Here is a 115,343-nt window from a genome sequence, read left to right as displayed (position 1 = left end):
CAATCAGCAAAAAACCACCCAAGTGCGGTGGTTTTTTGCGTTGTTTTGTTCTAAGAATCAGTGTTAACAACAAAGCGGCATAATGTGGTTCGGTTTGGTACAACCTGATAACATAGTTTACATATTAACCCGAAGACATCGTTTATATTTATTTGTAAACCCTCAGTTAAAAAATATAAATTTATCATCAGTCTAACGCCGCATAATGCGGCTTAACAAAAAATTAAAGCGAGGTTAATGCGCTTTTACGACGTAAGAAAAATAGCGCGGCGGTAGAAAGTAATAACACAAAACCGACGCCGATATACAGATTTTGTTTTTCCCAACCTTGATCGAGCAATATGCCGGCGATGGTCGGGGCGAGAATGGCGCCGATACGACCGATACCGATTGACCAGCCCACGCCGGTGCTACGAATGTCCGGTGCGTAAATACTCGGATTCAAGGTGTAAAGCCCGCTGATACAACCGTTCATTAATGCGCCGACCAAAATACCGAACAGCATTGCCAACCAAAGCACTTGCGCCGATAAAATAAAGGCGATGACTACGCAAGCCGAGGCGACGGTAAATAACATTAAAACGCCGCGTGCCGACCAGCGGCTTGCCAGTAAGCCGTAAAGCAGTGCGCCGCAAGTGCCGCCTAAGGAAATCATCATTCCGACGCTGACGCTTTGCTCCGTCGTCATTCCTGCTTCTTTCAGCAGAGCGGGCGTCCACGAACTAACGAAATAAAAACTGAACATAATGGCGAAAAAAGCCGTCCAAATTAATAAGGTCGAGCGGCGATATTGCTGTCCGAATAGTTGCGCGATCGGCAGTTTTTTCTGTGTTTTTTCCGTTTTTTCCGGTAATGACCAATGTTCGGAAAAGCCCATTTTTGCCAAAATGCGGTTAAGGCGGGCTTCGGCGTTTTTCGGTTGTTTACCGATTAAATAATCGATGGATTCCGGTAGCCAAACCAACAATATGACAAAGCATAACCCGGTTAAAATCGCACCGGCGAGGAATACGGCGCGCCAGCCGTATTCCGCTTGCAACATTACCGCGAACATTCCGCCTAATACTGCGCCGACACCGAAACCGGCGGCGTAAATGCTGATGGCAAGACTACGCCATTTGCGGGAAGAATATTCGCTGGTCAGTACGTTAGTACCGACTAAAATGCCGCCGACGCCTAATCCGGTGATCACGCGCCAGAATCCCAACATTTCGTGCCCGCTAATCAAGGCGGAGCCGAGCATTCCGATTGCCGACAGTGCGACGGCGATTAAAATTAACGGACGGCGTCCGATTTTATCCGCGAAAGGCGCTAAAAACAATGAACCGGCAGCCATTCCGAACAGTCCGGCACTGAGCAGATAACCCAATTCGATACCGCTTAAGCCGAATTCGGCACGGATAGCGCTAGCAGTGAAAGCGAGCGCTAACACATCGAATCCGTCTAATAAATTCATCACCGCCGCCATTATGACGATCATCCATTGGTACGCGCCCATCGCGCCGTTATCAATCGTTTCTCTAAGGTTCATTGTGTTTCCTGTTTATTTATGCCGGTTGGGTTGCGGCGGTTAATAGTTGTAATTTGCGTAAAATAAGGTTCAGCACGACACCGTAAGCCGGAACGAACAGCACGATGCCGACAAATAATTTAAATAAATAATCGACGAATCCCAGTTGCATCCAATGTTCCGCCATAAAGGGATCGCTGCTGGCGTAAAAGGCGACGGCAAAGAATAAAAAGGTATCTGCCATCGAGCCGAAAATCATTGAGCTACTCGGTGCAATCCACCAAGTTTTCAAGCGGCGTAAGCGATTGAATACTAACACATCCAATAATTGCCCGAAGACATAGGCGACAAAACTGGCGACGGCGATACGAAAGACGAAACCGTTAAATTCGCTTAATGCGCCGAATCCTTGATATTGGGCATCGGAAAATAGGGTGGAAATTACATAACTGATGATCAACGCCGGAAACATTACGGCAAAAATAATCCAACGAGCTTCTTTCGCACCGAATACGCGCACGGTTAAATCCGTGGCGAGAAAGATAAACGGGAATGTTAACGTACCCCAAGTGCTATGGAAAGAAAAATCTTCGGCAAAACCGAGACCTGTCAGCGGCAGGCGCACTTCAAAAGGAATTTGAACTAAATAGTTACTCGCGGCAATAATAAAGATATGGAAAAAACTCAATATCACTAAAGCATTGCGTTTTTGTTGATCATTAAAGATCGAAAAGGTTTGTTTCATTTCGTGTCCTTTTTAAATGTGAAAATTGGGGTGAGGGAACCCAAAGATGATTTTGTAAATAAGAAACGCAAAATAATACTGGATTACAAAAATAATTCAACAATCGGCGGGAAATTTCCGAATGAAAGCGGATTTTTTTGAAAAAGTGCGGTGGTTTTTTGCCGAATTTTTTAGTTTGATAAGCTTAAAGCAAGCGAATGTTGCCGTTCTCTACGCTAAAAGTGCGGTGGTTTTCCGGCTGCATTTGTTTAAGCTGATCTTGTGTGATCGCCGTGACAAACACTTGCGAGCCGTTTTGTTGTAAACGTTCCGCCAACAAGGCGCGTTTATATTGATCCAATTCCGAGGCGAAATCATCGATCAAAAAAATGCAATGGCGATTTTTCTGTTGCATTAAATGTTCGCCTTGCGCCAAGCGTAAAGAACACATTAATAATTTTAATTGCCCGCGCGACAATACGTCTTCCACCGGTAAGCCGTTGGCTTTAAAGCGAAAATCCGCTTTTTGCGGGCCGGAAAAGGTGTAACCCAAGGCACGATCCCGTTCGAAATTCTGTTGCAATAAATCCGCATAATCGGTTTGTTTGTCCCAACCTTGATAAAATCCGAGCGAAATTTCCAGTTCAGGGAGAAATAGTTTGCAAGTTTGTTCGATATCCGGACGTAGTGCCTCGGCATAAGCGGCGCGCCATTGGCTGACTTGGTAGGCGGTTTTTACTAATTCGACGTCCCAAATTTTTAATTCCGCATAGGATCGAACTTGCTGTAACGCCGAATTACGTTGTTTTAATAAGCGGTTTAAATTGCTCCACGCCGAATAGAACGTGTTGTGGTGATGAAATAATCCCCAATCTAAAAACGCACGTCGATAAGAAGGTCCGCCGTTCAGTAAGGTTAAGCCTTCGGGCGTGATCACTTGCATCGGCAATAATTGCGCCAGTTCGGAAAGTTTGGCGGCGTCTTCGCCGTTGATTTTTATTTGCGTGTTACCTTGGCGCGGTTTTTGTAATCCGACCGACCAATGATGTTGCTGTTCTTGGATTTTTCCGTGTAGGGTAAAGTGCGGTTTATCGTAAGAAATAATTCGATTTGCCACCGCACTTTTAAAAGAGCGTCCGTGCGCCAGATAAAAAAGCGCTTCCAAGAGACTGGTTTTGCCGCTGCCGTTATTGCCGACTAAAAAGTTAAAGCCGTGATCAAATTCAAGATCGACGGCTGTTAAATTGCGAAAATGTTCAATAATAAGACGGGAAATTGCCATAAAAAATTATAAGCGCATCGGCATAATCACATATTCGGCGCTGGCGTCTTCCACATCTTCAATCAAACAGCTTGAAGAAGCATCGGTTAAACGAATTCTGACTTGGTTGCATTTCAATGCGTTGAGCACGTCGAGAATATAGCTGACGTTAAAGCCCACTTCCATTTCGTCACCGCTGTAAGATACATCGATAATTTCTTCGGCGATTTCTTGTTCCGGATTGGTGGCGGTGACGGTCAGTTGATTATCGGCAAGTTGCAAACGCACGGTGCGAACTTTGTCGTTCGATAAAATCGCTGCGCGCGCGAAGGCTTGTTTTAAGGTTTCCCAGTTGCCGACCATAATGCGTTGTGCGTTGCGCGGTAATACGCGGCGATAATCCGGAAAACGACCGTCGATAAGTTTGGAGGTGAAAATAATATTGCCGAGATCGATGCGTAAATTGTTGGTGCCGATTTGTAAGCGCGCGGGTTGATCCGTCGCTTCAAGCAAGCGTGCCAGTTCCAACACGCCTTTGCGTGGCAAAATCACCGAATGGGCTTGCAAATCTTGTTCTAACGGAATGGTGCAAACCGCGAGGCGGTGCCCGTCGGTCGCCACGGTTCGCAACAAATTGCCTTCCGTTTCGAATTTCATTCCGTTTAAGAAATAGCGCGCATCTTGGTTCGCCATCGAAAATTGCGTCGCTTCGATTAAACGGCGCAAGGTGGCTTGGGTTAACGAAAAATCCACTTCAGATTGCCAATCCGCTAAATTCGGGTATTCGTCGGCGGGTAATGTGGTCAGGTTGAATTTACTGCGACCGGAACGCACCAAGGCGCGATCCTCTTCAAAGGTGACGGTAATATCCGCATCGTCGGCAAAACTGCGGCAAATATCCAGAAACTTTTTCGCCGGAATAGTAAATTGCCCGTCTTGATTGCTGTCGGACAGTTGCGCCTGCGTGGAAAGTTCCACTTCCAAATCCGTACCGGTAATGGTTAAACGGTTGCCTTCGATATGTAATAACACGTTATTCAATACGGGAATGTTCGGACGACCGCTAAGTACGCCGCAAACTTGTTGTAAGGGTTTTAACAGATTTTCTCGTGAAACGGTAAATTGCATAGTTCAGTCCTTTATGCTGATAAAGTACGGATAAGATTTGACCAATCTTCCTGAATATTATTATCTTGTTCTTTTAATGTCGCAATAGTTCGACAGGCGTGAATTACGGTAGTGTGATCGCGATCACCGAATGCCTTGCCGATTTCCGGATAACTGCGGTTGGTTAATTCTTTCGACAGCGCCATTGCCAGCTGACGCGGGCGCGCCACGGAGCGTGAGCGGCTTTTGGATTTTAAATCCGCCACTTTGATACGATAGTATTCCGCCACGACTTTTTGGATGTTATCCACCGTCACCAGTTTATCTTGCAGCGCGAGCATATCTTTTAAGGCTTCGCGCACAAAATCAATGGTAATGGCTTTGCCGGTAAACTCGGCGTTAGCGTGCACTCGATTTAACGCCCCTTCCAATTCGCGAACGTTGGTGCGCAATTTCTGCCCGATAAAAAACGCGATTTCTTCGGGTAATTGCATTTTCTTTTCTTCCGCTTTTTTCAATAAAATCGCGACGCGCGTTTCTAATTCCGGCGGTTCGATGGCAATACTTAAGCCCCAACCGAAACGAGATTTCAAGCGATCTTCGATTTTTTCAATTTCTTTCGGATAGCGGTCGGAGGTCAAAATAATTTGCCGACTGCTTTCGAATAAGGAATTGAAAATATGGAAAAATTCTTCTTGCGTGCCGTCTTTTCCGGCAAAGAATTGAATATCGTCAATTAATAAAGCGTCCAAAGTGCGGTAGAATTTTTTAAAGTTTTCCATTTTATCCGCTTTGAGGGCTTTAACGTATTCTTGCATAAAGCGCTCGGCGTGGATATAAATCACGCGCGCTTTCGGATTGCCGGCAAGAATGCCGTTGCCCACCGCGTGCAGCAAGTGGGTTTTTCCTAATCCGGTGCCGCCGTATAAAAACAGCGGATTGGCACTTTGTTCGCCCGGATTATTTGCTACTTTTTGCGCCACGGCACGAGCTAATTGATTGGATTTACCTTCAACGAAGTTGTCAAAAATATGCTTGACGTTTAAATTGGAACGATAAGCCGGTTGCGCCTCTTCCGTCGAAACGGCGGCGATTGATGCGGCGGCGACGGGTTCAATCGTTGCCGGCGCTTCTTTAACCGGTTTGGATCCGACTTGAACTTTGACGACGAACTCGGCGTTTCGGCTGAATTGCGCGGCTAATTTGGTGATCAGATCCAAATAATTATCCACTACCCATTTTTGTACGAATTGGTTTGAAGCGTAGAGCACCATCAGGTTGTCGGATTCTTCATCCGCTTGCAACGGGCGTAGCCAAGTGCTGAAATCCACCGGCGAAATTTGATCCTGTAATTGTAAAAGGCAAGCTTGCCAAAGCGAAGAAGAGTTCGTTTTCATTGTTATATTATCTTTCTTTATTAATCAAATTATTGTAGGGCGAGTCGAGCCGCCGAATGATGTTTTTGGAAAATTGCGGACGGATATCCGCCAGACGAATTACTGAAAATTTCGCCTCATTCTACAATAAAGTCGATCAAAGATCTTCAGAAAAGGATCAAAAAAAGTGAAAAACCTTGCTTGAGATTTTCCGCAAAAAACGTATAATTCCACCCGCTTTTATGCTTGTCGGCGGGAAAAGTGAAAATTTATCCTTCAATTTGCCCGTTGTGATTTGACGAACGACGAATTTCAGATTACAATTCCGTTCCTTATTTTTGATAACGCTTGTTTCAAGTATCTCTGTTTTTGGCTATCTAAACGTCAAAAGCAACTGGTTAAACAATTTTGATTTAGGTAGATTATAGTTATGAAACGTACATTCCAACCTTCCGTATTAAAACGCAGCCGTACTCACGGTTTCCGTGCGCGTATGGCAACTAAAAACGGCCGTCAGGTTTTAGCTCGTCGTCGCGCTAAAGGTCGTAAAAGTTTATCCGCGTAATCCGACCTTATCGGTGTGATTAAGCTAAACTTTTCTCGGGAGTTACGATTGCTAACTCCCGTTCAATTTAAATTCGTTTTTCAACAGCCGCTCCGTGCGAGCAGTCCTGAACTTACCATTCTTGCCCGTCCGAATAACTTAACGCATAGCCGTTTGGGTTTAACCGTCGCAAAAAAACATCTGAAACGCGCCCACGATCGAAATCGGATCAAACGTGTGTGTCGCGAAAGCTTTCGTTTGACGCAACATCGTTTGCCGCATTGCGATTTTGTCATTGTGGCGAAACAAGGCATCGGCAAATTGGATAACCGCACGTTATTTACAACCTTGGATAAATTATGGCATCGCCACATTCGATTGGCTCAAAAATCCTCATCGGCTTGATTCGTTTCTATCAAATTGCGATTAGCCCGATGATCGGCCCGCGTTGTCGCTTTACCCCGACCTGTTCTTGTTACGGAATCGAAGCGTTAAAAATTCACGGACCGTTAAAAGGTAGTTGGCTTACCGTCAAACGTATATTAAAATGTCATCCTTTACACGCGGGTGGATACGATCCTGTGCCACCGAAGATTAATAACAAAAAAGAGAACAAATAATGGATTCAAGACGTAGCCTGTTAGTGCTCGCACTACTCTTTATTTCTTTTCTTGTTTATCAGCAATGGCAGCTGGATTATCACACGCCGAAGCCTGTTGCGAGCGAACAAGTACAAACTCAAACCCAAGCCTCCGATGTGCCGTCAAGTTCCGCATCGTCCGCCTCGACGATTGCCGGCGATACGCAAGTGAAAGGTCGGGTGATTACGCTTGAAAACGATGTGTTTCGTTTAAAAGTGGATACCTTGGGCGGGGATGTCATCGGCTCCGAATTATTAAAATACGATGCGGAATTGGATTCGAACACACCGTTCGCGTTGTTAAAAAATACGCCGGAACACGTTTATATTGCGCAAAGCGGTTTAATCGGTAAAGACGGTATCGACAGTAAAGCCGGTCGTGCGGCTTATCAAATCGAAGGCGACGCCTTTAAACTTGCCGACGGTCAAAACGAATTGTCCGTACCTTTGGTGTTTGAAAAAGACGGCGTGATTTATCGCAAAATTTTTGTGTTAAAACGCGGCGAATATGATGTTGCGGTGAATTTTGAAATTCAAAACCAAAGCGACAGAACCATTGAAGTGGAACCTTACGCCCAATTACGCCACACTTTAGTGGAAAGTTCCGGCAGTATGGCTATGCCGACTTATACCGGCGGCGCTTATTCTTCTTCCGAAACCAATTATAAAAAATACAGTTTCGAAGATATGGAAAAAGCCAATTTATCCGTCAGTACCAAAGCGGGTTGGGTCGCTGTGTTACAGCATTATTTCGTTTCCGCGTGGATCCCGAATCAAGATGCGGATAACCAACTTTATACCTTAACGGATAAAGCGAATAATCTCGGTTCTATCGGTTATCGCGGACCGATTTCCACTGTGCCGGCAGGTGCAACGGAAACGATCACGGCAAAATTATGGACCGGTCCGAAATTGCAAGATCAAATGGGCGAAGTGGCGAATCACTTGGATTTAACCGTGGATTACGGTTGGGCGTGGTTTATTGCGAAGCCGCTATTCAAATTATTGACCTTTATTCAAAGTTTAGTGCATAACTGGGGTTTGGCGATTATCGGTGTTACCTTGGTGGTGAAAGCGATTTTATATCCGCTAACCAAAGCGCAATATACCTCAATGGCGAAAATGCGGATGTTGCAACCGAAAATGCAAGAAATGCGCGAACGTTTCGGTGAAGATCGTCAACGTATGAGCCAAGAAATGATGAAACTGTATAAAGAAGAAAAAGTAAATCCGCTCGGCGGCTGCTTACCGATTCTTCTGCAAATGCCGATTTTCATCGCCTTATACTGGACGTTTATGGAAGCGGTAGAATTGCGCCACGCACCATTCTTCGGCTGGATTCAAGACTTATCGGCGCAAGATCCGTATTACATTTTACCGATCCTAATGGGCGCCTCTATGTTCTTGCTACAAAAAATGTCGCCGACACCGGTGGCCGATCCGATGCAACAAAAAGTAATGACCTTTATGCCGTTGATTTTTATGGTATTCTTCTTGTTCTTCCCAGCGGGTCTAGTGTTATATTGGTTGGTCTCCAACTTAATTACGATCGTTCAACAACAGTTGATTTATCGTAGTTTAGAGAAAAAAGGGTTACATTCCCGCAGTAAATAATTTAATTTATTGATTTTTAATATATTTATTATTTATATCGTAGGGGCGTATGGCATACGCCCTAACCAAAAAATATTTTGTCACAGTCTGAAAGGTATCGAACTAAGATACCTTTTTGTTTATGCAAAAAAGATCAATTTAAATGACCGCACTTTTCGTTAAATTCGGAAAAAAAGTGCGGTGGATTTGAGAGTGTTATATGAAAGAAACCATTGTGGCGCAAGCCACGCCGATAGGTCGCGGTGGGGTCGGGATTTTACGCGTGTCGGGGCCTTTGGCGACGACGGTGGCGCAAGCCGTACTTGGCAAAACCTTGGCGCCGCGAATCGCTAATTATCTGCCGTTTAAAGACACGGACGGTACGGTATTGGATCAAGGTATTGCGCTGTTTTTTAAAGCGCCGAATTCGTTTACCGGCGAAGATGTGTTGGAATTGCAAGGACACGGCGGGCAAATCGTTTTGGATTTATTGCTCAAGCGTATTTTACATATTCAGGGCGTGCGTTTGGCGCGTCCGGGCGAATTTTCCGAACAAGCGTTTTTGAATGACAAATTGGACTTGGCTCAAGCGGAAGCCATTGCCGACTTGATCGACGCCAGTTCCGAGCAAGCGGCGCGTTCGGCATTGAAATCCCTGCAAGGTGAATTTTCAAATAAAATCAATCGATTAGTGGATAGCGTGATTTATCTGCGCACTTATGTGGAAGCCTCGATCGATTTTCCCGATGAAGAAATCGATTTCCTCGCTGATGGAAAGATCGAGGGGCATTTACGCGATATTATCAGTCAACTGGAGCAAGTGCGCGCGGAAGCTAAACAAGGTTCGATCTTACGCGAAGGAATGAAAGTGGTGATCGCCGGGCGTCCGAATGCGGGCAAATCCAGCTTATTGAATGCCCTTGCCGGACGTGAAGCCGCGATTGTGACCGACATTGCCGGTACGACACGCGATGTTTTGCGCGAGCATATTCATATCGACGGAATGCCGCTGCACATTATCGACACGGCGGGCTTGCGCGATGCCACCGATGAAGTGGAACGAATCGGGATCGTGCGCGCGTGGAACGAAATCGAACAGGCGGATCGAATTCTATTGATGTTGGACAGCACGGATTCGACGCAAAATCTCGCTCAAGTGCGGTCAGAATTTTTAACGAAATTGCCGACGGACATTCCCTTAACCATTGTGCGCAACAAAGCGGATTTAAGCGGTGAAAAAGAAGGCATTGAAGAATCCGAAGGTTATACGATTATTCGGTTGTCGGCGAAAACTCAAGTCGGCGTGGAAATATTGCGCGAGCATTTGAAACGTACAATGGGCTATCAAAGCGGCACCGAAGGCGGGTTCTTGGCGCGTCGTCGCCATTTGGAGGCGTTGGAAAATGCGGCGCAACATTTGCAAACGGGATTAATTCAATTAACCGAGTTTCACGCCGGCGAATTATTGGCGGAAGAATTGCGCATCGTGCAAAATTATCTCGGCGAAATCACCGGACAATTTACCTCCGATGATTTGTTGGGTAATATTTTCAGTTCGTTTTGTATCGGTAAATAAGTTTTTTCGGATTCGGGCGCAGCGTGAAATATTCAATGCGCCCGAATTTTTTGCATTTTTTTGATTTAGATAAACTTCCGTCAAAGGGTTTTCTTCTATAATCATTCTTTTCTGATTTTTGATCGGTCTTTTATTTTATGAGCGTTTATGCGTTGTGGGCGATAGCTTTCGGGTTATCAATGGATGCTTTTGCGGTATCGATTTGTAAGGGCTTGGCTTGTTCTTCCTTTCAGTGGCGAAATGCCTTGAAAACCGGCGTTTATTTCGGCGCGTTTCAAGCGGGAATGCCGTTATTGGGCTTTTTGTTGGGCGTGCAATTTAGCGAAACCATCAAAGAAGTAGATCATTGGTTGTCTTTCGGCTTGTTGAGTTTAATCGGCGTGAATATGCTGAAAGAAGCTTTAAGCAAAAAAGACGAACCTTGTGCCGGTACGGATTTTAGCGCAAAATCCTTATTTGCGTTAGGATTGGCGACCAGTATCGACGCCCTTGCCGTCGGCGTGTCTTTCGCGTTTTTATCGGTGGATATTTGGTCGGCGGTAGCCATTATCGGGTTGATCACAATGGCAATGTGCATTGTCGGCGTAAAGAGCGGTCATTTATTGGGCGCAAAATTAAAAAGCAAAGCCGAATTGCTCGGCGGCCTCATTCTTATCGGCATTGCAATCAGTATTTTGATCGAACATCACGCTTTCGGTTAAATCCTTTTTGAACGAAGTTCGCCCGATTTAACCGACGAATCCGAATTTTAATTTTCTCACGGGAGGCGCAATGCATTATCTGATTTTAGCGGTGCTGATTTGGGCGAGCGCCTTTATTGCCGGAAAATACAGCTCGCAAATTTTAGATCCCGTACTTGTCGTGCAATGTCGTTTGTTGATCGCAGCGCTTATCGTGTTACCTTTTTTCCCGAAAGCTTATCGCCTGATTCCGCCTTCTTCGCGTCGCCGCGTGTGGTTATTAGCGCTACTTAATTTTCCCGCGGTGCTGTTGTTGCAATTTACCGGTTTGTATTACACCTCGGCGGCAAGTGCGGTGACAATGATCGGCGCCGCGCCGATTATTATCGTCTTGGTCGGTTATGTGTTCTTCCGGCGACCGACCACAATGTTACATTGGATCTTGGGCGCCGTAGCATTCGTGGGCATTTTCTTGATCGTATCGGAATCGGACACTGGCGGCGATATCAGTTTATGGGGCTGTTTGTTGGTGCTGGCGGGCGTTGTGGTGTTCGCTTTTTGCGTCCATATGAGCCAAGCCTTATTAAAATATGTTCCTTCGGCATATTACACCACAGTGATTTTAGTGCTGGGCGCCTTGTTATGCCTGCCTTTCACCTTATTATTAACGCGAAATTGGCACATCGGCGCGGATCTCAGCGGCATTTTAGGCGTGTTGTATTTAGGCGTCGGCTGTACTTGGCTGGCATATAAATTATGGTATAAAGGCTTGCCGGACACCTCGGCGGCGGTTTCCGGACTAATCAGCGCGCTTGAACCGGTTTTCGGCGTCATAATGGCGGTGTTATTGCTCGGTGAACGCCTGCGACTTAGCACCTTAATCGGCGTTATTTTAGTTATCGGCGCCACCGCCGCATCCACACTTGCGCCGATAATCCGCGCGCGATTCAAATCAAAGCAAGTTTAATCTTACCGGATTTATGCGTATAATACGCCGAATCATTCAGTTTAAAACGGAACATCCAATGCGACTTATTCGTGGTATTCACAATTTGCCTGAACATTTACGCCAGCGCGGTTGCGCCTTGACTATCGGGAATTTCGACGGCGTGCATTTAGGTCATCAACGCGTGCTGGCGCATTTACGTCGCCAAGCGGATCAACTTGATTTGCCGATGGTCGTAATGTTGTTCGAACCGCAACCGAGCGAATATTTTCAAGGCGAAAATGCACCGGCGCGCTTAATGCGTTTGCGCGATAAATTGCATTATTTGGCGAAAATCGGCGTAGATTATGTTTTTTGCGTTAAATTCGACCGCACTTTTGCCGAATTAAGCGCCGAGGAATTTATTTCCGACTGTTTGGTAAAACGACTGAATGTAAAATTTTTAAGTATCGGCGACGATTTCCGCTTCGGCGCACAACGTCGCGGCGATTTTGCCTTATTGCAACAAGCCGGCGAACAAAACGGTTTTCTGGTGGAAGATAATCATAGCCTTTGCTTAGCAAATCAACGCATCAGCAGCACCGCCATTCGCCAAGCCTTAGCGGAGGACGATTTAGAACTGGCGGCACAGCTGCTCGGCAAACCTTACGAAATTTACGGACGTGTGGCGCACGGTAATAAACTGGGACGCACCATCGGTTTTCCGACCGCGAATATCCGTTTACATCGCCAAGTCAACCCGATTAAAGGGGTTTATGCCGTTAAAGTGCGGTTAAAAACCGGCGAGATTTTGCAAGGTGTGGCAAATATCGGCAAGCGCCCGACGATTAACGGCATCAAACAATTACTGGAAGTGCATTTATTTGATTTCAATCGAGATTTGTACGGACAAACGCTACAAGTAGAATTTTGTCGTAAAATTCGTAACGAAATCAAATTCCCGTCTTTTGATGATCTGAAAAAGCAAATCGAAAATGACGTGATTACGGCGAAAAATTATTTTCAAGCCTAAATTTATGAGCCTTTGACCGACAGGGATTTATGCGTATAATGCTTAGTTTGATTTACCGAATATTTCGGGGGAATGATGATTTTAACTGAAGAAAAAAAACAACAAATTTTAGCCAGTCTAAAACAAGATTACGTTCCTTTTAGCGATGTATTCCACGAGATTTGTGCGGATACTTTGGCGGATATGATTATGACGGGATCGCTTGACACTGAAGAAGGTCAAAATGATCACCATCAGCTCAGCCATTTAAAACACGCTTATTTTAATTTAGTGCCGGAACGTTATGTTGAGGTTTTGCCAACGGTTGAACAAGTTTTACAGTTGCAAGACAAATATCAAAAGCGTCGTTTCGGATAAACTATGGCAAAAGATATTAAACCGACAGAACAGCAAATTGAGTTATTATTCACCGCACTTTCTCAAGAATATCATTTATTTTCGGTAAATAAACCGGTTGCCATTATTGTTGCCGGAATTAGCGGGAGCGGAAAATCAACTTGTATTGCTAATTTATTGGAAAAAAGCAGACTGAATTTTTGCTCGATACAAGCGGATGACTACCGTAAATATCATCCTAAATTAAAAGAATTTAGAGAAAAGTATGGTTTTGATGAAGCCCACAAGAAAACGGGAAATTTTGCACATCGATTTGCAACTGCGCTATTAAATAAGGCTACAGAAAAACGGTTAAATATTTTATATGAAACAACCTTTGGTAATGTAGAAACAGCAACCAATTTACTAGATTTTCTGAAAGAAAAACAATATGAAATTCACATTATTGCTCTGCCGGCTAATATTGAATTGAGTATTTTGCGCAACCAAATGCGTTATGAACAGAAAATTTTAGCAGGAAATACTTTGCCGCGCATTGTTGAAAAATCTGTAATCGAACGAATGACAATCAACTATCAACAATGCATTGAACAATTAGCAGAAGATAAAACTGTTCAGCTGTATCAAATCAGCGATCACAAACAAGCACAGGATATTTTAAAACAAATTCATCTTTAACGGAAAAACAAAATGACAGACTACAAAAACACTTTAAACCTGCCTGAAACAGGCTTTCCGATGCGTGGGGACTTGGCGAAACGCGAGCCTGCGATGTTGAAAAATTGGTATGAGAAAAACCTTTATCAAAAAATCCGTGAAGCCTCTAAAGGCAAGAAAACCTTTATTTTGCACGATGGCCCTCCGTATGCGAACGGCACGCTTCACCTTGGTCACGCAGTTAATAAAATTCTGAAAGATATTATTATGAAGTCGAAAACCACCTTAGGTTACGACACCCCTTATGTACCGGGTTGGGACTGCCACGGTTTGCCGATTGAGTTAAAAGTAGAAGGTTTGGTGGGTAAACCAAACGAGAAAATCTCAGCGGCGGAATTTCGTCAAAAATGCCGTGAATACGCTAAAGAGCAAGTAGAAGGACAAAAAGCGGACTTTATCCGCATGGGCGTGTTGGGCGATTGGGATAATCCGTACCTTACAATGAACTTCGACACCGAAGCAGAAATTATCCGCACGTTAGGTAAAGTGATTGCTAACGGACACCTATACAAAGGTTCAAAACCGGTGCATTGGTGTTTGGATTGTGGCTCATCACTCGCCGAAGCGGAAGTGGAATACGAAGATAAAGTTTCACCGTCTATTTATGTGCGTTTTGCAGCAAGCAATGTAGCTGAAGTAGAAGCAAAATTTAACGCAAGCGGCAAAGGTAACGGCACAATTTCTGCGGTGATTTGGACAACAACCCCTTGGACATTGCCGTCTAACCGTGCAATTTCTTTAAATGCGAATTTAGATTATCAACTTGTTCAATTCGGTGATGAACGCTTAATTTTAGCCACAGATTTAGTGGAAGATGTGCAAAAAGCGGCGGGCATAGAATCTGTTGAAGTATTAGGCTCGGCAAAGGGTCAAGACTTAGAATTATTACGCTTTAATCACCCATTCTATGATTTCAGCGTGCCGTTTATTTTAGGCGACCATGTTACCACAGACGGCGGTACGGGCTTAGTCCATACTGCACCAGATCACGGTCAAGACGACTATATTGTCAGCCGTAAATATGGCTTAGAAATGGCAGGCTTAATTGCCAACGACGGTAAATTCAAATCAGACGTGCCATTCTTTGCAGGCAAAGGTGTGTTTGAAAGCAATGACTTAGTGGTTGAAAAGCTCAAAGAAATGGGGGCGTTACTCAAATTAACTAAAATTAAACATAGCTATCCACATTGCTGGCGACACAAAACGCCGATTATTTTCCGTGCGACACCACAATGGTTTATCGGTATGGAAACGCAAGGTTTACGGCCGCAAGCGTTAGGCGAAATCAAACGTGTGCGTTGGATCCCAAGCTGGGGTGAGGCTCGCATTGACACAATGGTAGCAAACCGTCCTGACTGGTGTATTTCCCGTCAGCGTACTTGGGGTGTGCCGATGACCATGTTTGTGCATAACGAAACCGAAGAACTGCACCCACGCACTTTAGAGATTTTGGAAGAAGTTGCAAAACGTGTGGAAGAGAAAGGGATTCAAGCATGGTGGGATCTCGATCCTGCGGAAGTGTTGGGCGATGACGCAAAAAATTACCGTAAAGTACCTGATACCTTAGATGTTTGGTTCGACTCTGGGTCAACTTATTCTTCTGTGGTGTCAAAACGCCCTGAATTTAACGGTAAATCTGCGGATATGTATTTAGAGGGTTCGGATCAACACCGTGGTTGGTTTATGTCTTCTTTAATGCTTTCCACCGCAACAGACTGCAAAGCGCCTTATAATCAAGTGTTGACGCACGGTTTCACCGTAGATGAAAAAGGTCGCAAAATGTCGAAATCCCTTGGTAATGTGATTGTACCAAGCGAAGTGTGGAACAAAAACGGGGCGGATATTTTACGTTTATGGGTCGCTTCAACAGACTACACCGGTGAAATTGCCGTATCACACAATATTTTAAATAGTGCAGGTGACACCTACCGCCGTATCCGTAACACCGCACGTTTCTTGCTGGCTAACTTAAACGGTTTTGATCCAAAACGTGATTTAGTTGAACCAGAGGAGATGATCTCGCTCGATCGCTGGGCAGTAAGCTGTGCGTTAGAAGCACAAAATGAAATTAAAGAAGCTTATGATAACTATCAATTCCACACAGTTGTGCAACGTTTAATGCGTTTCTGCTCAATCGAAATGGGTTCATTCTATCTTGATATTATCAAAGACCGCCAATACACCACCAAAGCGGACAGCCTTGCTCGCCGCAGCTGCCAAACAGCGTTATGGCATATTTCTGAAGCATTAGTGCGTTGGATTGCACCGATTTTATCTTTCACTGCAGATGAAATTTGGGGCTACTTACCACAAGTTGAAGGTCGTTCAGAATTTGTCTTTACCGAAGAGTTCTATGAAGGCTTATTCTCGTTAGGTGAAAATGACAAACTGGACGACAACTACTGGCAACAACTGTTAAAAGTGCGTGCAGAAGTCAACCGTGTATTAGAACAAGCGCGTAACGACAAGTTAATCGGTGCAGGCTTAGACGCGAAAGTGACTGTTTATGCTGATGACAATATTCGTCCGTTATTAGAACAGCTTGGCAATGAATTACGTTTTGTGTTAATCACCTCTCAAGCGATTGTTAAACCGTTTGCAGAAGCAGATGTTGCCGAGGGCGAACTCAAAGGCTTAGCAGTGAAAGTAGAACGTGCTGAAGGTGAAAAATGTCCACGTTGCTGGCATTATGCAACGGATATCGGCGCAAATGCTGAACATCCTGAACTATGCGGACGCTGTGTAGAAAATGTCACAGGTAGCGGCGAAAAACGTGATTTTGCGTAACGTAATTAGTTTGGAGTGATAATGAAAAAGTGCGGTAAAAATCACCGCAATTTTTCATCCTAGCACGGCAAAGCCGTACTAGGTTAATCATAAGTGAGCGACTTTGTCGCTCTTTCTAAAGGTGGCAAAGCCACCGACTTATCATTAACCGATTGCGACCAAAGGTCGCTGTCGGGTAAAAATTAAGAAAGCAATCTAACCAATCCCAATTTTTTTGAAAGTGCGGTAGAATAGCCGCACTTTTTTATTTTTTTAATTTATAGAACATTATGAATCCATCAAAAACAGGTCTTTCTTTTCTTTGGCTAAGTGCGGTGGCTTTTATCGCGGATTTGGCGACGAAATATCTTGTGGTCACAAGATTCGCGTTGTATGAAAGCATCGATATTTTGCCTTTCTTCAATTTAACCTATGTGCGTAATCCCGGTGCGGCGTTTAGTTTTTTGGCGAATCATTCCGGTTGGCAGAAAATCTTTTTTATTGTGTTGGCGATCTTGATTTCCGCGATGTTGGTTTATTTTTTGTTCAAAAATAATGCTGCGCAGAAATTGCAGAATGCTGCTTATGCACTGATTATCGGCGGGGCATTGGCGAATGCGGCGGATCGTGCTTATCACGGGTTTGTGGTGGATTTTTTAGATTTTTATTGGCAGGATTGGCATTATCCGGTATTTAACGTGGCGGATATTGCGATTTGTGTGGGCGCCGGTTTATTGGCATTGGATGCGATAAAAAACGGCGATAAAAAGAAGAGTGAGAAAAAAGCGTGAAAATTATTTTAGCAAACCCGCGCGGATTCTGTGCCGGCGTAGATCGTGCGATCAGCATTGTGGAATTAGCATTGGAAATTCACGGCGCACCGATTTATGTGCGTCACGAAGTGGTGCATAACCGATTTGTGGTCAACGGCTTACGCGAACGCGGCGCGGTTTTTGTGGAGGAATTGGATGAAGTGCCGGACGGTGCTATCGTGATTTTTTCCGCACACGGCGTGTCGCAAGCGGTTCGTCAAGAGGCGAAAAACCGTGAATTAAAAGTGTTCGACGCCACTTGTCCGCTGGTGACCAAAGTACATATGCAAGTGGCGCGCGCCAGTCGCAAAGGCACCAAAGCTGTGTTAATCGGGCACGAAGGGCATCCCGAGGTGGAAGGCACGATGGGGCAATATGACAATACCGAAGGCGGCATTTATTTAGTTGAAAATGTTGAAGATATAGCTAAGTTAAGCTTGCGTGACAACGAGGAAATCACCTTTATGACGCAAACCACGCTATCCATTGACGACACGGCGGATGTGATCGAGGCGTTGAAACAAAAATATCCCGCGATTCAAGGCCCGCGTAAAAACGATATTTGCTATGCCACTACCAATCGCCAGCAAGCAGTGCGCGAATTGGCGAAACAATCGGATTTAGTCATTGTGGTCGGTTCGAAAAATTCGTCGAATTCAAACCGTTTGGCGGAATTGGCATCCCGAATGGGCGTTACGGCGAAACTGATTGACGACGCGCAAGATATTGACGCCGACTGGCTGAAAGATGTACAAGTTATCGGCATTACCGCCGGTGCTTCTGCGCCGGAAGTCTTGGTGCAATCCGTTGTCGAGCGCTTAAAAGAACTCGGTGCGAATTCGGTGGAGGAATTGCAAGGTTGCGAAGAAAACACGGTTTTCGAAGTGCCGAGAGAATTAAGAATTAAAGAAATTAATTAATCTTAAACCCTGAATAAATCAGGGTTTTTTAATGATTTTAATCGGATTTTGCGATCCGGATCGTAAAAGTGCGGTGGTTTTCTTGTGGTTTTTTCCTGACTCAAACAAAGTAACGACGTTGGAGCGATTCAACGGTTTTATGTTCAATTTACTAAAGGAAACACTATGAAAAAAATTGCAACTTTTTGCTCGGCGTTAATGCTTGCCGGTTCTTTATTTAGCGCTTCTTACGCCGTTGCCGAACAAGCGCCGGCGGCGCCGCAAACGCAAGTCGTCGAACAACAAAGCGCGTCCGTTACTTTAACGGATAAAGTGAATATCAATACGGCGACGGCGGCGGAAATTCAGAAAGCCTTGATCGGGCTTGGCGCGAAAAAAGCGCAAGCGGTGGTGGAATATCGGGAAAAACACGGAAATTTCACCGCACTTGAACAACTTTTGGAAGTGCAAGGTATCGGTAAAGCGACCTTAGAGAAAAATCGCGATCGTATTGCTTTATAGCTTAAATAAATTCGCGCAATAAAGCCGAGCATCGTTATGTTCGGCTTTTCTTGCTTTTGAGGGTATAATGGCGCCGAATAAGTAAATATTTTAGGAAATCGATATGTTTCAACACACAGAGCCTCACAAGAGCGAGGCCCTATGTGTTGCCCTGAATTGGAAGAGATTACGCCTCTTCCAATTAAATTATCCGCCATAAATGGCGGGGTTTCAACCATAAGGTAGATATTTGATGAAACAAAAAATTGTTTTGGCGACAGGCAATCAAGGCAAAGTCAGAGAAATGGCGGACGTGTTGGCGGATTTCGGTTTTGAAGTGGTGGCACAAACGGATTTAGGCATCGAAAGTCCGGAAGAAACCGGTTTAACCTTTGTGGAAAACGCCTTATTAAAAGCGCGTTATGCGGCAAAAATGACCGGTTTACCGGCGATTGCCGACGACAGCGGATTAGTGGTGCAAGCCTTAGGCGGCGAACCGGGATTATATTCCGCGCGTTATGCCGGAACGGACGGTGATGACGCGGCGAATCGACAAAAATTATTGGAAAAAATGACCAATGTCGAGGAAACGCAGCGCCAAGCGAAATTTGTCAGCTGTATCGTAATGTTACGTCACGAAACGGATCCGTCGCCGATCATCGCCGAGGGCGAATGTCAGGGCGTGATTACCTTTGCCGAAAAAGGTGATAACGGTTTCGGCTATGATAGCTTGTTTTTCTATCCGCCGAAAAATTGCACCTTCGCCGAATTGGAAACCGTCGAGAAGAAAAAAATCTCTCACCGCGCGCGCGCCTTAGCGGTGTTAAAAGAGCGGTTGAAATAATGCTCAGTTTGCCGCCGTTAAGTTTATATATTCATATTCCTTGGTGCGTGCAAAAATGCCCTTATTGCGATTTTAATTCGCACGCACAAAAGGGGGAGATTCCCGAACAGGATTATATCGCCCATTTGCTGGCGGATTTAAAAGGGGATTTAGCGCGCTATCAAACGTCCGTCGGCAATCGCGCGCTGCATTCTATTTTTATCGGCGGCGGTACGCCGAGTTTATTTTCCGCGCCTTCTATCGCTTATTTGCTTGAACAAATTCGCAAACTGATTCCTTTCGAACCGAATATCGAAATCACCTTGGAAGCCAATCCGGGCACGGCAGAAGCGGAGCGATTTAACGGTTATGTGCAAGCGGGCGTAAACCGCATTTCAATGGGAATCCAAAGTTTCAGCGATGAAAAATTGCAGCGATTAGGGCGAATTCATAATGCGCGAGAAGCCAAAAGTGCGGTGGAATTTGCCAGAAATTCCGGATTGAACAGTTTTAATTTGGATTTAATGCACGGTTTACCCGATCAAACCGCCGCGCAAGCCTTGGCGGATTTGCAACAAGCCATTGATTTGGCGCCGCCGCATTTGTCTTGGTATCAGCTAACCATTGAACCGAATACAATGTTTGCCTATCGCCCGCCGCGCTTGCCTGATGAGGACGAGCTTTGGCAAATTTTCGAACAAGGACATCAATTACTCACGTCCGCCGGCTATGTGCAATACGAAACCTCCGCGTATGCGAAAACGGGTTTTCAGTGTCGGCATAATTTGAATTATTGGCGCTTCGGCGATTATTTGGCGATCGGCTGCGGCGCGCACGGCAAAGTGAGTTTTGCCGACGGCAAGATTTTGCGTTTTTCCAAAACCAAACACCCGCGCGGTTATTTGCGCGGCGAGTATTTGTATGAAGAAAAAAATGTCGAACCGCAAGATCGTCCTTTCGAATTTTTTATGAATCGCTTCCGTTTATTGGAAGCCGTGCCGAAAACGGATTTCGAAGGTTTAACCGGATTGCCGCAAAGTGCGGTGGAAAAAACGATAAATTGGGCGCTAAATAAAAAATTTATCACCGAAACCGACCGCACTTGGCAAGTGACCGAGCAAGGTAAATTATTTTTAAACGAGCTATTAACCGAGTTTTTACCCGAATAGATCTTGTTTATCCGTCGGAATAGCATTAAAGTATAGCCTTTCCGCGCAAACGTTTACTTGGGATAAAAAAACGAGCGTCTTATAATAAAGGAGAATAATATGGATCAATTAACTATGAAAAAACAGGCGGCGCAGGCTGCATTACAATATGTAAAACCTGATACAATCGTCGGTGTCGGCAGCGGTTCGACCGTCAACTGTTTTATCGAAGCCTTGGGCACAATGCGTAATCAAATTAAAGGCGCGGTTGCCGCGTCGAAAAATTCCGAGGCTTTATTGCGCGAACAAGGTATTGAAGTGTTCAGCGCCAACGATGTATCCGGTTTGGATATTTATGTGGACGGCGCGGACGAAGTGAATCCGCAAAAAATGATGATTAAAGGCGGCGGCGCGGCGTTAACGCGTGAAAAAATCGTTGCGGCGTTGGCGAAAAAATTCATTTGTATCGTCGATACCAGCAAACAAGTGGACGTATTGGGTTCTACCTTCGCCTTACCGGTGGAAGTGATTCCGATGGCGCGTTCGCAAGTGGCACGCAAATTGGTCGCCTTGGGCGGCTCGCCGGAATATCGCGAAGGCGTGGTAACGGATAACGGCAACGTGATTTTGGACGTATCTCATTTCAAAATTATGAATCCGGTGGAAATGGAAAAAGAATTGAACAATGTCGCCGGTGTGGTCACAAACGGTATTTTTGCCTTGCGACCGGCGGACATCATCATCGTCGGCACGCCCGACGGTGCGAAGATTATCGAATAAAATCATTAACGGAGAGCAAATATGACAGTAAAAGTATCCCTTGATAAATCAAAGATTAAGTTCTTGCTTTTAGAAGGTGTTCACCAAAACGCGTTGGACGTATTGCGCGCGGCGGGTTATACCAATATTGAATACCATAAAAAAGCCCTTGAACCGGAAGAATTGAAAGAAGCGATTAAAGACGCCCATTTCGTCGGCTTGCGTTCGCGCACTAATTTAACCGCGGATATTTTAGAACACGCGAATAAATTAATCGCCGTCGGCTGTTTCTGTATCGGGACTAACCAAGTGGATTTAGAAGCGGCGAAAGCGCGCGGTATTCCGGTCTTTAACGCGCCGTTTTCCAACACGCGTTCCGTTGCCGAATTGGTATTAGGGGAAATTTTACTGTTAATGCGCAATATTCCGCAGGCGAACGCCGAAGTGCATCGCGGTTTATGGAATAAATCCGCCGTCGGTTCGCACGAAGTACGTGGCAAAAAATTAGGGATCATCGGCTACGGTCATATCGGTTCGCAATTAAGTATTATTGCCGAATCTTTGGGGATGGAAGTATTTTTCTACGATGTGGAAACCAAATTGCCGTTAGGTAATGCGCAACAAGTGGCTTCATTGGAAGAATTATTGTCCTCTTGCGACATTATTTCTTTACACGTTCCTGAAAATGCTTCAACCAAAAACTTAATGAACGCGGAACGTATCGCGCAATTAAAACAAGATTGTATTTTCATTAATGCGGCGCGCGGCACTGTGGTGGACATCGACGCCTTGGCGCAAGCTTTAAGAGACGGTCGTGTGCGCGGTGCGGCGATCGACGTGTTCCCGCAAGAACCGGCATCCATTAACGAAGAATTCGTGTCACCGTTACGCGAATTCGACAACGTGTTATTAACTCCGCATATCGGCGGTTCAACTGCGGAAGCGCAAGAAAATATAGGTACCGAAGTGGCGAGTAAATTCGTCAAATATTCCGACAATGGTTCTACATTGTCCGCCGTAAACTTCCCTGAAGTGTCTTTACCGGAACACCGCACGGCGAAACGCTTATTGCACATTCACGAGAATCGTCCGGGTATCTTGAATAAAATCAACCAGTTATTTGTGGATGCCAACATTAACGTGGCAGCGCAATATCTACAAACCGATCCGAAAATCGGCTATGTAGTGATCGACGTGGAAACTGACGACAGTAGCGAATTGTTACAAAAATTGCGCGACATCGACGGCACAATCCGTGCGCGCGTACTTTTCTAATTCGTTTCTCTAAAACGAGCCGGCTCGGCTCATTTTTCTCTTACAAGTGCGGTGAATTTCTCGTAAAAATTGACCGCACTTTTTTCTTATCCTGTGGTAAACTTGCCGTGATTTTTTAGCGCATTGTGATTATTTTATGAAGAAAATTTTTATTATTTTATTGCTTTCGGCGGTTTTAATCGGCGGAGCATTGTTCGCCGGTTATCGTTATTTATTACATTTTGTCGAGCAACCGGTTTCGGTGAAAAACGCACAACTTCTCACCATCGAACGCGGTACTACGGGCGCGAAACTTGCCGAATTGTTAAAACAAGAAAATATTACGGATGACGCGTGGTTTTTGCCCGCGTTATTAAAAGTGCAACCGCAACTGAACAAAATTAAAGCGGGAACCTATTCGTTGGACGGCGTGAAAACCCTCGGCGATTTATTGCGCGTGCTCAACGAAGGCAAAGAAGCGCAATTCAGTGTGCGATTTATTGAAGGCGAAACCTTTAAAAATTGGCGAAAAAATTTAGAAAAAGCACCGCACTTACGCCAAACTTTGCAAGATAAATCGGCGGTGGAAATTTTCCGCTTGCTTGATTTACCGAATGAGAAGGCGGAACAACAAAATCTTGAAGGTTGGCTATATCCGGACACTTATAATTATACGCCGAATTCCACGGATCTCGCCTTGTTGAATCGGGCGGCGGAGCGAATGAAAAAAGCGCTTGATGCCGCGTGGGCGGAGCGTGATCCGGATTTGCCGTTAAAAGATCCTTACGAATTATTGATTTTGGCGTCGATCGTTGAAAAAGAAACGGCGCTTGACAGTGAACGCGGTAAAGTGGCGTCGGTTTTTGTGAATCGATTGAACCAAAAAATGAAATTACAAACGGATCCGACGGTGATTTACGGAATGGGCGAACGCTATAACGGTAATATTCGACGTAAAGATTTGGAAGAAGCCACGCCTTATAATACTTATGTGATCGACGGCTTACCGCCGACACCGATTGCAATGCCGAGCGAAAGTTCGCTTAAAGCGGCGGCGCAACCGGAAAAAACCGACTTTTTATATTTTGTCGCCGACGGCAGCGGCGGACATAAATTCAGCCGAACCTTAGCGGAACATAATCGCGCGGTGCAAGACTATTTGCGTTGGTACCGCAGTCAACAAAAAGGAAAATAAAATGACGGGGAAATTTATCGTAATCGAAGGCTTGGAAGGCGCGGGCAAAACCACGGCGCATCAAGCCGTGGTCGATACTTTGAAAGAACTAGGTATTGAAGACGTAATTTTTACCCGCGAACCGGGCGGCACGCCGTTGGCAGAAAAGCTGCGCGAGCTAATTAAGCACGAAAATGAAGAACCGGTCACGGACAAAGCCGAATTATTAATGTTATATGCCGCGCGTATTCAGTTGGTAGAAAATCGCATCAAACCAGCGTTGCAGGCGGGCAAATGGGTAGTCGGCGATCGGCACGATTTATCTTCGCAAGCTTATCAAGGCGGCGGGCGGCAAATGGATAAGCATTTACTGCAAACCTTAAAACAAACGGTGTTGGGCGATTTCGAACCGGATTTTACCTTATATTTGGATATTGATCCCGCCGTCGGTTTGGCGCGCGCGCGCGGTCGCGGCGAGCTGGATCGGATTGAACGACAAAACTTGGATTTTTTCCACCGCACTCGCGCGCGTTATTTGGAATTAGTGGAAAAAAATCCGAAAGCGATGATCATCAACGCTGAACAATCCATCGAACAAGTACGCCGCGACATTCAAAGTGCGGTGAAAAATTTCGTTAAATTCGCTCGATAACGCTTATGCACGATTTATATCCTTGGTTGCAGCCTTATTATGACAAAATTATCGATGCCTTTCGCCGCGGCAGAGGGCATCACGCCTTGCTGTTTAAAAGCGAACAGGGCGTGGGCGTCGAGCAGTTAATTCGTGCGACGGCACAGCGATTAATCTGTACCCAGCCGCACGAAAACGCACCTTGCGGGCAATGTCACGCCTGCCGTTTGCTTGTCGCGGGAAATCATCCGGATGTTTATTATTTGGCTTCGCAGGAAAATCGCGACATCGGCATCGAACAAGTGCGCGAAATCAATGAAAAACTAACCCAATTCGCGCAACAAAACGGCAATAAAATATTGTTTGTCAAAGAAGCGGAGCGTTTAACCGAATCGGCAGCGAACGCAATGTTGAAAACCTTGGAAGAACCGCGCCCGAACACCTATTTCTTGTTACAAACGGATGTGTCCGCGCCTTTGTTGGCGACGATTTACAGCCGTTGTCAGGTGTGGACGATTCATTTGCCGGCGGAACGAATCGCGTTGAATTGGTTGGCGCAACAAGGCGAATGGTCGGCGGAAGAACGCGAAATCGCTTTGCGCGTGAATTACGGTCGCCCGTTAAGCGCGTTGACAATGTTGCAACAAAATTTATTGGAAAAACGCAAAATGTTTTTGCGTCAATTTTGGTTGTTTTATTCGCGTCGTTCGCCGCTGGAATTATTGCCGTTTTTTGATAATGCATTGATTTTTCAACAATTAGATTGGCTTGCTTCATTTTTATCTGACGCCTTGAAAGCCAAATTGGGTATTTCGCAAGGATTGATTAATACGGATTTGGCGCGCGGCATCGAACAATTCAATGCGCAACAAAGCGCACAAGATTTATTACAAGCCAATGCAATCATTGCAAAAGTGCGGTCGGATTTGGCGCAAATTAACGGCGTGAATCAAGAACTGATTTTGCTCGACGGTTTAACTCGGTTAATTACCGATGTATTTGAAAAGAAAGATAAATAGGAAAAAAGAATGTTTATAGTAGATAGTCATTGCCATCTTGACGCGTTGGATTATGAAAATTTACATCGCGATGTGGAAGATGTGGTGGAAAAAGCGCGGTTGCGCGGGGTGAAACATTTATTGGCGGTCGGCGTCACCTTGAATCGCTACATCCAAATGTATGAAACATTAAAGCATTTTAATGAAATTTCCCTGTCTTGCGGGGTACATCCGTTGGATTTGGATGAAGAACCTTTCGATTACGCGCGCTTGTTGAAATTGGCAAGGGATAAAAAAGTGGTGGCGATCGGCGAATGTGGTTTGGATTATTATTACAGCGCGGAAAACAAAAGCTTGCAGCAATCGGTATTCGCCCAACAAATCGACATTGCCAAACAGCTGTCGAAACCGATTATCGTGCATACGCGTGCCGCCCGCGAGGACACGATCGCGCTATTAAGAGCGCACAGCGCGGAAAAGTGCGGTGGTGTTTTGCATTGTTTTACCGAAAATGAGGAAATGGCGAAACAAGCCTTGGATTTAGGTTTTTATATTTCCGTTTCCGGCATTATCACGTTTAAAAATGCCGAAGAATTGCGCGAAGTGATTCGCCTCGTGCCTTTGGATCGTTTATTAATCGAAACGGACAGCCCGTATTTGGCGCCGATACCTTATCGTGGCAAACAAAATCAACCGGCGTATGTGCGCGAAGTGTGCGATTATACGGCGACGCTGAAAGGCGTGTCGCCGGAAGAATTTGCACGCATTACCACACAAAATTTTGAGCGTTTGTTTAAAATTAATGTACAATAATTCAACGCCAACAGCTTGAGGAACAACGAATGAGAAAATTCCTAAAATACTTTTTTTTCCTTGTGATTTTTTTATTTCACGCTTTTTTATTTTCCGTGGTGAATTATGTCACGCCGAGCTATGACATTACCAGAGTGACCGGCGTGGAAGTCAAACGCGTGGATAAAGACGGCCCGATTACCAAAGCTAATCCGGCGGACGGCCCGACCCGCGACGTGTATTATATTTATACGCAAAAACCGAACGAAAGTAAGGTGATGGTATATCGTAACGAAGATACGCGCTGGGGTTTTCCGTTTTACTTTAAATTCGGATCCGCCGATTTACAGGCAAAAGCGCAAAGTTTTTCCGTGGAGCATAAATTAGTGCAAGTGAAGTATTACGGCTGGCGCATCGTGATGTTCGACGAATTCCGCAATGCAACGTCGATTAAAGAAGTGACCTTAGATGAAGGCGCGTCATATCCGATTTTAGCCTATGTGTTTTATTTCTTCTTGTTGATCACCTTATTCTTCTCAATCCAATTTGTGCGCGGTTGGTTTGACAGCGAGGAATAACCGGCGTAAAAATTTTTATCCTAAAGTGGTGCGGCTGAGATTCGCACCATTTTAATTTTGAAACGAAAGAAATGAGAAAAATTATGGGATTATTTGAAGCGATTTTAATTTTGATTATCCTAATTGCAATAAGTGCGGTGATTTCTTCGGCAGAAATTTCCCTTGCCGGCGCGAGAAAAATCAAATTGCAAAATCTCGCCAACGAAGGCGATGAACGCGCCGAATTAGTGCTTAAACTGCAAGAACATCCGGGGCGGTTTATTACCGTCGTGCAAATCGGCTTGAATATGGTGGCAATTTTGGGCGGGGTGATCGGCGAAAGTGCGGTCAGTCCGTTCTTACAGCAGGTTTTAGCCGATTATACCCGACCGGAATGGCTGGAATCGGCGGCATCCGGATTATCCTTCGTATTAGTGACGGTTTCGTTTATTTTACTGGCGGATTTAATTCCAAAACGTTTGGCGATGACCAATCCGGAAACCGTGGCATTGCGCACCGTGCGCATTATGTTGTTCAGTATTGTGTTGTTTAAGCCCTTAGTTTGGTTATTCGATACCATTGCCAACGGCATATTTCGCCTGTTTAAAATTTCTACCGTGCGCGAAGATAATTTAACTTCCGAAGATATTGTTGCGGTGGTGGATGCCGGTGCGGAAGCCGGCGTATTAAAAGCGCAAGAGCATTATTTAATCGAAAATATTTTCGATATGCAGGAACGCACCGTCACTTCCACAATGACTACGCGCGAAAATATCATTTTTTTAGACCGCACTTTTGATCGCAACCAAGTGTTAATGACGTTAAAAGCCAACCCGCATTCCAAATTACCGATTTGCGACAACGGATTGGATAAAATCTTGGGCTATGTGGAATCGCACACTTTGTTAACCTTGTATTTGCAAGATCAAGACGTGACATTGACGGATCAACGAGTTTTGCGCAAGCCGCTGTTTATTCCCGATACGTTGTCGTTATATGAAGTATTGGAATTATTTAAATCGGCGGGCGAGGATTTTGCCGTAATCGTCAACGAATACGCCTTAGTGGTCGGGATTGTCACCTTAAATGACGTAATGAGTATCGTAATGGGCGAATTGGTTTCCAGCGAAGAAGAACAAATTGTCCGCCGCGACGAAACCTCTTGGCTGATTGACGGCGCCACACCGCTGGAAGATGTAATGCGCGCCTTGGAAATCGACGAATTCCCAGATGCGGAAAATTATGAAACCATCAGCGGATTTATGATGTATATGCTGCGTAAAATTCCGAAGAAAACGGATTTTGTGTTGTACGATCGCTACAAATTCGAAATAATCGATACGGAAAATTTCAAAATCGATCAATTAATGGTTTCCTTGCGTCAGGATTTGGCAGAAAAGGATTGAGGTTAAAAAAGCGAAATTCTTGAACGATTGACGATAAAGGGATGTTTATATTCGGACGCACGAGGTATGTCTCGTTTATTAATAAAGTTTTTTATTATCGGGGCGTATGGCATACGCCCCTTTTGCATCAGGTTTGTCACTAATCTAAGACCTAGAAAAACATCCGCCATAACGCGGAAATCGGCATTGCTAAAAATAAAGCCGGTAGAATATTGGCGACGCGGAACATTGTGACGCCGCAAATGCGAAAGCCGGTCGCGATCATTAACATTCCGCCGACGGCGGCGAAATCTGCGCGCATTTCAGGCGTGATTAAAGGAATAAGCATTACCGCGCTATAAGCCAAAATCAGTTGTAGCAAGGTTTGCGGCACAAAAATGGCGGCGACGGAAACCCCTAAAGTGGCGGCAAAAATCATCGCGGTAAAGAAATCCAAAAAGGATTTAACAATCAAAATACTTTCATCGCCGCTCATTCCTTCATTCATCGCACCGAAAATGCCGGTTCCGCTGAACGAAAACAAGATCATCACGGCGACAAATTTGGCTAAAAATTCTTCGTGTGAGAGGTGGGCGTTGGGTTTGAACGGCAATAATCGTTCGACAATGCCTTTGGTGCTTGAAGCCAGTTTGTTGATACCTTGTTCCAGTAAAATAAGTTCGCCGAGAATACTACCGATTAAAACGGATAACACCATTGCGGGCATTGAGGCGACTTTTGCCGTCATCACAACGCCCATTCCCATTGAACATAAACCGAAGATTAAGGTGAGATTATGGCGCAAGGGTTCCGGCACGCGTTTGCCGAGACCGGCGCCGATAAGTGCGCCGAGTACAATGGCGGTGCCGTTGATATAAGGTCCGATAATGGTCATTGTGAGTCCGATATTAAATTAAGAAAAATAACTGATATTTTTAGGTCGAAAAAATTTGTCGATCAAACCTTTTAACTTTTCATTGGTGCTACGTTGCTTTTTGGTTAACGGCAATTTGCTCCAATCGAATTCGCGCAACGATTCCACACATTGCGTTACGCTGCGTCCTGTGAGTTGCGCATTCAGTAAAAACTCGGCAATGGATTGATTCCATTCGATTTTATTGCCCCAGTAATGCCCGATGATTTTATCGCAAGGCTGCAGCGAACCGAGGTGATTTAATGCCACGGAAAAGGCGAATTGCTCCAATAAGCGTTTCGGGCTGTCGGTAGCGCACATTTCGTCGCAGGCTTGCAAGGTTAAAGCGATCATCGCTTCCGCTTTGTCGGCGGGTAAGGCGATGACGCCTGCATTCCACATCGTGGTTTGATCCGTCAGTCGAATATCGGCAACGGTCTTGCCGCATAAAGTGCGGTGCATTTTTTTCAAGGTTTTATCTTTTTGTGCATTGAGCGCCCATTCCGCTTTATGCATAAAGGGCACGCCTTGCGATAATTGCGCCTGCATTGCGCTTAATTCGCCGGCTAAAAAGGTGTCGCTATCCACATAAAGCAAATTTTCTTGCGGATATTTTTGTTGTACCGCTTCAAGGGCTTTAATCTTTACCCGCCAAAAGAATTGATGAGCGCCTTGCCATTCGTTTAAGACGGTTTGATTAATTTCGATGATTTCAATTTCATTTTGCAGCCAAGTATAAAACTCGCGGCGATCCGTCACCACGATCACGCGTTTAATCAAGGGATCTTTTAAATAGGTTAAAATAGAAAAAACGGCTTGGTAGTGGTTTTCCAAACGCTCGCCGAAGGTAAGTAAAATAAGATTAATCATTTTAGTTGCTCTAGTGGAATTTGTTCGGGTTTTATTTCATTAATATTATCGCCATAACGTAAAATAAATGTCTTATTTTTACTATTCGGATGCCAGTGAACGAAGTTTTCTTGATCTTGGCTATAAAATCCGATGATCGGTTTATTTAATCCGGCGGCAATATGAATTGTCGCGGTATCCGGTGAAATCAGAAGATTACAACGCCGAATCAATTCGATGGTATGAAAAATAGTCGTAGTTTCTTCCATAATAAAAATTTTACGATAAGGTATTGACCATTGACCATTGACCATTGATAACGTTTTTAATTTTTCCGTCATTTCGGGATAGGTTAATAAAACGATCGGCAGCTCGGTATTTTTAACCGAATGATCTAATATCGCCACGATATTGCTATCGTTGAAACGGCGGGATGAACCGTTTCCAAAAAAATTAATTGCAATAAATTTAGTCAGTTGATTTTTCTTAATAAATTTTTCAACTGCATTTTTTGCCGATTCGTTGCTTGGAATTTCATATTCCGTATTGAGGGAATGAAAGCCTATTTTTTCTAAGGCAGTTTTATATACGTCGGCAAAATGTAAATTCGGGTTATCGATATTAAGATTAAATAATTTATAATCGTCTTTTAAATAACCCAGATTAATTTTAGCATTAATTAAACGAAGAAACAGCAAATCGCGATTACGTAATAATACGGTCGGGTCGATCACAACGTCATATTGAAATTTGCGTAAATTCAGACCGCACTTTATGAGAGAAAATATGCTGCGTTTTTTAACAAAATAAAGCTGATCGATATAGGGATTGTCGGTAAACAAATAAGCGTTGTTTTTTGTACAAACCACACCGATATGTACGGCAGGCATTTGTTTTTTTATTTCGCGAAAAACAAAAGAACTGACGATATAATCGCCGATTTTTCCGTCTTGACGTAAAAAGAGGATTCTCTTTATCTCTGTCGGAACCTCGGTTTTTCGTTTCTTAATATCGATCAGCTGTTTGCCTAAAGAGAGGCGGATTTTTCTTAGGGTATCCTTTATACTCATAACTTTCCAAACTCAATATATTGACCGGATGAATCGGCGGCAATTATAGCAAATTATGGACGCTTGAACCATTCGGACAATCGTTAAGCTTTATCCTTTTTGAGGTGATATGTTTTTTAATAAAATTATTGTAACGCTTTTCGGATCTCGACGACCTACGACAAAACGGGATCTTAGCCAAATTGATTCCGTTTTACTTCATCCGGTCGGTGATGCGATTGGTGATGCCGTTGCGCACGGATTGCACTTAAGACAATTAAAAGAATGTTACCCGAATTTAAAAATTGGTGTATTTGTGACGGCACGCAATCGAGCGATTTTTGCAGCAGGCCTCGACTTGGCTTAATTCAACTATATCGGAAATCCTAAGAAAGAAAACAATGGGTTAAGTTAGATTTGGATACACTTGATAAAATAAAACCTCGCATAAGCGAGGTTTTATTTTGTAAATCCGAATTATTTTTTGCTTGGGATGCTGAAACGTTTGTTGAAACGTTCTACGCGACCGCCGGTGTCAACAACACGTTGTTTACCGGTATAGAACGGGTGGCAGTTGCCGCATACGTCCAAGTTTAAATCTTTGCCCACTGTCGAGCGAGTTTTGATTACGTTACCGCAAGAACAAGTTACGGTAATTTCTTTATATTCAGGATGAATACCTTGTTTCATAGAAAACCTCGATTGAAGCCACTCCGCTCTCCGAAACCGAATTCGGCACCGAGTGTAGTTAATATTACGCCGTAAAGGCAGTGTGTGTAAGGTGGCAAATTATACAATAAAAAAAGGAATATTCAAGCCTTTGGATTATTTCGCTATAATTAATCATCATTTTTTGTATAGGCTAAGTATGAAATTAGTTCGAGTGGCGCTTGCAGTGCCGTTATTTCAGTTTTTCGATTATTGGCTGCCGGCGGATTCGGAGGCACAAATCGGTTGTCGGGTGTCGGTGCCTTTTGGTACGCAAACGCGTGTAGGCGTCATTGTGGATTTTCCGCAACATAGCGAAGTGCCAGAAGAACAAATTAAGCCGATTCTTAATTGTTTGGACGAAACCTCCGTATTTAGCGCACCGCTTTGGCGCTTATTGCATTGGGCGGCGAGTTATTACCAAGCGCCGCTCGGTGAAGTGTTGCTGAACGCATTGCCGGTGAAATTGCGCCAAGGCGAAAGTGCGGTGGAAAAAACAAAAACTTTTTTTAAACTGACCGCACTTGGGCAGCAAGCTTTGAAAGATGATGAATTAAAACGTTCGAAAAAACAGCGCGAGGCGTTATCTTCTTTGCTCACTGCCGAGGCGGAAAAAGGCAATAATGGGTTTTCTGCGACGATTTGGGCAAACCTCAAACAGAAAGAATATATCGAAGAAATCGAACAAAAAACGGAAATTGTGCCTTGGCAAGAAAAATGCGCGCCCTTGCCGATAACCAATGCGGAAAATCGTTTGACCTTAAACAAAGAACAAGCTTTAGCGCTGACGCAGCTTGTTTTCCGTCAAGGATTTGCCGCGTGGTTGCTGGATGGCGTGACGGGTTCGGGCAAAACGGAAATTTATCTGCAATTTATCGAAGAAATCTTGCAAAAAGGTCGGCAGGTTTTGGTGTTGGTGCCTGAAATCGGGCTTACGCCGCAAACCGTGCAGCGTTTTCAATCGCGTTTTAACGTCGAGATTGACGTCTTACATTCCAATTTAAACGAAACGCAACGCTTGCAAGTGTGGCAACGGGCGAAAAACGGGCAAAGTGCGGTGGTTATCGGCACAAGATCCGCGCTGTTTACCCAATTTAAGGATTTAGGGCTGATTGTGATTGATGAAGAACACGACGGTTCTTTTAAGCAACAAGATGGTTGGCGCTATCACGCGCGCGATTTGGCGGTGGTTTATGCGAAACAGCTGAATATTCCGATTATATTGGGGTCGGCAACGCCGAGTTTTGAAAGTTTGAATAATGTGAAATTAGGCAAATATTCGTCGATTGTATTGTCAAAAAGAGCAGGAAAAAGCACCGCACTTCGCCAATTCGTGATTGATTTGAAACATCAACGCATCCAAAACGGCTTATCCGACGCTTTATTGAATAAAATGCGCGAGCATTTGGAAAAGGGCAATCAAGTTTTGTTATTTCTCAATCGACGTGGTTTCGCGCCGGTGCTGTTCTGCCACGAGTGCGGTTGGATCGCGCAATGCCGCCATTGCGATAAACCTTATACTTATCATCAACGGCAGCGCGTGTTGCGTTGTCATCATTGCGCTTCGCAAAAAGCCGTGCCGCGACAATGCGAACAATGCGGTTCAACCCATTTAATGACCACCGGATTAGGCACGGAACAGCTGGAAGACGTATTGAAACAACATTTTCCGCAATACGGCATTACTCGAATCGACCGCGATAGCACACAACGCAAAGGGCGTTTGGAAAATTATTTGCAGGATATTCATCAAGGGCGCAGCCAAATTCTTATCGGCACGCAAATGTTGGCGAAAGGACACCATTTTCCCGACGTGACGCTGGTAGCGTTATTAAATGTGGACGGCGCGTTATTTTCCGTCGATTTTCGTGCGGAAGAACGCTTGGCGCAGCTTTATATGCAAGTCGCCGGCCGTGCCGGTCGAGAGGAAAAGCAAGGCGAAGTGGTGTTGCAAACCCATTATCCCGATCATCCGTTGCTGCGCAAATTATTAGCGCAAGGCTATGCGGCATTTGCCGAACAAGCGCTTGCATTACGTCGGCAAACCGGATTGCCGCCTTTTAGTTCGCAAGCCTTATTTAAAGCGCAAAGTCGGCATAGCGAACAAGCGGAAGCCTTATTAAATCAAGTCGCGGATTATTTTCGTCGTTGGATTATTGAAGAAAAAATCGAAGGCTTGCAAATTTTAGGCCCAATTCCCGCGCCTTTTGTGAAAAAAGCCGGACAATATCGCTGGCAACTATTATTACAACACGCGTCTAAAGGCGCTTTGCAGCGCGGTTTGAGCCGATTTCAAGCGGATTCGCCGTTAAAACAAAGCCAAGTGCGGTGGATTTTGGACGTGGATCCGCTAGATTTAACTTAAAACTGGAAAAATAGGCGATTTTTCAGTAAAATCGCGGTTATTTTTTACTTATTTCATATTTGATTTTACTTTTGGAACAAACAAAAAGGTTTTATTGTGACACAACGAGATTATGTTGCCCGTAACGGTGCGAAGAAAAAGAAACAAGCCAAAAAAGGAAACAAAACGCTACTTTTAACACTCGCTTTAATTGTGATCGGCGCATTTGCGGCGGGGCTTTACTTATTGAAAGAAAAATCTTCCGAAACGATGCCGGTCGCCGCACCGCAAGAAAAAACGCAGCCGAAAAGCGTGTTACCGACACCGCCGGAAGAAGTTTGGAGCTATATTAAAGCCTTGGAAACGCGCACCGTGCCGGTGGATAATGATCCGCAATCCTTAGAAAAAAATATGCGCTTAACCGAAGAACAGAAAAAAGTGCTGTTGCAAATGGAAAAAGAACAAAAAGAAGCCGAACTTGCACGAGCAAAACAAGCAGAAGAACGTAAAAAAGCGGAAGAAACCGCCGCGCAGCAACAAACCGTAAAAGCGACGGAAGCGAAACCGAATGTTGAAAAAACGGTTGAAAATAAACCGACCGCGACAAAACCGAGCGAAGTAAAAACCGTAGAAGCTAAACCGGCGGAAGTGAAAACGGAAAATACTAAACCGGCTGCAGCAGCGGAAAATAAAAAAGTCGAAACGAAAAAAACGACGGAACAAGCGCAAGCGGTGAAAAAAACTGAAACCGCACAAAGTTCTGCAGGCGAGAAAAAATTCGGCTTACAATGCGGTGCATTCAAAAATAAAGAACAAGCGGAAAATATGCAAGCGCGTTTGGCTATGGCAGGCTTTAATGCTCGAATCAATTCCAGCGCGGATTGGAACCGCGTAGTAATCGGCCCGATAGGTGATCGCGCCGCTGCAAATTCCGCCTTAGAACGCGCTAAATCCGTCGGCACTTGTGTGGTGATTGGGATGTAGTGGTTTTGTGATTAATCGCTATCACAAAGTTATATTAATAGCGACACATTAAGTGGTGATTCGGGTTATTTAGAGGTGAGACAACCTGATCAAATTAAACTTATTGACCCGCGCAATCAATAACATATCGAGCCGCCTTTGCGGCTCGTTGTTTTTTGGCGTGAGGTTTGTTTTTACACAATCTTGTATTTATCGCTTGCGTTAAGACAAAATTTCATTAAAATGAACGAACGTTCATTCAGTCCCTAAAAACGCTGTTTGTTCTCTCTTTTTTCCAATTTTTTTATTTTCTACTATGCGTCAATCAGAACTTGATATGACTGCGCAGATTTTTGCTGCGACCGAGCGATTAATGGCGGAAGGAGGATTGCATAATCTTTCGATGCACAAAATCGCTCGAGCGGCGAATATTTCCGCAGGAACAATTTATATTTATTTTAAAAATAAAGACGAATTGCTGATGCAATTCGCCCAATATGTGTTTTCTCAGTTTACCCAAGCGATTGAGCGAAACCGTGACGAAACTCGCCCTTATTTTGAGCAATACCGACAAATTTGGTGGAATATCTGGTTGTTTTTAAAAGATAATCCGATGATTGTGGTGAATTTGAATCAGTATCAATCTTTACCGCACTTTTATGAAGTTTGTATGGAATTGGAGCCGCAAAGTTATTGGAACCGGTTTTGTCAAAATGCGATCAAAGATCAGGTGATCTGTGATTTGCCGAGTCATATTTTATTTTCATTGGGCTTGAAAAGTGCGGTGCATTTATCCGTTGATTGCCATTTTTTCAAGCAACAACTGTCCGATGAAATGTTGGAAGATGTCATCGCTCGCACTTGGCGGGCGATTCAAAAGTAATTTTTTATTTAAAGCGATATGTTTTCTAGGAGTTTTTTATGAGTCAATCAACTCAATTAACAAAACCGAAGCGTTCTCATCTTTTTTTGATGAAAGTCGTGTTGGGCGTGGTGGTTTTGATTTTTATCGGAATGATTGCCGCCAATATTTTTAAAGGTATCGGTATCGGCAAATATATGGCGAGTTTGCCGGAAACGGCGAATCCTGTAACGGCGATGAAGGTGGAAGCGAAGCAGTGGACACCGGTGATTGAAACCACGGGTTTAGTGCGTCCGAATCAAGGTGCGATGTTAAGCGCGCAGGTTTCCGGTACGGTTTCTCAGGTGTTGGTGCAATCCGGACAAAACGTGAAAAAAGGCGATTTGTTGGTGGAATTGGACAGTTCCGTCGAGAAAGCGAATTTAAAAGCGTCCGAGGCGAAATTATCTTCAACTCGACAAACTTATCAACGTTATGCGGCGCTGTATAAAACCAACAGTGTTTCACAACAAGAATTGGATAACGCCAAGGCGAGTTATGATGCGCTGTTGGCGGATATCGAAGCGTTGAAATCCACGATTGAACGTCGTCAAATCGTGGCGCCTTTCGACGGAAATGCGGGTATTGTGAAAGTTAATGTCGGTCAATATGTCACCACCGGAACGGAAATCGTGCGGGTTGAAGATACCAGTTTAATGAAAGTGGATTTCTCGATTGCCCAAAACGATTTGGAACGTTTATTCGTCGGACAAAAAGTCACGGCGACCGCCGACGCGCGTTTAGGCGAGACTTTTGCGGCAAAAATTACCGCAATGGAACCGGCGATCAGTTCTTCCACCGGCTTGATCGATTTGCAAGCGACCTTTGATGCGGAAGACGGACGTAAATTGTTATCCGGAATGTTTACTCGTTTGCGCATTGCATTGCCGACGGAAAATAATCAGATTGTGATTCCGCAAGTAGCGGTCAGCTATAATATGTACGGCGAAAGTGCCTATGTTTTGACCGCACTTTCCGATGAAGATAAAGAAAAATTAGTCGGCAACGATAAATTCCCGCATAAAGACAAAATGGATAAAGTTTATCGCGCGAAACAAATTACCGTGTTTACCAAAGATCGCCAAGGCATCTATGCGCAAATGAAAGGTGACGATATTAAAGTCGGCGATATGATTGTCACCGGCGGGCAGCAAAACCTCAGTAACGGCAGTTTGGTGATTGTTGCGGATAAAGAAGGCGTGGGTACGCAACAGCCGGCGAAGAAAACCAATCTTTAATTAGGAAAACTACGAATGAAATTTACAGATATATTTATTCGTCGCCCGATTTTGGCGGTTTCCATCAGCTTGTTAATCATTATTCTCGGTTTACAAGCGATCGCGAAACTGACGGTGCGTGAATATCCTAAAATGACGACGACGGTTATTAGCGTCAGCACCACTTACGCGGGGGCGGACGCCGGATTGATTCAGGCGTTCGTTACCTCGAAATTGGAAGAAGCCATTGCGCAAGCGGATAATATCGACTATATGTCATCGTCCAGCCGTCCGAGTTCTTCTTCCATTACGGTGAAAATGAAGTTGAATACGGATCCGAATGCGGCATTGGCGGACGTGTTGGCGAAGGTTAACTCGGTGCGTTCGCAATTACCAAGCGGGATCGACGATCCGACGATTACCTCTTCCACCGGTGGTTCGGGGATTATGTATATCAGTTTCCGTTCCAATAAGTTGGATGCCAGTCAGGTCACGGACTATATCGAACGCGTGGTGAAACCGCAGTTCTTTACCGTTGAAGGGGTGGCGAAAGTTCAAATTTTCGGTGCGTCTCAATATGCGATGCGCATTTGGTTGGATCCGCAAAAAATGGCGGCACAAAACCTGTCCGCGCCGGAAGTAATGTCCGCGTTGTCGTCAAATAATATCCAAACGGCGGCAGGGAATGACAACGGTTATTTTACGGTTTACAAAAATAAAGTCGAAACCACGACGACAACCATTGAACAGCTACGCAATTTAATCGTCGCCTCCGACGGTGATAAATTGGTACGTTTGCGCGATATTGCCGATGTGGAATTAAATAAAGAATCCGATGACAGCCGAGCGGTGGCGAACGGTTCCGATTCCGTGGTGTTGGCGATTGAGCCGACTTCGACGGCAAACCCGTTAACAGTGGCTGAAAACGTGCGTCCGCTGTATGAAAACATTAAAAGCAGTTTGCCGGACAGTATGGAAACCGACATTTTATATGACCGCACTATTGCGATTAACAGCTCCATTGAAGAAGTGGTGAAAACCATTTTGGAAGCGACAGTGATTGTTTTGGTGGTGATCACGATGTTTATCGGCTCGTTCCGTGCGATCTTAATTCCGGTTATCACGATTCCGATTTCCTTAATCGGTGTGATTATGTTGTTACAAGTTTTTGATTTCTCTATTAACTTGATGACCTTGCTGGCATTAATTCTGGCAATCGGGTTGGTGGTGGACGATGCGATCGTAGTGTTGGAAAACGTTGACCGTCATATTAAACTGGGCGAAACGCCGTTTAGAGCGGCAATTATCGGGACGCGTGAAATCGCCGTGCCGGTTATTTCGATGACAATCGCCTTAGTTGCCGTGTACTCACCGATGGCATTAATGAGCGGGATTACCGGTTCGTTATTTAAAGAATTTGCTTTGACACTTGCCGGCGCGGTGTTTATTTCTGGTATCGTGGCGTTGACTTTATCACCGATGATGAGTAGTAAATTACTGAAAGCACACACTAATCCGTCCAAATTGGAAGAATTAATCGAGCGTGCTTTAGGTAAACTCAATCGCGGTTATGAATATGCGTTGCGTTTAATTATGGCGAACCGTAAATGTATGTTGGCGTTTGCAGCAGTGATTTTCGCTACATTGCCGATGTTGTTTAACTCGCTATCCAGCGAATTAACGCCGGCGGAAGATAAAGGTGCCTTTATTGCCATCGGTACGGCGCCGTCGAACGTCAACGTCGATTATATTCAAGGGGCGATGAAATCTTATGAACAAATTCTGAAAAATACCGACGAAGTGCAATTCTCAATGGTGATTTCCGGTGCGCCGAGCACTAACCAATCGCTAAATATTATTACCTTGAAAGATTGGAACCAACGCACGCGTTCACAAAATCAGATTTTGGCGGATTTAAACGCGCAAGCAAAAGCCATTCCAGAAATTTCTGTCAGTGGTTTCTCGTTTCCGGAAATTGATACGGGAGAACAAGGCCCGCCAATCGGTTTTGTAATCAGCACAGCCGGCGATTATCAGGATTTGGCGAATGTTGCCGGTAATTTCTTGCAAAAAATGCAAACTTCCGGACAATTCGTTTATACCTCATTGGATTTGAAATTTGACACAGCGCAAATGAAAATTCAAATTGATAAAGAAAAAGCGGGTTCTTACGGCATTTCGATGAGCCAAATCAGTAATACGCTGGGTAGTTATCTTTCCGCTGCGACTATTACGCGCGTGGATTTGGACGGTCGGGCGTATAAAGTAATTTCTCAGGTAAAACGTAAAGATCGTTTATCGCCGGAAAGTTTGAATAACTATTATGTTCAAGCAAGCAACGGGCAAGCCGTGCCGTTAAGTAGTTTATTAACCGTCAGTTTAGAAGCGCAACCGAGTTCGTTGCCGCGTTTCAGTCAGTTGAATTCCGCGGTTATCAGCGCCGTGCCGTCACCGACGACCAGTACGGGTGATGCGGTGCAATGGCTAAAAGATACGGCGGATAAAGAATTGCCGCAAGGTTATAACTACGACTTTAAAGGCGAAGCGCGTCAGTTGGTACAAGAAGGTAATTCGTTAGCGGTGACCTTTGCGCTTGCGGTGGTGATCATCTTCTTGGTGTTGGCGATTCAATTCGAATCGATGCGCGATCCGTTCGTGATTATGATCTCCGTTCCGCTTGCCGTGAGCGGCGCTTTATTCGCGTTGAATTTCTTCGGATTCTTCGGTATTGCGGGAACGACGTTGAACATTTATTCCGAAGTCGGGTTGATTACGCTTGTCGGTTTGATTACCAAACACGGTATCTTAATGTGCGAAGTGGCGAAAGAAGAACAACTTAACCACGGCAAAACGCGCATTGAAGCGATTATGCACGCGGCAAAAGTGCGGTTACGTCCGATTCTGATGACGACGGCGGCGATGATCGCGGGCTTGGTGCCGTTATTGTACGCTTCCGGCGCCGGTGCGGTATCACGCTTTAGTATCGGTATCGTGATTGTGTCCGGTTTGGCAATCGGTACGCTGTTCACCTTGTTCGTTTTGCCGGTGATTTATTCTTACATCGCCAGCGAACACAAACCGCTGCCGGAGTTTGACGAAAGCATTAAGCCGATTGAAGGCGAACCAAGTCATTAATTTAAGCATAATCTAAAAATTACTTAAGAAGGTTGGCATTGACAGCCTTCTAGACTGATGACAAACCTGATTTAAATTGTATTTTATGTGTAGGATGGGCTTTAGCCCATCAAAAAATATAATTATTTCAATATGATGGGCTAAAGCCCATCCTACATAAGGATACTTTATCAATAAACTGGAAGGCTAGCATTAATAGCCTTCTTTTTTATCGGCAAAAACATTGCAAAAAATCACCGCACTTTCGCGCAAAAAGAAAAATACTCTGCCGAACGATTGAGTTCGCCCCCCCTTTACTGTAAACTATCATCCCGTCTTATTGTTTTATTATCATTTCTTTTATCCCAACAAGTTAGGTTTAGTATGGCTACCAATTATATTTTTGTAACGGGCGGTGTGGTTTCTTCCCTTGGTAAAGGTATTGCTGCGGCGTCTTTAGCGGCAATTTTAGAAGCGCGCGGTCTCAATGTGACGATGATGAAGCTGGATCCTTATATTAACGTCGATCCGGGCACAATGAGTCCGACTCAACACGGTGAGGTCTTTGTTACTCAAGACGGTGCGGAAACGGATTTGGATTTAGGGCATTATGAGCGCTTTATCCGCACTAAAATGACAAAACGTAATAACTTCACGACAGGTAAAATTTATTCCGAAGTATTGCGTAAAGAACGTCGCGGTGATTACTTGGGCGCGACCATTCAAGTGATCCCGCATATCACTAACGAAATTAAAGCGCGCGTGATTGACGGCGCGGCGGGGCACGACGTAGCGATTGTTGAAGTCGGCGGAACGGTCGGCGATATCGAGTCCTTACCTTTCCTTGAAGCCTTGCGTCAATTAGCGGTGCAAGTGGGTCGTGAACGCACGATTTTTATGCATTTAACCTTAGTGCCGTATATTCCGACGGCGGGCGAAGTGAAAACCAAACCGACTCAACATTCCGTGAAAGAATTATTGTCAATCGGTATTCAACCGGATGTCTTGGTTTGCCGTTCCGATCGTATGATTCCGCCGAACGAACGTGCGAAAATCGCCTTGTTCTGTAACGTACCGGAAAGAGCGGTCATTTCTTTGAAAGATGTGAATTCCATTTATCAAATTCCGGCGTTATTAAAATCACAAGGCTTGGACGAATTTATTTGTCACCGCTTCCATTTAGATTGTAAAGAAGCGGATTTGTCCGAATGGGAACAAGTGCTTTACCAAGAAGCCAACCCGACCGGCGAAGTGACTATCGGTATGGTCGGAAAATACACCGAATTGCCGGATGCGTATAAATCCGTGAATGAAGCCTTAAAGCACGGTGGATTAAAAAATCGTTTAACGGTGCACATTAAATATATCGATTCGCAAGATGTGGAAAATAAAGGCACGGATATTCTTAAAGGCTTGGACGGCATTTTAGTGCCGGGCGGATTCGGTTATCGCGGTGTTGAAGGCAAAATTTTAACCGCGCAATATGCGCGCGAAAACAACATTCCGTATTTGGGCATTTGCTTAGGGATGCAAGTGGCGTTGATCGAATATGCGCGTCACGTCGCCGGTATGGAAAAAGCCAATTCCTCCGAATTTGATAAAGATTGCCCACAACCGGTTATCGGCTTGATCACCGAATGGCAAGATGCGGACGGAAATATCGAAACGCGTACCGATAAATCCGATCTCGGCGGAACAATGCGTCTTGGTGCGCAACAATGTCATTTGGCGGAAGGCAGCCTTGCACGTCAACTTTACGGCGCGGAAACCATTGAAGAACGTCATCGTCACCGATATGAAGTGAATAACGTCTTGTTACCGCAAATCGAAAAAGCCGGCTTAAAAGTTACCGGTTTATCTGCGGATAAAAAATTGGTGGAAATTATCGAAGTGCCGAATCATCCTTGGTTTGTCGCTTGTCAATTCCACCCGGAATTTACCTCGACGCCGCGTGACGGACATCCGTTATTTGCAGGCTTTGTCAAAGCGGCGAAAGAAAATCAGAAAAAATAAGCTAAAACTTGTGTTTTGATCAAATAAGCGTGATTTTTAGCAAGACAAACGGCAAAAAACGCTTTAGTATATTGTCCGTTTAAAAGAATTCGTTTGAATTAACTTAAAGAGGAAAACAAAAATGGCAAAAATCGTTAAAGTAATCGGTCGTGAAATCATTGACTCACGCGGTAATCCGACTGTTGAAGCGGAAGTTCATCTTGAAGGCGGCTTTGTAGGTCTTGCAGCCGCTCCGTCAGGTGCTTCAACCGGTTCTCGCGAAGCGTTGGAATTACGCGACGGCGACAAAGCACGTTTCTTAGGTAAAGGCGTATTGAAAGCGGTTGCCGCAGTTAATGGTCCTATCGCTGACGCTATTTTAGGTAAAGATGCGACTAAACAAGAAGAAATCGACCAAATTATGATCGATTTAGACGGTACCGAAAACAAATCCAACTTCGGTGCGAACGCAATCTTAGCGGTATCTTTAGCAAATGCGAAAGCAGCCGCTGCAGCACAAGGCAAACCGCTTTACGAATGGATCTCTGATCTTAACGGTACTTCCGGTCTTTACTCTATGCCGTTACCGATGATGAACATCATCAACGGTGGTGAACACGCAGACAACAACGTTGACATCCAAGAATTTATGATTCAACCGGTCGGCGCAAAAACTTTACGCGAAGCATTACGCATCGGTGCGGAAGTGTTCCATAACTTAGCGAAAGTATTAAAATCTAAAGGTTTAAGCACAGCGGTTGGTGATGAAGGTGGTTTTGCACCTAACCTAGAATCTAACGCAGCTGCATTAGCTTGTATCAAAGAAGCGGTTGAAAAAGCGGGTTATGTATTAGGTAAAGACGTTACTTTGGCAATGGACTGCGCATCTTCCGAGTTCTACAACAAAGAAAACGGCTTATATGAAATGAAAGGTGAAGGTAAATCATTCACTTCTCAAGAATTTACTCACTACCTAGAAGGTTTGACAAAAGAATACCCAATCGTTTCTATCGAAGACGGTCAAGATGAGTCAGACTGGGAAGGTTTTGCATACCAAACTAAAGTATTAGGTGATCGTGTTCAATTAGTCGGTGACGACCTATTCGTAACTAACACCAAAATCTTGAAAGAAGGTATCGAAAAAGGTATCGCAAACTCAATCTTAATCAAATTCAACCAAATCGGTTCATTAACTGAAACATTGGCTGCGATTCGTATGGCGAAAGCTGCCGGTTATACCGCAGTAATCTCTCACCGTTCAGGTGAAACCGAAGATGCAACTATCGCGGATTTAGCGGTCGGTACAGCAGCAGGTCAAATCAAAACCGGTTCTATGAGCCGTTCTGACCGTATTGCGAAATACAACCAATTAATCCGTATCGAAGAAGCACTAGGTGAAAAAGCACCGTTCTTAGGATTAAAAGCGGTTAAAGGTCAAGCCTAATTATTCGCAAAAAATCTAAAATACTAGCCGCTCTTTCGAGCGGCTTTTTTTCTTCCGATATAAAGAAACAACAAAAATCTTAATCGATAATGCTAAAATAACGAAGAAATTTACATACCGAAGAAAACTGAATAATAAGCAAGAGGAAACAATGTTATATTCCGTATTAACCGATCAACTACTCATCGGTCAACCTTATCGCAGCGGCGCGCATTCAACCCAACACGAACACCTCGTCGTCATTTTTGAAGACGACGGCGAAACCGGCTATTTCTACGCAATGGATCTCCACCAAAGCGCCCAACCGGTAGTTGACAGTCTATTTGTTTACAACAAAAGCGATATTCAGGAAAACACTCTAAAAGAACCGCGCCAATTACAAATCGCGTGGTCTGAAGACGGCTACAAAGCCTTCCTCCTAATTAACGGCTACCCGCACGCCGTATTCGACTTCCGCGAATTCGTCGGTTACAACCACAGCAAATTCCCACCACCGGAGTTTGACAGTATGTGGGTACACAAAGAAACAACACAAGAACTCGTAGATAAGTGGTTAATTGAATAAACTAAAAAAGCGGACAACCGTCCGCTTTTTATAAAAACACTTTTAAATTTTACCGCACTTTCCTGCCTGATTTTTTCACTTCACAAACTCACTAAACGTCAATTCATAATGATCGCCGTCTTTATCGTAGGATATAAAGCGGGGGAATTGTTCGCCGAGGTATTTTTTCACTACGAAGGCTTTTTCGCCGGTTTGGAATTGGTAGGTGATTTCCGTGACATTGCGATTATTGTCTTTGAGCGTTCTTTCGCTTTTTTTCACGAAAACATTGGTCATCGGGTAAAGTTTTTTGCCGTTGGTGATTTGGAAATTTTGCGGCAGTTTATCAAAATAGCTGAGTTGAAACGCGACGGTAAATAAATCGAATGTTGGCATTGTCATCGGTTCGGTTTTTAAGCCGCTTTTTACTTTGCCGTATTCGATTGCGCTGCCTTTAATGTTGGCTTTTGCATACACTTTATCATTGCGGGTGTCTTGATAAGTTTGCATATTGAACTGTTTGGTTCCTTGTGTTCCGCCGGACTTGAATTTGATGTTGTACAGCGGGATATTGATTTGCGCGTTGACGTTGTATTGCTGACCGTCCGCTTTAAATTGGACGTAAGCGGGCATTAAATAATTTGAGCTGTATTTGATATTCGTATTAATATTCGCCCAAGCGCTAGGCAACGCGAATAAGCTGACGAGCAGAATTTTTAGTAGTTTCATTAGGTGTTCCTTACATAAAAAATCGAATTCTATGGATTATTAGAACCTTTTCGACGGAATTAGTTCCGTGTCTCTTTTGGCGGAGAGGCGGAGACATTTGGAAAATCGCAAAAAAGAAACCGCACTTTTCACCCGTTTGTTCGTGTTAAAAGTGCGGTTGTTTTTGGGAGATTTTTTAACGTGCGACAAATCCCACCGCTTTATATACGGCATCTAATGTAGCTTTGGCGCGTTGTTGCGCTTTTTGTGCGCCTTCTTGCGCGATGCGTTGTAATAAGGCTTCGTCTTGACGGAAACGATAATAACGTTCTTGCAAGGCGGTGAGCATTGCGGAAACTTCATCGGCAACCGCACCTTTCAAATGACCGTACATTTTTCCTTCGAATTCCGCTTCCAATTCGGCGACGGATTTGCCTGTGACGCCGGCAAGAATGTCTAATAGATTCGATACGCCGGCTTTGTTTTGTACATCGTAACGAATGACCGGCGGCTCGTCGGAATCGGTGACGGCGCGTTTGATTTTTTTCGCAACCGCTTTCGGATCTTCTAATAAACCGATGACGTTGTTACGATTTTCATCGGATTTCGACATTTTTTTCTCCGGCTCCAATAGGGACATTACGCGCGCGCCGGCTTTCGGAATAAAGACTTCCGGAATGGTGAACAGCGATCCGTAAATGGCATTGAATCGTTGTGCGATGTCGCGTGTGATTTCCAAATGTTGTTTTTGGTCTTCGCCGACCGGCACTTGATTGGCTTGATAAAGTAAAATGTCGGCCGCCATTAACACCGGATAAGTAAATAAGCCGACGTTCACATTTTCCGCGTGGCGAGCGGATTTGTCTTTGAATTGGGTCATTCGTCCCATTTCGCCGAAATAGGTGTAGCAGTTTAATACCCACGCCAACTGTGCGTGTTCCGGAACGTGCGATTGAATAAAGATCGTGCTTTTTTCCGGATCGATGCCGCAGGCTAAATATAGCGCCAATACGTCTAACGTCGCTTTGTGCAATTTTTCCGGATCTTGGCGAACGGTAATAGCGTGTTGATCGACGATACAAAAGAGACATTCATAATCATCTTGCATTTTCACCCACTGACGTAACGCGCCTAAATAGTTGCCGATAGTCAGTTCGCCGGAAGGCTGAACACCGCTGAATACAATGGGTTTGCTCATTTTCTTTTCCTTATTAAAACGTTAAACAATGTGTAAAATTTGTGCGAAATCGTCGAATACCCAGTCAGGGTTGGCCTCTGCGATCGGAATATTATAGTTATAGCCGTAAGTTAAGCCCACCGCGGCGCAACCGGCATTATGTGCGGCTAAAATATCGTTTTTGGAATCGCCCACAAACAGAACTTGTCTTGGGCATAAACCGAATTTACCGCATAAATAGTAAAGCGGTGCAGGGTGCGGTTTGATTTGCGGTAACGATTGTCCGCCGAGCATTTCGCTGAATAAATGATCGATACCGAATGCTGCCAAAACCGGTTGAACGTGTTTGGTCGGTTTATTGGTGACGACTGCCAGAATATAGCCTCGGGCTTTTAATTGTTCTAAGGTTTCTTTAACGTTCGGATATAATCGACTGATATTACAAAGATTTTCGCCGTAATAAATGCCGAATTGATGTTTGAAATGTTTAAATTCTTCTTCCGTTAGGGTTCGACCGCTTTCCGCCGTCGCCCAATCCGCTGCGCGTTGGCTTAAAATATCCGCGCCGTTACCAATCCAAGTTAATACCAATTCTTCCGGCGCTTGCGGTAAGCCCACGTCTTTTAGCGCGGAATTGACCGATAAGGCGAGATCCGGCAAGCTATTGACTAATGTGCCGTCCAAATCGAAACCGATTAATTTAAATTGTGACATCTGATTTCCTTATTTTTGTACTTTCGCTAATTCGTTACGCATTTCCGCGATGACTTTTTGATAATCCGGCTGATCGAAAATCGCCGAACCGGCGACAAACATATCCGCACCGGCAGCGGCAATTTTCGCGATATTATTGGTTTTTACGCCGCCGTCCACTTCCAAACGAATATCCAACCCGCTGTCATCAATGATTTTGCGAGCTTGTTTTAATTTCTCTAATGTCGCCGGAATAAAGGATTGCCCGCCGAAACCGGGGTTGACGGACATCAATAAAATCACGTCCACTTTATCCATCACATAATCTAAATAACTCAGCGGCGTGGCGGGGTTAAACACTAAGCCGGACTTGCAACCGCAATCGCGAATAAGCTGTAAAGTGCGGTCGATATGTTCGCTGGCTTCCGGATGAAAAGTGATATAAGTTGCGCCCGCTTTAGCGAAATCGGGAATAATGCGATCCACCGGTTTGACCATTAAATGCACGTCAATAGGTGCTTGAATGCCATAGTCGCGTAAAGCTTTGCAAACGGCGGGACCGAAAGTCAGATTCGGCACATAATGATTGTCCATTACATCAAAATGAATGACATCCGCACCGCACTTCAGCACGGTTTCGACGTCTTTGCCCAAACGGGCAAGATCCGCCGAAAGGATAGACGGCGCAATTAGATAAGGTTTCATTGTATTCCTCTGAAAAGACGAAAATGTTTCAACACATAGACCTCATAAGCGCGAGGGCTATGTGTTGTCCTCAATTAAATTATCCGCCATAAACGGCGGGCTTTCAACCTTCCGGTCGATCTTGCGTTTTATTTGCGCACCGCGATGGCTTCGATTTCAATGCCGACATCTTTCGGCAAGCGTGCAACTTCTACGCAAGAACGCGCCGGAAAATTCGGATGATTATTTTCTTTAAAAAACTTTTCGTATTCCGCATTGACTACGGCGAATTGGTTTAAATCTTTTACGAAAACCGTTGTTTTAACAATATCGGCAACCTGTAATCCGGCTTGTTCGATAATAGCTTTGATATTTTCTAAAGATTGGCGCGCTTGTGCAGTAATGTCTGCCGGCACGTCGCCGGTTGCCGGATTGACCGGAATTTGTCCCGACGTGAAAACTAAATTGCCCAAATCAACGGCTTGAACATAAGGCCCGATCGCTGCCGGCGCCTTGTTGGTATGAATAATGGTAGTCATCAGATTCCCTCTTATAATGATTAAATGTGTGAATATTTTACTCGTTTTTGATTAGATTTGCAGAGGATTTAGCGCGTTAATCAAACGGATTTCGTCAAATTCGGCTAAATTCTCCGCATAAATCGACCGCTCTTTTATCCGCTTTTCCGCCAACAATTTGGCGCGTTGCGTGCCGGCAAGCAGCGGGCTGTCCGGCGTGAACCATTGCGAGCCTTGTCGAAACACCAAATTGCCGATACTGCAATCCGTCACTTTTCCTTGTTTGATAATCATAATTTCGTCGCAATCGTCTTTTTGTGCAAGCAGGCGGTTGAGCATATCGCGATTGGCATATTTTAATCCGTAGTCAATGTCATTGCAGATAACCGGTTGAAACTTAAGATAATTTTTGCGTTCATAGGGAAAACAATTTATTTGATAATTCGACCGGTTATAGTCGATACGACAACGAATAATCGGCGTTTCGATAGATTGAAAAAGTGCGGTATGATTTTTGATAATTTCGGAAAGATCGTGAATAATCACCGCACTTTTGCCGTAAAATCGCCGCAAGCTTTGTGCATAACGCGCTTGATGAAAGGGGGCATTGTGCAGAACACCGCGCTCAATACATAATGTTTCGAATAAAGGGTAATTCATCGCTGTTTCCCGTCGGGTATATAAACTTTTTCGATTAATTCTTGATATTCTTGGTGCACATCGCTTTGCACCGTGATCCCGCCGCCGCTGCGGAAAAATAGTTTGTCACCTTGTCGCTCGATAAAGCGAATGGCAACGGCGCTGTCTAAATTTTCGCCATTAAAAATTCCGAATACGCCGGTGTAATAGCCGCGTGCTTGCTGCTCAGCTCGTTGAATGATTTCGACGGTTTTTTCTTTCGGCGCACCGCTGATGGAACCCGCCGGTAATAAATCGGCTAAGATCGAACCGATGCCTTCTTGCCAGTTTGTTTCAAGATCGCCACAAATTTCCGAACTTGTCTGCAAAATTGCGCCATTTTCCGTATGGATTGTTTCAACATAACGAAAACGGGTCACGCGAATATTTTTTGCCACGATCGCCAGATCATTACGCATTAAATCGACGATTGTGTAATGCTCACGTTGTTCTTTTTGTGAATCGAGAAGTTGCTGTTCCGCGTTTTCAAGCGCCGCATTAATTGTGCCTTTCATCGGATAAGTGAAAATTTTATTCTGTTGTATGCGCACGAAAGTTTCCGGCGAAAAACAAATAAATTCATTATGAAACAATAGCTTATATTTTGCTTCCGTGCAGTGAAAAACTGCTTGTAAGTCACCGTTTAGTTCGATCTCCGTCGGATAGGTTAAATTCAATAGATAAGAATTGCCCTTTTGCAATTCTTCGCGCACAAGATTAAAACCTTTCTCATAATCGGCAAAAGCGACGGCGCGACGAGCCGACACGGAAGGCGCTGTGAAGGTTTTATTGTTAAACCGGCAATTCGTATTGCCTTGAATATTAAATAGAATTTGCCCGTTTTCAAGTTGTTCGAGCGGGCAAATAAAAGGCTTTTGGCGTTCAAAATCAATCAGAAAGAAAAACGGCGTGCGGTTTTTTCCGTAGTAATTGGCTTGTTGAATAAAGTGATTAAATGGCATTGTCAGGGGTTATTTAGTAAGATAATCAACCGATTTCTCATTCTAGCTCAAACTGATCCTAAAAATGAATACAAATTTACTGATTATCAATAATCACGATTCCTTTACTTACAATTTGGTTGATTTAATTCGACGCTTAAAGGTGCCGTTTCGTGTAGTGAATACGGAAGATCTGCGAGCGGAGACGGCGGACGGATTTTCACACATATTGATTTCACCCGGGCCGAATGTGCCGAGCGCTTATCCGCAGTTATTCGATTTTTTAGCGCAGAATTACCGGCAAAAATCCATTTTAGGCGTGTGTTTGGGGCATCAAACGTTGTGCCAATTTTTTTCGGCGAAATTGTATAATTTGCCTTCCGTTCGACACGGGCAAGCAAGAATGCTTAAAGTGCGGTCGAATTCCGTGCTGTTTTCGCAGCTGCCGGCGCAATTTCAAATCGGGCTTTATCATTCTTGGGCGGTCGCCGAACAGGATTTTCCCGCCGAACTGGAAATTACCGCGCGTTGTGATGAGGGCATTATTATGGCAATGCAACACCGCACTTTGCCGATTTACGGCGTGCAATTTCATCCCGAATCCTATATTTCCGAGTTTGGCGAACAGTTATTAAGAAATTGGATTGAAAGTGAAATCTATTAAAATTTAATTATTAATTGTTTTATTCTATCAAATCTATCATTTATACCCATTTTATTTGTAGGTTATTTTGACGTATTCTTATCTCAACAAAACACAGAAGGAGAAAGAAAATGACAACAAATACTATCGGTTTAAATCGCGGTTCCGCAGAAAAATTGGCGGTGGAATTAAATAATTTATTGGCAACATATCAAGTGTTTTATATGAATGTGCGCGGTTATCATTGGAACATTAAAGGCGTTAATTTCTTTGAATTACACGCGAAATTCGAGGAAATTTACGATGATTTGGTGATTAAAGTGGATGAAATCGCCGAACGAATTTTAACCTTGGGTTATACGCCGAGCAACGCATTCAGCGATTATTTAACCAAATCGTTAATTAAAGAACACGTTGGTGCGACCTCTGCGCAAGAATGTTTAAGCGGAACGTTAAGCGGCTTTAAAACTTTGTTGAAACAACAACGAGACATTTTAGCCATTGCCGGCGAAGCGGATGACGAAGGTACGGCTTCGCAAATGAGCGATTACATTAAAGAGCAAGAAAAATTGATCTGGATGTTTAGCGCGGCGTGCGAAAGTTGCCATCAATAAATATCATTAAAAACATCATTAAACCGAAATGCCGAGCGTGTTTCGGTTTTTTTCTGCAAAAAAGAACCGCACTTTAACGCCGGATTAAGACGCTAAAGTGCGGTTAAATTTCAGCAAGTTTTACCGATTAATATTTACTTGCATCGTAACCGTAGTAAACGTTGGTTAAGATGGTTTCCATATCTTCAACAAGCGGTAAACGTGGGTTTGCCGGTGAACATTGGTCTTCGAAGGCAAGTAATGCGACATCGCGACGTGCGTCCATCCAAGTTTGTTCGTCGATACCTTGTTCTTTGAAGGACATTTTGATACCGACTTTAATTGCTAAGTCGTAACAAGCTTGTGCGAAAGATTTCACGCCTTCTTCAGGAGTTGCGCAAGGCAAGCCTAACATACGCGCGATTTCTTGATATTTCACATCCGCTTTGTAGTAGTTATATTTCGGCCAAGTCGCAGTTTTTTGCGGACGAGTACCGTTATAACGAATAACGTGCGGCATTAAAATCGCATTTGTACGACCGTGCGGAGTATGGAAACGACCACCGATTTTGTGCGCAAGCGAGTGGTTCATACCCAAGAACGCATTGGCAAATGCCATACCTGCCATTGTGGACGCATTGTGCATTTTTTCGCGTGCGTGTTCGTCTTTTTCTTTCACGGATTTTTCCAAGTTTTCAAACACAAGTTTGATTGCTTGTAACGCTAAACCGTCGGTAAAGTCATTCGCTAACACGGAAACATAAGCTTCAGTAGCGTGCGTTAACACGTCTAAACCGGTATCCGCCGCAACGTGTGCAGGTACGGTCATTACTAATGCCGGATCAACGATTGCTACGGTCGGAGTTAATGAGTAGTCCGCGATAGGATATTTTTTATCGCCTTCGGTGATAACTGCAAACGGAGTCACTTCAGAACCGGTACCGGAAGTTGTCGGAATACCTACGAAACGTGCTTTACGACCTAATTGCGGGAATTTGAACGCGCGTTTACGAATATCCATAAATTTTTGTACTAAGTCACGGAAATCCACTTCAGGTTGTTCGTAGAATAACCACATTACTTTCGCAGCGTCCATTGATGAACCGCCGCCTAATGCGATGATGGTATCCGGTTTGTAGTTACGGATAAGATCTACACCGCGACGAACGGTTTCGATACTTGGATCCGGCTCAACGTCAGCGAATAATTGGTAAGTGACGTGGTTGCCGCGTGCAGTGATTTGTTTCGCGATTTTTTCTACGAAACCTAAATCCACCATAGTACGGTCGGTAACGATTACCACGCGTTCCATACCTTTCATTGATTGTAAATATTGAATTGAGTCACGCTCAAAGTAGATTTTTGAAGGCACTTTAAACCATTGCATATTATTTCTCCGTCTTCCCACACGTTTAATATTTAATAAATTGACCGCACTTACGTTGTTACCTACGGAGTTTTTACCGTAAGAACCGCAACCTAAAGTCAAGGAAGGAAGGAAAGAGTTATAAACGTCACCGATACCACCGAAAGTTGAAGGCGAGTTCCAAATTACACGAATCGCTTTCACGCGTTCGCCGTATTGTTTCGCAAGGTTCGCATCTTTAGTGTGAATCGCCGCGGAGTGACCTAAACCGTGGAAGTTCACCATTGCTTCGGAAAGTTCGAAACCTTCTTCGGTGGAGTTGGATTTCAAAATCGCTAAAACCGGAGATAATTTTTCGCGGGTTAACGGCTCTTTTACGCCGACTTCTTTACATTCCGCCGCTAAAATATTGGTTTTTTCCGGTACGCTGAAACCTGCTTGTTCCGCAATCCACGCTGCCGGTTTACCGACCACGTTCGGATTTAATTTCGCGCCCGCGCAGTTTGCGCTGTTGGCTTTCGCGCCGAAGATGAATTCTTCAAGCATTGCTTTTTCTTTTTTGTTGACGAAATACACGCCGTAAGATTTCATTTCGGCAACAAATTCGTCATATACTTCCGCATCCACGATAGCCGCTTGTTCGGACGCACAGATCATACCGTTATCGAAAGATTTTGACATCACGATATCGTGGGTTGCTTGTTTGATATCTGCAGTTTTTTCCACATAAGCCGGAACGTTACCTGCCCCTACGCCAAGAGCCGGTTTACCGCAAGAATATGCCGCTTCCACCATTGCGTTACCGCCGGTTGCCAAGATAGTTGCGATACCTGGGTGTTTCATTAATGCCGCAGTACCTTCCATAGACGGATGTTCGATCCATTGAATACAGTTTTTCGGTGCACCTGCTGCAACTGCTGCTTCATAAACCACGCGAGCCGCGTGAGCGGAAGATTGTTGTGCGGAAGGGTGGAAAGCAAAGACGATTGGGTTACGAGTTTTTAATGCGATAAGAGATTTGAAAATTGCGGTAGAAGTCGGGTTGGTGGTTGGTGTAATACCACAAACGACACCCACCGGATCTGCGATTTCAGTGATACCGGTGACATCATCTTCACTGATTACGCCGACGGTTTTCAAATTGCGCATATTGTTTACAACATATTCACAAGCGAATAAGTTTTTCGTCGCTTTATCTTCAAACACGCCGCGACCGGTTTCTTCGTAAGCGTGCATTGCTAAAACGCCGTGTTGATCAAGTGCAGCAACAGAGGCTTTCGCAACGATGTAGTTCACTTGTTCTTGGTTAAGTTGACGAAATTCTTCTAACGCTACCAAACCTTTTTCAACAAGCGCATTAACTTCCGCTTGAGCTGGGCTGACTGCATTTTCAACAGTGTTACTCATAATGATTTCTCCTAAAGTTTATAAAATTGACAAAATTTTTCTGGCTAAAATTATACTCACTTGAAGGAAGAAATTCCCGTTTAATTTCGACTAAACCGAATAAAGTGTGATCTGGATCAAAAAATTGAAAAAATCTTATTTTATAAATATTTAACTTATGCTTAACAAACTTTTGCGCCGAAATTATTTTTTCCATAAGACTTTTTTTCTTGATCGATTTCGGTCATACTAACGCGCTTTTTTTATACATTTTTAAGGAAATTTTATGTCATCATCCACAAATAATTACGCAAATCCGGGCCCGTTAGGTTTATGCGGATTCGCATTAACCACTTGGTTGCTCAGCTTAATTAATAACGGCACGTTCGGCGGTGAAAACGTCGGGCTTGTTTTAGCGATGGGATTGGCGTTCGGCGGCACGGCGCAAATGATTGCCGGAATGTTCGAATTCAAAAAAGGCAATACCTTCGGATTCACGGCGTTCACCAGCTACGGTGCATTTTGGTGGTCTTTCGCGCTGTTTAAAATTTTCTTCGCACAAGGCGTCGGTGCGCAATTTGTCGGCTGGTATTTAACGGTTTGGGGAACTTTCACGTTAATGATGTTTATCGGCACGTTGCCGAAAGCGCGCGCGTTGCAAGCCATTTTCCTTTCGCTCACCATTACTTTCTATTTATTGGCGGCGGGCGATTTTACGGAAAATCACACGATTACGCATATCGGCGGTAACTTCGGTTTATTGACCGCATTGTTGGCGTTTTATTTAGCCGCGGCGGAAATTATTAATGAAAGCTTCGGTCGTACCCTATTGCCTATCGGCGAGCCGAAATAAGGGATGCATCGAATAACTTATTTTCTTGTTCGATAGAATCACAAAAGTGCGGTCGAAATTTTTCAAAAATCGACCGCACTTTTTCTTTATGGCGTTTCGCTTTGTTATTTTTCATACCAAATACGATTGATAAATAAGGTTAAACGTCCTGACGGCGCGGAAACCTTGACTTCATCATCTACTTGTTTGCCGATTAAGGCGCGGGCGACGGGGCTGTCGATAGAAATCCAATTTTTCGCCGGATCGAACTCATCGCAACCAACGATACGATATTGTTTTTGTTCGCCGTCTTCGTTTTCCAACTCCACCCACGCGCCGAAAAACACCTTGCCTTCTTGTTTCGGATTGTAATCGACGATTTGCAACACTTCTAAGCGCTTACTCAGAAAACGCACACGGCGGTCGATTTCGCGCAAACGGCGCTTACCGTAAATGTATTCCGCATTTTCACTGCGATCGCCCAGCGCGGCGGCGTCGGACACCGCTTGGGTGACTTTCGGTCGTTCTTCTTTCCAGAGAAATTTTAATTCTTGATCCAAGGCGTTCCAGCCCGAGCGAGTAATATAATTTGATTTAGACATAACATAATATTGCGTAAGGATTTTGAATAAATTGTAACATACCTCGCAAAATTCGCGCGAATTTAGTGAATTGCCCAAGAAATATTTGAGCGTTATGTATAAAAACAGTATCCTATATCGAATTTTTACTTCATCGAAATTCATCTTAATGATAAAAACCCCGCCGTTTCCGGCGGATAATTTAATCGGGTAGGGATAACTTTTCCCGTTCAAGGCAATACGTCGTCTCATTTTATTAGACGGCGTGCCCCAAAACATAAAAGATAATTATAACAATGCTAAATCAACAACTTTCTCAAATTATTGCCGCCGAATTATCGGTTCGGGCGGAACAAATTTTGGCGGCGATTCGCTTGCTTGACGAAGGGAATACGATTCCGTTTATCGCGCGTTATCGTAAAGAAGTCACCGGTGGTTTGGACGATACCCAACTGCGCCATTTCGAAACGCGTTTGGTTTATTTGCGCGAATTGGAAGATCGCCGCCAAACTATTTTGAAATCCATTGAAGAACAAGGCAAATTGACAGATGACTTGCGCACGCAATTATTGGCGACGCAAAGTAAAACCGAATTGGAAGATTTATATTTGCCTTATAAACCGAAACGCCGAACCAAAGGTCAAATCGCGATTGAAGCGGGTTTGGAACCTTTGGCGGAAACCTTGTGGAACGATCCGAGTCGTGATCCGGAGCAAGAAGCGCGGGCTTATATCGATGCGGAAAAAGGTGTCGCCGACGCAAAATCCGCGTTGGACGGCGCAAGATATATTTTTATGGAACGTTTCGCCGAAGATGCGCAATTATTGGCGAAAGTTCGCCGCTATTTACAACAAAGTGCGGTGTTAATTTCTAAAGTTTGCGAAGGCAAAGAACAAGAAGGTGCTAAATTCCAAGATTATTTTGATCATCAAGAATTATTGCGTAATGTACCTTCTCACCGTGCCTTGGCGATGTTTCGCGGGCGTAACGAAGGGATTCTACAACTGACGCTAAATGCGGATCCGGAACAAGAAGAAGGTGCGCGACAAAGTTATTGCGAAGAAATTATTCGCGAACATTTGGGCGTGCGTTTTAATCAACAACCGGCGGACAAATGGCGCGAGCAAGTGATTAGCTGGACGTGGCGGAGCAAAGTGTCGTTGCATTTGGAAACGGAATTGATGAGCGCCTTGCGCGAAAAAGCGGAAGACGAAGCTATTAATGTTTTTGCGCGTAATTTGACCGCACTTTTAATGGCGGCGCCGGCGGGAGCGAAAAATACAATGGGTTTGGATCCGGGCTTGCGTACCGGCGTAAAAGTCGCCGTGGTGGATAACACGGGAAAATTATTGGCGACGGAGACGATTTATCCGCATACCGGACAGGAAGATCGCGCGGGATTGGCGATTTATCAATTAATTAAGCAACATAATGTGGAATTAATCGCTATCGGCAACGGTACGGCATCGCGCGAAACGGAACGGTTCGCCAAAGAAGTGATTAAGCAAATTCCGGACAATAAACCGCAAACCGTGGTGGTAAGCGAAGCCGGTGCGTCGGTGTATTCCGCTTCCGAATTAGCGGCGCAAGAATTTCCGCAATTAGATGTGTCGTTGCGCGGTGCGGTGTCTATCGCGCGACGCTTGCAGGATCCATTAGCGGAATTAGTGAAAATCGAACCGAAAGCCATCGGCGTCGGGCAATATCAACACGATGTAAATCAAACTCAGTTGGCGCGTAAATTGGATGCCGTGGTGGAAGATTGCGTAAATGCCGTGGGGGTCGATTTGAATACGGCGTCCGTGGCTTTATTAGCGCGCGTGGCGGGAATGAGTAAAACTTTGGCGCAAAATATCGTTGCCTATCGTGATGAAAACGGGCGTTTCGACAGTCGCGAACAGCTGAAAAACGTGCCGCGCTTAGGGCCGAAAGCGTTCGAACAGTGCGCCGGATTTATGCGTATCGCGCAGGGTAAAAATCCGCTCGATGCTTCAGGCGTTCATCCGGAAGCTTATCCGATTGTGGAAAAAATTCTGCAAGCGACCGAACAATCCGTGCAAGATTTAATGGGCAATGCGAGTGCGCTGCGCCAATTAGATGCGAAACGTTTTATCGACGAACAATTCGGTTTGCCGACGGTGTTGGATATTTTTAAAGAGCTCGAAAAACCGGGGCGCGATCCGCGCGGTGAATTTAAAACCGCTGTGTTTACCGACGATGTGGAAGAAATTAGTGATTTAAAAGCCGGAATGATTCTGGAGGGCACAATCACGAACGTGACCAATTTCGGCGCCTTTGTGGATATCGGCGTTCATCAGGACGGTTTGGTGCATATTTCTTCTTTATCGGATAAATTCGTGGAAGATCCGCACCAAGTGGTGAAAACCGGCGATATTGTGAAAGTCAAAGTGTTGGACGTGGATGTCGCGCGCAAACGTATTGCTTTGACAATGCGCTTGGATGAACGTCCGACGGAAAATAAAGAAAAAAATAACCGCACTTTGTCGGCAAAAACGCGTCAATCGGCGCCGCGCGAACGGCATAACGGCGCAATGGGCAATGCTTTTGCCGACGCACTAAAAAATTGGAAGAAATAAACGGGATTAACAATGAGTAAGAATATTTTTGTTGTTGGTTTTATGCTATTTGCCATTTTCTTTGGCGCGGGAAATTTAATTTTTCCGCCTAAATTAGGCTTTGAAAGTGGCTCGGCATTTTGGCTTTCGATTACCGGCTTTGTTTTAACCGGTGTTGGTTTACCATTGTTGGGGATTATTGTCAGTGCCTTTTATAACGGTGGCTATAAAGAGGCATTAAAACAAATTCACCCGCTTTTTTCCTTGATTTTCTTAATCGCGATTTATTTGGCGATTGGACCGTTTTTCGCCGGTCCGCGTACCGGTGCAACCGCGTATGAAATTGCGATTGTTCCTTTCGTTGGTGAACCGGGGGTTTTGTCGAAGTTTATTTTTTGTTTAATTTATTTCGGTGTAACCCTTTGGCTAAGTTTAAATCCGTCGAAAATGGTGGATCGCATAGGTGCGATTTTAACGCCGATTTTGTTACTTACCATTATCGCCCTTGTGCTGCGAGCCTCCTTTTTGTTAAGCGGTAATACAGCGGTAACGGCACCGGCAGAAAGTGAAAACCATTTCTTTAAGGGCATTATTAACGGCTATTTCACGATGGACGCTTTAGCCTCCCTCGCTTATTCGGTGATTGTGATTAATGCGATCAAAGCGAAAAGTGCGGTTGATTCTTCATTGCAAAAACAAACCATCGCTGCCGGTGTTGTTGCTGCAGTTGCTTTGGGAGTGATTTATATTTCCCTTGGTTGGGTAGGGAATAACTTACCGATTGATGCGCAAACCTTAACTGAGCTGAGTGAGAAAAATCAGGATCTGGGCACTTATATTCTCAATAGTAGCGCAGCGCTGACCTTCGGCGAATTGGGACGCACTTTATTAGGCGTAATCGTCTCGCTTGCCTGTTTAACCACCGCGGTAGGTTTGGCGGTTTCCGTTAGCGAATATTTTAACGAAATCTTTCCGCGTATTTCCTATAAAACCTATGTCATCTTGTTTTGCGTGATCAGTTTTGCTATCGCAAACTTAGGTTTGAAAGAAGTAATTAGTACGTCATTGCCGGTATTGTTGGTGTTATATCCAATCTCAATGACGGTGATTTTATTATTGTTGATCAATTTATTTATGCCGTTGCCGTTATTGGCGCATCGTTTGTCTTTGGGATTGGTTTCCACGGTGGCGATTTTATCAGTAATCGGCGTCGGAAAAATCGAATTTATCGAACAGCTGCCGCTTAAATCTTATTCGATGGAATGGCTGCCTTTCGCCGCCGCCGGCTTGCTCATCGGTTATTTGCTACAAGGTATTCGCGGAAAAAGCAAAAAAGTAGTTCGTTAATCGAATGGTGAAAACAAAAGAGCGGTGATTTTTCACCGCTCTTTTTGTATGGAATTTAGGCTTTTACGCCGAGGTTGCCGATTTTAATACCTAAAAAGCCAAGTGAAACCGGATCCAGATAGTCGCCTAAGAATTTGAATAATTCGTGTAAATTGGTGAAAGTGCGGTTGATTTTGACTTGATCTTCTACTTTACGGGTAAATTCATAGCTAATTTGTTGACCGTTAATATGTGCTTCCAAGGTAATGTAAATTTTTTCAAAAAAATGGCTGGTGGCGCCTTCTTCGCCCGGATCGCTGATGCGCACGTTCCAATTATTACTAAATAAGATTTCTGTTTGAGTAGTCATAATATTTCCTCTGTTGTTTGCATTATTTAATAAAAACCCGATTATAAAATCTTTGCAATCAAAAATTTGATAATCGGGTTTTCGAAAATTTTCCCTGCGTGTTTCGCTTTGCGTTGATAGCTGCCTTTTCCTTTCCGTTTTTTCTCGATTCGTTGACGAAAGAGACGATCGTGTAATAAGGCGTGGACGGCATTGTCTTTGATAACACCGCGATTGTGTCGATAAACGACTTGATCTTGCGTCGGCAATGCTGCGCTCGGCAAGGTTTTTCGGCTTGATTTTTTCATATTATCCTCTATTTATAAATTATAAAATAAACGCCCGTTAAGGCGGGCGTTATTATAAACCAAATTATAGAATTGCTAAAACACTTTCCGGCGGACGACCGATTTTGGCGCGATCGCCGTTGACGACAATCGGGCGTTCCAACAACGCGGAGTGATCGGCGATGGCTTGTAATAATTGTTCTTCGTTTAATGCCGGATCATCCAATCCGAGGGTTTTATAAAGTTCGTCTTTGCAACGCATCATTTGGCGAATATCGCTCAGTTGCAATTTTTGCGCAAGCGCGCGTAATTCGTCGAGCGAATAAGATTGTTGTAAATATAGCTCGACTTCCGCTTGAATATTGTTTGCTTCTAATAATGCGAGGGTTTCGCGGCTTTTCGAGCAACGCGGATTATGATAGATCTTCACTGTCATAGAAAAACATCCTTTGCTGATATAATTATTGGAAATTTTACCTTATAATCGGAAAAAATGCTTGTAATAAGGGTACATTATGTTTGAAATGTTAAAAAATTGGTATAAACGCCGCTTTAGCGATCCGCAGGCAATGGCATTGTCGGCGATTTTGCTGTTCGGTTTCGCGGTGATTTATTTTTTCAGCGATTTGCTGGCGCCGTTGTTAATTGCGATTGTGTTGGCATATTTGTTGGAATGGCCGATTCGTATCCTTAACGATAAATTAAGATGCCCGCGTTTGCTGGCGACGATTTTGGTGTTGGGTAGTTTTACCGGTTTGGTGCTAGTGATGACCCTTGTGTTGATCCCGACTTTGGTGAATCAAACCGTGAATTTATTCAGCGATTTGCCGCATATGTTCAATAAGTTGAACGAATGGTTGCTTTCCTTGCCGGAAGATTATCCGGAATTGGTGGATTATCAAATGGTGGACGCCATTTTCAGCACGATCAAAACCAAAATTTTAGGTTTCGGCGAATCGGCGTTGAAATTGTCGGTTTCGTCGTTGCTTAGTTTGGTGACATTGGGAATTTACGCGTTTTTAGTGCCGTTAATGGTGTTCTTTTTATTAAAAGATAAACAAGAACTAATGCGTTATATTAGCGGATATTTGCCGCGCAATCGTACCTTAGCGTATAAAGTTTGGGTGGAAATGCAATCGCAAATCGCTAATTATATTCGCGGAAAATTGTTCGAAATTTTGATTGTCGCCCTTGTCACTTATGCAATTTTTCTCTTTTTCGGGTTAAATTATCCTCTATTATTGGCGGTCGCCGTGGGGCTTTCGGTGCTGATTCCTTATATCGGCGCGGTGTTAGTCACCATTCCGGTCGCCTTGGTTGCGGTGTTTCAATTCGGCGCAACACCGACTTTTTGGTATTTGATGATCGCTTATATCATCAGTCAACTTTTGGACGGAAATTTATTGGTACCTTTTTTATTTTCGGAAGCAGTCAATTTACATCCGTTGACGATTATCGTCGCGGTATTGATTTTCGGCGGATTGTGGGGATTTTGGGGCGTGTTTTTTGCTATCCCGCTCGCCACCTTAGTGAAAGCGGTCGTACATTCTTGGCCGTCGGAAGAATAAAGTGCGGTGAAAATTAACGAGATTTTTGACCGCACTTTGGCGAAACGAGTTAACCGAACGACGGAAATCCGTCGGCAGAATATGGATTCAGAGGTCATTTGAAAGGTTTATTTCTACGAATTTTATGTGCCGTGGCATTATTGCTTTGGGCGATTGATATGGTGTTTCCGTGGCAACGCATTATGCAATCGGAAGAAAATCGTTACACGGCGATTCAAACGCGCGGAAAATTGGTTGTCGGCACGGTCAACAACCCGATTTCTTATTTTATCGGCATTGAAGGGCAATCCGGCTTGGAATACGAATTAAGCAAAGCTTTCGCCGATTATTTAAATGTGGAATTGGTGATTCGTCCGATGGAATCAAGCGAGGCGCTGTTTGCCGCCTTGGAAAAACACCAAATCGACATTGCTGCGGCAAATTTATTGTATCAGCCGGAAAAATTGGATGCTTTCCAAATCGGGCCGGCGTATTATTCCGCCTCTTGGCAGCTGGTTTATCGGAAAGGCGAAAATCGCCCGCAATCTTTAGACCAACTGAAAGGGGAGTTAGTGATTGCCAAGGGCTCCGAATTAAGCGCGCTGTTAAACGGATTTAAAGAAAAATACCCGAATTTAAGCTGGCGCGTCGTTAATCAAACCCAAGAAGAATTATTGTTGAAGGTGGCGGAAGGTAAACTGGATTACACCATTGCCAATTCCATCGAGGTTTCGACCACGCAGCAAATTAAACCGCAAATCGCAATCGCTTTCGATGTGACGGACGAATCAAGCGTGCATTGGTATTTGCCGAATAATTCTTATAGCGAATTGCAGGCTGCTTTGTTGGATTTTATGAACAAATCCATTGAAAGCGGTTTGATTGCTCGCGTGGAAGAAAAATATTTTAATCATTTGAATCAATTCGACTATGTGGATACGCGTTCTTATCTGAATGCGATTGAAACCCAGTTGCCGAAATTCGCGCCGTTATTCGAAAAATATAAAGGTGATTTGGATTGGCGTTTATTGGCGGCGATTGCTTATCAAGAATCCCATTGGAATCCCGATGCTACTTCTCCGACCGGCGTGCGCGGCATTATGATGTTGACGAAAGCCACAGCGGATCGAATGAAAATCGCCAATCGTCGCGATCCGGAACAAAGCATTAAAGCCGGTTCGGAATATTTGCATATGCTTATCGGACAAATGCCGGACAGTATTTTACAAGAAGATCGGATTTGGTTTGCGTTAGCGGCCTATAATATGGGCTTGGGGCATTTGTTGGATGCGCGCCGTTTAACCAAAACCTTGGGCGGCGATCCGGATAATTGGCTCGATGTGAAGAAAAATTTACCGCTTTTGGCGGAAAAACGACACTATACGAATTTGAAATACGGTTATGCCAGAGGCTATGAAGCTTTCCAATATGTAGAAAACATTCGCCGTTATATGAATAGTATAGTAAATTATTATCGCGTTCAGCAAAATCAAACGGAGCAAGATAATTCGGCGGAGAAACAACCTGAGCCGATAAATGAATCTTCCGAACAAATTCTAAAAAACGAAAGCCCGTAGCAATAAATAAGAGGTTATTATGGCATTAAGACGAAAAACACATTTAAAACCCGCCAACCGCAACAAACTTTTTCGCTTGTCGCAAGGTCGCGCATTACGTTTAAAACGCTTAAAACAGCGCAAAGCCAGATTATGGGCAAGACATTCCTTGCAATTTGTCGTACAAGAAATTTGTTGTTAATTTCTTTCGGAATAAAAAAGTGCGGTGATTTTTCACTGCACTTTTTTTGAACAAAGATTATTTACGAATTTTCCAACCTTGCGGTGTTTTCAGTAAACGGACTTTTTTATCCTGAGAAAGATAGCCGCCTTTCACTGCATCCAGTAATCGGGAAGAGGGAAAATCCGCCGCAAAGACTTCTGCTTGCGAACGATCGGCGGAAAGAATTACATACACTGCCAAGGTATCATTCGCGGGATCGTCGAGTTTAATGTCGGCGATAGAAAAAGGCTGTACGCATTCTTGTTTCAATTTCGACCAACTATAACCCGCTGCCGGTAAGCAGCCGTATTCATCCTTCTCACCACCTACTAATATAGGTGAATTATCGGTTTGCGCGGAACACGCAGTTAAGGATAATGCGCTTAGTAGCGCAATTTTATGTACAATTTTCATCATTATCTTCTCGGTAAATAACGTGTCGGATCAACGGATTTGCCTTTGTAGCGAATTTCAAAGTGAAGTTTTACATCATTGGTGCCGGAGCTACCCATTTTGGCAATTTGTTGACCGGATTTCACGTCTTGCTGATCTTTTACTAAAATAGTTTCATTATGTGCGTAAGCACTTAAATAATCGTCATTGTGTTTGATGATGATTAAATTACCATAGCCGCGTAGTGCATTGCCCGCATAAACGACGCGTCCTGCGGCGGCGGCATTAACCGCTTGACCGCGAGATCCTTTAATATCAATCCCTTTATTGCCGCCGTCAGAGCTGGAAAAACCTTGAATGATACTGCCGTTGGTCGGCCAGTTCCACGCAACGTTAGACGCAACCGGCGCCGCAGTTGAAGCGGATTGTGTTTGAGTTTGCACGCTCGGTTGAACTTGCGTTGCAACGGTTGTCGCGGTAGCGGCTGTCGCTGTGGTTGCCGTTGTAGCGGTATTGGTCATTGTGCGCGAAACAGGGGCGGCGGATCCGACGGAAGATTTGATCGGCCCGATAATGGTGCCGTCGGAACCGTATTGCGTGCCGTTCGGGCCCGGTGTGTAAGTCACTTCCGGTTCGACCGGTTTACTCACCACTTGTTGTGTCACTGCCGGTTTGGGTGTCGCGGCAACGGTTGAAACGGTATTTTGCGTGTTATTGGACACTTTTAAGGTTTGACCGACGCTCAGATTATAGGGTTCGGACAAATTATTGAGGCGCGCCAATTCTTTGACGTCCATTCCGGAAATATAGGCGATGAGGAACATTGTGTCGCCTTTTCTGACCGTATAAGTATCGCCTTTGTAGAATCCTTTGTCGATTTTGCTGTAATCCGGCGCATTGGTTTGCGGATTACGCGGAATTTCGAAATTTTGCGAAACCTGTTGTTTGGCTTTCGGCGCTGTCGCAGTCGGTGTTGCTACCGTTTGTTGCACCGGTTTTACCACTGGTTGTTGAACTTGCGGTTGCGGCGCTTGATAAGTCGGTTGCGCGACAGTCGGTGAGGTCATACTCGCCGGCATACTTTGTTGTTGAATTTGCGGTTCCCAAGTACCGGCGCCGCCGTTATTGGCGTCAACCGGTTGCATAATACCCGGTGTAAGCGAATTATCCGCATTTTCCACCGGCGCCGGTGCGTTTGATGAGCAAGCCGCTAAAACGGCGATAGTAATAGGTAAAAGTAAAAAGGATTTTTTCATTTCATCAGTTCCTTATATTTAATTCATATTTTCCGGCATTTTTTGTTTTTCGATTTCAGGCAGCCATTCGCTGCCGGCAACGGCGCCCGTTCCTTCGACCGGTTGCATAATACCGGGCGCTAAGGTATTTTCATCAATGATTTCGTCATTTGAAGAACAGGCGCTTAACGCCAATATCATAGACAACAATAAAAGCAATTTATTCATTTTTAAACCTTGATTATCGTAAAATTAAATAGGCGACGACGGCAAGCACCACCACCGACCAGCCGATGACTTCGATCGATTTGCGTAATTTCGCCGCAAATTTCTCACCGCCCCAGGCCGCAAGTTTGGCAACCAGCAAGAAACGTGCGGCACGGGAAACGAAGGCGGTCAGTACAAAAGGTAAAAACGCCATTTGCATTACGCCGGCGCAAATGGTGAACACTTTATAAGGGATCGGCGAAAATCCGGCGACGAAAACCACCAAAATACCCCATTTTTCAAACCAAGAAACCGCTGTTTCCCAATGCGCCTGATAGCCCCATTGTTGAATATAATGTTGAACGAAATCAAAGGCATAATAGCCCAATGCATAACCGATCATTCCGCCGATCACGGATGCGACGGCGGTATATAACGCGTATTTCATCGCATTTTTCGGTTTTGACATTGACATCGGAATCAACATCACATCAGGCGGAATCGGAAAAAAGATCGCTTCGATAAAACTGACGAAACTCAGCCAAAATGCAGCATAACGGTGTTTCGACCATTGCATCGTTTTATCGTACATTGCTCCAAAAATTTTCAATGAATTTTCCTTTTGATTATTTATTAAAAAAGCGAATTATTATTCACTTTTTAACCAATCTTGTAAAGCGCGAATTGAATGGTATGCCGTCATATCCGCTTGAATCGGCGTTAATGAGGCATAACCTTGTTTGACTGCGTGGAAATCCGTGCCTTCGGCTTCGTTTTCCGCTAAACCGGCAGGGCCAATCCAATAAATATGTTCGCCGCGCGGATCTTGTTGTTTAATCACTTCCGCCGCTGCGGCGCGATGACCTAAATGACAAACTTTAATACCTTTTAATTCCTCATAAGGCACGTCCGGCACATTGATATTGATAATTTCGCGGCGTTTCAGCAAGCCTTCGTATAACTTCGGCACTAATTCGCAAACCAGCTTTGCCGCCGTTTCATAATGTTGACGCCCGTCAAGAGAGACGGCGATTGCCGGCAAACCCAAATGACGACCTTCCAATGCGGCGGCGACCGTGCCGGAATAAATTACGTCATCGCCCAAATTCACGCCGGCATTAATGCCGGAAATTACCAAATCGACGCGTCCGGATAAAAAACCGTTTAATGCTAAATGCACGCAATCGGCGGGCGTGCCGTTAATGCAATAATCACCGCTGTCTAATTTTAGCGGGCGCAGTGGTTCGACTAACGTGAGCGAACTGGATGCCGCGCTGCGATTGCGATCCGGCGCAACCACCGTCACTTGGGCGATTTTGCGTAATTCGTGCGCAAGGGTTTTGATTCCTTCGGCGTGAATGCCGTCGTCGTTCGATAACAAAATATGCATTGCAAATCCTTAAGTTAATCTTGAATGTGCACTAATTCTCTGACTAGTGCGGTGGCGTAGCTGCCCGCCGGTAAGTAAAATTGTAGCAATAAATCGTGCCCGTCAAAATGCCAAGTCAAATTTTCGGCATAACACAACATCGGGCGGCGCATTGCTTTCATTCGTTCTTTTTGCATTAGTCGGTGCAGTTCTTCGTACGCGCGAATAATCGCATTTTCCCGTTCGTTGGCGCTTTGTAAGTTATCGCCGATTAAAGGTGCGGTGAGCAAAATATCGCGATTTTTTAACCGCACTTGCAGCGTATTCAAATCTTCGTTTTCATCCGCTTTAAACCAACTGTGCGAACCTTGTAGTTGCAGAATGTCCTGTGGTAATACGCGATGAATTAACTGCTGCGTAATGCGGTCGGAAACCGTCAGGTTAAAAATTTCACTGCGGGCGGCGGAAAGATAAAAACTGCGTTTTTTACGATCTTTCACCGTAATTTCACCCTTTGCCCAACGTAGCGCTTGAATTAGATTATTGCCTTCTTTGCCGAAACGTTGCTCGGTGAAATAATTAGGAAAACCGTTTTCGCGAATGTTTTCTAAGCGCGCATTAAGTTCTTCGGGTTCTTGCACATCGCGCAAGCGAATTTCAAACGCGTTACCCGCAAGGCTGCCGATACGAATTTTTCGGTTATGTCGCGTGACGGCAAGAATTTCAATGCCTTCGATTTGAAATCGGCTGAAATCCGGTGTCGGTTTGCCCGGCATTTGCAGACTAAACCATTGTTCGGTAATCGCTTTTTTATCTTTCAGTCCGGCATAGCCGACGTTTTTCGCCGAAATCCCGACGAATTGCGCTAATTTTTCCGCAACGAACAGCGTGTTATAGTCGGTTTTGCGTACTTTAACCGCCACAAATTCGCCCTCGCCTGATATTTCATAGCCGAGATTTTCTTTCACGATAAAATCACGACATTCGGCTTTGAGGCGTGCGCTTTGCTGCGGGGCTTGATATAAAAAAGCTAATTCCATTTTTCCGTCCGCTATGCTTTGATTAATAACGCGACGGCTTCACAGGCGATGCCTTCGCCGCGACCGGTGAAACCCAATTTTTCCGTTGTCGTCGCTTTTACGTTCACTTGCTCAATATTGCATTGTAAATTCGTAGCGATATTAGCGCGCATCGCATCAATATGCGGGCGCATTTTAGGCGCTTGGGCGATAATCGTTACATCGACGTTCCCGATGACATAGCCCTTGTCGCGGATTTGACGAAATGCTTCGCGCAATAATCCTTGGCTGTCCGCGCCTTTGTATTGCATATCCGTATCCGGAAAAAGTTTGCCGATATCGCCCAACGCCGCCGCACCGAGTAAGGCATCGGTTAACGCGTGAAGCGCCACATCGCCGTCGCTGTGCGCCAGTAAGCCTTTGTCATAAGGAATTCGTACGCCGCCGATAATAATCGGGCCTTCACCGCCGAATGCGTGTACGTCAAAGCCGTGTCCAATTCTGATCATTTGATTTTCCTGTGCTGCTTGAAAGCGAAAATTATATCATTTCGACGCTGATTTTTCAGATTGTGCGAAGGAAATAATTTTGTTTGATAAAAGTATCGGAAGGAAGAACGAAAGTGCGGTGATTTTCACCGCACTTTAGGTGAATTATCTGAATAACATTCTGCGTTTGCGGCTGCGTTTTACTTGGCTGATTAATAACAACACAAATAATAGCGTATAAAAAGCGAAAATCACTACAATCCATTGCGCCATTGAAAAGCCGAGGAATGTCCAAGTGATGTCGCTGCAAGAGCCGGACGGGTTGAATACATAAGGAAACCATTTATCCAACGGCAAAGTTTGTGGAAATTCCGCCATATAAGAACATTGATTCCAAGGCGCGGGATTGAGTTGATAATCAACGTGTTTTAACGCCAACAATAAGCCTTTAACGGCGCTGCCCAAACCTACGGCGAGCGCGAGTAAACGCAAAAACGACAGGCTTGGGGCGATTAAGCCGATAAGACCGGCGAAAACGATGCCGAATAATGCAACACGTTCATAGATACACATTACGCAAGGTTGAAGATCCATTCCGTGTTGGAAGTAAAGCGCGGTCGATTCCAGCGCTAATCCGGAAACGAGCAATAAAAACCAGCCGCCTCTTTCCGTCGATAAATTTTTCAAATAATTCAGCATCATTTCTCCTTCTTAATATACGGGCGTTATACTGGGGTAATTAAGCCTAATTGGGTTAATACTTCGGTGGCGAACGGTAATAAAAATTCCACTGAAAGCAAACCGATAACGGACAACACGATAGTATAAGGTAACGCCATATACACCATTCTACCATAAGACAAACGAATAAGCGGCGCGAGAGACGAAGTTAGCAAGAATAAGAATGCCGCTTGTCCGTTCGGCGTCGCAACGGAAGGTAAGTTTGTTCCGGTGTTAATCGCAACGGCGAGCAATTCGAATTGATTCAAGGAAATCGCACCGTTGGTTAAAGCGGTTTTGGCTTCGTTAATATACACGGTGGCGACGAACACGTTATCGGAAATCGCCGAAAGTACACCGTTGAAAATATAGAATAAAATTAATTGCGCACTTTCACTTGCGGATAACACGAAATGAATGATTGGCGCGAAGAGATGTTGATCGATAATCACCGCAACGACGGAGAAGAATACCACTAACAGTGCAGTGAACGGCAAAGATTCTTGGAAGGCTTTGCCCAAGGCGTGTTCGCTGGTCACGCCGCAAAGTGCGGTACAAAAAATGATAATTGTTAAGCCGATTAATCCCACGGCGGCTAAATGGAAAGCTAAACCGATAATCAACCAAACGCCGACCAAAGCTTGAATAATTAATTTAATACGTTCTTGCGCATTCATTTTTTGTTCGCGGTTGCGGTCGAATTTTGCCAAAACGCCCCATACTTTGCGCGGTAATTTCGCGCCATAGCCGAATAAACGGAATTTTTCGACTAAGGCGCAGGTTAATACACCGCAGATCAAAACGGGTACGGTCACCGGACTCATACGGAAGAAAAATTCGCCGAAGCCCCATTTCGCTTGTTCCGCGATAATCAGATTTTGCGGCTCGCCGACCATAGTCATTACGCCGCCCAATGCGGTACCGACGGCAGCGTGCATCATTAAGCTGCGTAAAAATGCGCGAAATTCTTCTAAAGTATCTTTGCGATTGCCGATATGTTTATCGTCGTTAATGTCATCGGAATCGTCGAAATTTTTACCGGAAGCGACTTTATGATATACGCCGTAAAAGCCCATACCGACGCTGATAATTACCGCCACCACGGTGAGAGCGTCTAAGAACGCGGAAAGAAAGGCGGCGCTCAAACAGAAAGAAAGAGATAACACCATTTTAGAGCGAATGCTAAGCAGTAATTTGGTGAACACGAAAAGCAGCAGTTGTTTCATAAAATAAATCCCCGCCACCATAAACATTAATAGCAAAATTACTTCGAAATTCGCCATAATTTCCGCTTTAACGTGTTCCGGATGAGTCATTCCGATTGCCACGGCTTCTAAAGCAAGCAAGCTGCCCGGTTGTAAGGGATAACATTTTAATGCCATTGCTAAGGTAAAAATAAATTCGGCGACAAGCACCCAACCGGCAAGAAAGGGACTGACGAAAAAGAATAAAATCGGGTTTAAAATCAAAAATCCGACAATAGATAATTTATACCAATCCGGACTTGCACCGAGAAAATTTTTAAGAAAAGCTTGAGAATAATTCATAGTGTTTACAACCTTAATGCATTAAAAATAAAAAAGTATGACCGCGTAATTGTAATATATACCGCTTTCAAGGATAATACCAAATGTGTATTTTGTTAGCTACATCACAAATTTTTTCACTCTTTTATAGTAGAAACGTATGAATAATAATCAACTTATTCTGAAAGCGCAAAGTCCGGCGGGATTGGCGGAAGAATATATCGTAAAAAGTATCTGGAATAATCATTTTCCGCCCGGCACGGATTTGCCTGCCGAACGCGAACTTGCCGATAAAATCGGCGTAACGCGCACAACCTTACGCGAAGTGTTACAACGCTTGGCGCGCGACGGTTGGTTGAGTATTCAGCACGGCAAACCGACGCGGGTGAATAACGTTTGGGAAACGGCAGGGCCGAATATTATCGGCACGCTGATTCAGCTGGATAAATCCGTTATTCCCGTCATCATCACTAATGTAGTTTCCTTGCGCACAAAAATGGGGGAGCACTATATTCCCGAAGCGGTTCGTTCGGATCCGCAAGCCTCGCTAAAACTGTTCGAAAACCTACCGCACTTGGCGGATACGCCGCAAGCTTATGCGCAATTCGACTATAATCTTTATCGCAGTTTCACCTTTGTGGCGGAAAAACCGGTTTACGGATTAATTTTAAACAGCTTTAAAGATTTGTATCATCAAGTGGCGTCGCTGTTTTTTTCCGAAGCGCAATCTCGTTTGTTTACGTTAAAATTTTATCAACGCTTAGCAGAATGTTGCGAAAATCAGGATGTGGAAGGCGCGGTGAAATGTTTGGCGGAAAACCGTGAGCGCAGTAGCAGCATTTGGAAAACAATGTTACATCATTTGCCGGAAAATTTCGGCGAATAACCGCCGATAAAATCCGTCATCAATGAAAAAAGGAATCGAACGATGCGATTCCTTTTGTTTTCGGTTTCGAATTATTTGGTTAATTTGGCTTTATAGGTTGGGTTCATCAGATTTTCCACGGAAAGAATATCATCCAATTCCGCTTTGGTCAGTAAGCCCATTTCCAATACCACATCGCGCACGCTACGTCCGGTTTGCGCGCAGGTTTTGCCCACGATATCGCCGTTATGGTGTCCGATAAACGGATTTAAGTAAGTGACGATACCGATAGAATTAAACACATAGTTTTCGCAAATTTCTTTGTTCACCGTAATACCGTCGATACATTTATCACGCAAGTTCACGCAGGCATTGGTTAAAATTTCGATACTTTCGAACATCGCTTGACCGATTACCGGTTCCATTACGTTTAATTGTAATTGACCGGCTTCCGCCGCGAAGGTGATGGTCGTGTCGTTGCCAATCACTTTAAAGCACACTTGATTTACCACTTCCGGCACCACCGGATTAACTTTCGCCGGCATAATGGACGAACCGGCTTGCAATTCCGGCAAGTTAATTTCGTTTAAGCCTGCGCGCGGTCCGGATGACAATAAACGCAAATCGTTACACACTTTGGATAATTTCACCGCCGTGCGTTTTAACGCGCCGTGCACCATTACATAAGCACCGCAATCGGAGGTCGCCTCAATCAAATTCGGCGCGTTCACGCAAGGCAATCCGGACACTTCGGATAAGCGTTTTACTACGAGTTCGGCATAACCTTGCGGCGTATTTAAGCCCGTTCCGATCGCCGTTGCGCCTAAATTGACTTCTAACAGCAATTCGGCGGTGCGTTTCAAATTGCGCACTTCTTCATCTAATAATACGGAGAAAGCTTGAAATTCTTGTCCAACGGTCATCGGCACGGCATCTTGCAACTGAGTACGACCCATTTTCAAAATATGCGCGAATTCTTTCGCTTTATTTTCAAAACCTTGTTGTAAATAAAGCACTTTGCCGACCAAATTCATAATGCTGTTATACACCGCAATGCGGAAACCGGTCGGATAAGCGTCATTGGTAGATTGGCTGGCGTTAACGTGATCCATCGGATTCAAATATTGATATTCGCCTTTTTTATGCCCTAAAATTTCTAATGCCAAATTGGCGATCACTTCGTTGGTGTTCATATTCACGGAAGTTCCCGCACCGCCTTGATACACATCAGACGGGAATTGATCCATACATTTACCGTCCACTAATACCGCATCACAGGCGTGCACAATGGCTTCGGCGATTTTTTGCGGAATCGCACCCAATTCGCCGTTGGCAAGTGCGGTGGCTTTTTTCACCATTACCATACCGCGCACGAACTCCGGTACATCGGAAATCGTCACGTTAGAAATGTTAAAATTTTCCACCGCTCTTAAGGTGTGAATTCCCCAATATGCATCGGCGGGCACATCGCGCTCGCCCAATAAATCTACTTCTTTTCTTGTTGTCATTGTTATTCTCCTTTTTCATCAGGTTGGTTTTCGAGGCGTATTATAGGAATAATACCTCGGAAAAAATGTGATCGAGATCAAGTTTTTCCTTGCCCTCATAATGATATAACTTATTCAATTCATTACTTTTTTTATTGCAAAACGAAAACTTGATTTTTTCGCTTACGCCCTTATTTTAAAGATAACTTTCGACGCAGGAACTTCATTATTATGCCTTTGATTTTATGCGCAATGAGCGCGTTTCTTTTTATTTATTTCGAACTCTCGCTTTTAGTTTGGATCGGTACGCAACTAGGCGTTCTCGGCTTAATTTTATTGTTGATTTTGTCCGCCGTTATCGGCGTATTTATTATTCGACTACGCGGCTGGTACACGTTGATTAACGTGCGCAAACAACTGGCGGAAGGCGACATCCCGACCCAATCACTGTTGCGCTCCGGTTTGTGGATTTTTGCCGGCGTGCTGTTTTTACTTCCGGGATTTTTAAGCGATTTGCTCGCATTATTGTTGCTCACGCCTTTCGGCGAAAAATTTATTTCCGGATTTATTGCACGTAAATTTGCTTTATTCGGCTCGACATTCGTGTTCAAAAATCACCGCACTTTTAACGGCGCACAAACCTCCGACGAAACGATTTTCGACGCCGAATTCGAAAGACAAGCGGACGAAGACAAGCGGATAAAATAATTTATTTTGTCTCTTGAAAGGAAAAATTCGTCCCCCATATAGTTTTTTGCTTTTAACTTATTGACACATTAAAAAGGAAATTAAAATGAATATTCGTCCATTACACGATCGTGTGATTATCAAACGTGAAGAAGTCGAAACCCTTTCCGCCGGCGGTATTGTGTTAACCGGTTCCGCAGCGACAAAATCCACCCGCGCAAAAGTGTTGGCAGTGGGTAAAGGTCGTATTTTAGAAAACGGCAGCGTTCAGCCTTTAGATGTGAAAGTCGGCGACACCGTGATTTTCAACGACGGTTACGGCGTGAAATCGGAAAAAATCGACGGCGAAGAAGTGTTAATTATTTCTGAAAACGATATTTTAGCAATCGTAGAATAATCCGTAGGGACGCATTGCGTGCGTTCGAATTTGATACAAATATTAAAGGAAAAACAAAATGGCAGCAAAAGACGTAAAATTCGGTAATGATGCTCGCGTGAAAATGTTAGCGGGTGTGAATGTATTGGCAGACGCAGTAAAAGTCACTTTAGGCCCGAAAGGTCGCAATGTAATTTTAGATAAAGCCTTCGGCGCACCGACTATCACCAAAGACGGCGTATCCGTTGCGCGTGAAATCGAATTGGAAGATAAATTTGAAAATATGGGCGCGCAAATGGTAAAAGAAGTGGCGTCCAAAGCCAATGATGCGGCGGGTGACGGTACGACTACCGCAACCGTGTTAGCTCAAGCGATCGTCAACGAAGGCTTAAAAGCTGTTGCCGCCGGAATGAATCCGATGGATTTAAAACGCGGTATCGACAAAGCAGTCAACGCCGTGGTAACCGAACTTAAAGCGCTTTCCAAACCTTGCGAAACTTCGAAAGAAATCGAACAAGTGGGTACTATTTCCGCCAACTCCGATAGCGTTGTGGGTCAATTAATCGCGCAAGCAATGGAAAAAGTGGGCAAAGAAGGTGTCATCACCGTTGAAGACGGTACAGGTTTAGACGATGAATTAGATGTGGTCGAAGGTATGCAATTCGATCGCGGTTACTTATCTCCGTATTTCATCAACAAACCGGAAACCGCAACCGTTGAATTAGATAATCCGTTTATTTTATTGGTCGATAAAAAAATCTCTAACATCCGCGAATTATTGCCGGTATTGGAAGGTGTGGCGAAAGCAGGTAAACCGTTACTTATCATCGCGGAAGACGTGGAAGGTGAAGCGCTAGCGACTTTAGTGGTGAACACAATGCGCGGTATCGTTAAAGTGGCGGCGGTGAAAGCACCGGGCTTCGGCGATCGTCGTAAAGCAATGTTGCAAGACATCGCGATTTTAACCGCAGGTACCGTGATTTCCGAAGAAATCGGTATGGAATTGGAAAAAGCGACCCTTGAAGATTTAGGTCAAGCGAAACGCGTGGTGATCACCAAGGATAATACCACCATTATCGACGGTATCGGTGATGAAGCGCAAATTAAAGGTCGCGTGGCACAAATTCGTCAACAAATCGAAGAATCCACTTCCGATTACGATAAAGAAAAACTACAAGAACGCGTGGCGAAACTTGCCGGCGGTGTGGCTGTGATCAAAGTGGGCGCAGCGACCGAAGTAGAAATGAAAGAGAAAAAAGACCGCGTGGAAGATGCTTTACACGCAACCCGTGCAGCTGTTGAAGAAGGTGTTGTTGCCGGCGGCGGCGTAGCATTGATTCGTGCGGCGACCAAAGTGGCGCAAAGCTTAAAAGGTGATAACGAAGAACAAAACGTCGGTATCAAACTTGCTTTACGCGCAATGGAAGCACCGTTGCGTCAAATCGTGGCGAATGCCGGTGAAGAAGCGTCCGTAGTAGCAAGTGCGGTGAAAAACGGCGAAGGAAACTTCGGTTATAACGCAGGCACCGAACAATACGGCGATATGATCGAAATGGGTATTTTGGATCCGACCAAAGTGACGCGTAGCGCATTACAATTTGCTGCGTCAATCGCCGGATTAATGATCACCACCGAATGTATGGTCACCGAATTACCGAAAGACGAAAAAGCCGACCTCGGCGCCGGAATGGGCGGCATGGGAGGAATGGGCGGAATGATGTAATCTTTCCTCCTGTCTAATATGAAAAACGGATTGAATATGCTCAATCCGTTTTTTTTGTTTTTGCCGACCATTGGCTCAGATAAAAATTCTGCCAAAAACCACCGCACTTTTACCCTTGCCGAAACCCGAACGTTATCTCTATAATAAGCGCAATTTCCACTCGGCTTGAGGATATTATGGACTTTGCCGTTTACTTGCAATTTTTCATCGGACTTATCGCGTTGGTCAATCCTATCGGTGTGGTGCCGATTTTCTATTCGATGACCTCGGATTTCACCAAAGAACAACAAAATAAAACCGGATTAATCACCTGTTTTTCCGTGGTGGTGATTTTGTTAGTCAGTTTTTATTTCGGCAATTTTATCTTGCATTCTTTCAATATTTCCATTGATTCTTTCCGCATTGCCGGCGGGATCGTGGTGGTGATGATCGCACTGACGATGATTAACGGTAAAATCGGCGAACACAAGATCAACAAAGAAGAAAAGAACGAAAATTTCGACGATTACAACAACATCGCCGTGGTGCCCTTGGCAATGCCGATTATGGCGGGACCGGGGTCAATCAGTGCGACTATCGTGTTCGGCTCCAATCAATATGGCTGGGCGGATTATCTTTATTCCTCCGTTACCATTATTTTATTCGGCGTTGCTTGTTATATTTTGTTCCGCTATTCTGAGCCGGTGATCAAAAAACTCGGCAAAACCGGTTCCAACGTTATCACGCGGATTATGGGGTTATTGTTGATGTCTTTAGGTGTTGAAATCGTCACCACCGGATTAAAAAATCTCGGCGTGTTTTAAAGATAAAAGTGCGGTTAATTTTCGCGATAAAACGAAAAATCACCGCACTTTTTTTGCTCTTCTTATCTTAAATTAGATAACATTTAATCAAATTTCCTTTTTCAATATATTTTCTAACGTTTCTTATTTTTTGTGAAATTTGAGATAAAATTTATTTGCAATGAAATCGCGTTTTTCGCATATTACTTAGGAGCCGAGAAAAAAGGCGCATAACTTATAATATCGCAAACAATCAATTTGAGAAGGAAACCTTTATGTCCACAGTAGCCTCATTAGAAGAATTCTTAGCAAAAGTTCAACAACGCGACGGTCATCAACCGGAGTTTTTACAAGCGGTTCGCGAAGTATTAACTTCCATTTGGCCGTTCTTGGAACAAAACCCGAAATATCGTTCGGAAGCTTTATTAGAACGTATCGTTGAACCTGAACGCGCAATTCAATTCCGTGTAGCTTGGACGGATGATAAAGGTCAAGTACAAGTTAACCGCGCATTCCGCGTGCAATTCAACAGCGCAATCGGCCCGTTCAAAGGCGGTATGCGTTTCCACCCGTCCGTTAACTTATCCATTTTAAAATTCTTAGGTTTCGAACAAATTTTCAAAAACGCATTAACCACATTGCCTATGGGCGGCGGTAAAGGCGGTTCGGACTTCGATCCGAAAGGCAAATCCGATGCGGAAGTAATGCGTTTCTGCCAAGCGTTAATGGTCGAATTATATCGTCACGTCGGTCCGGATACGGACGTTCCTGCCGGTGATATCGGCGTAGGCGGTCGCGAAGTGGGTTATCTTGCCGGTATGATGAAAAAATTATCCAACCAATCCGCTTGCGTATTCACCGGTCGCGGCTTATCTTTCGGCGGTAGCTTAATTCGTCCGGAAGCGACAGGTTACGGCTTGGTTTATTTCTCCCAAGCAATGTTGGCGGAAAAAGGTCAATCTTACGCGGGCAAAACCGTCGTGGTATCCGGTTCCGGTAACGTGGCGCAATATGCCATTGAAAAAGCCTTACAATTAGGCGCGAAAGTATTAACTTGTTCCGACAGCTCCGGTTATGTTTATGACGAAGCCGGTTTCACTACGGAAAAACTTGCCGCATTAATGGAAATCAAAAACGTGAAACGCGGTCGCGTAAAAGATTATGCGGAACAATTCGGTTTACAATATGTTGCCGGTGAACGTCCTTGGGGTGTGAAAGCTGACATCGCATTACCTTGCGCAACCCAAAACGAATTAGAATTAGCTGACGCACAAAAATTAATCGCAAACGGCGTACAATTAGTGGCGGAAGGCGCGAATATGCCGACCACCATCGAAGCTACCGATGCGTTATTAGAAGCGGGCGTATTATTCGGACCGGGTAAAGCGGCAAACGCGGGCGGCGTAGCGACTTCCGGTTTAGAAATGGCACAAAGCTCTCAACGTTTATATTGGACTTCCGAAGAAGTGGACGCACAATTACACCGCATTATGTTAGACATTCACGCGCACTGTAAAAAATACGGTACCGTTGAAGGTCAAGCCAATATCAACTATGTGGTCGGTGCGAACGTTGCCGGTTTCGTAAAAGTTGCCGATGCAATGTTAGCGCAAGGCGTATATTAATCTCGCTTTTTCCTTTCGATTCAAGCCGCCTGACAAAAGGCGGCTTTTTTTAACCGCACTTTTTCCGTCACCTTTTCGCTTTCTTTTAGATTCCTCGTTTATCCGCTTTATTCATCGGCTGATTTTTTGCGTTTTCGCATAAACAAAAGGTCGGCTTTCGCCGACCTCGGATGAATGATAAGGTAAAATTCGTATCTTATGCCATAACTAAGTTATAGCCGATTGCGGCAATGATAGCGCCGATACAAGGACCTAATACCGGTACCCAAGAATATCCCCAATCCGGTGACGCATTTAATTTTTTGCTGAGTAAAGATAATGCGATACGCGGGCCTAAGTCACGAGCCGGATTGATTGCATAACCGGTCGTACCGCCCAAGCTCAAACCGATCGCCCACACAAGGATCGCAACCGGTAATGCGCCGATAGAACCTAAACCGATAGGTGTTTCAGCTTCCGTACCTGGTAAGGCGATAGAACCTGCGGTGATATAGAAGATGACGGAAACAAGCACGACGGTACCGATAATTTCACAGAAAAGGTTGTTGCCGTAGCTGCGGATTGCCGGCTCGGTGCAGAAACAGGCGCGTTTCGCTCCTTCGTCTTCGGTGACAGCAAAATGAGAATAGTAGAATAAATACACTACAAAACCGCCCAAAATACCGCCGAGAAGTTGTGCGCCGATATAGCCCGGCACCATTGCCCAAGCAAAGGAACCGTGTGCTGCTAACCCTAAGGTGACCGCAGGGTTTAAATGCGCGCCGCTGTAAGGGCCGGTCGCTACCACCGCAACATAAACGGCAAACGCCCACGCGGTCGTAATAACAATCCAACCCGAACTATTCCCTTTCGTTTTATTCAAACAAACGTTAGCCACTACACCGTTACCCATTAAAACAAGTAAAGCCGTGCCTAAAAATTCAGCAAGATAAGCGTTCATAAGAGAATCTCCTTGATCAATATAATTTAAGATATAACTTTGTGATACGGCAACAAAGTGAAATGTAATTGTTCGTTTTAATCCAAAAAAATATTCTTTTTAAATCTCTCACTGGTGCTTTGAGCATTATCGAACGAAAAAATTTTAATTCAATATACTTTATAAGGTTTTTTCTCAATTTGTTACCTAAATCACATTTTAAGAAAAAAATAACCGCACTTATTCCTTGATATTACTTAATTCTTTGCGAATCTTTAATTTTTTAAATAATGTGACGGTGATCAAATTATTGTCTCTTTTCTACACAATTTTTTTGAGCGAGTTCAAATATTTTAAATTTCGTTATTTTTATTTTGAGTGTTTTTGATTAAATTAGCACTGTAATTTGTTCGTTTTAGCTCAAAATCAAATTCTTAATCGTTTCAAGTCGTAATAAGGTTCGATCAAAGGGTGCGATTAGAGTAGATTATCCATAGCAGTTGTAACACACCATAAACAGGGGATTCATTATGACAGACAAAAAATACATTATTGCATTAGATCAAGGCACCACCAGTTCACGCGCCGTTTTACTGGATCACAATGCAAACGTAATCGAAATAGCACAACGTGAATTCACTCAAATTTACCCGCAGGCCGGCTGGGTCGAACATAATCCGATGGAAATTTGGGCGACGCAAAGTTCGACCCTGAACGAAGTGGTCGCAAAAGCGGGCATTACATCCGACACTATTGCGGCGATCGGGATCACCAACCAACGGGAAACCACCATTGTTTGGGAAAAAGAAACCGGCAAACCGGTTTATAACGCTATTGTTTGGCAATGCCGCCGCACCGCAGACATAACCGATAAATTAAAAGCGGACGGCTATGAAGATTATATTCGTAAAACTACCGGTTTAGTGGTTGACCCGTATTTCTCCGGTACAAAAGTCAAATGGATTTTGGATAATGTGGAAGGAGCGAGAGAAAAAGCGGAACGCGGCGAATTGTTATTTGGTACGGTGGATACTTGGTTAGTCTGGAAACTCACGCAAGGGCGCGTACACGTCACCGACTACACCAATGCCTCTCGTACAATGTTATTTAACATTCACACCAAACAATGGGATGACAAAATGCTCGAAATTTTGAACATTCCACGTTCAATGTTGCCTGAAGTGCGTAATTCCTCCGAGATTTACGGACAAACCAATATCGGTGGTAAAGGCGGTGTGCGGATTCCTGTTGCCGGTATTGCAGGCGACCAACAAGCCGCGCTATACGGACATCTTTGTGTCAATGCCGGTCAAGCGAAAAACACTTATGGTACAGGCTGCTTTATGTTAATGCACACCGGCGACAAAGCGGTGCAATCTCAAAACGGTTTGTTGACCACTATCGCCTGTAACGCCAAAGGCGAACCGGCTTACGCGTTGGAAGGTTCAATCTTTATGGGCGGCGCGTCAATTCAATGGTTACGCGACGAACTCAAAATCGTCCACGACAGCTATGATAGTGAATACTTCGCGCAAAAAGTACCGGATTGCAATGGCGTTTATGTGGTTCCTGCCTTCACCGGCTTAGGCGCGCCTTATTGGGATCCGTATGCACGCGGTGCGATTTTAGGGTTATCCCGTGGTGCGAATCGCAATCATATCGTGCGCGCAACCTTAGAATCCATCGCTTACCAAACCCGTGACGTGTTGGAAGCAATGCAATCCGATTCCGGCGCGAAATTACAAGCGTTACGCGTGGACGGCGGTGCGACGGCAAATAACTTCTTAATGCAATTCCAAGCGGATATTCTTGCTACTCAAGTGGAACGTCCGGTCGTGAAAGAAGTTACCGCGCTCGGTGCGGCATATCTCGCTGGTTTAGCCGTCGGTTTCTGGAAAGATCTCGACGAATTACGCGATAAAGCTGCCGTAGAAAGAACCTTTATTCCTGACGGTAACGAAGAAAAACGTACTCGTCGTTATAAAGGCTGGAAAAAAGCGGTTAAACGTGCACTAGAATGGGAAAAAGACGAAGAATAATCCCACGCAAATAAACCAAAAAAGGGTTTCCGTTCGGAAACCCTTTAGTTTGTCGGTAAAGTAGAAAATTGTAGGCGGAGTTTATATCCGTCTATATTGTTATTGATGATAATTTTCTAAGAATTTAGCGAATTTCGCGAGCGCCGCTTCGATTTGATTGACATACGGCAAGGTCACGATACGGAAGTGATCCGGTTCGTGCCAGTTGAATCCGCGCCCGTGCACCAACAACACCTTTTCTTGTTTCAATAAATCCAACACCATTTTCTCATCATCATAAATATTGAATTTTTTGATGTCGATTTTTGGGAACATATATAACGCGCCCATCGGTTTTTTACAGCTGACGCCGGGAATTTGATTAATTAATTCATAGGCTTTATTGCGTTGTTCCAACAAGCGACCGCCGGGCAGGATAAACTCGTTGATGCTTTGATAACCGCCTAATGCGGTTTGAATGGCGTGTTGCATCGGGTGATTGGCACACAGGCGCATCGACGCCAACATATCCAATCCTTCGATATAACCTTTGGCATTGTGTTTCGGTCCGTTTAAAATCATCCAACCTTGACGGAATCCCGCCACGCGATAGGCTTTGGATAAGCCGTTGAATGTCACGGTTAATAAATCCGGCGCGAGTGCGGCGATGTGATGATGAACGGCGTTATCGTACAAAATTTTGTCGTAAATTTCATCAGCAAAAATGATCAAATTATGTTGGCGTGCGACTTCCACGATTTGCAACAATAATTCTTTGCTGTAAACCGCACCGGTCGGATTGTTCGGATTAATGATAACAATCGCCTTGGTGCGCGAGGTGACTTTACTTTTAATATCTTCGATATCCGGAAACCAATCTGCTTCTTCATCGCAGAGATAATGCACCGCTTTGCCGCCCGCAAGGGTTGCCGCCGCCGTCCATAACGGATAATCCGGCATTGGGATCAACACTTCGTCGCCGTTATTTAACAAAGCTTGCATTGAAATCATAATCAACTCGGAAACGCCGTTGCCGATATATACGTCGTTGACGGTGGCGCCGTGAATGTCTTTAGATTGATAATATTGCACGATGGCTTTGCGCGCGGAATATAAGCCTTTGGAATCGCAATAACCTTGCGCCGCCGGTAAATTGCGTAAAATATCCACTAAAATCTCATCGGGCGCTTCGAAACCGAAAGGCGCGGGATTACCGATGTTCAGTTTAAGAATTTTATGACCTTCTTCTTCCAAGCGTAGAGCTTCTTTATGCACCGGTCCGCGAATGTCATAACAAACGTGTTCTAATTTATCTGATTTAGGAAATACTTTCATCGTAAAAATCCTTGTGTTTGCAATAGGAAAATCATTAGGGATGTTTTTGTATGCAATGATGCCGAGCGTCGTTTCGAGACGTTTGAACATAAAACGATATTGCCGTTTCCGCACTTTACGCTTATTTTTTGAAGATGAAAAGATTTTGTAAAAAATTCTTTTAAAGTGCGGTAGAATTACAACTTATTTTTAACGTATTTTCTTGACAAAGACAACGCTTTTTCTAATGGATAGTTTGCAATCAATCAAAAAAAGATTAATCGAACACATCAATCGCTATCAAGCGCAAGACGAAGAAATTTCCTGCGTTCGCATCCAATCGAAACTCAGCGTCAATCTTTTGAGTTGGTTAAAAGCGCAATCGAATTACCCGCAGTTTTATTTAAATTTTCGCGATGATGCGCAAATCGTCGCGACGATCGGCGAAGTGCGATGTTTTGACGACACCAAAGCAGCGCAACGATTCATGCAGGAAACACAATTACCGCTGTTCGGCGGATTGACGTTTTACGCGCACGCCGGTTTTTTTCTGCCGAGATTAGTGTTACAACAACAAAACGATGAACTTTCGGTAAGTTTATTTATTGATAACGGCAAAAAAAATCCGACGGAAGAACGTAAGGCGATCGCGGCACTTTTAGAAACCTTTGAAAAAATCACCGCACTTCAACCGGTTCGTCAACAAATTCGTCTGACGGAACAAAAAGCGGCGCAAGATCAATGGTGCCAATGGGTCGAAAAAGCCTTACAACGCATTCGCAGCGGTGAGTTAACGAAAGTGGTATTAGCGAACGAAACCGTCTTCCGCACCCAAAATCCGCTCAATCCGAAAGATTTTTTAGTGGAAAGCGAACGTTGCAATTTCGGTTGTTATCATTTCTTATTGCAAGAAAATCCGCGATCGGCATTTCTCGGATCCACGCCGGAGCGCCTTTATCGTCGCCAAGGATTATTGCTGCAAACCGAGGCGCTGGCAGGCACGGCATTAATGTGTGAGGATGAGGAACAGAATCGTCGCCAAGGTGAATGGCTGTTACAAGATCCGAAAAATCTGTATGAAAATTGGCTAGTGGTGGAAGACATCAGCCAAAATTTACAACCCTATGTGCGGGATATTGTCGTCGCCGATTCGGAATTAAAACAGTTGCGCCAAGTGCAACATTTGAAACGTAAAATTCACGCCGAATTATTGCCGGATTACGGCGATGTCTTATGTTTGGACGCCATTCATCCGACGGCGGCAGTCGCCGGATTGCCGCGTGATCGCGCCGTGCGTTTTTTAGCCGAGACGGAAAGTTTTAATCGCGGGCGTTATGCCGGCGCGGTGGGCGTAATGGCGCCGGATTGTGCCGAATTTTGCGTCGCCATTCGCTCGGCGTTTATCGCGGCGGATAAAATTCACGTTTTTGCCGGCGCGGGTATTGTTGAAGGCTCGATTCCCTTGCTAGAATGGCAAGAAATCGAGCGAAAAGCCTTAGGATTGGTGTCATTATTACAAGAATAATTATGGAGAACAGTTATGTCAGTGAGTGTATTTAATCGTTGTTGGTCAAAAGTGATTTTAGAAACTCTGGTACGTCAAGGCGTGACGAATTTTTGCATCGCGCCGGGTTCTCGTTCGACGCCGCTTACGCTTGAAGCCGTGCGTTTGCAAGAAGGACAGCGCGCAGTTTGTCATACGCATTTTGATGAGCGCGGTTTGGGCTTTTTCGCCTTAGGTTTGGCGAAAGCCGTAAAATCGCCGGTTGCGGTGATCGTCACTTCCGGCACGGCAGCGGCAAATTTATATCCGGCGATTGTGGAGGCTCGTCAAAGTGCGGTCAATTTAATCGTATTAACCGCAGATCGCCCGCCGGAATTAATCGAGTGCGGCGCCAATCAAGCCATTGTTCAACCGAATATGTTTGCCGATTATCCTGTGGCAGCGGTGAATTTACCGCGTCCGACGCAAGATTATTCGACGGATTGGCTGATTTCGCTTATCGAACAAGCTTGCCATAAGCAAAAACAACAGGCGGGCGTGGTGCATATTAACGTGCCTTTCGCCGAACCCTTATATGAAGCCAAACCGGAAGAAGTGGATCTTCATCCTTGGTTGGCGAATGTACAACGTTGGTTGGCGCAACATAAAACTTGGGTGGCGTATCAACCGCAACAACAAGAAGTGCTAATGCACGAAAATTGGGATCACTGGCGCACCAAACGCGGCGTGATTTTAGTCGGCAAAATGCCGGCGGAACAAGCGATGGGCATTAGCGCGTGGGCGAATACAATGGGTTGGATTATGTTGACCGATATTCAATCCGGCGTGGAACCAAGCCTGCCTTATGCGGATATTTGGCTGGCGAATCAAACGGTGAAACAAAAATTGCTGCAAGCGGATATCGTGATTCAGCTGGGCAGTCGTTTTATCAGCAAACGTATTAATCAATTCTTGGCGGAATTTAAAGGCGAATATTGGCTGGTGGAAGACAGTCACAATGCGGTGGATCCGTATCATCACGCGCAAACCCGCTTTAATGCGAAGATTCATCATTGGTTGCGCGCGCATCCGCCGTTGCGACAAAAACCTTGGTTGTTGGAACCTTTGGCGCTATCGAAGTTTTGCGCGACTTTTATTGAACAACAAGTGGGCGGAAACTTAAACGAGGCCTCTTTAGCACATCATATCGAACGCGTATTACCGAATAACGGCATTTTATTTCTCGGTAATAGCTTGTTCGTGCGCTTAGTTGACGCATTGACGAAATTGCCGGAAGGCTATCCGGTTTATACCAACAGAGGCGCAAGCGGCATCGACGGTTTATTGGCAACCGCCGCCGGCATTGGAATCGGCGCGAATCAACCTGTGGTGGCGATGATCGGGGATACCTCCGCGTTATACGATCTCAATTCGTTGGCGCTGTTTAAAAAAGTGACCCAACCGACGATTATTTTTGTCATTAATAACAACGGCGGGGCGATTTTTGATATGTTACCGGTGGATGCCGAGGTGAAAGAAAAATTTTATCGTATGCCGCATAATACGGATTTCTCTCAAATCGCTTCAATGTTCGATTTGAAATATGCGCGACCTTACACTTGGGCGGATTTAAGCTCGGTCTTAAAACAAGCTTATTCGCGCCGCGAAACCACATTAATCGAAATTAAAGTAAATGCGGCGGACGGCAGCGGCATTTATAAACGCCTGATCGAACAAATCAGCTACGCGGTGATTGGAGCATAAAATGCCCGTTTTGGTTTTCTTGCACGGCTTGCTCGGCACGAAAGCCGATTGGCAAAAAGTCATCGAAAAATTACCGCACTTTGATTGTTTGGCGCTGGATTTGCCGTTGCACGGCGAAGCGGAACAGCAATCCGTCGAGGATTTCGAACAATGTGCGCACTATGTGGCGCAATGTATTCGTGCACAAATCGGTGAGCGAGATTATATTTTAACGGGCTATTCCCTTGGTGGGCGAATAGCCCTTTATTATGCGCTGGAATCAAGGGTGGAAAAAGGCAATTTGCGCGCGGTGATTGCGGAAGGCGCCGGATTAGGCTTGCAAACGGCGGATGAAAAACACGCGCGTTGGCAAAATGATTGCCATTGGGTGCAACGCTTTCGGCAAGAGCCGATTGAAAAAGTGCTACAAGATTGGTATCGACAAGCGGTATTTGCCGATTTAAGCGACGAACAGCGTGCCGAGCTGATCGCGCAACGATGCCATAACGACGGACAAGCCGTGGCGCAAATGCTACAAGCGACTTCGTTGGCGAAACAGGCGGATTTTCGTTTAAAAGTGCGGTCGAATTTGTTGCCGATTTTTTATGTATGCGGCGAGCGAGATCAAAAATTTCGCCGTTTGGCGCAAGAAAATGCGTTAAACGCGCGTTATATTGCCGATGCCGGACATAACGCGCATAAAGAAAATCCGCAAGGATTTGCGGATTGTGTGCAAGAAATTCTCAAGTCTTTCGATTAATCGTCCATATAACCCAAACTACGCAGCGCACGTTCGTCGTCCGCCCAGCCGGATTTCACTTTTACCCAAAGTTCAAGATGCACTTTATTATCAAATAAGCGCTCCATATCCGCGCGCGCTTCGGTGCCGATGACTTTGATCTTTTGTCCTTTGTTGCCGATGACCATTTTTTTCTGACCGTCGCGCTCAACCAAAATCAAACCGTTAATTTCGTAAGTGCCGCGTTCGTTGGTTTTAAATTGCTCGATTTCCACCGTAACGGAATACGGCAATTCCTCGCCCATAAAGCGCATTAATTTTTCGCGGATAATTTCCGACGCCATAAAACGTTGCGAACGATCGGTTACATAATCTTCCGGAAAGTGGTGCACGCCTTTGCGTAAAGAATCGCGCACGATTTTTTGCAAATTATGCACGTTATTGCCACGCTGTGCGGAAATAGGTACGATTTCTTTAAAGTTAAATTTTGCGCTGATGTCGGTAATAAACGGCAGCAATTCGTCTTTATTTTTGATATTGTCGATTTTGTTGATCGCTAACACCACGGGTGCTTTGGCTTGACGTAATTTATTCAATACCATTTCGTCGTCTTCGTTCCAATGGGTGCCGTCAACCACAAAAATAATTAAATCCACATCGCCGATGGCGCTGCTCGCCGCGCGGTTCATTAAGCGGTTAATGGCGCGTTTTTCTTCGATATGTAGCCCCGGCGTATCCACATAAATCGCTTGATAAATGCCTTCGGTGTGAATACCGACGATACGGTGACGGGTGGTTTGCGCTTTGCGCGAGGTAATGGAAATTTTTTGCCCTAAAATTTTATTCAATAAAGTGGATTTTCCCACGTTCGGGCGACCCACAATGGCGATAAAGCCACAGTAGGTTTCTTGTTCCTGATTGTCGATAAGTTTGGTTTCTGTCATTTGATGTCCAGTTCTTTTAAAATTTGTTCGGCGACGGCTTGTTCCGCTTTACGCCGACTTGAACCTACACCGATAAAGGTGCGTTCAAGGCTCGGAATATGGCATTCTACGGTAAAACTTTGGCAATGCGCTTCGCCTTCGATATTTGTAATGTTATAGGTCGGCAACGGCAAGCGATGACCTTGTAAATATTCTTGCAAGCGAGTTTTAGCATCTTTTTGGTTATCGCCGGGGGTAATGTCGCGCAATAAAGTGCGGTACCATTTTCGAATGATTTCCGTGCAAGTCGGCAAATCGCTGTCTAAGGAAATGGCGCCGATGACCGCTTCGACGCAATCGGCTAAAATGGATTCGCGTCGAAAACCGCCGCTTTTCAGTTCGCCGGGCCCAAGCAACATATAATCGCCCAAATCAAATTCGCGCGCCAATTCGGCAAGAGTCGGCTCGCGCACCAGCGTGGCGCGCATTCGACTGAGTTCGCCTTCGTTATTACGCGGAAATTGATGATACAAAGCTTCCGCAATGGTGAAATTCAAAATGGAATCGCCGAGAAATTCAAGGCGTTCATTATGCACTTTCGCCGCACTGCGGTGCGTTAGCGCCTGTTTTAACAATTCGATACGTTTGAATTGATATTGCAGTTTTCGTTGTAATCTGTCTAAATTTTGCATAAGCATTAGTGAATTTTGCTAAATAAACGATCGAAACGAATACCGGTCGGCCATTCGTTTTGTTTTTTATCTAAACTCAGCCAAATATAAGATGCTTTGCCGACGATATTTTTTTCCGGTACAAAGCCCCAAAAACGGCTGTCCGCGCTGTGATTTCGATTGTCGCCCATTACGAAATATTCGCCTTCAGGCACCACCCATTCGGTAATGTAGTTTTGTTGACTGACATAATCCTGATACATATAAGTAGCATTCGGCGGCAGCGGATCCCAGTGAATTTCGTGTTCGACATCGCCGCGTTCGATTAATTTCAGCGGATGTTCCGCGCTGTAAATCGGTTTGCCGCTGCGATCTTGTCCGATAATAATGTTAAATTCCTCATCCGCTTGCGGTTCGCTGTAGGAAAAGGTTTTGGTGACGCAATCGACGCTACATTCCTTGCCGTCTTTGGCGTAAGTCAAGGTAATGCGGCGATCTGCTTCGTTATATTGAATACGATCACCCGGCACGCCGACAATGCGTTTAATGTAGTCGATACTCGGCTCCGGCGGCGCTTTGAACACGATAATATCGCCGCGTTGCTGTTTGCCGGTTTCAATAATGGTGTTTTGGAACACCGGATCTTTAATGCCGTAAGCGTATTTTTCCACCAACAGGAAATCGCCCACGCGCAAAGTCGGTTCCATTGAACCGGACGGAATTTGAAACGGTTCGAAAATAAAGGAACGCAGAATCAGTACAAAGGCTAACACCGGAAACAATGAAGCTAAAAATTCGCCGCCTTCCGAAATCGGTTCGATTTGATTTTTTTCCTCATCACTGAGAGTTTTCCCAGTGCGTTTTTCCGCGCGCAAAATTTGACGCGCACGTTTCGGCAACACGACGAAACGGTGATAACACCACAATGCGCCGCAAAGTGCGGTCAATAAAATCAATAAAATCGTGAAGGTGTTCGGCAATGCGAGATGATCCAGCAATTTCCAAACGGCATAACCCGCCACAATTAACAGAATAAAAAATAAGTTTGATTTAGACATATTTTCCTACTTGTCCGTTTTATTTCTCTTTTTACTTGTCTTTACCGACGTGTAAAATCGCTAAGAAGGCTTCCTGCGGCACTTCAACGTTACCCAGTTGTTTCATTCGTTTTTTACCTTCTTTTTGTTTTTGCAATAATTTTTTCTTACGACTGACGTCACCGCCGTAACATTTCGCCAACACGTTTTTGCGTAATTGTTTAACGGTGGAACGGGCGATAATGTGATTGCCGATCGCCGCTTGAATCGCAATGTCGAATTGTTGGCGCGGAATCAATTCGCGCATTTTTTCCACTAATTCGCGTCCGCGATACGGCGCGTTGTCTTTATGCACGATCAACGCAAGGGCATCGACGCGTTCGCCGTTAATCATAATATCGACGCGCACCATATCGGCGGCTTGGAAGCGTTTAAATCCGTAATCTAACGAAGCATAACCGCGCGAGGTGGATTTTAAGCGATCGAAGAAATCCAACACCACTTCGCCCATCGGAATTTCATAGGTGAGCGCCACTTGATTGCCGTGATAAACCATATTGGTCTGCACGCCGCGTTTTTCAACACATAATGTGATCACATTACCCAAATAAGCTTGCGGTAATAACATATTACATTCCGCAATCGGTTCGCGAATTTCCGCAATGTTATTTAACGGCGGCAGCTTGGACGGACTGTCCACATAAATGACTTCACCGTTGGTTTGTTGAACTTCGTAAACTACGGTCGGTGCAGTGGTGATCAAATCCAAGTCGTATTCGCGTTCCAAACGTTCTTGGATGATTTCCATATGCAACAAGCCTAAGAAGCCGCAACGGAAACCGAAGCCCAAGGCGGTGGAATTTTCCGGTTCGTAGAATAAAGAGGCGTCGTTGAGGCTTAATTTGCCTAATGCGTCGCGGAAGGCTTCATAATCGTCCGAACTGATCGGGAAAAGTCCGGCGTAAACTTGCGGTTTCACTTTTTTGAAACCGGGTAAAACCGACGTTGCCGGATTATTGTGCGAGGTGAGCGTATCGCCGACCGGTGCACCTAAAATATCTTTAATCGCACACACGACCCAACCTACTTCGCCGCAATTTAATACGGCGGTATCCACTTGTTTCGGGGTGAAGATCCCTAAACGATCGACGTTATAAGATTGTCCGGTGGACATTACTTTAATTTTATCGCCTTTGCGTAAAGTGCCGTTTTTGATTCGAACAAGTGAGACTACGCCGAGATAATTGTCAAACCAAGAGTCAATGATCAAGGCTTGTAACGGCGCTTGCGGATCGCCTTCCGGTGCGGGAATTTTATGCACGATGTCTTCTAATACGTCCTCGATCCCGACACCGGTTTTTGCCGAACAGCGCACGGCGTCGAGGGCGTCGATACCGACAATATCTTCGATTTCTTCCGCAACGCGCTCCGGATCGGCGGCAGGCAAATCGATTTTGTTTAAAATCGGCACTACTTCCAAATTCATTTCAATGGCGGTGTAGCAGTTCGCCAACGTTTGCGCTTCAACGCCTTGCCCGGCATCCACCACCAATAACGCGCCTTCGCACGCGGCTAAAGAACGTGAAACTTCATAAGAAAAGTCAACGTGACCGGGTGTATCGATAAAGTTTAATTGATAGGTTTCGCCGTCTTTCGCGGTATAGTTTAGCGTAACGCTCTGCGCTTTAATGGTAATGCCGCGTTCGCGTTCCAAATCCATTGAATCCAAAACCTGTTCTTCCATTTCGCGATCGGATAAGCCGCCGCAAGTTTGGATCAGTCGATCCGATAATGTCGATTTACCGTGGTCAATATGTGCAATAATTGAAAAGTTTCGTATGTTCTTCATATTTTAATTTTTAATAAAAATGCTGAAATAGTTTGATAAAGTTTAATCGAAAGATTGTACCTGAATCTTCGCGCATATGCCATATTAAGCGCTAAAATTCGCAAGAAGTGCGGTCGAAAAATTGATGATTTTTGTGGGACGAATCGGCGGAAAAAATGATCCGCTCGAAAGAAAAAACACCCCGAAAGCGAACCTTCGAGGTGTCGAAATTATTCGAATGATAAATTATAGACTTTCAGTGAAAGTACGGGTAATTACATCGCGTTGTTGTTCAGGTGTTAAAGAGTTGAAACGTACTGCATAACCTGAAACGCGGATAGTTAATTGCGGATATTTTTCCGGATTTTTCACGGCGTCTTCTAAAGTTTCGCGACGTAATACGTTTACGTTTAAGTGTTGACCACCTTCGACTTTAACGGTCGGCGCAACGTCAACCGGTAATTCGCGATATTCGATTTGACCTAATTCGCTTACTGCAACCACTTGGTCTTCGGCAAAATCGCCTTTTGCACATAAACAACGTGCTTCGCCTTTTTCGCTGTCTAATAACCAGAAAGAGTTTAATAAATTGTCGTTAGCTGCTTGAGTAATTTGAATACCTTTAATCATAAAGTGCCTCCTGATTGGCTGTTTGTTAATTAATCTGAATTGGCGCAAATTCTATCAAAAATTTTGATATTTTCAATTATTTTGATATAGATCAGATTAATTTTATTGAACAAAAATACGCAAATTGATACAGGTCAAATAAATATCAGGATAATCATTTTAAATTTAACTTAAATTTAACAAAAATTTAAACTTTATTTAAAGATTTGAACTAAAAATATAAACTATTAATTTAACGCGAGGTTCTTTATAATCACTTATTATGGCAGATTTAAAGAGTATAACAATGAAAACGTGGAAAGAGGCGATCGGAGTCGAAAAAGAGCAACCATATTTTAACGCAATTTTGCAACAAGTTCAGCGTGAGCGGGCAATGGGCAAAGTGATTTACCCGCCGCAAAATGAGGTGTTTAATGCGTTTAAATTAACCGAATTCGATCAAGTGAAAGTCGTGATTTTAGGACAAGATCCTTATCACGGGCCGAATCAGGCGCACGGTTTAGCCTTTTCCGTTAAACCGGGCATTGCGCCGCCGCCTTCGTTAGTGAATATGTACAAAGAACTGGCGAGCGATATTGCCGGTTTTCAAATTCCTCGTCACGGTTATTTGGTCGATTGGGCGACGCAAGGCGTGCTGCTGCTAAACACAGTGTTAACGGTGGAACAAGGCAGAGCGCATTCGCACGCTAATTTCGGTTGGGAAACTTTTACCGATCACGTGATCGCCGTATTGAATGCACAACGGGAAAATCTGGTTTTTTTATTGTGGGGCAGTCACGCGCAAAAAAAAGGGCAATTTATTGATCGCAACAAACATTGCGTGCTTACCGCGCCGCATCCTTCACCCTTGTCCGCCCATCGCGGATTTTTGGGTTGCCGTCATTTTTCTCAAGCGAACGCGTATTTACAAGCGCATCAATTAGCACCGATAAATTGGCAGTTGCCTTTGACGGTATAAATAAATTTTAACAAGGATACTTTATGTTAGCGATTATTTCTCCCGCGAAAACCTTAGATTTTCAAAGTGCGGTGAAAAAATTTGATTTTTCTCAACCGCATTTTACCGATTACAGCGCACGACTAATTGCCCGCTGTCGCGAATTGTCGCCGGCGGATATTGCTTCGTTAATGTCCATTAGCGATAAATTGGCGGGATTAAACGCCGCACGCTTCGCCCAATGGGAAAAAGATCATAACGAACAAAATTCTCGTGCGGCGATTTATGCTTTTAAAGGCGAAGTCTATACGGGATTGGACGCAGAGAGTCTCAACGAAGCGGACGTGTTATTTGCACAAAATCATTTAAGAATGTTGTCCGGTTTATACGGATTATTGCGCCCGTTGGATTTAATGCAGCCTTATCGTTTGGAAATGGGGACGAAACTCGCCAATGATCAAGGCAAGGATTTATATGCCTTTTGGGGTGATGTAATCACTGACGCCGTGCAACAGGCTTTGGACGAACAAGGCGACGGGCTGTTGGTGAATCTTGCCTCGGACGAGTATTATAAAGCGGTAAACGCGACAGGATTAAATGCGCAAATTATTAAACCTGTTTTTCTGGATAACAAAGCGGGCAAATATAAAGTAATCAGTTTTTATGCCAAAAAAGCGCGCGGATTGATGTGCCGTTTTATCATTCAAAATCGCCTCACTAAGGCGCAGGAACTAAAAGAATTCGATTTGGGCGGTTATCGTTTCGAGCCTATCGCCTCAACGGAAAAAGAATACATATTTAAACGGGATTTAAGCGAATAATATGAAAAAAATACTGATTTTAACCACCGCACTTTTATTAACCGCTTGCGTATCACCGCCGCAATTATCCGCGCCGCAGACGATTACGCATAACGATAAAACCTATTATCAGGTTTCGCAGCAAGATTTAGGTAATATCGCGCGTTATGTGTATGTGAATCAAGGTGAAAGCGCGCAGGAATGGAAAAGTGCGGTGGAATTATTACAAGATCGTAACTGGGAAATGCGTACCTTAGACGAACGAATCACCTTGCGTAAACGGGTGTATCAAAACACCGGCGTGGAAAATTTCGACATTTATCGGAAAGACGACACGCTTTACGCCTTTGTGATTTACGAACCGACCGCCGCCAATAAAGATTGGCAAGTGGATGTGGCGAAAGGTAAAGATATTTTGCATTGCGGATTCGTGCAGTATCAATATTCGTTGAAAGTGGCGAAAAATAAAAAATTGATGAATATGAAGAAGAATAAAGTCGTCAATTATTTGAAAAAATACGTTGTGGATAAAGAAATGCAACAGCTAATCCAAGAGCAATGGTCGTTAGGATGTCTGAAATAATGCAAACCGTTTATTCCACGCAAGTGAAACGCACGGCGAATTTAGCCGTGGGCGTGGCGCTATTGCTGATCTTCGCCAAAGGATTCGCGTGGTGGCGCACCGATTCGGTCAGTATGTTGGCGTCCGTGACCGATTCTTTATTGGATTTATCGGCATCATTTATGAACGTTTTGATTTTACGTTTTGCCTTAATGCCCGCCGATCACAATCATTCTTTCGGACACGGCAAAGCGGAATCTCTCGCAGCGCTAGGGCAAAGCGCTTTTATTTCCGGTTCGGCGATTTTTCTGTTATTGCAAGGAATCTATCGTCTCAATGCACCGCAATCCCTAGCCGATTCCGAATTGGGGATCGCGATCACGGTATTTTCTATTATCGTCACTTTCGGATTAGTGACCTATCAAAGATACGTTATAAAAATCACGGACAGTCCGGCAATTAAAGCCGACCGGTTGCATTATCAAACGGATTTATTAATGAATACGGCGATTCTCATTTCCTTGGGATTGAGTGCTTACGGATTTATCGCCGCCGATGCCCTGTTTGCGATTTTAATTGCGCTGTATATTTTGTTCAATGCGGGAAAAATGCTATTCGACGCGGTGCAACTGTTGCTGGATCAAGCCTTACCGAAAGAGGAAATCGAACAAATCGAGCAAATCATTACCGCTGAAAAAGAGATTATCGGCTTTCACGATTTACGCACTCGTCGCTCGGGCGCGATTCGCTTTATTCAATTTCATTTGGAGCTGGATGATAATTTGTCTTTTGTGCAAGCGCACGCGATTACCGAACGATTGGAACGTCGATTAAGAGAATGTTTCGTCCATGCGGATATCGTGATTCATCACGAGCCGACTTGCGTGGTGCGTTCCGAACGGGCGGAAAACGAGGCGGCACGCCGGTAAATTCGAAATAATTAGACTTAAATCAAAATGTGATATAATTCGCAAAATTTTGCTAGAGACAGCGCGGCTAATGGTGTAATCTTAGCGACAGTTTTTATATTTTAACTTTTAAGTAAGGTGATATTATGATCAAAAAAATTGCTGTATTAACAAGTGGTGGGGATGCGCCGGGTATGAACGCGGCGATCCGTGGTGTCGTTCGTTCCGCCTTAGCAGAAGGGTTGGAAGTGTATGGCATTTATGACGGCTACCACGGTTTATATAATAACAAAATCAAACAATTAACTCGCTATAGCGTATCCGATATTATCAACCGCGGCGGTACGTTTTTAGGTTCTGCGCGCTTCCCTGAATTTAAAGATCCGGAAGTGCGGGCGAAATGTGCCGAGATTTTACGTTCTCACGGTATCGACGCGTTAGTGGTTATCGGCGGTGACGGTTCTTACATGGGCGCAAAATTATTGACCGAAGAACACGGTTTCCCTTGCGTCGGGATTCCGGGCACTATCGATAATGACGTTGCCGGTACGGATTACACCATCGGTTATCAAACCGCATTAGAAACTGCAGTGGACGCTATCGACCGTTTACGCGACACCTCCAGTTCGCACCAACGTATTTCCATCGTTGAAATTATGGGCAGACATTGTAGCGACTTGACTATTTCCGCAGGGATCGCCGGCGGTTGCGAATATATCGTGGCATCCGAAGTGGAATTTAATCGCGAAGAATTGATTCGTCAAATCGAACGCAGCATTATCAAAGGAAAACGTCACGCGATTATCGCGATCACCGAATTGATTTGCGATGTAAACGAATTGGCGCGCGAAATCGAAAGCCGCGTAAAACACGAAACCCGTGCGACGGTTTTAGGTCATATCCAACGCGGCGGTACGCCTTGTGCATTCGACCGTATTTTAGCTTCCCGTATGGGCGTGTACGCAGTGGATTTATTGCTACAAGGTAAAGGCGGATATTGCGTCGGTATTCAAAACGAACAATTAGTTCACCACGATATTATTGACGCGATCAATAATATGCGCCGCGAATTTAAAGCGGATTGGTTGGCAGTGTCCAAACGTTTGGATTAATCCACTTTCCTCGAAACAAATAAAAAACGATGGTGCGAGCCATCGTTTTTTTTATGGATGTCATTTACGCGGATCGAAGCACTAACAAGGTCAATACTTCATAATGCGCGGTGTGCGGGAACATATCGAAAAGCTGAATTTTTGCCATTTGATAATCGCGCAGATACGCCAAATCTTTCGCCATCGAAACGGCGTTGCAGCTGGAATAAAGGATAAAGTGCGGTCGTAATTGCGCCAGAAATTCCGCTAATTCCTGCCCGATGCCGCGGCGCGGCGGATTTACGATCACCATATCCGGTTTATCCGTTTGTTCAAGCGCAAAAGCAGCGGCATCCAAAGAACGGAAACTAACATCGCTTAATCCTAAGCGCTGTGCCGATAAGCCGGCGCAAACAATCGCAGCAGGCGAAATTTCGATACCGGTTAATTGAACTGATTGTTGTTTTTGTAACGCGGCGGCGCAATGTAAACCGAATCCGCCCGAACCGCAAAACAGATCCCAAAGATGAGTAATCGGTTGTTGCGAATTCAGTTCAAGTACCCAGTTTTGCGCCGTTGCATACAAATGTTGCGCGACAAGCGGATTGGTTTGAAAAAAGCCTTGCGGGCGAATAAACAACGGAATGTGATTAAAATCTTCTTCCAGTTGCTGTTCCTCGGTAAGAAAAATTTCTTTCTCACCTTCCAACACGGCAGCGTGCTGCGGTTGTATATTCAGGCTGACGACGGCAAGTTGCGGCAATTTGGCACGAAGTTGCGCAAATTCGCGTTGAATTAACGGCAATTTGTTTTCGGAACGCAATACGAAACGCAACATTAAGCGTCCGCTGATTCGGCTTTCCGTCAACAAAATGTACTTGAGCTCGCCTTTTTGTTTAGCGATGTTATAAGGCACTAAACCGGCGCGCGCGATGAAGTCTTTCAACACTTGAAACACGGCGAAAAAGCTCGGCGGATAAAGCGGACAATCGCATAAATCCACCGCACTTTGTCCGTCGTTCGGATCGGTTAAAATGCCTAAAATCGGGCGTTCGACGCTGCCACTGACCACCATTTTGGCTTTATTACGAAAATGCTGCAATGCGGAAGGAAAAGGTGGTAGCCAATGTAAATTTTGTTGCGCCGATCCTTGTAATTGCTGCGCTAAATGCGTGCTTTTTTGTTCAAGTTGTCGAACATAGGGCACTTCAAGCCATTGACAGGAACGGCAAGTTCCCGCTTGATAATGCCGACACGGAATTGTTAACTGCATATTAACCTTTCGCCGCGAGCCATTCTTGTTGAAGTGCGGTCAATTTTTGCTGATTTTCTTGCCAACGCGCGGAGGCTTGCAATGTCGACCAAGTAAGCGAATTGCGCTTGAACAGTGCCTTCAAACGTTGTTGACGTTGTTGAAACGCAGCGTCGCTTTCTTGCGGTTTGAAATGATCCAATACTTGAATAACACCTTCGCGTTCGTTGCAAAGCAACAATAAATCACAACCGGCACTGAGCGCTTGCTCGCTGCGTGCCACAAAATCGCCCATAAAATTTGCGCCTTTCATTCCGAGATCATCGGAAAAAATCGCGCCTTGAAAACCGAGCGTTTGGCGTAATACGGTTTTCAGCCAATATTCGGAGCCGCTGGCGGGTTGACTGTCGCAATCGGGATAAATAACGTGTGCGGGCATTACCGCGTCCAATACATTTTTCTCAATTAATCGGCGGAAGGGTTGAATATCCTCGGCGAAAATCGTCGCTTTGCTGCGTTCGTCATAAGGTGTTTCTAAGTGAGAATCGGCGATCACGTTGCCGTGTCCGGGAAAATGTTTCCCTGTGGATGCCATTCCCGCTTGGTGCATTCCGGCGATAAATTGTTCGGCTAAACGCGCGGTCGGCGCCGCTTCGCAATGAAAACTACGATCGCCGATGGCTTTGCATTGATGACCGAGATCCAACACCGGCGCGAAACTTAAATCAATATCAAGTGCGGTCATTTCCGCCGCCATTTGCCAACCGGCTTGGTATGCGAGGGCGTTTTGTGTTTCGGGATCGTCGATCAACGCAGCGAAGGCTTGCATTGCCGGTAATTGGGTAAAGCCTTGGCGAAAACGTTGAACACGTCCGCCTTCTTGATCGACGGTAATCAATAACGGCTTTTTCACCTTGCTGCGCACGGTGCGAACGAGATCTTGAATTTGTTCGCGGTGTTCGAAATTACGCGTAAATAAGATCAAGCCTGCCACTAACGGATGCGACAACAATTCCGTTTCTTCTTGGGTTAATTCTTGACCCGCCAAATCGATTAATAATGTTGACATAGTAAACCTTATTTTAAACGCAAATATAAACGGTAATTAACGCTTTCCGCCGTCGGGCGAGCGAGCGGCACGGCGATTTTTTGCGCTCTGTCCAAATATAATGAAGAAAAGGCATTCGGCTCGAATTGAGTGACGCCGAGTTTGTCATACCAAAATACGCCGTAATCGAGGCTAAGCGGTCGGTCGGAGGTGTTTTTGACCCACGCGGAATCGCTGTTTGCTTCAGCCTCGATCAGCGGTGCTAAATTCGATTCGATGGTTAAAATAGGCTTTGTCGTGCCGACTAAATTCGGCGCACTTGAGCCGCACGCCGTTAAAAGTGCGGTGCAAAAAAGCAGAGAAACGGTTTTTTTCATCAAATATCTACCTTATGGTTGAAACCCCGCCATTTATGGCAAATAATTTAATTGGAAGAAGCGTAACCTCTTCCAATTCGGAGCAACACACAGGACCTTGCTCTTGTGAGGTTCTGTGTTGAAACATTCTTATTTCGCCAACATTGCGCCTAAAGGTTCACCGCCGAGCAAATGCATATGTAAATGAAAGACTTCTTGTCCGCCGTGACGATTACAGTTCACGATTAAACGATAACCGTCTTGCGCAATTCCTTCTTGTTCCGCCAATTTCGCCGCAACGGTAAATAAACGACCTAAGGCGACTTCGTCTTGCTCGGTGACGTCATTGACAGTGGGAATCAAACGGTTCGGAATAATTAAAATATGGGTGGCGGCTTGCGGTGCGATATCGCGGAATGCCGTCACTAACTCATCTTGATAAACAATATTCGCCGGAATTTCTTTACGAATAATTTTACTGAAAATAGTTTCTTCTGTCATAGGGATTTCCTTGGTTTTTAATGAGATAAATGTGGCGTTAGTTTTATCAGAAAACATCAAAAATAGCAATTTAGCGACTTTTGAATATGTTATTTGTTAAATAAATGATCTTTTTAATATGAATATGTTATTTAATTGTTAATTAATTTAAAAATTAACAAAATTTATAAAAAATAAAATTTTTTTTAGTTTAAAGTTTTTCATTAATACCTTAAAATAGGGCAACGTTAATTTTTGGAGGGGATGTTATGAATACGGAAAAGTCAATCAGCTTTATGGCAAATCCGACAGAAATGGCTCAAATCGGAGAAGATGTCGGGGCATATAAAGCCACTAAAAAACAATTCTTTTCATTCTTATCGGCAATTTCCGCCGGTGCTTTCATCGCATTAGCTTTCGTCTTTTATACCACTACACAAACCGGTTCTGCAGGCGCACCTTGGGGTTTAACCAAATTGGTCGGCGGCTTGGTTTTCTCGCTCGGTGTGATTATGGTGGTGGCGTGCGGTTCCGAATTGTTTACTTCATCAACAATGACCTTAGTCGCGCGCGTCGGCGGTCGAATCAACACTTTCCAAATGCTTCGCAACTGGGTGGTGGTGTATTTCGGCAACTTTGTCGGTGCGATTGTTATCGTTTCCTTAATTTGGTTTGCCGGTCAAACAATGGCGGCGGACGGGCAATGGGGTTTGACGATTTTAAAAACCGCGCAACATAAAATTCATCATACTTGGTTTGAAGCCTTTTGTTTGGGGATTCTGTGTAACATAATGGTGTGTATTGCCGTTTGGATGACTTATGCAGGTAAGACCTTGACCGATAAAGCCTTTATTATGATTTTACCGATCGGAATGTTCGTTGCCTCCGGATTCGAGCATAGCGTCGCAAATATGTTTATGATTCCGATGGGAATTATTACCGCACATTTTAGCTCGCCGGAATTTTGGCAAGCGATCGGATTGGATTCCGCACAATTTGCGGATTTGGATCTTTATCATTTTGTCGTGAAGAATTTAATTCCCGTGACATTAGGTAATATCGTCGGCGGCGGCGTGTGTATCGCTTTATTGCAATGGTACACTAACAAACCGCATTCGCACTAGATTTTAGGGGTAAGAGCGGTGTGTTTTTGACCGTTTTTACATTATTCCAATTTATCTACTAGAGAGAAGGAAGTTATAACAATGACTCAACTAACAGAAGCCCAACAAAAAGCTTGGGAAGGGTTTGTCGCAGGTGACTGGCAAACCGAAGTAAACGTTCGTGATTTTATTCAAAAGAACTATACTCCTTATGAAGGCGACGAATCGTTCCTAGCCGACGCCACTGCGGCGACCACTGCGTTGTGGAACGACGTAATGGAAAAAATTAAAGTCGAAAACAAAACGCACGAACCTTATGATATCGATACGGATACTCCGTCAACTATTACTTCGCACAAAGCGGGTTATATCAATAAAGATTTGGAAAAAATCGTCGGCTTACAAACCGATGCACCGTTAAAACGTGCAATTATGCCGTTCGGCGGGATCAAAATGGTAAAAGGTTCTTGCCAAGTTTATCGTCGCGAATTAAAACCTGAAATCGAACATATCTTTACCGAATATCGTAAAACTCACAACCAAGGTGTATTCGACGTTTATACGCCGGATATCTTACGTTGTCGTAAATCCGGCGTAATCACAGGTTTGCCTGATGCTTACGGTCGTGGTCGTATTATCGGTGACTACCGTCGTTTAGCGGTGTACGGTGCCGATTTCTTAATGAAAGACAAATTCAAACAATTTACTTCTTTACAAGCTAAATTGGAAAGCGGCGAAGATATTCAAGCAACCATCCAATTACGCGAAGAAATTGCCGAACAACATCGTGCATTAGGCAAAATCAAAGAAATGGCGGCATCTTACGGTTACGACATTTCAGGTCCTGCAACTAATGCGCAAGAAGCGGTTCAATGGACTTATTTTGCTTACCTTGCAGCAGTTAAATCACAAAACGGTGCCGCAATGTCATTCGGTCGCGTATCTTCATTCTTAGATATCTATATCGAACGTGACTTAAAAGCAGGAAAAATCACCGAACAAGAAGCACAAGAATTAATCGACCATTTAGTAATGAAATTACGTATGGTTCGCTTCTTACGTACTCCTGAATACGATCAATTATTCTCCGGCGACCCAATGTGGGCGACAGAAACTTTAGCCGGTATGGGCTTAGACGGTCGTACCTTAGTGACCAAAAACAGCTTCCGTATGTTGCACACCCTTTACACAATGGGACCATCTCCGGAACCTAACTTGACTATCCTTTGGTCCGAACAATTACCTGAAGCCTTCAAACGTTTCTGTGCGAAAGTATCTATCGATACTTCATCCGTTCAATACGAAAACGACGACTTAATGCGTCCGGACTTCAACAATGACGACTATGCGATCGCGTGTTGCGTAAGCCCGATGGTTGTTGGTAAACAAATGCAATTCTTCGGTGCGCGTGCGAACTTGGCGAAAACCTTGTTATACGCAATCAACGGCGGTATCGATGAAAAATCCGGTGCTCAAGTAGGTCCTAAAACTACACCGATTACAGATGAAGTGCTTGATTTCGATACAGTAATGGATCGTATGGATCACTTTATGGATTGGTTGGCGACACAATATGTGACCGCATTGAACATCATCCACTTTATGCACGATAAATATGCATATGAAGCGGCGTTAATGGCGTTCCACGATCGTGACGTATTCCGCACAATGGCTTGCGGTATCGCAGGTCTTTCCGTTGCGGCGGACTCTTTAGCAGCGATCAAATATGCGAAAGTGAAACCGGTTCGCGGTGACATTAAAGACAAAGACGGTAACGTTGTGGCTTCAAATGTTGCAATCGACTTCGAAATCGAAGGCGAATATCCGCAGTTCGGTAACAACGACAGCCGTGTTGACGATTTAGCCGTTGATTTGGTTGAACGCTTTATGAAGAAAATTCAAACCCACAAAACATACCGCAACGCGACTCCGACTCAATCCGTATTAACCATCACTTCTAACGTGGTTTACGGTAAGAAAACCGGTAATACACCGGATGGTCGTCGTGCCGGTGCGCCGTTCGGACCGGGTGCAAACCCAATGCACGGACGTGACCAAAAAGGTGCGGTTGCTTCATTAACTTCCGTTGCTAAACTTCCGTTTGCTTATGCGAAAGACGGTATTTCTTATACCTTCTCTATCGTACCTAACGCATTAGGTAAAGATATCGACTCGCAAAAACGTAACTTAGCAGGCTTAATGGACGGTTATTTCCACCACGAAGCGACTGTAGAAGGCGGTCAACACTTAAACGTTAACGTAATGAACCGTGAAATGTTGTTAGACGCAATGGAAAATCCGGAAAAATATCCGCAATTAACCATTCGTGTTTCCGGTTATGCAGTACGTTTTAACTCGTTAACTAAAGAGCAACAACAAGACGTTATTACGCGTACATTTACTCAAACAATGTAATAGCGTAGGCAGCGAATAGAAAAATACTTTTGTATTATTTTTATTTGCTGCTACGTCGGATTCGGATAAGGGAACAATAATATTGTTCCCTTATTTTCAATGAAATTGTTGTAATATACGAGCTTAGTCGGAAATTTTTAGTAAAAAAATAAAAGGAGAAAGAGAGTGAAAAATATTAAAATAAAATTGTCTGTTTTTGCTTTATGTTCTGTCGTATTAACTGCGTGTAGTAATAATATTGAAGGTGATGCTCGCCTTCAGGAACAAGCCGTATTAGGTATTAACTGGATGCAGCAATCCGGTGAATATCAAGCATTGGCTTATCAGGCGTTTAATACGGCGAAAGTCGCATTTGATAATGCGAAAGCAGCAAAAGGTAAGAAAAAAGCCGTTGTCGTCGATCTTGATGAAACAATGATTGACAATAGCGCTTATGCCGGTTGGCAAATTCGTCACGGAAAAGCATTTGATGGAAAAGATTGGACTCGCTGGGTTGATGCGCGACAAAGCGGAGCTATTGCCGGAGCGGTAGAATTTAATAATTATGTTAATTCTCACGGCGGAAAAATGTTTTATGTTTCTAATCGTAAAGACTCGAATGAGAAAGCCGGAACCTTGGATGATATGAAAAAATTAGGTTTTAACGGCGTAAGTGAAGAAATGCTTTACTTGAAGAAAGATAAATCTAATAAATCGGTTCGCTTTTCTGAAATTGAAAAACAGGGTTATGAAATTGTTCTATACGTAGGGGATAATCTCAATGATTTCGGCGATGCGACCTATAAAAAATCTAATGAAGAACGTCGTAATTTCGTTAATGAACATCGTCAGGATTTCGGTAAAAAATTTATTATGTTGCCAAATCCGAACTACGGCGATTGGGAAGGCGGTTTAGCGAAAGATTATTATAGTGGTGATGCGCAAAGTCGAGTGAAAATTCGCCACGATGCAATTAAAGCTTGGGATGGTAAATAAGCTGTTTGCATTGGAATGGCATTATGCAATAATAAGATCTTGCCCCTGCAAGACTTGCGGGGGCATTTAAATGCGGAGTGATTAACTTAATTTTATTTTAAGCTATTTTATAGGGAACATTATGCCGGTTTTAGCGCGTTACCATTCTTATGAATCTTGCGGCACCGTTGACGGGCCGGGGATTCGTTTCATTCTTTTCCTGCAAGGCTGTTTAATGCGGTGTAAATATTGCCATAACCGCGACACTTGGGATTTGCACGGCGGAAAAGAAATTTCCGTAGAAGATTTAATGAAAGAAGTCGTGACTTATCGTCATTTTATGAATGCTTCCGGCGGCGGCGTCACTGCATCGGGTGGCGAAGCTATATTGCAAGCCGAATTTGTGCGCGATTGGTTCCGCGCCTGTAAAGAAAACGGCATCCATACTTGTTTGGACACCAACGGTTTTGTGCGTCATTACGATCCGGTGATCGACGAATTATTAGATGTAACCGATCTTGTTTTATTGGATTTAAAAGAACTGAACGATAAAATCCACCAAAATTTAATCGGCGTGCCGAATAAGCGCACCTTGGAATTCGCCAAATATTTGCAAAAACGCAATCAAAAAGTCTGGATTCGCTATGTTGTCGTACCGGGCTGGACGGACAATGACCACGATGTACATTTGCTCGGCGAATTTATTCAAGGAATGGACAATATCGAAAAAGTCGAACTTTTGCCTTATCACCGTTTAGGTGCGCACAAATGGGAAGCAATGGGCGAGAAATACGAATTGGAAGATGTTAAACCGCCGACAAAAGAATCCCTTGAGCATATCAAACAAATTCTGGAAGGCTACGGACATATCGTAAAATACTAAATTGCCTTTATGACGAACCTTTAATTGATAAAATTAAAGGTTCGTTTTTTTATATTTGATATTTAGTTTTATCTCCAATATCAAAATGCAACGGCATTCGCCATTTTTGTACCGATAAAATGAAAAAAAGCACCGCACTTATTGCCGACCATGCATAAACGGCATTTGCCCAGTTCAGCTGCAAACTCAGCCATAAAAATGCCAAAAAGAGCGGTTGAAAATTTAAACAAAATACCCGAAAACAAAAATATTCTTTAAACGCCAAACCGCCTAAAGTGACAAACGCTGCGCCGAGTGCCAACGCTGGTAATCCGAACAAATGACAAGCTAGCGCGCACCAAGCGGCGAATTGCAATAAAAAACGAAAGTTTTTCAGATAAATATGTAAGGATGACGCACACAATATTGCGGCGAGCAGCACGCCCGTATAAGCCGTTTCGTGATAATAGGGCAAAAGTGCGGTCATTATTGCGGCAAGAATAAAGCCGCAGCGATAAATTACCACAGTCAGTTTATCCCAAAAATCCATCGGCGATTGAATATGCGGATCAGCCATTATTTTCCTCCTGTTTGCGATAATGCCCCGGCGGTATTCCATAGGCGGCTTTAAACGCTTTATTGAAATGCGCCTCCGAACGATAACCGCTTTCCAACGCGACGGACAGCACGGTTTTTTGCGTTTTGCGTAGTAACATTGAGGCAAACTGCAACCGACTGGCGGTCAAAAAGTTGCCCGGCGACATTCCGATTTTTTGTTGAAATACGCGAATAAAATTTGCGCGCGACATATTGGCGGTTTGCGCTAAACTCGCCATATTCCAAGGTTCTGCGGGCGCGTTCAGCACTGCGGAAATTACTGCGGATAAGCGTTTGTCGCTCAATCCGGCAAGCAAGCCTTGGTGTTCGTGATGTTGCGCTAAATAGTCGCGCAACATATAAGTACAAAGCACGACGGACAGCGCATTAATCACCGATTTCGCGCCGGCTTGCACATTGGCGGCTTCGGCGCGAAACAACGAAATTAACCGAGCAAGCGGCGTATCGGCGACGGATAAATGCAAACGGCGCGGTAAAATGCTCGCCAGCATTGATTGATTATCGTAATAAAACGCGCCGCAGAACATTTCGAAATCCGCTTCATCCTGCACGCCGACCGTGGCAAGATTCAATAACCCGTTGCTTTGTCGAAGTGTCGGCGCATATAAATCCGTTTCATCTTGCGAGCTGCGTAAAATATGGCTTGAACCCGTCGGTAAGAAAAAAATATCGCCGGCGGTTAGGCGGATTTTTTCGTTATCGGAAAATAATAAACATTCACCGCGCAGCACAATATGAAAAATACCGCTTAGCTTTCCCGCTTTTTGCGGATGTTCGCATTGCCAATTTCCTTGAAATAAACAATGGGTATGAATTTCGCCCTCGATTTGCGCGAATTGCAATAAACGATCCAAGATGTCCATAAACTGAGATGATTTGAATAAAAGTTAAGACGATTTTACAAGTTTATCCTATGAAATCGTTGCATACTGTGCAACATAAATTTTGTTATGGTGATTATAAATAGGAGAACTTTATGTTTGCGGATTGGAAAAATGACGTAGCGCACGTTAAACAATCATTCGGTAATTTGGGTAAAAAATACCCGAAAATGTTACAAGCTTACGGCGCGCTAAGCAACGCGGCGGAAAGTGACGTGTTGGATGCGAAAACCAGAGAATTAATCGCGTTGGCGGTCGCCGTCACGACGCGTTGCGAAAGCTGTATCGGCGTTCACGCGGAAAGCGCGGTGAAAGCCGGCGCGACGGAAGAAGAAGTCGCCGCAGCGTTGGCAACGGCAATCGCCTTAAATGCCGGCGCCGCTTACACCTATTCTCTACGCGCCTTAGAAGCCTTTAATACGCAAAAATAAGCGCGGAGATTGTTAAACCGGATAAATATTATCCGGTTTTTTTATGCTGTAAAACCGTAACCTTGCGCAGAAACTTGCAATATTGAGGCGGTTTCGCCCCAATCGCCCAGCACGATTCGGATGAAGTGCGGTGGAATTTTGTGAATATTTTGTCGATGCGTATGTCCGTGAATTAAACGAGTTACGCCGAAATGTTGAAATTGTTGCAACACGAATTCGGGCGTGACATCCATAATCTGCGCGGATTTTTGTTGTTTGTCCGAACGGCTTTTGGCGCGAATTTTCTCTGCAATTTTTAACCGCACTTTTAGCGGTAAATGCAAGAATAACCATTGTCGCCATTTTTGGTGTACTTTGCGACGATATTGTTGATAGGCTTTATCGTCTATACACAAGGTATCGCCGTGGCAAATGAGCGTCGGCACGCCGTATAAATCGATTACGCTGTAAGTGGGCAACAAGCGCAATCCGCAACGTTGCGCAAAGCCTTCGCCTACAAGAAAATCGCGATTGCCGTGCACAAAATAACATTCGACGCCGCGAGCGCTCAGCCGGCGAATTTCTTCGCACACGCAATCGATGAGCGCGGAAGTTTCGTCATCACCAATCCAAAAATCGAATAAATCGCCTAAAATATACAGCTTTTCGGCGTCCTCCGTTTGATTACGCATAAAATTTACGAACAATTCCGTTAAGTGCGGTCGGTTTTCGCTTAAATGTAAGTCCGCAATAAAATAAGTTTTTTTCATTTTGACATTCGGGCTAAAAATTTTATTTAGAGTAGCATTTTTTCTGCGGATTTCTAACCGTATTTTCGCTATACTTGAACAAATTTTCCTAGGATTTGAAATATGTTGAAACTTATTAGAATTATCGTTGTTGTTTTTTGTTGTATTTTAATTTGCGTGTTGGGCACGCTGTATTCGTTAATTCGTTTTAAAAATCCGAGCAACGTCGGCGTAATGGCGCGTTGGTTCGGGCGCTTGCATCCTTTGTTCGGCTTGGAGGTGGAACACCGTTTCCCGCCGAACGCCGATAAAGTCGGGCGTTGTATTTATATCGGCAATCACCAAAACAATTACGATATGGTGACGATTTCTTATATGGTGATGCCGCGCACGGTGAGTGTCGGCAAAAAAAGTCTGATTTGGGTACCGTTTTTCGGCATTTTGTATTGGGCGAGCGGCAATATCTTTTTAGATCGTGAAAATCGCACTAAAGCCCATAGTACGATGACCGAACTCGCGGAACGAATCAATCGGGACGATTTGTCGGTTTGGATGTTTCCGGAAGGTACGCGCAGTCGCGGGCGCGGTTTATTGCCGTTTAAAACCGGCGCTTTTTATGCCGCCGTTGCCGCCGGTGTGCCGATCGTGCCGGTCGTATGTTCTTCGACCCATAATCAGGTGGATTTGAATCGCTGGAAAAACGGCAAAGTGATTTGTGAAATTCTTTCGCCGATTGATACTTCCGCTTACAGTAAAGAAAACGTGCGCGATTTGGCGGCGCATTGCCATCAAATTATGTCGCAGCGTATTGCCGAATTGGATGCGGAAATCCACGGACAAAATCAGAATAGTTAATTAATCGGATATCACAATGACAGCTTGTTCCCGCCGCCGACTCTTAAAAAATGCGCTGATTGCCGGCGCGTTTTCTGCGTTACCAACGCCTTTATTCGCGGCAGAACGCCCGAATTTATTCATTCCGAATTTAATCGAATTACGCCGCGGCAAGCCGTTATTTCTCGGTATGGAACGCACTCAAACCCAGCTAATTGCGGGCAAATCCACGGAAGTATGGGGATTTAACGGCAATTATCTCGGCCCGACGATCAAAATCCGGCGCGGCGAATTTGCCAAATTAAATTATCGCAATAATTTACCGCAAATGGTGGCGATGAACATTCAAGGTTTGCAAGTTAGCGGCGAATTACTGGGCGGTGTCGCCAAAGTGTTTAAACCGAGCGAAAGCTGGGCGCCGATTGTGCCGATCAACCAAGCGGCGGCAACCTGTTGGTATCACGCCTGCACCTTAGGCACATCCGCGTATCAAACCTACCGTGGATTAGCGGGAATGTGGATTATTGAGGATGACGAAAGCCGCAAATCCGCCCTGCCGCAAAAATACGGCGTGGACGATATTCCGTTGATTTTGCAAGATATGCAGCTTAATTCCGACGGTGTGCAATTATTTAACCAAAATCAACCGCACTTTTCCGGCGATCGCTTGTTTGTTAACGGGCAAGAAGCGCCTTATGTGAACGTACCGCGCAGTTGGGTGCGGCTGCGCATTGTAAATGCGTCCTTATCGCGCAGTTATGATTTGCGTTTTGATGATCAACGGGAATTTCAACTGATCGCTTTGGATCAAGGATTTTTGCCGCAAGCCCAAACCGTCACTTCGGCGTTCCTCGCGCCGAGCGAGCGAATTGAAATCTTAGTGGATTTAAACGAAGGCGGCAACGCAACTTTGATTTCCGGTCAGAAACGAACTTTTTTGAATAAAGTCGGGCGCTTTTTTACTGCCGACGGCGAGTTGTTTGATAATACGGTGTTGGAATTACGACCGGACGGCTTGTCTTCCGCATTCGGCGGCAAATCTGTGTTACAGTTCAATCCGGAAATATTGCAGATCGCAAAAAATCAGCAAATCAACCAGCGTGAATTTCATCTTGATACCGACAACGCAATGATTAACCAACGTCGTTTTGATCCGCGCCGGATCGATGTGACCGTTGCGCAAGGCGCGGTCGAACGTTGGCGTTTAAGCGCGTCTTCGGCAATCGGCTTTAAGGTGCAAGGCGCGAAATTTATCGTCGAAAGCCGTAACGGACAAGCGCTTGACGCAGGCGAACAAGCGTGGAAAGATTCCCTTTGGATTGACGGGCAAGTCACGATCCTGATCAAATTCGATAATTTATCCTCTAACAATTATCCTTTTACCTTCGGATCCTCGGATTTAGCGCTGGCGGATAAAGGCTGTATCGGCTTAATCGTGGTGCAATAATCCTTCTTTACGACGAAAGTGCGGTGAAAATAACCGCACTTTTGCATCTCAAAATTCCTCGTAGAATGAAATGCCGCTAATAAGTTTTAGGCAAAGCGTTGAACTTCAGGTAAAATAGCGCGCGAAGGAATCGCATTTTTGCATAAAAGTGCGGTTATTTTTTATTTTATTTTGAGGAAGATTATGTCGGAATTAATGATTGCCGCGATTTTAGGGATCGTGGAAGGGTTAACGGAATTTTTGCCGGTTTCTTCTACCGGTCATATGATTATCGTCGGTTATTTATTAGGCTTTGAAGGCGAAAAAGCGGCGACCTTCGAAGTGATTATTCAGCTGGGATCCATTCTTGCCGTGGTGGTGATGTTTTGGCGTAAATTGTTCGGTTTAATCGGAATTCATTTCGGACAAAAACCGGATTATTCTCAACCGCACTTAACGATCGGTCATATTCTGGCGGGAATGTTGCCTGCCGTAGTGTTGGGCTTGCTTTTTCATAAGAATATCAAATCCTTATTCAGTCCGGAAATGGTGATGTATGCTTTGGTTGTCGGCGGCTTTTTATTGATTATCGCAGAAAAAATGCGCCCGACGGTGACGGCACACACGGTGGATCAAATGAGCTATAAACAAGCCTTTAGCATCGGTTTATTTCAATGTTTGGCGTTATGGCCGGGTTTTTCTCGCTCCGGCGCGACCATTTCCGGCGGCTTGTTAATGGGCGTCGGTCGTCAAGCGGCGGCGGAATATTCTTTTATGCTTGCTGTGCCGATGATGTTGGGCGCAAGCGTATTGGATTTATATAAAAGTTTAGGTTTTCTCAGTTGGGACGATTTGCCGATGTTTGCGGTGGGTTTCGTAATGGCGTTTATCGTCGCATTAATTGCGATTAAAACTTTCTTAAACGTGATTAAACGCATTTCGTTTATTCCGTTCGCAATTTATCGTTTTATCGTGGCGATTGCGGTGTATTTCGTTTTTATCCACTAACTCGCGCCGTTGTCGGTGTCATTGGAAAATATCGAGCGCGTTATTATAATGCGCTCGATTTGTTTGGGCGTCGGAAAAAGGAGAAATCAATGAATTTATTGGTGAAAATCGTTCTTATCATTGCGTTAATGTTGCCGAGCGTCGCATTTTCATCTGCCGAACGTCCTTCTTGCGGTTTGGCGTGCAAAGCGGTTATCGGCTATGCCGTGTATAAATTGGTGAAGAAAGAGAAGAAAGAACCGGAGAAAAATCGTTCGTATCAGGAGGAATATACGCCTTATACGGAATCTCGCGAAGATTATCGTGAAGATAACAGCGAGGATGAATATGATGACGAATATGACGATGAAGATGAATACGACGACGAATAAACTTATCTCAAGTTTGCAAAAATAAAATGATATTTGGAATAAAATAGAACATAAAATGAATGGCGGTGAGAAGGGGATTAGCATAGTTGTCTAGCGTATTGATTTTATTACCTCTTCATACTGGATTGTCATTTCGTATAACCAATCGTATAACTAAATTTACTTCTTCTTCTTAAACCAAATTCCCCCAAATACTCTCACTAACCCATACAAAATCCGCCCTAGAATTGGGCGTTTATTTTTTAGCATACATTGCAAAAATCGCTCGTCTGCTTCTTTGCGTGATACGGTGCCATTGATACCATAATCCCGATCGTGTTGATGACAACAATCATTGACATCACTAGGTGCTGATTTCCACCCTGTGCAATAATGTTTTTTACTCATAAAATCTCCAAAAAAAAAAATGACCGCACTTTTGTGCGGCCATCTTATCTATTAAATTTACGCCTTAACTTTACCGCCTGCAAAGAGGTAAGGATTAACATAGCCCTCATAGTCCTCTGGCACATAGTCTTCAGGTTGTGCTTTGACTAATTCAGACAACGCCCACTCGTACGGGATTTGATCCCACGCAGGCACGCTCGGGATAGTAAATGTATTGACGGATAACAATTCTTTCCCCGCCTCTTTTTTCGCTTTCGAGACATAAGATGCCATTGTGATATAAGTGGCATTATTTAAATAATCCACCTGTAATCCTGTTACTTCGTGATAGTTCACGACAGCACCTGTACGATTGTCTTCAAGTTGTTTTTCGATGTATTTCATAAGTAGTTTCCTTTTGTTTGTTGAGTTTGGATAAAAGAAAACCGCCACAAGGGCGGTTAGTAAAACAAATTAGATTTTCTGTATAGTTTTTGCTCTTGTAGCAAGAGCTGAAGTAATAAGTAATGTAGATCCTCTATCAACTTTGTTAGTATCATAGCGGAGTGATATATTGGCTACGGTATTTCGTGGCAAGAAATAAGCTCTACTGTTCTTGATGTCGGTATTATTTATCAAAAGATTATATACTCCCGATTTGATAATCCCTTCTTCATACGCATCATCACCGTGTCCAACAGTTCTTCTTGAAAGATAGTTGAATAATGTGATATCAAACAAAATAACTCTGTCCGCCGCACTTGCATTAATACGGAATTGAGGGTTTCCGCGATCCTTTGTCCAATCTACCGAATAAGTAAAAGTCTCAAAAATATTTCCCCCGACTAATTGTGTAACCTCCAATTCTCCTGTAAATTTTCCCGTCACACCTTCAAATCGAGTGCCTCTAACCACTCCACCATTGATTGTTGTACCATTTATAGTACCGCCATTAATCGTATTACCCGTAAAAGTATTCCCCGAAAAATTTGCTGCACTAATTCGTCCCCCATTAATCACTGGCGCAGAGATAGTTTGATTGGCTCTAATGTGTTGACCTAAGATAGTGCCGTCAGCGATTAAATCACCATTGAAAGCAGCTCGATTATTAACAACAGAGAACATCGGCACAACATTGCCATCACTGGCGTTTTTCACCACGCCGAGCTTATCTGCCATAAGGATGATTGATGATTCTGCGGTTCGCCCATCACTTTCCGCTCCTAAAGCAATCCCTGAAACAGCAGTGCGCCCCCCTGCAATGACTTGCGTTTTAAACGTTTTCATCGCCGAGACTTTTCCGTCTGTTGTCGCAACAGCTCGGCTTACTGTAGAGATTTGTGCTTTAGCATCATTAACAGATGCGCTCACGGTATCAATACGTTGGCCAAGGGCGCGGTCTGCTCGAGTTAGGGTTTCTCGCGTACTATCAACTTTTGCACTCACCGCATTTACCGCACTTTCTAAGTCTTCTGGCGCGGGCGTCCAGTCTGTGGCAATGGTGCCTTTTTCGAGTTTGGCGTTACCTACAAAATAACTTGTCGCACTTTTTAAAGAGCGTACTTGTACTTTGTTATAGGTTAATTTTGACAATGGCTTAGGCAGCGTTAATGTTTTGCTTACCTTACCTTCAAAACTAAAAACTGCCCCCGAACGATTACCTTTAGTTGGCTCATAATATGCAGATAACCAACCCGTGGTGCCATCCTCATAAAATAATTGACTCTCTACGCCGATCCTAAAATAATCATCTCTTGAAAGATCATCTACGCCATTTACTACAGCTACATCTGCAGATATAGTGATAGTTTGTAGCGTACTTACATCTACATTGGGCGTAAATCTATAAGTTTGATTCTTATAAATCTGCTCTCCATCTCCTTTGATCCCTTTGGCTGTATTTAGTAACAAGTTACGTCCACCAACCTGAATGTTATCCACCTCAGCTTTAGCATCTCTCCGCCACTCGCTTTGTAGTGTTGTGCGAGCAAGACTTGCCACTTCAGTTTTGTTGGCTTTTGTCGATTGGATATTAGTGATACCTGCTTCGGCATTACTAACACGGCTAGTTAATGCCGTGATTTTATCTGAGTTAGCTTTATCTCCACTGACTCTAGCAGACTTTTCTTCTGCGATTTGACTATTGGCTTTATTCAAATTTGCTGTAAGCTGATTAAGCTGTGTAGCAGTTGATGAGCGGTTATCTGAGACGGCTTTTTCCACACGAGAGATACCGCTTTCAGCTGTAGCCATTCTTGTGGTTAAACCGCTGATTTGTTGGGACGTTGCTTGCTCTTTTGTGGACTGTGTAGATTTGTAGCTAGTCAAATCTGCACTTACCGCATCCACCGCACTTTCTAAGTCTTCTGGTGCAGGCGTCCAGTCGGTGGCGATAGTGCCTTTTTCCAATTTGACTTTGCGATATTGCACTTGCCCAATTTGACTATAGCCTAAGATGATGCGCCAAAAATCAAAATTTTCGCCATCATCTTGCAATAGACCTGTTACCGAGTAGCGTTGCCATTGTTCGGTTAAAGTGATAGTCCCGATGTTAATCCGCTCTACTGTAGATAAGCCATTAAGACGATTTTCGCGCACTGTCGCCCACATTTGCGGATCACCGCTCACGCAGCGAGCTTCAAAACTTAAGGTATAAGCATCGCCCACTTCAATTTTACCAAGACTGTTTGATGCTTTTGCTCCCCAAGCAGGTTTAGATACCATTTGCCACTGCTTCCAGGTTGTAGATGAGCCGGTAACAGTAACAATGCCATCATTAATCTGATGATTTTTATCGTCTTTGTTTCCGGACGCATACCACCAAATCCCCCTTGAGAAATCGCCATCATCAGCATAATTCCGCCCACCAATCTGCAAATTATCAAATCTTGCATTAAGGTTTTGGCTTACTTCAGACATGCTTTGCGCTTGCGTGCTGACGGTGCGTTGTAGATTGGTTAACCCACTTTCTGCGCTTGCCACTCGCGATGTAAGAGCTGTGCGTTGCCGTGCTTCTGCTTCATCTCCTTTTGCTCTTGCTAATTTTTCTGCTTCCAGTCCAGATAATGCCTGTTCGGCTTTGGCAGTCAAAGCTGTAATTTTCTGTGCTTGTTGAGCATCGGTATTTTGTAACTGCGAGATAGCCGTACCCCGAGTATTGGCTTCCGCTTGGATTTTGGCGGTTAATTTTGCACTTTCGGATTGGATTGCTTTTGTGCGATTGGTTACTTCCGTATTGAGTGCAGCAGATCGAGCTTTCGCTTCGTCTTGGACTGCTTTCGTGCGCGCTTGTGATTCTGCGATGATTTGAGCAACGGCATTCGCAACTGCCGATTGTCTTAATCCTGCTTCAGCGGCAACGGCATCATCAATATCCGCTTGTAAGCTATCAATCAGACTTTGACCAAGCTCGCTTTTGGTAATTTGACCGTGCAAATAATCAGTAAGTGCGGTGGCATCTTGGCTTGGTCGTCCCTCTACCGCATCAGTAAATCGCCCCGCATTATCCCCGTCAACCATTCGCACCCAGAACCAAAAGCGATCGTTAAGTGTTAGGCCTGAGTATGTGTAACTCGTTGTGGGATAAGCGAGGCTAACCAGTTTGCGCGCCTTGACAAATTGATTATCACTACTTACCCAAATTTCAATCGCCGTTTTTGGATTAGCAAAAATCGGGTTACGCCAATTGAGTTCGATAGCAAACATTTTCGACACAGTGACTAATTCACTTACGGCCAAACGCACAGTAAATGTTTTGGTTACCGGGTCGGACAATTGTCCTTGCGCGTTTTTTGCTCGCACTTCGGCTTTGTACTCGCCATCTGGTAAATCCACAAAGGTGATTTTTGGCGAGGTTAAATTGTCATACAGCTTGTAAAACTTGCCATCACGATAGAGTTTGATTTGGTATTTGACCATCGCACTATTTTGTACAATGGCATCAAAACTTAGCTCAATCCCATCACCATTTGCTTGCACCTGCACATTATCCACTTTGCGCAAGCCGCTTGTGGCGAGTGTGGTTTCTCTTGGTTCAAACACTGCACCGTTATCCACAATGGCTTCTTTTTGCGGTTCGTGCTGCAATGCAACAATGGTGTATTTGCCTTTTTCTTCTTCACTAATGGTCAGGCATTTAAACAGCTGCACATTGATTTGTTGCGTAGTTAGCGACCAGACCGTATAAGGCGTTAAATCTTCTGGCATTGCCTCTAGTACAGCTTGATTACCATTTGCCACCCCAAAAATGCGAATATCTTTATGCTTGCCCTCGGCGTTGATATAGGTTAAGTAGCTTTTGCCGTTGATTTCAATCTCACGGTCTAAAATGGCTTTACGCCCCTCAATCGCTAAGACACGTCCGCCGATATTTGTCGCAGCATAATCGCTATCCGCAACACGGATAACATCACCGGGGATATGCATTAAGCCTTCTGCACCCACGCTAAAAGTAACGGTTTTGGTCTCTAATCGTTCGGTTTCTAAAATCCATTTACCCGTGCGATGTGCTTGTCCGCGTGAAGTACAACCAAAAGCAGTTACTTTTTTGATGTTTAACCCATAACGGCGGATTAAGGCATCATCTGATACCACCTCCACTTTTTTCTCGTAGCTGTCGCTGGCATCAATATATTCAACGTGGATTTCATTGTGGCGGGCTTTGAGCGCGGAATATTGATAACTAAATTCGCCATTCACCACATTCGCATTGGTGTATGTCCACACTGGGTCGGCGGGTCTATCCATCACCACGGTAAATTCACGCCCATTCCACACGGGCATTGCACGGAAAATGGAGCAAATATCATTAATCACATCATAGGCTTTGCGTTGTTCAACAAGCCACGCGTTACAGGTAAAACGTGGCTCTTTGCCACCAAAA

The 115,343-nt window shown here is 44.4% G+C and carries 112 protein-coding genes and 1 pseudogene (1 of these 113 running past the window's edge); 65 read left to right on the top strand and 48 right to left on the bottom strand.

Going from position 1 to position 115,343, the window contains the following annotated elements:
• Positions 1 to 223 precede the first annotated feature (223 nt).
• The 5 genes from CVP04_RS02230 to dnaA all read right to left on the bottom strand — a co-directional run bounded on the left by CVP04_RS02230 (position 224) and on the right by dnaA (position 5,999).
• The gene (locus CVP04_RS02230) at positions 224 to 1,531 is read right to left on the bottom strand and encodes an MFS transporter (protein WP_100295895.1); all 1,308 of its coding nucleotides are present in this window, start codon (positions 1,529 to 1,531) and stop codon (positions 224 to 226) included.
• A 16-nt stretch (positions 1,532 to 1,547) separates the two neighbouring features.
• Positions 1,548 to 2,255: a 7-cyano-7-deazaguanine/7-aminomethyl-7-deazaguanine transporter gene (locus CVP04_RS02225; RefSeq protein ID WP_100295894.1), complete on the bottom strand. Its 708-nt coding sequence runs from the start codon at positions 2,253 to 2,255 to the stop codon at positions 1,548 to 1,550.
• A gap of 184 nt (positions 2,256 to 2,439) precedes the next feature.
• Entirely contained in the window at positions 2,440 to 3,516 is a 1,077-nt protein-coding gene (gene recF, locus CVP04_RS02220) for a DNA replication/repair protein RecF (RefSeq protein ID WP_100295893.1), read from the bottom strand.
• Positions 3,517 to 3,522: 6 nt separating this feature from the next.
• Complete coding sequence (gene dnaN / locus CVP04_RS02215) at positions 3,523 to 4,623, bottom strand: DNA polymerase III subunit beta (RefSeq protein ID WP_100295892.1); 1,101 nt, start codon at positions 4,621 to 4,623, stop codon at positions 3,523 to 3,525.
• 11 nt (positions 4,624 to 4,634) lie between these two features.
• On the bottom strand, positions 4,635 to 5,999 hold the full coding sequence (dnaA, locus tag CVP04_RS02210; RefSeq protein WP_100295891.1) for a chromosomal replication initiator protein DnaA: 1,365 nt from the start codon (positions 5,997 to 5,999) through the stop codon (positions 4,635 to 4,637).
• A gap of 409 nt (positions 6,000 to 6,408) precedes the next feature.
• Here dnaA and rpmH point away from each other — a divergent pair, with 409 nt between their 5' ends.
• From rpmH to paeA, 24 genes are all read left to right on the top strand, one after another.
• Positions 6,409 to 6,543 carry a 50S ribosomal protein L34 gene (gene rpmH / locus CVP04_RS02205; RefSeq protein ID WP_005539760.1) on the top strand — a complete coding sequence of 45 codons (135 nt, stop codon included), beginning with the start codon at positions 6,409 to 6,411 and terminating at the stop codon, positions 6,541 to 6,543.
• Positions 6,544 to 6,558: 15 nt separating this feature from the next.
• Entirely contained in the window at positions 6,559 to 6,927 is a 369-nt protein-coding gene (gene rnpA, locus CVP04_RS02200; RefSeq protein WP_100295890.1) for a ribonuclease P protein component, read from the top strand.
• Complete coding sequence (gene yidD / locus CVP04_RS02195) at positions 6,882 to 7,142, top strand: membrane protein insertion efficiency factor YidD (RefSeq protein WP_100295889.1); 261 nt, start codon at positions 6,882 to 6,884, stop codon at positions 7,140 to 7,142. Before rnpA ends, yidD begins: the two co-directional genes overlap by 46 nt.
• Complete coding sequence (yidC, locus tag CVP04_RS02190) at positions 7,142 to 8,776, top strand: membrane protein insertase YidC (RefSeq protein ID WP_100295888.1); 1,635 nt, start codon at positions 7,142 to 7,144, stop codon at positions 8,774 to 8,776. The genes yidD and yidC overlap by 1 nt, the downstream gene beginning before the upstream one ends.
• A 199-nt stretch (positions 8,777 to 8,975) precedes the next feature.
• A complete protein-coding gene (gene mnmE, locus CVP04_RS02185) occupies positions 8,976 to 10,331 on the top strand; it encodes a tRNA uridine-5-carboxymethylaminomethyl(34) synthesis GTPase MnmE (RefSeq protein ID WP_100295887.1) in 1,356 nt (451 codons plus the stop codon).
• Positions 10,332 to 10,468: 137 nt separating this feature from the next.
• Positions 10,469 to 11,032: a manganese efflux pump MntP gene (locus CVP04_RS02180; protein ID WP_100295886.1), complete on the top strand. Its 564-nt coding sequence runs from the start codon at positions 10,469 to 10,471 to the stop codon at positions 11,030 to 11,032.
• Positions 11,033 to 11,102: 70 nt separating this feature from the next.
• Positions 11,103 to 11,978, top strand: a complete 876-nt coding sequence (locus CVP04_RS02175) for a DMT family transporter (RefSeq protein WP_100295885.1) — start codon at positions 11,103 to 11,105, stop codon at positions 11,976 to 11,978.
• Positions 11,979 to 12,036: 58 nt separating this feature from the next.
• Entirely contained in the window at positions 12,037 to 12,969 is a 933-nt protein-coding gene (gene ribF, locus CVP04_RS02170) for a bifunctional riboflavin kinase/FAD synthetase (protein ID WP_100295884.1), read from the top strand.
• A gap of 72 nt (positions 12,970 to 13,041) precedes the next feature.
• On the top strand, positions 13,042 to 13,326 hold the full coding sequence (locus tag CVP04_RS02165) for a hypothetical protein (RefSeq protein ID WP_243385058.1): 285 nt from the start codon (positions 13,042 to 13,044) through the stop codon (positions 13,324 to 13,326).
• A 3-nt stretch (positions 13,327 to 13,329) separates the two neighbouring features.
• Positions 13,330 to 13,983 (top strand): zeta toxin family protein, encoded by a 654-nt coding sequence (locus CVP04_RS02160; protein ID WP_100295882.1) that lies wholly within the window; start codon positions 13,330 to 13,332, stop codon positions 13,981 to 13,983.
• A 12-nt stretch (positions 13,984 to 13,995) separates the two neighbouring features.
• Positions 13,996 to 16,809, top strand: coding sequence for an isoleucine--tRNA ligase (gene ileS, locus CVP04_RS02155; RefSeq protein WP_100295881.1), 2,814 nt, complete (start codon positions 13,996 to 13,998; stop codon positions 16,807 to 16,809).
• A gap of 269 nt (positions 16,810 to 17,078) precedes the next feature.
• Positions 17,079 to 17,579, top strand: coding sequence for a signal peptidase II (gene lspA / locus CVP04_RS02150; protein WP_100295880.1), 501 nt, complete (start codon positions 17,079 to 17,081; stop codon positions 17,577 to 17,579).
• Complete coding sequence (gene ispH / locus CVP04_RS02145) at positions 17,576 to 18,520, top strand: 4-hydroxy-3-methylbut-2-enyl diphosphate reductase (RefSeq protein WP_100295879.1); 945 nt, start codon at positions 17,576 to 17,578, stop codon at positions 18,518 to 18,520. Before lspA ends, ispH begins: the two co-directional genes overlap by 4 nt.
• Positions 18,521 to 18,685: 165 nt before the next feature.
• Complete coding sequence (locus CVP04_RS02140; protein ID WP_100295878.1) at positions 18,686 to 19,021, top strand: ComEA family DNA-binding protein; 336 nt, start codon at positions 18,686 to 18,688, stop codon at positions 19,019 to 19,021.
• A gap of 232 nt (positions 19,022 to 19,253) precedes the next feature.
• Complete coding sequence (gene rdgB, locus CVP04_RS02135) at positions 19,254 to 19,844, top strand: RdgB/HAM1 family non-canonical purine NTP pyrophosphatase (protein ID WP_100295877.1); 591 nt, start codon at positions 19,254 to 19,256, stop codon at positions 19,842 to 19,844.
• Entirely contained in the window at positions 19,844 to 20,992 is a 1,149-nt protein-coding gene (hemW, locus tag CVP04_RS02130; RefSeq protein WP_100295876.1) for a radical SAM family heme chaperone HemW, read from the top strand. Before rdgB ends, hemW begins: the two co-directional genes overlap by 1 nt.
• A 99-nt stretch (positions 20,993 to 21,091) precedes the next feature.
• Complete coding sequence (gene rpiA / locus CVP04_RS02125) at positions 21,092 to 21,751, top strand: ribose-5-phosphate isomerase RpiA (RefSeq protein ID WP_100295875.1); 660 nt, start codon at positions 21,092 to 21,094, stop codon at positions 21,749 to 21,751.
• A gap of 21 nt (positions 21,752 to 21,772) precedes the next feature.
• On the top strand, positions 21,773 to 23,005 hold the full coding sequence (gene serA, locus CVP04_RS02120; protein WP_100295874.1) for a phosphoglycerate dehydrogenase: 1,233 nt from the start codon (positions 21,773 to 21,775) through the stop codon (positions 23,003 to 23,005).
• Positions 23,006 to 23,141: 136 nt separating this feature from the next.
• On the top strand, positions 23,142 to 24,179 hold the full coding sequence (mltG, locus tag CVP04_RS02115) for an endolytic transglycosylase MltG (RefSeq protein WP_100295873.1): 1,038 nt from the start codon (positions 23,142 to 23,144) through the stop codon (positions 24,177 to 24,179).
• A gap of 1 nt (position 24,180) precedes the next feature.
• A complete protein-coding gene (tmk, locus tag CVP04_RS02110; protein ID WP_100295872.1) occupies positions 24,181 to 24,810 on the top strand; it encodes a dTMP kinase in 630 nt (209 codons plus the stop codon).
• Positions 24,811 to 24,815: 5 nt separating this feature from the next.
• Positions 24,816 to 25,808 carry a DNA polymerase III subunit delta' gene (locus tag CVP04_RS02105; RefSeq protein ID WP_100295871.1) on the top strand — a complete coding sequence of 331 codons (993 nt, stop codon included), beginning with the start codon at positions 24,816 to 24,818 and terminating at the stop codon, positions 25,806 to 25,808.
• A gap of 9 nt (positions 25,809 to 25,817) precedes the next feature.
• A complete protein-coding gene (locus tag CVP04_RS02100; RefSeq protein WP_100295870.1) occupies positions 25,818 to 26,600 on the top strand; it encodes a TatD family hydrolase in 783 nt (260 codons plus the stop codon).
• Between the two features lie 29 nt (positions 26,601 to 26,629).
• The gene (locus CVP04_RS02095; RefSeq protein ID WP_100295869.1) at positions 26,630 to 27,157 is read left to right on the top strand and encodes a DUF1523 family protein; all 528 of its coding nucleotides are present in this window, start codon (positions 26,630 to 26,632) and stop codon (positions 27,155 to 27,157) included.
• Between the two features lie 83 nt (positions 27,158 to 27,240).
• Positions 27,241 to 28,542, top strand: a complete 1,302-nt coding sequence (gene paeA / locus CVP04_RS02090; RefSeq protein WP_100295925.1) for a polyamine export protein PaeA — start codon at positions 27,241 to 27,243, stop codon at positions 28,540 to 28,542.
• Positions 28,543 to 28,693: 151 nt separating this feature from the next.
• Here paeA and CVP04_RS02085 read toward each other — a convergent pair whose 3' ends face one another.
• Genes CVP04_RS02085 through CVP04_RS02075 form a run of 3 tightly spaced genes read right to left on the bottom strand, consistent with a single transcriptional unit; the run spans position 28,694 to position 31,353 of the window.
• Positions 28,694 to 29,416, bottom strand: coding sequence for a DUF554 domain-containing protein (locus CVP04_RS02085; protein WP_100295868.1), 723 nt, complete (start codon positions 29,414 to 29,416; stop codon positions 28,694 to 28,696).
• An 18-nt stretch (positions 29,417 to 29,434) separates the two neighbouring features.
• The gene (locus tag CVP04_RS02080; RefSeq protein ID WP_100295867.1) at positions 29,435 to 30,304 is read right to left on the bottom strand and encodes a hypothetical protein; all 870 of its coding nucleotides are present in this window, start codon (positions 30,302 to 30,304) and stop codon (positions 29,435 to 29,437) included.
• Complete coding sequence (locus CVP04_RS02075) at positions 30,301 to 31,353, bottom strand: glycosyltransferase family 9 protein (protein WP_100295866.1); 1,053 nt, start codon at positions 31,351 to 31,353, stop codon at positions 30,301 to 30,303. The genes CVP04_RS02080 and CVP04_RS02075 overlap by 4 nt, the downstream gene beginning before the upstream one ends.
• 109 nt (positions 31,354 to 31,462) lie before the next feature.
• Between CVP04_RS02075 and CVP04_RS02070 the strand changes: the two genes are divergently transcribed.
• A complete protein-coding gene (locus CVP04_RS02070; RefSeq protein ID WP_100295865.1) occupies positions 31,463 to 31,699 on the top strand; it encodes a hypothetical protein in 237 nt (78 codons plus the stop codon).
• A gap of 110 nt (positions 31,700 to 31,809) precedes the next feature.
• Here CVP04_RS02070 and rpmE read toward each other — a convergent pair whose 3' ends face one another.
• The gene (gene rpmE, locus CVP04_RS02065; RefSeq protein WP_100295864.1) at positions 31,810 to 32,022 is read right to left on the bottom strand and encodes a 50S ribosomal protein L31; all 213 of its coding nucleotides are present in this window, start codon (positions 32,020 to 32,022) and stop codon (positions 31,810 to 31,812) included.
• A gap of 178 nt (positions 32,023 to 32,200) precedes the next feature.
• On the opposite strand from rpmE, the gene priA reads away from it, so the two are divergent.
• From priA to CVP04_RS02025, 8 genes are all read left to right on the top strand, one after another.
• A complete protein-coding gene (priA, locus tag CVP04_RS02060) occupies positions 32,201 to 34,405 on the top strand; it encodes a primosomal protein N' (protein ID WP_100295863.1) in 2,205 nt (734 codons plus the stop codon).
• Positions 34,406 to 34,501: 96 nt separating this feature from the next.
• The gene (ftsN, locus tag CVP04_RS02055) at positions 34,502 to 35,368 is read left to right on the top strand and encodes a cell division protein FtsN (RefSeq protein WP_100295862.1); all 867 of its coding nucleotides are present in this window, start codon (positions 34,502 to 34,504) and stop codon (positions 35,366 to 35,368) included.
• Positions 35,369 to 35,663: 295 nt separating this feature from the next.
• On the top strand, positions 35,664 to 36,230 hold the full coding sequence (locus CVP04_RS02050; RefSeq protein WP_100295861.1) for a TetR/AcrR family transcriptional regulator: 567 nt from the start codon (positions 35,664 to 35,666) through the stop codon (positions 36,228 to 36,230).
• Between the two features lie 38 nt (positions 36,231 to 36,268).
• Entirely contained in the window at positions 36,269 to 37,486 is a 1,218-nt protein-coding gene (acrA, locus tag CVP04_RS02045) for a multidrug efflux RND transporter periplasmic adaptor subunit AcrA (protein WP_100295860.1), read from the top strand.
• A 15-nt stretch (positions 37,487 to 37,501) separates the two neighbouring features.
• Entirely contained in the window at positions 37,502 to 40,600 is a 3,099-nt protein-coding gene (acrB, locus tag CVP04_RS02040; RefSeq protein ID WP_100295859.1) for a multidrug efflux RND transporter permease subunit AcrB, read from the top strand.
• Between the two features lie 363 nt (positions 40,601 to 40,963).
• Complete coding sequence (gene pyrG, locus CVP04_RS02035) at positions 40,964 to 42,592, top strand: glutamine hydrolyzing CTP synthase (protein WP_100295858.1); 1,629 nt, start codon at positions 40,964 to 40,966, stop codon at positions 42,590 to 42,592.
• Positions 42,593 to 42,713: 121 nt separating this feature from the next.
• On the top strand, positions 42,714 to 44,015 hold the full coding sequence (gene eno / locus CVP04_RS02030) for a phosphopyruvate hydratase (RefSeq protein ID WP_100295857.1): 1,302 nt from the start codon (positions 42,714 to 42,716) through the stop codon (positions 44,013 to 44,015).
• 151 nt (positions 44,016 to 44,166) lie between these two features.
• The gene (locus CVP04_RS02025) at positions 44,167 to 44,580 is read left to right on the top strand and encodes a DUF2251 domain-containing protein (protein WP_100295856.1); all 414 of its coding nucleotides are present in this window, start codon (positions 44,167 to 44,169) and stop codon (positions 44,578 to 44,580) included.
• A 75-nt stretch (positions 44,581 to 44,655) separates the two neighbouring features.
• On the opposite strand, the gene CVP04_RS02020 is transcribed toward CVP04_RS02025, so the two are convergent.
• The 7 genes from CVP04_RS02020 to CVP04_RS01990 all read right to left on the bottom strand — a co-directional run bounded on the left by CVP04_RS02020 (position 44,656) and on the right by CVP04_RS01990 (position 49,979).
• Positions 44,656 to 45,288, bottom strand: coding sequence for a hypothetical protein (locus tag CVP04_RS02020; RefSeq protein ID WP_100295855.1), 633 nt, complete (start codon positions 45,286 to 45,288; stop codon positions 44,656 to 44,658).
• A 175-nt stretch (positions 45,289 to 45,463) separates the two neighbouring features.
• Positions 45,464 to 46,465, bottom strand: a complete 1,002-nt coding sequence (trpS, locus tag CVP04_RS02015) for a tryptophan--tRNA ligase (protein ID WP_100295854.1) — start codon at positions 46,463 to 46,465, stop codon at positions 45,464 to 45,466.
• 21 nt (positions 46,466 to 46,486) lie between these two features.
• The gene (locus CVP04_RS02010; RefSeq protein WP_100295853.1) at positions 46,487 to 47,158 is read right to left on the bottom strand and encodes a phosphoglycolate phosphatase; all 672 of its coding nucleotides are present in this window, start codon (positions 47,156 to 47,158) and stop codon (positions 46,487 to 46,489) included.
• Positions 47,159 to 47,167: 9 nt separating this feature from the next.
• Positions 47,168 to 47,842 carry a ribulose-phosphate 3-epimerase gene (rpe, locus tag CVP04_RS02005; protein ID WP_100295852.1) on the bottom strand — a complete coding sequence of 225 codons (675 nt, stop codon included), beginning with the start codon at positions 47,840 to 47,842 and terminating at the stop codon, positions 47,168 to 47,170.
• A 128-nt stretch (positions 47,843 to 47,970) separates the two neighbouring features.
• A complete protein-coding gene (locus CVP04_RS02000; protein ID WP_100295851.1) occupies positions 47,971 to 48,360 on the bottom strand; it encodes a RidA family protein in 390 nt (129 codons plus the stop codon).
• 51 nt (positions 48,361 to 48,411) lie between these two features.
• On the bottom strand, positions 48,412 to 48,999 hold the full coding sequence (locus tag CVP04_RS01995; protein ID WP_100295850.1) for an aminotransferase class IV family protein: 588 nt from the start codon (positions 48,997 to 48,999) through the stop codon (positions 48,412 to 48,414).
• Positions 48,996 to 49,979 carry an aminodeoxychorismate synthase component I gene (locus tag CVP04_RS01990; protein WP_100295849.1) on the bottom strand — a complete coding sequence of 328 codons (984 nt, stop codon included), beginning with the start codon at positions 49,977 to 49,979 and terminating at the stop codon, positions 48,996 to 48,998. Before CVP04_RS01990 ends, CVP04_RS01995 begins: the two co-directional genes overlap by 4 nt.
• Before the next feature lie 64 nt (positions 49,980 to 50,043).
• On the opposite strand from CVP04_RS01990, the gene CVP04_RS01985 reads away from it, so the two are divergent.
• The gene (locus tag CVP04_RS01985) at positions 50,044 to 50,622 is read left to right on the top strand and encodes an anthranilate synthase component II (protein WP_100295848.1); all 579 of its coding nucleotides are present in this window, start codon (positions 50,044 to 50,046) and stop codon (positions 50,620 to 50,622) included.
• A 110-nt stretch (positions 50,623 to 50,732) separates the two neighbouring features.
• Positions 50,733 to 51,215 carry a Dps family protein gene (locus CVP04_RS01980; RefSeq protein ID WP_100295847.1) on the top strand — a complete coding sequence of 161 codons (483 nt, stop codon included), beginning with the start codon at positions 50,733 to 50,735 and terminating at the stop codon, positions 51,213 to 51,215.
• 127 nt (positions 51,216 to 51,342) lie between these two features.
• Here the strand turns inward: CVP04_RS01980 and adhE are convergent, their stop codons facing one another.
• Positions 51,343 to 53,967 (bottom strand): bifunctional acetaldehyde-CoA/alcohol dehydrogenase, encoded by a 2,625-nt coding sequence (gene adhE / locus CVP04_RS01975; RefSeq protein WP_100295846.1) that lies wholly within the window; start codon positions 53,965 to 53,967, stop codon positions 51,343 to 51,345.
• Between the two features lie 265 nt (positions 53,968 to 54,232).
• Between adhE and CVP04_RS01965 the strand changes: the two genes are divergently transcribed.
• Entirely contained in the window at positions 54,233 to 54,799 is a 567-nt protein-coding gene (locus tag CVP04_RS01965; RefSeq protein WP_100295844.1) for an acetate uptake transporter, read from the top strand.
• Positions 54,800 to 54,903: 104 nt separating this feature from the next.
• Here CVP04_RS01965 and greB read toward each other — a convergent pair whose 3' ends face one another.
• Positions 54,904 to 55,380, bottom strand: a complete 477-nt coding sequence (gene greB, locus CVP04_RS01960; RefSeq protein ID WP_100295924.1) for a transcription elongation factor GreB — start codon at positions 55,378 to 55,380, stop codon at positions 54,904 to 54,906.
• A gap of 275 nt (positions 55,381 to 55,655) precedes the next feature.
• Here greB and CVP04_RS01955 point away from each other — a divergent pair, with 275 nt between their 5' ends.
• Together CVP04_RS01955 and brnQ are read left to right on the top strand one after the other, a co-directional pair.
• Positions 55,656 to 57,956, top strand: a complete 2,301-nt coding sequence (locus CVP04_RS01955) for a Tex family protein (RefSeq protein WP_100295843.1) — start codon at positions 55,656 to 55,658, stop codon at positions 57,954 to 57,956.
• A gap of 12 nt (positions 57,957 to 57,968) precedes the next feature.
• Complete coding sequence (brnQ, locus tag CVP04_RS01950) at positions 57,969 to 59,282, top strand: branched-chain amino acid transport system II carrier protein (protein WP_100295842.1); 1,314 nt, start codon at positions 57,969 to 57,971, stop codon at positions 59,280 to 59,282.
• Positions 59,283 to 59,337: 55 nt separating this feature from the next.
• Here the strand turns inward: brnQ and CVP04_RS01945 are convergent, their stop codons facing one another.
• The 3 genes and pseudogenes from CVP04_RS01945 to arsC all read right to left on the bottom strand — a co-directional run bounded on the left by CVP04_RS01945 (position 59,338) and on the right by arsC (position 60,333).
• Entirely contained in the window at positions 59,338 to 59,631 is a 294-nt protein-coding gene (locus tag CVP04_RS01945; protein WP_100295841.1) for a DUF5377 family protein, read from the bottom strand.
• 24 nt (positions 59,632 to 59,655) lie between these two features.
• Positions 59,656 to 59,918, bottom strand: a pseudogene (locus CVP04_RS01940) (alternative ribosome-rescue factor A); the annotation flags it as partial.
• 64 nt (positions 59,919 to 59,982) lie between these two features.
• Positions 59,983 to 60,333: an arsenate reductase (glutaredoxin) gene (gene arsC / locus CVP04_RS01935; RefSeq protein ID WP_100295839.1), complete on the bottom strand. Its 351-nt coding sequence runs from the start codon at positions 60,331 to 60,333 to the stop codon at positions 59,983 to 59,985.
• 79 nt (positions 60,334 to 60,412) lie between these two features.
• Here arsC and CVP04_RS01930 point away from each other — a divergent pair, with 79 nt between their 5' ends.
• The 3 genes from CVP04_RS01930 to CVP04_RS12220 all read left to right on the top strand — a co-directional run bounded on the left by CVP04_RS01930 (position 60,413) and on the right by CVP04_RS12220 (position 63,202).
• A complete protein-coding gene (locus tag CVP04_RS01930; protein WP_100295838.1) occupies positions 60,413 to 61,465 on the top strand; it encodes an AI-2E family transporter in 1,053 nt (350 codons plus the stop codon).
• Positions 61,466 to 61,563: 98 nt separating this feature from the next.
• Positions 61,564 to 63,021, top strand: a complete 1,458-nt coding sequence (gene mltF, locus CVP04_RS01925; protein ID WP_100295837.1) for a membrane-bound lytic murein transglycosylase MltF — start codon at positions 61,564 to 61,566, stop codon at positions 63,019 to 63,021.
• Positions 63,022 to 63,040: 19 nt separating this feature from the next.
• Positions 63,041 to 63,202, top strand: a complete 162-nt coding sequence (locus CVP04_RS12220) for a hypothetical protein (protein WP_165772763.1) — start codon at positions 63,041 to 63,043, stop codon at positions 63,200 to 63,202.
• Between the two features lie 57 nt (positions 63,203 to 63,259).
• On the opposite strand, the gene CVP04_RS01920 is transcribed toward CVP04_RS12220, so the two are convergent.
• The 9 genes from CVP04_RS01920 to nhaB form a co-directional block, all read right to left on the bottom strand.
• Positions 63,260 to 63,640: a hypothetical protein gene (locus tag CVP04_RS01920; protein ID WP_100295836.1), complete on the bottom strand. Its 381-nt coding sequence runs from the start codon at positions 63,638 to 63,640 to the stop codon at positions 63,260 to 63,262.
• A complete protein-coding gene (nlpD, locus tag CVP04_RS01915) occupies positions 63,640 to 64,872 on the bottom strand; it encodes a murein hydrolase activator NlpD (RefSeq protein WP_100295835.1) in 1,233 nt (410 codons plus the stop codon). Before nlpD ends, CVP04_RS01920 begins: the two co-directional genes overlap by 1 nt.
• Positions 64,873 to 64,890: 18 nt before the next feature.
• The gene (locus CVP04_RS01910) at positions 64,891 to 65,079 is read right to left on the bottom strand and encodes a hypothetical protein (RefSeq protein ID WP_100295834.1); all 189 of its coding nucleotides are present in this window, start codon (positions 65,077 to 65,079) and stop codon (positions 64,891 to 64,893) included.
• Between the two features lie 13 nt (positions 65,080 to 65,092).
• Positions 65,093 to 65,668, bottom strand: coding sequence for a YqaA family protein (locus tag CVP04_RS01905; protein ID WP_100295833.1), 576 nt, complete (start codon positions 65,666 to 65,668; stop codon positions 65,093 to 65,095).
• A 39-nt stretch (positions 65,669 to 65,707) separates the two neighbouring features.
• Positions 65,708 to 66,448, bottom strand: a complete 741-nt coding sequence (gene surE, locus CVP04_RS01900) for a 5'/3'-nucleotidase SurE (RefSeq protein WP_100295832.1) — start codon at positions 66,446 to 66,448, stop codon at positions 65,708 to 65,710.
• A gap of 14 nt (positions 66,449 to 66,462) precedes the next feature.
• On the bottom strand, positions 66,463 to 67,467 hold the full coding sequence (gene truD, locus CVP04_RS01895; protein ID WP_100295831.1) for a tRNA pseudouridine(13) synthase TruD: 1,005 nt from the start codon (positions 67,465 to 67,467) through the stop codon (positions 66,463 to 66,465).
• A gap of 11 nt (positions 67,468 to 67,478) precedes the next feature.
• Entirely contained in the window at positions 67,479 to 67,955 is a 477-nt protein-coding gene (gene ispF / locus CVP04_RS01890) for a 2-C-methyl-D-erythritol 2,4-cyclodiphosphate synthase (protein WP_100295830.1), read from the bottom strand.
• Positions 67,956 to 68,099: 144 nt separating this feature from the next.
• On the bottom strand, positions 68,100 to 68,633 hold the full coding sequence (dsbB, locus tag CVP04_RS01885) for a disulfide bond formation protein DsbB (protein ID WP_100295829.1): 534 nt from the start codon (positions 68,631 to 68,633) through the stop codon (positions 68,100 to 68,102).
• A gap of 26 nt (positions 68,634 to 68,659) precedes the next feature.
• Positions 68,660 to 70,201, bottom strand: a complete 1,542-nt coding sequence (nhaB, locus tag CVP04_RS01880; protein ID WP_100295828.1) for a Na(+)/H(+) antiporter NhaB — start codon at positions 70,199 to 70,201, stop codon at positions 68,660 to 68,662.
• A gap of 139 nt (positions 70,202 to 70,340) precedes the next feature.
• Here nhaB and fadR point away from each other — a divergent pair, with 139 nt between their 5' ends.
• Positions 70,341 to 71,066, top strand: a complete 726-nt coding sequence (fadR, locus tag CVP04_RS01875) for a fatty acid metabolism transcriptional regulator FadR (protein WP_100295827.1) — start codon at positions 70,341 to 70,343, stop codon at positions 71,064 to 71,066.
• Between the two features lie 71 nt (positions 71,067 to 71,137).
• On the opposite strand, the gene aspA is transcribed toward fadR, so the two are convergent.
• The gene (gene aspA / locus CVP04_RS01870; protein ID WP_100295826.1) at positions 71,138 to 72,553 is read right to left on the bottom strand and encodes an aspartate ammonia-lyase; all 1,416 of its coding nucleotides are present in this window, start codon (positions 72,551 to 72,553) and stop codon (positions 71,138 to 71,140) included.
• Positions 72,554 to 72,763: 210 nt separating this feature from the next.
• Here aspA and CVP04_RS01865 point away from each other — a divergent pair, with 210 nt between their 5' ends.
• The 5 genes from CVP04_RS01865 to gdhA all read left to right on the top strand — a co-directional run bounded on the left by CVP04_RS01865 (position 72,764) and on the right by gdhA (position 77,725).
• Entirely contained in the window at positions 72,764 to 73,240 is a 477-nt protein-coding gene (locus CVP04_RS01865) for an FxsA family protein (protein ID WP_100295825.1), read from the top strand.
• 85 nt (positions 73,241 to 73,325) lie between these two features.
• The gene (locus CVP04_RS01860) at positions 73,326 to 73,616 is read left to right on the top strand and encodes a co-chaperone GroES (protein WP_100295824.1); all 291 of its coding nucleotides are present in this window, start codon (positions 73,326 to 73,328) and stop codon (positions 73,614 to 73,616) included.
• A 58-nt stretch (positions 73,617 to 73,674) separates the two neighbouring features.
• Complete coding sequence (groL, locus tag CVP04_RS01855; protein ID WP_100295823.1) at positions 73,675 to 75,318, top strand: chaperonin GroEL; 1,644 nt, start codon at positions 73,675 to 73,677, stop codon at positions 75,316 to 75,318.
• Between the two features lie 176 nt (positions 75,319 to 75,494).
• A complete protein-coding gene (locus CVP04_RS01850) occupies positions 75,495 to 76,121 on the top strand; it encodes a YchE family NAAT transporter (RefSeq protein WP_100295822.1) in 627 nt (208 codons plus the stop codon).
• A 254-nt stretch (positions 76,122 to 76,375) separates the two neighbouring features.
• Entirely contained in the window at positions 76,376 to 77,725 is a 1,350-nt protein-coding gene (gene gdhA / locus CVP04_RS01845) for an NADP-specific glutamate dehydrogenase (protein ID WP_100295821.1), read from the top strand.
• A 196-nt stretch (positions 77,726 to 77,921) separates the two neighbouring features.
• Here the strand turns inward: gdhA and CVP04_RS01840 are convergent, their stop codons facing one another.
• Positions 77,922 to 78,665 carry an MIP/aquaporin family protein gene (locus tag CVP04_RS01840; RefSeq protein WP_100295820.1) on the bottom strand — a complete coding sequence of 248 codons (744 nt, stop codon included), beginning with the start codon at positions 78,663 to 78,665 and terminating at the stop codon, positions 77,922 to 77,924.
• Positions 78,666 to 79,174: 509 nt separating this feature from the next.
• On the opposite strand from CVP04_RS01840, the gene glpK reads away from it, so the two are divergent.
• Positions 79,175 to 80,683, top strand: coding sequence for a glycerol kinase GlpK (gene glpK / locus CVP04_RS01835; RefSeq protein WP_100295819.1), 1,509 nt, complete (start codon positions 79,175 to 79,177; stop codon positions 80,681 to 80,683).
• 99 nt (positions 80,684 to 80,782) lie between these two features.
• Here the strand turns inward: glpK and CVP04_RS01830 are convergent, their stop codons facing one another.
• Entirely contained in the window at positions 80,783 to 81,997 is a 1,215-nt protein-coding gene (locus CVP04_RS01830; protein ID WP_100295818.1) for a pyridoxal phosphate-dependent aminotransferase, read from the bottom strand.
• A gap of 226 nt (positions 81,998 to 82,223) precedes the next feature.
• Here CVP04_RS01830 and CVP04_RS01825 point away from each other — a divergent pair, with 226 nt between their 5' ends.
• Genes CVP04_RS01825 through menH form a run of 3 tightly spaced genes read left to right on the top strand, consistent with a single transcriptional unit; the run spans position 82,224 to position 85,962 of the window.
• On the top strand, positions 82,224 to 83,501 hold the full coding sequence (locus tag CVP04_RS01825) for an isochorismate synthase (protein WP_100295817.1): 1,278 nt from the start codon (positions 82,224 to 82,226) through the stop codon (positions 83,499 to 83,501).
• A gap of 15 nt (positions 83,502 to 83,516) precedes the next feature.
• Positions 83,517 to 85,223 carry a 2-succinyl-5-enolpyruvyl-6-hydroxy-3-cyclohexene-1-carboxylic-acid synthase gene (menD, locus tag CVP04_RS01820; protein ID WP_100295816.1) on the top strand — a complete coding sequence of 569 codons (1,707 nt, stop codon included), beginning with the start codon at positions 83,517 to 83,519 and terminating at the stop codon, positions 85,221 to 85,223.
• Position 85,224: 1 nt separating this feature from the next.
• Positions 85,225 to 85,962, top strand: coding sequence for a 2-succinyl-6-hydroxy-2,4-cyclohexadiene-1-carboxylate synthase (menH, locus tag CVP04_RS01815; protein WP_100295815.1), 738 nt, complete (start codon positions 85,225 to 85,227; stop codon positions 85,960 to 85,962).
• On the opposite strand, the gene era is transcribed toward menH, so the two are convergent.
• The 5 genes from era to grcA all read right to left on the bottom strand — a co-directional run bounded on the left by era (position 85,959) and on the right by grcA (position 91,030).
• Complete coding sequence (era, locus tag CVP04_RS01810; protein WP_100295814.1) at positions 85,959 to 86,885, bottom strand: GTPase Era; 927 nt, start codon at positions 86,883 to 86,885, stop codon at positions 85,959 to 85,961. The two genes, menH and era, sit on opposite strands and share 4 nt — an antisense overlap.
• Entirely contained in the window at positions 86,882 to 87,562 is a 681-nt protein-coding gene (rnc, locus tag CVP04_RS01805; protein WP_165772762.1) for a ribonuclease III, read from the bottom strand. Before rnc ends, era begins: the two co-directional genes overlap by 4 nt.
• Positions 87,562 to 88,593, bottom strand: a complete 1,032-nt coding sequence (lepB, locus tag CVP04_RS01800; protein ID WP_100295813.1) for a signal peptidase I — start codon at positions 88,591 to 88,593, stop codon at positions 87,562 to 87,564. Before lepB ends, rnc begins: the two co-directional genes overlap by 1 nt.
• Positions 88,594 to 88,624: 31 nt before the next feature.
• A complete protein-coding gene (lepA, locus tag CVP04_RS01795) occupies positions 88,625 to 90,421 on the bottom strand; it encodes a translation elongation factor 4 (protein WP_100295812.1) in 1,797 nt (598 codons plus the stop codon).
• 225 nt (positions 90,422 to 90,646) lie between these two features.
• Complete coding sequence (grcA, locus tag CVP04_RS01790; protein ID WP_100295811.1) at positions 90,647 to 91,030, bottom strand: autonomous glycyl radical cofactor GrcA; 384 nt, start codon at positions 91,028 to 91,030, stop codon at positions 90,647 to 90,649.
• Between the two features lie 262 nt (positions 91,031 to 91,292).
• Here grcA and ung point away from each other — a divergent pair, with 262 nt between their 5' ends.
• The 5 genes from ung (at position 91,293) to pfkA (ending at position 95,349) form a co-directional block, all read left to right on the top strand.
• The gene (gene ung / locus CVP04_RS01785) at positions 91,293 to 91,988 is read left to right on the top strand and encodes a uracil-DNA glycosylase (RefSeq protein ID WP_100295810.1); all 696 of its coding nucleotides are present in this window, start codon (positions 91,293 to 91,295) and stop codon (positions 91,986 to 91,988) included.
• A 23-nt stretch (positions 91,989 to 92,011) separates the two neighbouring features.
• Complete coding sequence (yaaA, locus tag CVP04_RS01780; protein ID WP_100295809.1) at positions 92,012 to 92,788, top strand: peroxide stress protein YaaA; 777 nt, start codon at positions 92,012 to 92,014, stop codon at positions 92,786 to 92,788.
• Position 92,789: 1 nt separating this feature from the next.
• The gene (locus tag CVP04_RS01775; protein WP_100295808.1) at positions 92,790 to 93,350 is read left to right on the top strand and encodes a hypothetical protein; all 561 of its coding nucleotides are present in this window, start codon (positions 92,790 to 92,792) and stop codon (positions 93,348 to 93,350) included.
• Positions 93,350 to 94,258: a cation diffusion facilitator family transporter gene (locus CVP04_RS01770; RefSeq protein WP_100295807.1), complete on the top strand. Its 909-nt coding sequence runs from the start codon at positions 93,350 to 93,352 to the stop codon at positions 94,256 to 94,258. Before CVP04_RS01775 ends, CVP04_RS01770 begins: the two co-directional genes overlap by 1 nt.
• Positions 94,259 to 94,383: 125 nt before the next feature.
• Complete coding sequence (pfkA, locus tag CVP04_RS01765; protein ID WP_100295806.1) at positions 94,384 to 95,349, top strand: 6-phosphofructokinase; 966 nt, start codon at positions 94,384 to 94,386, stop codon at positions 95,347 to 95,349.
• A 64-nt stretch (positions 95,350 to 95,413) separates the two neighbouring features.
• Here pfkA and rlmC read toward each other — a convergent pair whose 3' ends face one another.
• The 4 genes from rlmC to hinT all read right to left on the bottom strand — a co-directional run bounded on the left by rlmC (position 95,414) and on the right by hinT (position 98,485).
• Positions 95,414 to 96,601, bottom strand: a complete 1,188-nt coding sequence (gene rlmC, locus CVP04_RS01760; RefSeq protein ID WP_100295805.1) for a 23S rRNA (uracil(747)-C(5))-methyltransferase RlmC — start codon at positions 96,599 to 96,601, stop codon at positions 95,414 to 95,416.
• A gap of 1 nt (position 96,602) precedes the next feature.
• The gene (gene nagZ / locus CVP04_RS01755) at positions 96,603 to 97,649 is read right to left on the bottom strand and encodes a beta-N-acetylhexosaminidase (RefSeq protein ID WP_100295804.1); all 1,047 of its coding nucleotides are present in this window, start codon (positions 97,647 to 97,649) and stop codon (positions 96,603 to 96,605) included.
• 8 nt (positions 97,650 to 97,657) lie between these two features.
• Complete coding sequence (locus CVP04_RS01750) at positions 97,658 to 98,005, bottom strand: YcfL family putative periplasmic lipoprotein (RefSeq protein ID WP_100295803.1); 348 nt, start codon at positions 98,003 to 98,005, stop codon at positions 97,658 to 97,660.
• A gap of 129 nt (positions 98,006 to 98,134) precedes the next feature.
• The gene (gene hinT, locus CVP04_RS01745) at positions 98,135 to 98,485 is read right to left on the bottom strand and encodes a purine nucleoside phosphoramidase (protein ID WP_100295802.1); all 351 of its coding nucleotides are present in this window, start codon (positions 98,483 to 98,485) and stop codon (positions 98,135 to 98,137) included.
• 248 nt (positions 98,486 to 98,733) lie between these two features.
• On the opposite strand from hinT, the gene focA reads away from it, so the two are divergent.
• The 4 genes from focA (at position 98,734) to pflA (ending at position 103,819) form a co-directional block, all read left to right on the top strand.
• Positions 98,734 to 99,588: a formate transporter FocA gene (focA, locus tag CVP04_RS01740; RefSeq protein WP_100295801.1), complete on the top strand. Its 855-nt coding sequence runs from the start codon at positions 98,734 to 98,736 to the stop codon at positions 99,586 to 99,588.
• An 81-nt stretch (positions 99,589 to 99,669) separates the two neighbouring features.
• Positions 99,670 to 101,982: a formate C-acetyltransferase gene (gene pflB / locus CVP04_RS01735; RefSeq protein WP_100295800.1), complete on the top strand. Its 2,313-nt coding sequence runs from the start codon at positions 99,670 to 99,672 to the stop codon at positions 101,980 to 101,982.
• 165 nt (positions 101,983 to 102,147) lie between these two features.
• Positions 102,148 to 102,957: a 5'-nucleotidase, lipoprotein e(P4) family gene (locus CVP04_RS01730; protein WP_100295799.1), complete on the top strand. Its 810-nt coding sequence runs from the start codon at positions 102,148 to 102,150 to the stop codon at positions 102,955 to 102,957.
• A 121-nt stretch (positions 102,958 to 103,078) separates the two neighbouring features.
• A complete protein-coding gene (gene pflA / locus CVP04_RS01725; RefSeq protein ID WP_100295798.1) occupies positions 103,079 to 103,819 on the top strand; it encodes a pyruvate formate lyase 1-activating protein in 741 nt (246 codons plus the stop codon).
• Positions 103,820 to 103,868: 49 nt separating this feature from the next.
• On the opposite strand, the gene CVP04_RS01720 is transcribed toward pflA, so the two are convergent.
• Positions 103,869 to 104,375 carry a DUF2301 domain-containing membrane protein gene (locus CVP04_RS01720; protein WP_100295797.1) on the bottom strand — a complete coding sequence of 169 codons (507 nt, stop codon included), beginning with the start codon at positions 104,373 to 104,375 and terminating at the stop codon, positions 103,869 to 103,871.
• Positions 104,368 to 105,279 carry a cupin domain-containing protein gene (locus CVP04_RS01715; RefSeq protein ID WP_100295796.1) on the bottom strand — a complete coding sequence of 304 codons (912 nt, stop codon included), beginning with the start codon at positions 105,277 to 105,279 and terminating at the stop codon, positions 104,368 to 104,370. Before CVP04_RS01715 ends, CVP04_RS01720 begins: the two co-directional genes overlap by 8 nt.
• A gap of 113 nt (positions 105,280 to 105,392) precedes the next feature.
• On the opposite strand from CVP04_RS01715, the gene CVP04_RS01710 reads away from it, so the two are divergent.
• The gene (locus CVP04_RS01710; RefSeq protein ID WP_100295795.1) at positions 105,393 to 105,728 is read left to right on the top strand and encodes a carboxymuconolactone decarboxylase family protein; all 336 of its coding nucleotides are present in this window, start codon (positions 105,393 to 105,395) and stop codon (positions 105,726 to 105,728) included.
• Positions 105,729 to 105,769: 41 nt separating this feature from the next.
• Here CVP04_RS01710 and lpxH read toward each other — a convergent pair whose 3' ends face one another.
• The gene (lpxH, locus tag CVP04_RS01705; RefSeq protein ID WP_100295794.1) at positions 105,770 to 106,477 is read right to left on the bottom strand and encodes a UDP-2,3-diacylglucosamine diphosphatase; all 708 of its coding nucleotides are present in this window, start codon (positions 106,475 to 106,477) and stop codon (positions 105,770 to 105,772) included.
• A 102-nt stretch (positions 106,478 to 106,579) separates the two neighbouring features.
• Here lpxH and CVP04_RS01700 point away from each other — a divergent pair, with 102 nt between their 5' ends.
• The 4 genes from CVP04_RS01700 (at position 106,580) to CVP04_RS01685 (ending at position 110,095) form a co-directional block, all read left to right on the top strand.
• Positions 106,580 to 107,311, top strand: a complete 732-nt coding sequence (locus CVP04_RS01700; protein WP_100295793.1) for a 1-acylglycerol-3-phosphate O-acyltransferase — start codon at positions 106,580 to 106,582, stop codon at positions 107,309 to 107,311.
• A gap of 16 nt (positions 107,312 to 107,327) precedes the next feature.
• The gene (locus tag CVP04_RS01695; protein ID WP_100295792.1) at positions 107,328 to 108,737 is read left to right on the top strand and encodes a multicopper oxidase domain-containing protein; all 1,410 of its coding nucleotides are present in this window, start codon (positions 107,328 to 107,330) and stop codon (positions 108,735 to 108,737) included.
• A 183-nt stretch (positions 108,738 to 108,920) separates the two neighbouring features.
• A complete protein-coding gene (gene bacA, locus CVP04_RS01690; protein ID WP_100295791.1) occupies positions 108,921 to 109,724 on the top strand; it encodes an undecaprenyl-diphosphate phosphatase in 804 nt (267 codons plus the stop codon).
• Between the two features lie 89 nt (positions 109,725 to 109,813).
• The gene (locus CVP04_RS01685; RefSeq protein WP_100295790.1) at positions 109,814 to 110,095 is read left to right on the top strand and encodes a hypothetical protein; all 282 of its coding nucleotides are present in this window, start codon (positions 109,814 to 109,816) and stop codon (positions 110,093 to 110,095) included.
• A gap of 159 nt (positions 110,096 to 110,254) precedes the next feature.
• Here CVP04_RS01685 and CVP04_RS01680 read toward each other — a convergent pair whose 3' ends face one another.
• The 3 genes from CVP04_RS01680 to gpJ all read right to left on the bottom strand — a co-directional run.
• Entirely contained in the window at positions 110,255 to 110,482 is a 228-nt protein-coding gene (locus CVP04_RS01680) for a hypothetical protein (RefSeq protein WP_100295789.1), read from the bottom strand.
• 57 nt (positions 110,483 to 110,539) lie between these two features.
• Positions 110,540 to 110,866 (bottom strand): hypothetical protein, encoded by a 327-nt coding sequence (locus CVP04_RS01675; protein ID WP_100295788.1) that lies wholly within the window; start codon positions 110,864 to 110,866, stop codon positions 110,540 to 110,542.
• 69 nt (positions 110,867 to 110,935) lie between these two features.
• Positions 110,936 to 115,343, bottom strand: the 3' portion of a protein-coding gene (gene gpJ, locus CVP04_RS12215) for a TipJ family phage tail tip protein (RefSeq protein WP_165772761.1). 926 nt of this gene lie beyond the right edge of the window; the window shows 4,408 of its 5,334 coding nt (coding positions 927–5,334); its start codon lies beyond the right edge, outside the window — the gene reads right to left on this strand; its stop codon occupies positions 110,936 to 110,938.

The sequence above is a fragment of the Caviibacterium pharyngocola genome (genome assembly GCF_002795405.1).
In the GTDB taxonomy this organism is placed as follows: domain Bacteria; phylum Pseudomonadota; class Gammaproteobacteria; order Enterobacterales; family Pasteurellaceae; genus Caviibacterium; species Caviibacterium pharyngocola.
This window is presented reverse-complemented; position numbering and strand designations above follow the sequence as displayed.

Bases quoted from the DNA above. Each gene is read 5' to 3' on its own strand.
- tmk (WP_100295872.1), top strand. From the start codon at position 24,181: ATGACGGGGAAATTTATCGTAATCGAAGGCTTGGAAGGCGCGGGCAAA.
- ispF (WP_100295830.1), bottom strand. From the start codon at position 67,955: ATGATCAGAATTGGACACGGCTTTGACGTACACGCATTCGGCGGTGAA.
- rpmE (WP_100295864.1), bottom strand. From the start codon at position 32,022: ATGAAACAAGGTATTCATCCTGAATATAAAGAAATTACCGTAACTTGT.
- CVP04_RS01700 (WP_100295793.1), top strand. From the start codon at position 106,580: ATGTTGAAACTTATTAGAATTATCGTTGTTGTTTTTTGTTGTATTTTA.
- rpiA (WP_100295875.1), top strand. From the start codon at position 21,092: ATGGATCAATTAACTATGAAAAAACAGGCGGCGCAGGCTGCATTACAA.
- ileS (WP_100295881.1), top strand. From the start codon at position 13,996: ATGACAGACTACAAAAACACTTTAAACCTGCCTGAAACAGGCTTTCCG.
- CVP04_RS01720 (WP_100295797.1), bottom strand. From the start codon at position 104,375: ATGGCTGATCCGCATATTCAATCGCCGATGGATTTTTGGGATAAACTG.
- grcA (WP_100295811.1), bottom strand. From the start codon at position 91,030: ATGATTAAAGGTATTCAAATTACTCAAGCAGCTAACGACAATTTATTA.
- CVP04_RS02000 (WP_100295851.1), bottom strand. From the start codon at position 48,360: ATGACTACCATTATTCATACCAACAAGGCGCCGGCAGCGATCGGGCCT.
- CVP04_RS01830 (WP_100295818.1), bottom strand. From the start codon at position 81,997: ATGAAAGTATTTCCTAAATCAGATAAATTAGAACACGTTTGTTATGAC.
- CVP04_RS01825 (WP_100295817.1), top strand. From the start codon at position 82,224: ATGGATAGTTTGCAATCAATCAAAAAAAGATTAATCGAACACATCAAT.
- CVP04_RS02225 (WP_100295894.1), bottom strand. From the start codon at position 2,255: ATGAAACAAACCTTTTCGATCTTTAATGATCAACAAAAACGCAATGCT.
- CVP04_RS02095 (WP_100295869.1), top strand. From the start codon at position 26,630: ATGAGAAAATTCCTAAAATACTTTTTTTTCCTTGTGATTTTTTTATTT.
- yidD (WP_100295889.1), top strand. From the start codon at position 6,882: ATGGCATCGCCACATTCGATTGGCTCAAAAATCCTCATCGGCTTGATT.
- CVP04_RS01685 (WP_100295790.1), top strand. From the start codon at position 109,814: ATGAATTTATTGGTGAAAATCGTTCTTATCATTGCGTTAATGTTGCCG.
- CVP04_RS01695 (WP_100295792.1), top strand. From the start codon at position 107,328: ATGACAGCTTGTTCCCGCCGCCGACTCTTAAAAAATGCGCTGATTGCC.
- CVP04_RS02160 (WP_100295882.1), top strand. From the start codon at position 13,330: ATGGCAAAAGATATTAAACCGACAGAACAGCAAATTGAGTTATTATTC.
- menD (WP_100295816.1), top strand. From the start codon at position 83,517: ATGTCAGTGAGTGTATTTAATCGTTGTTGGTCAAAAGTGATTTTAGAA.
- CVP04_RS02080 (WP_100295867.1), bottom strand. From the start codon at position 30,304: ATGATTAATCTTATTTTACTTACCTTCGGCGAGCGTTTGGAAAACCAC.
- brnQ (WP_100295842.1), top strand. From the start codon at position 57,969: ATGAGTAAGAATATTTTTGTTGTTGGTTTTATGCTATTTGCCATTTTC.
- rdgB (WP_100295877.1), top strand. From the start codon at position 19,254: ATGAAACAAAAAATTGTTTTGGCGACAGGCAATCAAGGCAAAGTCAGA.
- nagZ (WP_100295804.1), bottom strand. From the start codon at position 97,649: ATGTCAACATTATTAATCGATTTGGCGGGTCAAGAATTAACCCAAGAA.
- pfkA (WP_100295806.1), top strand. From the start codon at position 94,384: ATGATCAAAAAAATTGCTGTATTAACAAGTGGTGGGGATGCGCCGGGT.
- CVP04_RS02085 (WP_100295868.1), bottom strand. From the start codon at position 29,416: ATGACCATTATCGGACCTTATATCAACGGCACCGCCATTGTACTCGGC.
- acrB (WP_100295859.1), top strand. From the start codon at position 37,502: ATGAAATTTACAGATATATTTATTCGTCGCCCGATTTTGGCGGTTTCC.
- CVP04_RS02025 (WP_100295856.1), top strand. From the start codon at position 44,167: ATGTTATATTCCGTATTAACCGATCAACTACTCATCGGTCAACCTTAT.
- mltG (WP_100295873.1), top strand. From the start codon at position 23,142: ATGAAGAAAATTTTTATTATTTTATTGCTTTCGGCGGTTTTAATCGGC.
- gdhA (WP_100295821.1), top strand. From the start codon at position 76,376: ATGTCCACAGTAGCCTCATTAGAAGAATTCTTAGCAAAAGTTCAACAA.
- CVP04_RS02070 (WP_100295865.1), top strand. From the start codon at position 31,463: ATGTTTTTTAATAAAATTATTGTAACGCTTTTCGGATCTCGACGACCT.
- fadR (WP_100295827.1), top strand. From the start codon at position 70,341: ATGAATAATAATCAACTTATTCTGAAAGCGCAAAGTCCGGCGGGATTG.
- CVP04_RS02010 (WP_100295853.1), bottom strand. From the start codon at position 47,158: ATGTCACAATTTAAATTAATCGGTTTCGATTTGGACGGCACATTAGTC.
- CVP04_RS01945 (WP_100295841.1), bottom strand. From the start codon at position 59,631: ATGACTACTCAAACAGAAATCTTATTTAGTAATAATTGGAACGTGCGC.
- paeA (WP_100295925.1), top strand. From the start codon at position 27,241: ATGGGATTATTTGAAGCGATTTTAATTTTGATTATCCTAATTGCAATA.
- CVP04_RS02075 (WP_100295866.1), bottom strand. From the start codon at position 31,353: ATGAGTATAAAGGATACCCTAAGAAAAATCCGCCTCTCTTTAGGCAAA.
- rpmH (WP_005539760.1), top strand. From the start codon at position 6,409: ATGAAACGTACATTCCAACCTTCCGTATTAAAACGCAGCCGTACTCAC.
- nhaB (WP_100295828.1), bottom strand. From the start codon at position 70,201: ATGAATTATTCTCAAGCTTTTCTTAAAAATTTTCTCGGTGCAAGTCCG.
- pflB (WP_100295800.1), top strand. From the start codon at position 99,670: ATGACTCAACTAACAGAAGCCCAACAAAAAGCTTGGGAAGGGTTTGTC.
- CVP04_RS01995 (WP_100295850.1), bottom strand. From the start codon at position 48,999: ATGAATTACCCTTTATTCGAAACATTATGTATTGAGCGCGGTGTTCTG.
- acrA (WP_100295860.1), top strand. From the start codon at position 36,269: ATGAGTCAATCAACTCAATTAACAAAACCGAAGCGTTCTCATCTTTTT.
- CVP04_RS01770 (WP_100295807.1), top strand. From the start codon at position 93,350: ATGCAAACCGTTTATTCCACGCAAGTGAAACGCACGGCGAATTTAGCC.
- CVP04_RS01675 (WP_100295788.1), bottom strand. From the start codon at position 110,866: ATGAAATACATCGAAAAACAACTTGAAGACAATCGTACAGGTGCTGTC.
- CVP04_RS01990 (WP_100295849.1), bottom strand. From the start codon at position 49,979: ATGCCATTTAATCACTTTATTCAACAAGCCAATTACTACGGAAAAAAC.
- glpK (WP_100295819.1), top strand. From the start codon at position 79,175: ATGACAGACAAAAAATACATTATTGCATTAGATCAAGGCACCACCAGT.
- CVP04_RS12220 (WP_165772763.1), top strand. From the start codon at position 63,041: ATGGCATTAAGACGAAAAACACATTTAAAACCCGCCAACCGCAACAAA.
- CVP04_RS01920 (WP_100295836.1), bottom strand. From the start codon at position 63,640: ATGATGAAAATTGTACATAAAATTGCGCTACTAAGCGCATTATCCTTA.
- CVP04_RS01850 (WP_100295822.1), top strand. From the start codon at position 75,495: ATGGACTTTGCCGTTTACTTGCAATTTTTCATCGGACTTATCGCGTTG.
- pyrG (WP_100295858.1), top strand. From the start codon at position 40,964: ATGGCTACCAATTATATTTTTGTAACGGGCGGTGTGGTTTCTTCCCTT.
- hinT (WP_100295802.1), bottom strand. From the start codon at position 98,485: ATGACAGAAGAAACTATTTTCAGTAAAATTATTCGTAAAGAAATTCCG.
- bacA (WP_100295791.1), top strand. From the start codon at position 108,921: ATGTCGGAATTAATGATTGCCGCGATTTTAGGGATCGTGGAAGGGTTA.
- adhE (WP_100295846.1), bottom strand. From the start codon at position 53,967: ATGAGTAACACTGTTGAAAATGCAGTCAGCCCAGCTCAAGCGGAAGTT.
- CVP04_RS01965 (WP_100295844.1), top strand. From the start codon at position 54,233: ATGTCATCATCCACAAATAATTACGCAAATCCGGGCCCGTTAGGTTTA.
- truD (WP_100295831.1), bottom strand. From the start codon at position 67,467: ATGGAATTAGCTTTTTTATATCAAGCCCCGCAGCAAAGCGCACGCCTC.
- trpS (WP_100295854.1), bottom strand. From the start codon at position 46,465: ATGAGCAAACCCATTGTATTCAGCGGTGTTCAGCCTTCCGGCGAACTG.
- nlpD (WP_100295835.1), bottom strand. From the start codon at position 64,872: ATGAAAAAATCCTTTTTACTTTTACCTATTACTATCGCCGTTTTAGCG.
- CVP04_RS02175 (WP_100295885.1), top strand. From the start codon at position 11,103: ATGCATTATCTGATTTTAGCGGTGCTGATTTGGGCGAGCGCCTTTATT.
- CVP04_RS02100 (WP_100295870.1), top strand. From the start codon at position 25,818: ATGTTTATAGTAGATAGTCATTGCCATCTTGACGCGTTGGATTATGAA.
- mnmE (WP_100295887.1), top strand. From the start codon at position 8,976: ATGAAAGAAACCATTGTGGCGCAAGCCACGCCGATAGGTCGCGGTGGG.
- arsC (WP_100295839.1), bottom strand. From the start codon at position 60,333: ATGACAGTGAAGATCTATCATAATCCGCGTTGCTCGAAAAGCCGCGAA.
- dsbB (WP_100295829.1), bottom strand. From the start codon at position 68,633: ATGCTGAATTATTTGAAAAATTTATCGACGGAAAGAGGCGGCTGGTTT.
- groL (WP_100295823.1), top strand. From the start codon at position 73,675: ATGGCAGCAAAAGACGTAAAATTCGGTAATGATGCTCGCGTGAAAATG.
- focA (WP_100295801.1), top strand. From the start codon at position 98,734: ATGAATACGGAAAAGTCAATCAGCTTTATGGCAAATCCGACAGAAATG.
- dnaN (WP_100295892.1), bottom strand. From the start codon at position 4,623: ATGCAATTTACCGTTTCACGAGAAAATCTGTTAAAACCCTTACAACAA.
- eno (WP_100295857.1), top strand. From the start codon at position 42,714: ATGGCAAAAATCGTTAAAGTAATCGGTCGTGAAATCATTGACTCACGC.
- CVP04_RS02050 (WP_100295861.1), top strand. From the start codon at position 35,664: ATGCGTCAATCAGAACTTGATATGACTGCGCAGATTTTTGCTGCGACC.
- pflA (WP_100295798.1), top strand. From the start codon at position 103,079: ATGCCGGTTTTAGCGCGTTACCATTCTTATGAATCTTGCGGCACCGTT.
- CVP04_RS02020 (WP_100295855.1), bottom strand. From the start codon at position 45,288: ATGAAACTACTAAAAATTCTGCTCGTCAGCTTATTCGCGTTGCCTAGC.
- priA (WP_100295863.1), top strand. From the start codon at position 32,201: ATGAAATTAGTTCGAGTGGCGCTTGCAGTGCCGTTATTTCAGTTTTTC.
- CVP04_RS01680 (WP_100295789.1), bottom strand. From the start codon at position 110,482: ATGAGTAAAAAACATTATTGCACAGGGTGGAAATCAGCACCTAGTGAT.
- hemW (WP_100295876.1), top strand. From the start codon at position 19,844: ATGCTCAGTTTGCCGCCGTTAAGTTTATATATTCATATTCCTTGGTGC.
- ribF (WP_100295884.1), top strand. From the start codon at position 12,037: ATGCGACTTATTCGTGGTATTCACAATTTGCCTGAACATTTACGCCAG.
- rnc (WP_165772762.1), bottom strand. From the start codon at position 87,562: ATGCTTATGCAAAATTTAGACAGATTACAACGAAAACTGCAATATCAA.
- CVP04_RS01710 (WP_100295795.1), top strand. From the start codon at position 105,393: ATGTTTGCGGATTGGAAAAATGACGTAGCGCACGTTAAACAATCATTC.
- aspA (WP_100295826.1), bottom strand. From the start codon at position 72,553: ATGACAACAAGAAAAGAAGTAGATTTATTGGGCGAGCGCGATGTGCCC.
- yaaA (WP_100295809.1), top strand. From the start codon at position 92,012: ATGTTAGCGATTATTTCTCCCGCGAAAACCTTAGATTTTCAAAGTGCG.
- CVP04_RS01985 (WP_100295848.1), top strand. From the start codon at position 50,044: ATGAATACAAATTTACTGATTATCAATAATCACGATTCCTTTACTTAC.
- lpxH (WP_100295794.1), bottom strand. From the start codon at position 106,477: ATGAAAAAAACTTATTTTATTGCGGACTTACATTTAAGCGAAAACCGA.
- CVP04_RS01775 (WP_100295808.1), top strand. From the start codon at position 92,790: ATGAAAAAAATACTGATTTTAACCACCGCACTTTTATTAACCGCTTGC.
- ung (WP_100295810.1), top strand. From the start codon at position 91,293: ATGGCAGATTTAAAGAGTATAACAATGAAAACGTGGAAAGAGGCGATC.
- CVP04_RS01750 (WP_100295803.1), bottom strand. From the start codon at position 98,005: ATGAAAAAAACCGTTTCTCTGCTTTTTTGCACCGCACTTTTAACGGCG.
- lepA (WP_100295812.1), bottom strand. From the start codon at position 90,421: ATGAAGAACATACGAAACTTTTCAATTATTGCACATATTGACCACGGT.
- CVP04_RS01980 (WP_100295847.1), top strand. From the start codon at position 50,733: ATGACAACAAATACTATCGGTTTAAATCGCGGTTCCGCAGAAAAATTG.
- CVP04_RS01955 (WP_100295843.1), top strand. From the start codon at position 55,656: ATGCTAAATCAACAACTTTCTCAAATTATTGCCGCCGAATTATCGGTT.
- dnaA (WP_100295891.1), bottom strand. From the start codon at position 5,999: ATGAAAACGAACTCTTCTTCGCTTTGGCAAGCTTGCCTTTTACAATTA.
- CVP04_RS02105 (WP_100295871.1), top strand. From the start codon at position 24,816: ATGCACGATTTATATCCTTGGTTGCAGCCTTATTATGACAAAATTATC.
- CVP04_RS02180 (WP_100295886.1), top strand. From the start codon at position 10,469: ATGAGCGTTTATGCGTTGTGGGCGATAGCTTTCGGGTTATCAATGGAT.
- CVP04_RS01930 (WP_100295838.1), top strand. From the start codon at position 60,413: ATGTTTGAAATGTTAAAAAATTGGTATAAACGCCGCTTTAGCGATCCG.
- rlmC (WP_100295805.1), bottom strand. From the start codon at position 96,601: ATGCAGTTAACAATTCCGTGTCGGCATTATCAAGCGGGAACTTGCCGT.
- CVP04_RS01910 (WP_100295834.1), bottom strand. From the start codon at position 65,079: ATGAATAAATTGCTTTTATTGTTGTCTATGATATTGGCGTTAAGCGCC.
- yidC (WP_100295888.1), top strand. From the start codon at position 7,142: ATGGATTCAAGACGTAGCCTGTTAGTGCTCGCACTACTCTTTATTTCT.
- CVP04_RS01840 (WP_100295820.1), bottom strand. From the start codon at position 78,665: ATGAACGCTTATCTTGCTGAATTTTTAGGCACGGCTTTACTTGTTTTA.
- lepB (WP_100295813.1), bottom strand. From the start codon at position 88,593: ATGTCTAAATCAAACTTATTTTTTATTCTGTTAATTGTGGCGGGTTAT.
- rpe (WP_100295852.1), bottom strand. From the start codon at position 47,842: ATGAAACCTTATCTAATTGCGCCGTCTATCCTTTCGGCGGATCTTGCC.
- CVP04_RS02230 (WP_100295895.1), bottom strand. From the start codon at position 1,531: ATGAACCTTAGAGAAACGATTGATAACGGCGCGATGGGCGCGTACCAA.
- surE (WP_100295832.1), bottom strand. From the start codon at position 66,448: ATGCATATTTTGTTATCGAACGACGACGGCATTCACGCCGAAGGAATC.
- serA (WP_100295874.1), top strand. From the start codon at position 21,773: ATGACAGTAAAAGTATCCCTTGATAAATCAAAGATTAAGTTCTTGCTT.
- CVP04_RS01715 (WP_100295796.1), bottom strand. From the start codon at position 105,279: ATGGACATCTTGGATCGTTTATTGCAATTCGCGCAAATCGAGGGCGAA.
- lspA (WP_100295880.1), top strand. From the start codon at position 17,079: ATGAATCCATCAAAAACAGGTCTTTCTTTTCTTTGGCTAAGTGCGGTG.
- CVP04_RS01865 (WP_100295825.1), top strand. From the start codon at position 72,764: ATGCCTTTGATTTTATGCGCAATGAGCGCGTTTCTTTTTATTTATTTC.
- menH (WP_100295815.1), top strand. From the start codon at position 85,225: ATGCCCGTTTTGGTTTTCTTGCACGGCTTGCTCGGCACGAAAGCCGAT.
- CVP04_RS02140 (WP_100295878.1), top strand. From the start codon at position 18,686: ATGAAAAAAATTGCAACTTTTTGCTCGGCGTTAATGCTTGCCGGTTCT.
- CVP04_RS02165 (WP_243385058.1), top strand. From the start codon at position 13,042: ATGATGATTTTAACTGAAGAAAAAAAACAACAAATTTTAGCCAGTCTA.
- greB (WP_100295924.1), bottom strand. From the start codon at position 55,380: ATGTCTAAATCAAATTATATTACTCGCTCGGGCTGGAACGCCTTGGAT.
- CVP04_RS01860 (WP_100295824.1), top strand. From the start codon at position 73,326: ATGAATATTCGTCCATTACACGATCGTGTGATTATCAAACGTGAAGAA.
- recF (WP_100295893.1), bottom strand. From the start codon at position 3,516: ATGGCAATTTCCCGTCTTATTATTGAACATTTTCGCAATTTAACAGCC.
- era (WP_100295814.1), bottom strand. From the start codon at position 86,885: ATGACAGAAACCAAACTTATCGACAATCAGGAACAAGAAACCTACTGT.